The following is a 115,343-nucleotide window of genomic DNA, read 5'->3' as shown; positions in this document are numbered from 1 at the left end:
ACAAACCCGGCTTTGACGGGCAGAGCCACCTCACGGAAGCATCCCCCATTCAGCAAGATCACCAGTATTAAAGTAGTACTGGTTAGTAATTGTCTTATTCGGCTCATTTTATGATTATGATTTTATGTACTTTCTGTTCAGTTTTTGTCTTGATCTGGATAAGGTACATGCCCTCGGCTGCATCAGGCAGGCTTACCGGTATGCGGTATTTGCTTTCACCGGTAAATGTTTCGGTGTAGATGGCACGTCCCGTTTGGGTACTTACCACAGAAAGTATAAATGATTTTTCTGTTCCCAGATCCGCTGTGACAGTAAAGTCACCTTGGCTCGGGTTGGGGTACACCAGCGTAGTAAGACCTGCCTTTTCCTCCCCGCCCAGACGAGCTGTACTAGGCGTGATCACGATTTCCTTGTATACCTCAGAATCGCAGGAGCCGTTCGAGCTTCTCAGGCCTACCTCGTACTTACCGGTCTTCGGGAACGTAAGCTGGAGCAGCGAGTTTGTCTGACTCACTACCCTGGCAGCCGCCGGGATAATCCAGGAGAAAGAAGAGGAGGAACCCGAGGTCAGATTCACGATCATGATGGTCTCTCCCACCTGGCCGCTACTCGCCATGGCAAACAAAGGATTAACCTGCGCAGGCAGCGTAGTTACCTTAAACTGATCCGAAGCCTTACAGCCCAGAGAGTCAATAACAGAAACTACATAGGTACCCGCCTCCGAAAGGGTCTGAACCGGATTGGTTGAAACAGAGCCGGAAGGTAACGTCCACTGGTAGACGCCAGTACCACCAATGGCGCCCGCATCCAATTGAATGCTGGTACCCTGACAAATGGTACGGTCATCGGAAATGTTCAGCGTCTTGGCAGGCGGGGAGGTAAGCGTTACTTTCTCCGAGGTGACGGTACAACCGTTGGCATCCGAAACGGCAACCGTATAGTCACCCGCGCAAAGCTTTGTAACAGCACTTCCCAAGAGTCCCGACTTGCTCCAGACGTACGAGTAAGGCATGTTACCTCCCCTGGCGGTTAGCGTGATGGCTCCGCTGCAATCGTCCGCACAGACGGGGTTTTTCTTCTCCAGGACAGACACCGACAGGGCCTTAGGCTCCTGAATGCGGGCAGAAAGTTCGGTGGTACAGCCGTTCTTATCACTGATTACCGCCAGGTACTTGCCTGCTCGCAAATTGTTTACTACCAGTCCGCTCGCCCCGGTGTTCCAGTCAGCCGTAAAAGGTGCTACGCCCCCTTTGATGTCCACGGTGATCGCTCCTTTTCTGTCGTTATAGCAGAGGTTATCGGTCAGGGCTGATGCAGTAGCTACCAGTTTCAGGGGTTCTTCCAGATAGAAGTCTTCATAGCGGCTGATGTCATTTTTGTCGGTCACCACACAGCGGTACCAGCCCGCCGTGAGCTCCCGAACCAGCGTACTATTGGAGGTGAAGGTCTGGAAATCTGTTCCTGCTGCTTTCCTCATCCAGTTGAGCCTGTAGGAAGCCCCCTCCGTAAAGGGTACTCCTCCCTTTACCTGCACGCCCAGTTCCCCGTCGGCACGACCATAGCAGGAAATCAAGGACTTGGCTGATATTGAGATTTCGATTTTGGGTGGCTCTACCAGGGTCTGCCTGAGCTCCGCCAGACAGCCTTCCTTCTGAACAGCCTTTTCGTAATTAGCGTCGGTTACCCGAATGATATAGGTACCGTCACCTGCATTGGTCAATGTATTGACGATACCAGCTCCCTGCTGGGTAGTGGATCCCGCCCCTACTGCCTGTCCCTTCGTGTTGGTCCAGCTGGTCGTGTAGCCAGTAGTACCTCCCGTAGCTTCAATCCGGATAGTGCCATCGTTCAAACCAAACCCTTTGGGATTATTGTACTCAATCAGTTTAACAGAAAGCGCTTTTGCCGGTTGCTTGATTGTTACCGTTACGGCATCCGTCTTACAGCTATTTTTATCGGTAAGGTAGACCTTGTAGGTACCACTGGCCATCCCTTTGATTTCGTGCTGTGATGCCCCTTCAAAATGGGTCCTGGTACCCTCGTTCAGTGAGTACTGGTACTCACCCAGACCACCCGTTGCGGAGAGTGTTATCTTGCCATCCCTTCCGTCATAGCACTTCACATCTTCACTGCTAAGTGTAAGCCGAACCTGGGTGGGCTCTTTCACTTCCACCGAAGCCGTAACCTGGCAGCCCAGGGAGTCAGTTACCGTTAGCGTATAGGTCCCTGCTTTCAGATTCTTAGGGGAAGCTACCGTTGCTCCGTTGTTCCACTGATAGCGACGGGTACCTAATCCCCCCGTTAGCGTTACGGCAATCGACCCGTCTGATCCCTGATAGCAAAGTACAGGACTCGCCACGGCGGTGATGACCATCTTCTGCGATACTTTCAGCGGGGCCACCGTGGAGATGACGCTATTGCAAAGGCCGGTAACCACGACGTCATAGTTGCCTTCATCACCTGGGGTAACCCCAGGTACAGTATAAGTAGCCGAAGTGGCGCCCGCAATGGCAGTGCCCCCCTTCCGCCATTGGTAGGTAAGACCATCGCCCTGCGCTGCTACGGTGAACGTGACGGCTTCACCCGCGCACCTGGCCTGTGCTTTGGGCTGGGTCTGGATACTGACCAGTTGTTTGATAACCAGATCAGCGGCTGCTGAGGTAATGGTAGTACAGCTACTGGTCAGGACAACATCGTAGGCTCCCGCATGGGTGCTGGTCAGGTTGGGGAGGTTTAAACTAGCCGAGGTAGCACCAGCGATGGAAACGCCATTCTTACGCCACTGGTAGGTCAGGCCATCGCCCTGCGCCACTACCGAGAAGGTTACGGCTTCGCCCACGCATTTTGTCTGCGCAACGGGTCCTGTCTGGATACTGGCCGGTACTTTCAGGGTAAGATTGGCAGCCGAGGAGGTAACCTGGTTACAGCAACCGGTAATGATTACATCGTAGACACCGGCATCGGCTGAAGCAAGGCTACTTACGGTATAGGTCGCCGAAGTCGCACCGGCGATGGCGATACCCCCTTTGCGCCACTGGTAGGCAAGTCCATCCCCCTGCGCTACGACGGTAAAGGTAGCCGTTTCACCGGCACATTTGGCCTGTGCGACGGGTTGGGTCTGGATACTGACCGGTACCTTCAGGGAAAGAGTAGCGGCCGAAGAGGTGACAGTAGTACAGCTACCGGTGGTCACTACATCATAGGTGCCGACATGGGAAGCGGCCACACTGCTGATGGTGTAAGTAGCAGAGGTAGCCCCCGCTATGCTCGTACCTCCCTTACGCCACTGGTAGGTCAGGCCATCCCCCTGGGCAGTTACGGAGAATGTTACCCCCTCACCGGCACATTTAGCCTGGGCGGTGGGCTGGGTCTGGATGCTGACGGGATTTTTAAGACTAAGTGCAGCGGCCGAAGAAGTGACAGTAGTACAGCTTCCGGTAACCACTACATCATACATTCCGGCATCTGATGGAGTAACACTACTTAGGGTGTAACTAGCCGAAGTGGCACCGGCTAGGTTAGTACCTCCCTTACGCCACTGGTAGGTCAGACCATCCCCCTGTGCCACTACCGAGAAGGTTACGGCATCACCGGCACACCTGGCCTGCGCTACCGGCTGGCTCTGAATGCTGGTGGCTTGTTTGATAGTCAAACTGGCGATGGCTGATGTACTAGTATTGCAGTTGCCGGTAACCACTACATCGTAGTTGCCCGCACTAGAATTGGAAACACTGCTGATGGTGTAGGTCGCTGAAGTAGCCCCCGCTATGTTAGTACCCCCCTTACGCCATTGGTAGGTGAGGCCGTCGCCCTGCGCTTCTACCGTAAAAGTTACCCCCTCCCCTGGGCATTTGGCCTGGGCAGCAGGCTGCGCCTGGATCGCAACGGGCTGCCTGACGGTTAGACTGGCCGTATTCGAGGTGACGCTGTTACAGCTTCCACCCACAACGACATCGTAGGTACCCGCATCGGAGATGGCAACACGAGTGATCGTAAAAGTTGCCGTGGTAGCACCCGCTATGATAGCGCCATTCTTCCGCCACTGGTACGTTAGGCCATCACCCTGAGCCGCGACGGTAAAGGTAGCCGGTTCCCCAACACATAGTATCTGAGCTGCCGGATGCGTCTGGACGGTCACGGGCTTTGTGATCGTCAGACTTGCCACAGAGGAGGTAACGGTAGAACAACTACCCGTGATTACTACGTCGTAATTACCGGCATCCGCGCCTGAAAGATTAGTCAGGCTCAGACTGGTCGAAGTAGCTCCTGCTAGGTTGGTTCCTCCCTTGCGCCACTGGTAGGTGAGGCCATCGCCCAGGGCCGCTACTGAGAAGGTAACCGACTCACCGGGGCATTTTGACTGTGCAACTGGCTGTCCCTGAATGGTGGCAGGTTGCTTTATGGATAGACCCGCCGTAGAGGAGGTGAGGCTATTACAGCTACCGGTAACTACCACATCGTAGGTACCGGCATCGCTAGCCGCTACACTGCTCACGGTATAGGTAGATGAGGTAGCACCCGCTATATTGGCTCCATTCCTGCGCCACTGGTAGGTCAGCCCATCGCCTTGAGCCGCAACCGATAAGGTAACTGACTCACCGGCACATTTGGACTGTGTTAATGGCCCTGTCAGAATACTGATAGGGACCTTCAGGGAAAGAGTAGCGGTCGAAGAAGTAATCGAATTGCAAGTTCCTGCCACTACTACATCATAGGTGCCGGCATCCGCCGCTGCTACACTATTCACGGTATAGGTAGATGAGGTAGCACCCGCTATATTGGCTCCGTTCCTGCGCCACTGGTAGGTCAGCCCATCGCCTTGAGCCGCTACCGAGAAAGTAACTGACTCACCGGCACATTTGGCCTGCGCTACGGGCCCCGTCTGAATACTTACGGCTTGTCGGATGGTCAGGTTAACGGCCGAAGAAGTAACCGTGTTGCAGCTCCCGGCAATCACCACATCATAGCTACCAATGGCCCCGGCAGTTATGTTGCCAATGGTATAGCTGCTAGCAGTAGCTCCGGCTATGTTAGAGCCGTTCCTGCGCCACTGGTAGTTGAGACCATCTCCCTGGGCCGCTACGGTAAACGTTACCGATTCCCCCGCGCATTGGGCCTGCGCCACGGGTTGTGTCTGGATGGTAACCGGTTGTCTGATGGTCAGGCTGACCGCATTGGAGGTAACGCTGCCACAGCTCCCGGTAACCACTACGTCATAGCTACCTGCATGGGCGTTCTCTACGTGATTGATAGTATAGGTAGCCGCATTGGCTCCCGCGATGGCTACATTATCTTTGCGCCACTGGTAGGTCAGTCCGTCTCCCTGGGCCGCTACCGTAAAGGTGACAGCTTCGCCCACACACTTGTTCTGAGCAACGGGCCCCGTCTGGATACTCGCCAGCTTGTTGATTATAAGGACAGCAACGGATGAAGTAATGGTATTACAGCTCCCGGTAATGACTACATCATAAGTACCGGCATCGCTTGCCCCTACACTGCTTATGGTATAGGCAGCCGAAGTAGTCCCCGCAATGGCTATATTATTCTTCCGCCACTGGTAGCTCAATCCATCTCCCTGGGCAGTAACCGAGAAAGTTACTGCTTCACCGGGGCATTTGGTTTGTGCCCCAGGCTGTGTCTGAATGCTGACCGGTTGCTTAATGCTTAAAGGGGCCACCTGGGAGGTTACAGCATTACAGCTACCCGTGATTACTACATCATAATTTCCAGCGTCCGACAGGGTGGTAGTGGATATAGTAAAAGTACTTGAAGTCGCTCCTGCTATATTGGCACCGTTCTTTCGCCACTGGTACGTCATACCCTCTCCCTGAGCAGCTACAGAGAACGTTACCCCCTCTGCGGGACATTTCGCCTGGGATACAGGCTGGGTTAGTATTGATACAGGCTGCTTAAAGCTTAAACTAACGGTTGCCGATGTTACCACATTACAGTTACCCGTAACCACCACATCATAGGTACCCGCATCAGAGGCTGATGCATCAGGTAGGGTATAGGTAGCCGAAGTCGCTCCAGCAATAGCAGTGCCCCCCTTGCGCCACTGGTAGGTCAGGCCGTCTCCCACGGCCACTACGGTAAAGGTTACCGCTTCACCCGTACACCTGGTCTGTGATACAGGCTGGGTCTGGATTGTAGCGGGCTGCTTCAATGACAATGCAGCGGCACTGGAGGTAACGCTGTTACAGTGGCCGGTAATTACCACCTCATAGGAGCCAGCATGAGCGGCAGACACATTCGGTACGGTATAGGTAGCCGCAGTAGCACCCGCTATATTGTTCCCATTCCTGCGCCACTGGTAGGTCAGCCCATCCCCCTGGGCCGCTACCGAGAAAGTAACCGACTCACCGGCGCATTTGGCCTGTGCGACAGGTCCTGTCTGAATAGATACGGGTTGCCTGATGGACAGGTTGACTTTGTTAGAGGTTACGTTGTTACAGCTACCATTCACTAGTACATCGTACTCACCGGCATCGGAGGCGGCAACACTACTGATTGTATAAGTGGACGAAGTAGCCCCGGCGATGTTCGTGCCCCCCTTCTGCCATTGGTAGGTAAGGCCATGCCCCTGGGCTACCACCGTGAAAGTCACCGTTTCACCGGGACATTTGGTTTGTGCAATAGGATGGCTTTGTATGCTGACAGGTTGCTTAAAGCTTAAAGTGGCCGTATTAGAAGTAACCTCATTACAGCTCCCCGTAATAACTACATCATAGGTGCCCGCATCTGGTAAGGCTGCATTGGGCAGTGTGTAGCTGCTGGCGGTAGCTCCGGCTATGTTAGAGCCGTTCCTGCGCCACTGGTAGGTAAGGCCATCCCCCTGAGCTGCTACGGAAAAGGTTACCGCTTCGCCCGCACATTTCTCCTGGGCGGTGGGTTGGGTCTGGATACTCACGGGCTGCCGGATAGATAAGGCGGCCGCTGCCGAGGTAATGCTATTGCAATACCCGGAAACTACTACATCATACGAGCCGGCATCGGGACCGGCAACACTACTTAATGTATAGGTGGCGGAGGTAGCACCTGCTATGTTGGTTCCTCCCTTACGCCACTGGTAGGTCAGGTCATCTCCCTGGGCTGCTACGGTGAAGGTAACGCCTTCCCCCACGCATTTGGCCTGAGCCACGGGCTGAGCCTGAATGGTAACCGGTTGTTTGATTGATAAACCAGCAACGTTGGAAGTCAAATTGCTACAACTTCCGGTGATCACCACATCATAGTCTCCGGCGTCGCTGTTTGTAAGGTTGCTGATGGTAAGAGTAGCCGAAGTGGCTCCGGTGATCGGAGTCCCCCCCTTCCGCCACTGGTAGGTCAGTCCGTCTCCCTGCGCTGCTACCGAGAAAGTAATCCCCTCTCCTACGCACTTTACCTGAGTGACAGGTTGCGTTTGTATGGTAACGGGCTGTTTGATGGTCAGTTTAGCAATGGATGAAGTCACTGTATTGCATCGACCATTAATAACTACGGAGTAGTCTCCGGCATCACCCGGGGCTACTGTATTGATTGTATAGCTATTGGAAACGGCTCCAGACAGGGGAGTACCATTCCTAAACCATTGATACTGTATTCCATCGCCCTGAGCTGCTACGGAAAAAGTTACTCCCTCACCGGTACATTTGGCCTGCGAGACGGGCTGTTCCTGGATGCTGACCGGCTGTTTCACCGTGAGGGAGGCTCCGGTGGATGTGGCATTGCCGCAATTCCCGTTAACCACTACATCATAGGTACCCGCCTCATTTGATGAAATGGTATTGATGGTGTAGTTAGCCGAGGTAGCCCCGGCTATGTTGGAGCCGTTCCTGCGCCACTGGTAGGTCAGACCATCCCCCTGAGCGGCTACGGAAAAGGTTACCGATTCACCCACACATTTCTCCTGTGCAGTGGGTTGGCTTTGGATGCTGACGGGTTGCCTGATTGAGAGGCTGGCCGATGAAGAGGTACTAGAATTACAGGTTCCGGTAACTACCACATCATATGCACCGGCATGGCCCGCCGAAACATTGGTAAGGGTGTAGGTGGAAGAAGTAGCCCCCGCTATGTTGGAGCCGTTCCTGCGCCACTGGTAGGTCAGACCATCTCCCTGGGCGGTTACCGAAAAGGTTACCGCTTCACCCGCACATTTGAATTGGGCAGCGGGCTGTACCTGAATACTAACCGGCTGCCTTACAGTAAGGGTAGCTTTAGTAGAAGTTACAGCATTGCAGCTTCCCGTAACCACCACATCATAATCTCCCGCATGAGTAGCAGAAATACTATTGATCGTATAGCTAGACGAAGTGGCTCCCGGAATAGCAACACCATTCTTACGCCACTGATATGAGACGGGGGTAGTACTGGAAGAGACCGAGAATGTGGCTGACTGGCCTGCGCATACCGTTCTGCTGATCGGCTGGCTGCTGATAGCGATGGGGGTGAGCTCATTGGTTGTTATGGACAGGGCAGAACTCACCGAGTAACATCCGGCCCCATTCAGGGCTAACACATCGTACTGACCAGCATCAAAGCTTGAAAAGTTTGTAACGGTGTACGTTGCACCCGTTGCCCCCGGAATATTCGTATTGTTTTTACGCCATTGGTAGGTGGTGGCTCCGGTTGCCGTTACTCCCAAGGTGAATGTGCGGTTAGTACAGTTTATGTTCTTAGTTGGGCCCGCCGTTATGACTGGTGTATTCCCCGCTGGTGTATCATCAATGGTACCTCCATTGCTTGATGTATAGGTCATCCGTACAGTACGCGCCAGGTCATCCTTGTTATCCACCATCAGGATAAAGTACTGCCCGGTAGCAGCGGTGAAGTTGTAGGTTTTCTGGGAACCTGTTACATAGGGCGCAGATGGATTATAGTTATAAGGGGTATTTGTAATCTGATTCTCCGCATTCAGGGAGTTAAAGGGCCCCCAGAAAATATAGGCCATGTTATCTTTCCGCGGTCTGTCATCCTCATCCAGCGTCATCGAGAAGGTTCCTCCTCTGGTGATCTTAATATAAAATAGGTTTGAAGAGAAACCCTGGAAAAAGAGACTCCTATTATTTGGCGGGAAGAATAACGTCAGGTTGATCCGTTGCTGAAAGAGGGTGAATGAACGGTTAGGTATCATCTTGGCTCTACAGTTCGCTTCCGTAAGTTCATTCGGATACGCAACCTGAGCCTTGACCTGTACAGCCAGAAGTAGTACGCCCAGGGCTAGTAAATACCAGAATTTGCTGAATCGGTATGGTAAAGAATATTTCATTTGGTATAGGAAGGCTTACTCTTTCGTTATGGCTTTTGATTTTACCGGTTTGCTTTCACGACGTCCCGGTGCTTCGAGAGCAGTTACGGTATAGACATATTTTGTTTTAGCACTTGTATTTGTGTCCAGAAAGGTGTCTATCTGGCTGCTCACCTCACCAATGCGGGTGAAGTTCACTTCCTCAGCCCGACGCCGGTAGATGACATAGTGGGTACGCTTTTCCAGCACCGCATTGGGCCAGCTTACTTCCACCCCCTGCGAGGTATTACGGACGTAGAAATTGAAGACTGGCTGAACGGTGGGAAAAGGTACGGCCAGTACAGTAGCTTCAGAAAATTGAGTAGTATCACCCTGTGCCGTAATAGCGGCCACTCGGTAGGTATAGGTACTTCCTTCGGTCAGAGTTGAGTCTACCAGGGAGGCCTGTCTGAGTGGGGTGTTGTGCAACGTTTTGTAGTCAGACTGAGGATTGTCCTGACGCTGTACTACATACGCGTCCAGAATCGTATCATACTCCCTTACATCGTTCCAGCTAAGCCAGGCCTTTCCATTGATGAGGCGCACTTCCAGGGTACGCGGGTAGGTAGTTTCAATGGCCCGCCGGGGCTGAATGGCCACGGGGGGGACCAGATCACTCGTATCCTGGGTGAGGTTCATGGTAAGGACGGAATAGTAGTAGGTTGAACGTCCGCTGAGAGCATCGGAACTATCTACATACATAGTACCGCGAATGGTCTGACTAACTAGTGAAAGGTTCCGGGGCGAAGTACCCCGGTAGACATAGTACCCAAACAGTGAGGGAGAGGCTACTCCTTCCCATTCCAGTTTAACATGGGGCCCTTGGTGCGTAGCCTTCAGGTTCCGGACCGGCAGGGGCCGCGAGAAATTGGTACAGGTTCCGGCTACCTCGGCCGGAAACTCCTGCTGCAGGCCATCAATCGGGATGAAAAGCGCCCGGACACGGTATGCCACCGTAATACCCGGCCGTACCTCATAATCGACATAGACAGTATCTTGTGGTGACACGGTGGCTATGACCTCATACTGATTTTCCGCTACTTCTTTTGATATTTCAACGCCCGTATAGTACGGCTTTGGTGGTAGCTTTTTCCAGCTTAGTCGAATGGCATCGGTGGTATCTTTGGCAAAGGCAGCATAAATGAGCGAAACAGAGTTTTTTGACACCGCTACGCCCGTAGCGGTATCCGATTCCACGCCTTCGTTATAGACCAGATCATAGGGTTGTACATAGGCTCTGACTACTTCCTCGGGACGGCATTTCTTCTGCCAGTAGAGCACCAGCGAATCACCGGTTGTATTCTGGAGTGGCATCAGGGCACTTACTTTTTGCCACGAATTATTCACGAAGAGGTACAGGTTGGCACGAAGCGTAGCCGGATCGGATATATGCGTGGTAGCTTCCTGACGCATCACTGCATTAGTCAGTATGTTACCACCTGTCAGAGGCCCATTGCTCTTTTTTGCCAGAGCATTATTGGCACAGGTCCAGCGGAAGGCTACCAGGCTGTCGTTGCTAATGACTTTATCCAGCGCAAACTTTGCCTGCTTTAAGGCCTGATTTTCGACTCCGGCTATGGTGAAAGCCTCACCCCAGGGTGTACGGCGGTTTTTCTTGTCTACCTGATACACCCGGTAGTAGCAAATGTCATTCTGTTCCACCTCCGTATCCAGGAACACCTGACCCAGGATAGACTGTAGCTCGATGCCTAGTGCCAGTAATTTATAATCGAAAGGATTATAGTGGTTCTGTATGAAGTTGATGAGCTGCTCGTCGGTCGACTGGCCCAGCACGGACTTCATGTTGGCTATATACTCATCGCTTACATACTGCCGAAGATCGCTACGAGAGGCGGCTCTGCGAAGTTTCTCTACTTCCCTGTACTTAAGCTCCGGGCCAGTGCCGTTAGCCGGAGCGGGCTTTGGGTTCTTAGGCTCCTCTTTTTGCAGGCTTTTATTGATGGATTTTGCGGAGATCACAGCCCGCTCTATGACGAAGTAGGCGGTATTGCGCAACTGCAACGTATCCTCCGCCGTAGGTATCATCGGCGACACCAGCAGGTAATTGCCCCGTGGGGAAGGTAGCGTTACTAGTTGGCGGGGGAATGTTTCACTCTTTTGAGCGGACACGGGTTGTAGTAGGCCCAGCGCCAGCCCCAGAAAAATCAGGATATTGGTAATTAATTTCATACAGGTTACTATTATTTCTGTTTCCAGGAAAATTGAGCGTCAATGTCTCTACAGACTTTGAACTTGAAGCCACAGGGATAGGGAACCGATACACAGGTAGGATTTTGCGGATAGCACCATTCACATATTCCTCCACAATACCAGGGACCACAGGGATAGGGTATGCGGGTACATTCGGTGAGGTAGCAGGTTTTGATACTCGCTGAATTACACCCCTGATCCTGGTCGGATGCCAGTGAGAAGTTCATCTTGGCGGAGCCACCAAAGTACCAGCCCCGTGGCTCGTCGTACCCCCCGTTCAGCAGTAGTTTGGTATAGGCGTCCCCGTACAACTCCAGGGGTGATAGCTTGACGCTGGCACTTCCCTTAGCCTCCACCTGGGCAGCCAGACTGAGGGCAAAGTTGGAGAAGCGCATACTGAAATCAAGGTTGGCATTGGCCCAGAACTCGTATTTGAAGCCTACGGAGGTAACCAACAGGTCTATATCGAAACCACCTTCCTTTTTGCTTATATCTACCCCGGCGCGTACCAGAATACCGTGAAATCGCTTTCCATTCTGGTCCATCAGTGACGCAGGTAGTTTACTGAAATATTGCGATGCTTCGGGTACCTCCGCCTGTCGGGCATTGATACCCAGTACAGCCAGGATATTCCTCCTGCCAAATACGGGGAATTCCATTTCCGCATTGAAGCCGACAAAGGCCATGTCCGTCTTGGCAAATAGAAGGCCGTTCATCCGTACCTTGGCCAGTCCGGTTATTACCTGCACATCGTTATTGAATGTTACTACTACACGGCTACGGCAGAAGTCCAGATTGGCCTGGATCAACCCCCAGTCCTGTTTACGCAGGCGGATACCGGCAGTTCCGACCACAACTGGTTTGGCTCCACACTCATTCACCTCAAACTTTATACCCAGCTTTACGCGGTCAAAGTTGATGAGGGAGCTATCGGCACCCGTTGGCATGAGTGCCCCCATGACCGCCACGTAGAATTTCTGCTCCTTGAGGTTAAAGTCAATTTCGCCACCCAGCTTGGTCCAGGTAACCGGACCAGTAATGATATTGGCACTTGCCAGCAGGCTTAGTCCTATTTCAACATCGGAAGGATTGGGCCCTACTTTGTAGAACTTGAAACCGGCCGCCAGTCCTGCCGCTAGGGTCTGGACCTGAGCACTTCCTTCAAAACCTTTTTTAGAATCATTGAATACCATTTTCGCCGTTATGGACGCGCTGAACGAGGTGTTGTCAATAGCCATCATAAAGTCATTGACATGTACCTCCATCTTGTCGTTGTTTTCGACAATAAGGACTGAGGCATCCGAGCGGATATCTACTGACTTTACGTCTACTTCCACACCACCGGCGAAGCCTACACCCCAGGATATCTTACTCTCGGGCAGTAGTTCCTCCTCATCCTGATCCATAAAGCTATCAAGGTCAGAAGCCAGGGTATCTGCGTTGATAGTACCTTTCCTTGCCGGCGGACTGGCAGCAGCAGTTGTGGTGCCGGCAGCAGGCGAAGCGGTTGTTGTGGCCGCAGTGGTTGAGCCCGTCGCGGTCGTTGTATTCGAAGAATTGGCCGTTCCCGCTGGAGGTGTGGTAGTTGTTGTTGAACCCGCGGGTGTTGTTGCTGATTTCGCCGTGCTGGTTTGGGTTGTCGCCGTGGCTACGTTTGTACCGGCTGTACCCGCCAGGGTCGCTGCCGCTGCTGAGTCCGCCCTGGTCTGAGTCGTTTTGAATCGGGCTCCTGCCACCAGGTTGGCGTTCTCCGATGAATCGCGCTCCATGTACTTTTTCATGGCATCCATTGATATATCGACGCCACGGTTAAATAGAAAACGACGCAGGTTGATCTTAACCGGCCCCACCTTCACACTTGTGTTGGCTTTAACCGCCACAAAAAGCTCGTTGTTGGTACGGAAAATAAATCGTTGTACTTCCAGCGGGAAGATGGTCATCATGTCGCTTTTGGCCGTACCCTTGTACTCCATTCGGAGTGATCCGTCAATCTCAAAAAGATTATCCGCCGAAACGTAGCTCAACTGAAAGCCATGCGGGGTAGTCAGTGAGAAGGTCTTAATCTTATAGCCATCCTTGGGGAGCGTGATTTTACCACCCAGCGTAATCCCCTCCTCATTCTTAATGAATTTAAGCTCATCAATGATAAAGTCATTATTTTCATTGGTGGTAGTCTTGATTCTACCACCAAAGCCTACCCCCCTGAAATTATCATAAAAGGCAATTTTATCCAGCTGAGCACTCCACCTGGACAGCTTACCATTGATGGGGTTGCTTTTACTTACTTTCAGCGCGAACTCTTCCAGTCTCACACCATTGCTGCTCTTGTTGATATGGAACTTATCAATTTCCAGCTCCAGCCCATCCGATTGCGTTTTCACACTGGATCGGCTCATGTTCCAAACCCGCCATTGTAATCCCTTCACTGTAGGCAAGCGCACTTTCCCTTCCATTGACAGCCCCGAATCACTGAGTGTCGTGGTCTTTTTATCGAATAGCATGGTAATAAGTCCTGTCCGGTGCTCGAAATATTGTTCGCTTTCCGGAACAGCTGGCGGGGTCGCTGGTGGAGCGGCGGCAGTAGTAGTTGTTGAACCGGCAGTCTTGGCCGCCGGTGCTGATGCCGCCATTGTGTTTGTTGCAGGTGCTGAGCCGGCTGCCGCAGCACTGCTATCCTTTTTACTGAATATACCTCTTTTTGCAATCGCGTCATCAAATTCAAGATGGTATCGCGCATATTTGCTATTCTCCCTGGATACGACACCGGGAGTTGTAAAAGCAGTATTAAAAGGTTTGGCTGCCCCTACCTGACTGAGTCGATACTGCATATCCACCGTATCCCGATTGATGGGTACCAGACCTGCGTCCGGGAAAAGCTGCATATCGAAGCCCCTGACCTCCAGCTTACTTATCATGAGCTTTACTTCTTCTCCACCTATTCGGGCCACTTTGGGTTCTGAACGCTGGGGGCGAAGTACCAGTGCTGATTGAGATGCTACGGTAACCGGTGCAAAACCGAAAGCGAGGGCCTCCAGTTCTACTTCATTGAACTCTACGTTCTGGAGTGGTATGGCCGTACCGTCATCTTCAACCTTTACTTTTACCTTTGCAAAGGTCAGTTCCTTATTACCATCCACTAGTTTGAAGTGTCCTTCCGTATCAGATAGCTTCAGAGTGCCTCCGATGAGATAGATATCGTCATCCAGGCGCTCGTATCCTTCCAGTTCCACTGTAAACCCACTGAGCGTCTTTATTTCCGCCAGAGTGGAATCGCGCGGTACCAGAGCAAAAGAATAGGTTTTACCTGCTTCGGGAATAAGAGCCAGCGTTCGAGCGTTGTAGCCGTCGGCGTTGACTTTAAGGGTGATCTCTTTGCCCATTGGTACTATGGCCTCATACCGTCCCATCGTAGAGTCAAAATCGGCCTCTATATCTAGTCCCAGTACTTTTACCGAACCCTGTACAGGCTTACCACTGGCTGAGTCAGTTAGCAGACCGCTGATCATTCGTCCCCGCTGTAGTAGTAGTTTGACGGTCTGGCGGGTACCCGCTACGACATCTATGGTCCCTTCCATAGGCAGGAACAGGGAGTCTCCTTCCAGTGGCTCTGCTTTATAAGTGATCAGGCCTTTTGCTCCGCGATATTCCCAGCCCGATGGTGAAGTAATTGTTCCGTCAGAGGTATCTTTATCTCTCTCTACATGAATCTTTGCCTTCACCGGAGTGGATCCTATACCCAGGTAGGTCTGAAACGCAACTATCCCCCGCAGGTCAAGCAGTTTGATAGCACCACCATCAATAAAGTGCGAAAGGCGCTGGGTAGGCTGACAGAACTGAGCAAAAACACCATTGAGATCGGCCGAAGCAACACCCAGTAGCTCAGGGGTGAGTGTAACTGTTTTTTGTGACTTCAATAATTCAACTACGCTGCTACTCTCTTTTAGCTGGTTAAGAAAAGCGGTAGCGTTCACATCCCAGCTTTTGTCGTTCCACTTGAAGGCTTTTCCTTTTAGCGTATAATCGTACGTCTCGTACCCATCGGCTGTAATGGTGAACACAGCATCGCTGGCATCATAAACTTTGGTGATGAAGAAGCCATACTCGTTGGTTTTTGTTACCTCACCGGTAGCTTTATTCTTAACTACCGCGAATTTTACCGGTGCACCGTACTGGTCACGCATCAGTCCCATAGCCACGCTCACACTTGGCTCCAGAGCTATGTCGTAGCTGATCTGGTCATTGCCATTGTACTTAATATCAAAGGTTCTGGAGCCCGATGCCAGAAAATAGTCAATGACAGTTATTCTGATATTGCTCCCTTTCTTAAGAAGAGGCAAGTCTGTAAAGGCATAGTTGCCCGAAGGATCCGAAACCGCTTCCCATTCCAGAGACTTTCCGGCGGGCAGGGGAGCCAGAAGATCAGCCTGGCTGATACTTAGCTTTAGCCTTATATCTTGTTTGGGAACCAGCGTTTTTGTCTTCACACCGGCTATTCCCGTTACTGATATAGCGTTGGTATAAGTTATATTTTTCTTTAACCAGACCAGAGGCTTATTACCGTTCGGTTCCGCTTTTTCATTGACGGGGTCCAAAGGCAGGAATACCGGAGGCTTGCCTTTCGCAACTACCTGGATGACCAGGTTATCGCCCCCCGTAGTGTTATAAAATATTCGTCGGGCGGCCTCTGATGAGGTAATGGTAGCCACCTGTAGGTAGGTTTGCCCGTTGTACATAACCTCCTGCTTGCGGCCGTTACCTTCCAGGGCCAGGTGAGGGCGCTGGCCTATAACCTCTTTGCGTCGGAGTAAGTACGCAGTAAAATCCCCCCTGGGTATACCTGCCGGAACTACTACCCTGGTGGCTACCCTGAACGTCTGGGCCATCAGTACTGCCTGCCCCAGATCATACCCAACCTCTCCCTGTTTAATTGGTACGGACTGGCTAAAGGTAGTAAAGTCATTGCTATGCTCCACCTTGACGGACAAGCTGGAAACGCCCTTCAGCAAATCTGGATTATACCCATTGAGCTCATATTTTCCCTCCTTATCCGTAGTAGCGGTTCCGATGATGGTAGTACCCGCGGACACGGTGACCCGGGCATTCGCCAGTGGATTTGCGATGTTGCTCTTATCGGCAGGGGAAGTAACAGTTTGTTTAGCTTCCGGGCCAGCCTCTCTGGCTGTATTGACGACCCAGGTGCTGCGGGCGGTGTCAGGATCCATTTCAGCTTTTTTAAATGACCACACCACGTTGCCCTTCATGGTTTTTTCAGTTACAGAGGTAGTGGGTTCTACCTTAGCCTGCGGTACGTATTTCTCTATGGAGGTCTGTACACTCGGCGTTGCTGATCCGTACCAGAAAAAACCAATCTCCGAGTAGCCATTATTGGTAAAAGAAGTCACTCCCTCATAACCGGGCCTGGCTATGGCCTGAACCCGGTACCCATACAAGCGACCAGGTACCAGAAGACCATCCCATATATTGAAATTGTAGGAGGTACCGCTTACTCTTTTCTTAAAGTAAGGGGGCTGCGATAGAAATAGGTTCTGGGGGTTTACCGACGAGCCAGGCGGTACCAGCAATTCTACCAGGGTCAGCTCATACTCTACCGCATTAACCTGACTATGCCGGGGCACCCACTGAAATACCACATTCATGCTAAACTGAAAGGGAACGATCTGGTTACTGGCCGGTGTCAGTAGTATAGGGGGATCGCTACGCTGTAGCCAGATGTAATTGGAGCAGGTAGTGGCGGATAGTTTTTGATTGGTATTAAAATCAAAAACTTCCACACAAAACTTGTACATCCCCTCCGGGAGCGGCCGTCCATACTGGTTGGCCGACATCATCAAACTTTGGGGCTGGAAGTAGGGTGCCAGATCAGCCCCACTCAGCTGTATCATAGTCCCAGCCAGCAGATTGATCGGAGAAACCGGCACACTGCTGGCTCCCTCGATGCGGGTACCTGGCCCCTCGATCGAAAAACGCAGTTTGACCTGCCGGTTGGGGAGTTGAAGGTCTTTCAGAAGAAGCTGTATGCTGAGACGGTCATTCTCCGGCCGGGTAAGATCAGATAAGAACTGCGTGAAAGGAGGCTTGGCAATTACCTGGACCTGTACCGGGTAATTCTGACCAACCGCCTGCAGCACCGAAACAATTAGAAATATTGAAATTAACAGGAAACGTAAGGGTACTCTCATTGTGATAAAGGAAGGGAACTTATAAATAAGAAGCTGGCAGGAGTGTAGATTAGAGTCTCAGGCTATAACCAAAGGTGGCGTTGACGTAATTGCGGGTGCCTCCTGCGGAGACCTTACCTCCACGAAACACACTACCAACCATAAGCTGGAAGCTCTGCTTTTTGCCAGGTGCAAAACCTGCATTGTAACGAAGGTTCGTTACCGACGAGTTAAGCTCTCCAAGGCGGGTGATCAGGTAGGATGAGGACAGAGAGTTATTCATCCGGTTTTTGAGCATCATCTTGCTGACTGTTGCGGTAGGGCCATACGCTGAGAAGGACTGGCTCGCTACGCTGTTCTGGTTAAAGCTTAAACCCGTAGCCAGAGAAAAACCCAGCTTGGGCAGTGCCCAGTTGTAATTGATATTTGAATTGTAGACCTGTGTGGTCTGTCCCGTCCTGATAAGATCCCCCTGCTTATTGGCGGCATTCATTACCATATAGGTTACCATGATACTCTGCGTACTTGCCTCCGAACTTTGCAGCTGATACACCACGTTCGCGTTCAGGTTCCGGGTAATCTGTGTGAAATTGAGCGTGTCAATCTGTTCCAGGGGAGACAAACGGCTGATATCCTGCAGGGCGCTCCGGATAAAAGTATACGCCTTAAAATTGGAATAGTTAACCGACAGGTTCAGTCGGGCCGAAGGCACGGCCATGACATGGACGCCGGCTACCATCCGCTTCTGCGAGCTGCTTTTTTCATTTTTCAGATCATCTCTCTGAATCCCAAGGTTAGCGTTACCGGATAGCCTGCCATTCCATAAGGTCTGGCTGGCATTGACAGTGACGTTTGAAAAATCATTCGTGAAAAAGTAACCACCCAGCGTCTGGTAGTTAGGATCAACCCGCTCAAAGCCCATGCCTACGGTAGTATTGGTTTTTGGGAGCAGTGCATTGAGGGTTCCTTTCAGTGCATTATACGATTCAGCGGAGGCATTAGGCTGACCTATGATTCCAACCGTTGAGCGCATTGAATCCGGCTCCGTTAGCAGGCGATTTTTTTCAAGTACACTATTACTGTACTCAACATCAACCTGAACTATGCGGAACACGGAAGCTCCGGCCGTGACAGCCAGCACCAGATTCTGCTGCGGAGACACCGTGGTATAGGGAGATGACCTATCTACAGACAGCGAATCATCGGAGGCCCTGAAAGTAGTCACCCCCAGCCGAAAGCGGTTGTTCTGCCATTGAGTCTTAACTCCCATCCCCATACGTCGATAAGAAGCAGGCGTAGTCTCGGTTCCGGCCTGAGCCTTAATCAACCGGCCATACATGGCACTCACCCGCCAGTTACCAGGTGTCAGGTCTACTCCTACCCCACTAAACTGGTGCCCGTTAAGGGTATAGGGCGAAAAGGTCATACTAGCCACACCTACATGCGCAGTAGCCCATTTATAGGTGGGATGTAGTGCAAACTGATTGAATGAAAAAGGCTGGCTGTAGGTAAACTTTCTGCTCGAATACGCAAGGTTTACGGGAATTATGGTACCTAGTACTGAGACGTTGACATTACCAGCAACGAAGTAGCTAAGTGGGTCTGATCCAATTGGACTATTTGAATTGTAGAGAGAATTTACCGACAAGCCACCCGATATACCAAACTTTTTAATATTGGCAATATCAATATTCTGAGCAAGAAGTTTATTGGCGAAAAAAGAGCAAAAAAAACAACTAATAATAAATATTCTTTTCAATTGCATGGTTGCATTACTACTTCTGGAACACGTATTCAATTCACAAGGTCAAGGGGCATAATAGGAGCTAGTAAATCCATAGAATTTACCTAACCAACAGGCAGTACTTACCCGGTTTTCTGCATGTACGAATACAGAAATTCTGAAAGCAAAGGATGAAGCTACTGGCTTACTCTGCTGCTATACTTAGCCAATAAGATATTGATATTTACAACTGGATAGCCCTATGGTAATGGTACTGTCGTTTAGAGCTTTACAAGACTCTGAAATAGCAGTGCCATAATGTAATGCAGGGTAGAAGGAGAAATAGCTGTAGTGAAAAGAGGGTAAAAGTATAGTCATGAGGGTACGTGGGTTATAAAAGATCAATTTGTTTTCCCTGAAACCTGACCGGTACTAAACTAGCCAAATAGGTAATCAGGGTCTTTTTATTGAATTCAGGAGGTATACCTACTTATTAAAGAGTGGTTCCGAATGAAATCTTAGATAGTTTATTGTAGCGGAAAGTAGATTTTTATTCATGATTAGAGGGTTATAAAATTATACATAACAGAAACTACTAGTACCAGCCTATTACTTGTGTCCCCTATTTAGACTACAAGTTCATCTGATTACAGACGGCTATATTGGCATTGACTATCATACAACTATTTGATTTATTTAAGCAAACACTATGCCTAAAAAACCCTTCTTGATTGAAATGTACCTCACCAAAGCCTACCTGTTAGTAGATTAATAGCAACGTTGATAAGAAAAACGATTGCACTCCTATTCCAACCTAACAAGGGTAGATTTGCAATAGCATTGCAGCAAACACTATGCCTAATTGAGGAGTACTTTTTTGTATTTTCAGAATATATTGAAACTGGATTGTCAGTTAAACGATACTTATGTGTACAGATACTACCAGTAGGTGTACTTAAAAACAAAGCGGCGAAAATTTCGCCGCTTTGTACCAAAATCCAATCAACCAATTAATCATTCGTAACATCGTATTTCAAAAACAGCCGCCGGGGAGGTAGGGGATGGATGCTCCACCCGTAGCTGTAGGTGTGAGGTGGTTAGGGGCTCTTCAAAATAGATCGTATTGCGGGTCTGGTGGTTTTCGCTCTTCTCAAACACCACCCGACCCTGATCGTCCAGGAGCTGGTACTTCTGTACGCAGAAAGGTGCAATGGGCTCGGGATGAATCATCAGTACATTTTCGGAAGGATGATCATAATCGGTATCAAAGAAGAGCTCCACCCGCCGGATGCTTTGCTTTTCGGTCCAGCTAAGCGTCAGGGACGGATCTGGATCCGCAAAATCGGCCACCCAGGCGTTGGGCTGGAAGGTAGGGCGCTGCACACCGTTGCGAATATTTTCGGCTCCGAAGCTTCTCAACCCTTCCTCTATTTTGATGGCCACATTTTTGCCTTTGGGTCGGCGCTGGGGGCACCAGAACTCAAATGCATCCACGCCAATGTCTTCCGTTGGCTCCTGCCTGCCATAATTGGATACGGCAGGATTAATAGAATTAAAAACGGATAACACCCCCGTAACCCGCTGACTGGTCATTTTCAGCGACACCCTTGGATTGTTCCCGATCATCAGAAAGGCATAGGTAGGTTCACCGATCACCGAGTCGAATGACAGATGTACACAGTTCCGGCCCTTCTGTAGCGGAATGGTCTTTTTCTCCAGCGTCACATCTGGCGTGTGACTCCCCTTCCTGCTGCAGATACGCAGCTCCACTTCCAGCTCAGTAGGACTGTCGGTGTAGGGGTGTATAACCACCTTGGGCATTGTACCGGCCTGAACGGGTAGCATCTGGGCGGTGGCAAACTCGATGGGCTGGGGATCCGGCTCCTCGGCAAGTTCGGTGAGTACCAGCTCGCTCGACGCTTTGATCTTTGCCTTACGAACCAGATCTAACTCATCCCTCAGACTTAGGCCCGGAATATGCTGTCCAATTCTTAATAACTCGGCTTGCAGTTCATTCATGAGGTTCTGTTCGAGCAGCTGTCGGGGTTGTAAACCCTTTCTGGCACACAGTGCCGCCGCCATCCCTACGGCCTGACCACCGTGGGCTGAGGTAGCCATGACCCGGGTAGAGCCGAAGGCAACGTGCGAAGCCGAGATGATGCGTCCCGCCAGGAACAGGTTACTGATATTACGGGAATAGTAACAGCGGTAGGGTATGCCGTAGATGCCCTTGCTGTGCCACTGGTTACAGCCTGGTTTCTCGCTGAATACCCCGTCGGCCGGATGCAGGTCGATGCTCCACCCACCAAAGGCAACTGAGTCCGGGTGGGAGCGCTGTTCGACAATATCCTGCTGGATCAGCATATAGTCGCCCTCAAAACGACGGCTTTCCCGCTTACCAGGGATGGTACCCACCCACTCGAGGGTCAGGTTTTCGGCCTCGGGAAATTGCCCGGAGTTCTTGATATAGTTCCAGACGCCATAGATGACTTTCCACAGCTCCCACTTGATGGTTTCGGTATCGTGTACGGTATCCAGCCGTCCCCCATACTCAACCCACCAGAGCTTACAGCCAAAGTCCTGGGCGTTGAAGCTCCGGAAACGGGGAATCCTGGTGATATCTTTCAGCGCAAAGCTGGGGGGTACGAATTTGACCGGACGCCCCACATCTTTGCTGTAGAAGTAGAGGGAATGGCCCAGGAGCTCACCGTACTCTTTGGTGGGAGCAAATTTCTCGCCGAACTCCTCGGCCGATTCAGCGCCCATCCGGAAGGCCGCCCCCGAAAGAAACCCAACAATACCATCTCCGGAAGCATCGCAGAAAAGTGGGGCCGCAAGCTCGTACAGGGTGGAGTTCTGACTACAGAATCCTTTCACTTTGGATATGGTATCGGGGTCCGCTTTTTCTACTTCATAGATGGCAGTATTCAGGAGTAGGGTAATATTAAGCTCCTCCACCACCTTTTCCAGCAGGATGGTATCAAAGATCAGGGGGTTGCTGTCCGGGTTGCGGTACAGATTTTCGACCAGAATTTCATCTATGACTCCCCCTTCACGCGCCCAGCGATTGTTATTGCCCATATGAGAAGTAGCCCCCAATACCCACAGCCGCACCTCCGACGAGGCATTGCCCCCCAGCACCGGACGATCCTGTACGAGTATCACCTTCGTACCTGCCCGGGCGGCGGTAATAGCGCAGCAGGTACCAGACAAGCCTCCCCCTACGATAACCAGGTCAGCGGATAAGGCTAGTGTCTTGGCGGTTCTTTTATCAGTAGCAATTGATTGCATCATATAACTGTATTGTAATAATGTGAATATATCTGGAGTCTAGTTGGCGGACTCCTTTTCTTTTAATTCTATGGTCTGCTCTACGGATACGAATCCAGTGGGCTTTACTACTTTTACCCGCAGGGCTTTCTCAAATCCTCTTACTGGCACTACTATCTCGGTACTACCGCCAGGATGCAGATCAGGGATAGGCAACGTTGTATCCCCAGCCGTCAAGGTGTAGTTAGCCACCGGGTAGGCCGGAAAATCGGCTCTTGTCTTGACCCGCAGCACCAACTGGTGCAGGCCTTGAACACCGGGAGTATAGCGTACCCTCTCAACCGTTACGGGGGACATTTCCTGCTGGTACACGGGATAAACCTGGCGGGGAGCCCGATCTGGCCCTACGATGCCCCAGGGACGGTAGCCGTTGGCGTTGGTACCGTGGAAGCGGCTCTGGTAGTCGTTGTAGGTCCACCAGGAGGCCCCTACCACATACGGGCGGCTCCGGACCTCTTTCATAATATCGCGCAGGTGCTCCACCTGTCCGGCCTCTCCGGTTTGAGTGTCGGCGCGGCGGCCCCACTCACTGATAAAGATGGGCTTGTTGGGGTAAAGCTGGTGAATGTGGTCCAGTACTTTGGCGTGGTTGCCGTAGGTGTTGGTCGAGACGAAATCCACGTACTGGCTCGCCTCATCTTCCGGCTTTTTAGGAAGTATGTTCAGCCGCATGGTAGCGAACGTATACAAGCGGGTGGGGTCCAGTTCGCGGGCATAGGCGATCATATCCTTGGTCCAGCGCTGTCCGGCCGGCTGCTCCGACAAGTACTCATTGCCCACGCTGTAGGCGATGACGCTGGGGTGGTTCCAGTCGCGCTCTGCCATCTCCCGGAATTGATTCTTAAAATTTTTGCGGATGGAGTCAGTGTCCATCTGCGTAGGAGTCAGCTGCCAGTTACCGGCTTCGGTAATGATCAGCATGCCGTAGCGATCGGCCAGATCGTAGAAAAGCTCACTGGGCGTATAGTGCGTCAGGCGCTGCAGCTCCATCCCGGCCTCCTTCATCAACTTAAAGTCCTTTTCGATCAGCCAGTCCGGCTCCATCGAGCCCAGGCCGGGGTAGTCTACTACTCTATTGCCCCCTCCTACCTTAATGGGCTGGCCATTAAGCAAGAGCTGGGTGTTACGTACCTCTACCTTCCGGATTCCGAAATGGGTAGCCAGGGTATCACCAGGTAGGGAAGCCTTTATTTGATAGAGATTTGGCGAATCGAGGCCCCATAGATGTACCTGGGCAGCCGGTACGGTCGCTTCGGCTTCCAGAATTGCCGTTTGTCCGGGGGCTACTCGTCCGGTGCTGCTTTTCCAGTTCAGGGCCAGGGGCTTCTCGTTGTAGTATACCTGGTAGCTGGTTTCGGGACTCACCTGCTGCCCGGTGGTATTTCGCACCCGCATCCTCACCCGTAGCGCGGCCGTACCTTTGGACAGATCAGGCGTAGCCTCCACTTTGATATTTTCGGCGTATACTTCCGGCTCTACGGTCAGGTACACCGGACGATTGAGTCCCCCGTAGTTCATCCAGCCCATAAAGGAGTCGTTGGGCTGATTGTTGTCCTTGGCACCGGGTACAGTACCCGGTTTCCAGGTATCATTATTGACCGATACAGCCAGTAGATTTTCGCCGGATTTGAGGTAATCGGTTATATCATAATGGAAAGGAGTATAGCCCCCTTCGTGACGGCCAACCTTCTGGTTGTTGAGCCATACATTCGTCATGTAGTAGGCCGCATCAAAGTGCAGGATGACTCTCTTCCCCCTTTCGGGCTGCCACGGGAAGCTTTTGCGGTACCACACGGTACCCGTATAGAAACCATAGCGCGGATCCACCGAAAAACTATGGGGAACAGACACTTTATCAAATCGTGCGGTGGGTACTTTGTCGCTGTACCACTCCCCTTTCAGGCCCATCTCTCCGGGATCAAGGGTAAACGACCACTCGCCATGCAGTGGGATAGCGTTGGACTCCCGAATGGTATATTGTCCAAAGGAAGGGGCAGAAAGTAAAAGGGACAAAAGAAAAATATAGGCGTACTTCTTCATTAGGTGATGGTTTAATTCCGGGTAAGGGTTTCTTTTTTGGATTGGGAATGGATAGCGGCTGGTTGGTTTTCGGGGGCAGGTACTTTTGTAGTACTGATCCTCCAGATCCAGGCTGCTGCAACAACGATAGCCATTCCTATACCGGCAATCAGACCGACATCTTCACCAGCGTTAAAGCCCAGTCCGGCGATGCCAATTCCAGTCAGGGCAAAACTGATGGAAATAGCCCGAACGGCAAAGGTGTTCTGAGCCTGTGAGGTACCGGTTGGTGCCGTTACCACCTGCGGATGGGTCACTTCCCGTCCGGCCAGCCATACCTGGTAGTGGGTGTACTGAACATCCTCGGCTTTGCTACGAAATACGACCCATTCGTAGAATGCAAGCAGGAGAAAAGGCAATCCCATTCCGAGAGACATCTCGGCAGCCCGGCTCAGTGTAAAATCAAAAAGCGTAGGTGTAATGAACTTGAAGAATACACTCGTGCCCAGGCTGATCATCGAGACAGTCAGGACGGAGCGGGCGTTCTGCCGTCTGGAGAACAGGGTCCATACGACCGGGAGCAGGAGTGATCCGCCCGATATAGCCCCCACACTAAGTACCAGATTGACGAGCCCCCCGATATGAGGTACCGCCAGGGCTATGCCAATGGTAATGAGCCCGAAGACAACGGTCATAAGCCTGCCCACCCGCACCAGGGTAGTATCCGAGGCATTGGGATTGATCAATTTGTTATAGACATCATTGGTAAATACGGCCGCCAGCATGTTGAGCAGCGTGTTGGCCGTACTGGCCGTAGCGGACACCATGGCGGCCAGCATCAGACCTACAAGTCCGGCCGGTAGCACCAGCTGGGCCATCAGCATATAGGCACCTTCTGATTCCAGACCAGACAGGCCGGGATTTAGAACCCTGTAGATCATGGGCGGAAGCATCCAGAGGAAAGGGCTAACTGAATAGAGTCCGGCGAACAGAAAGGCGACTTTACGGGATTCGCGGGGAGTACTGACACTGGTATAGCGTTGAACAAAGGCCCAGCTACCGCCAATGTATATGATGTGGTATAACACAAAGGCCATGGTAAAGCCCAGGGTGTACTGGCCGTTAAATACCCTGAAGAAATCATCAGGTACTTTCTGAACAAACGTTCCCAAACCATCCACTCGCTCAAGAGCCAGGGGTACCACCATAAGTACTGCGGCCAACAGTATGATAAACTGAAGTACGTCCGTAACCAGTACGGCCCACAACCCACCCATAGCGGTGTACAGGATTACCATGAGACCCAGTACTATAATACAGGTATTCAGAGAGAAGGGCGTAGCTACATACACAAGCTTCCCAACCGGATACAAGACACCTCCGATGGTAAACAAGGTAAAGAGCGTAAGCAGGTAGGTAAAAAGTTGCTGAACCCGTACTCCTAGTCTCCGGCCTATGTACTCGGCGGCGGTCATGGCGTGGGTCCGCTTCCAGCGATCCGCAATGAAAAAGGCCGTGACCAGCCCACCAATACACATGGATAACTGGATGGTAATGGCTACGAACCCCAGATCATAGGCAATGGAGCCCCATACCACAAAGGTTCCTGCTGACAGAAAGCTCATAAACAGGGACAGCCCGCTTACCCACCAGGGCGCTGACTCCCCGGCGGCAAAAAAGGATTTGGCATCGGTTCCGGTACGGGAAAAAGCCAGCCCCAGGAGCATCTGGAAAACCGCAAAAACGGCCATCACTATAAAATCAAGCTGTTGCATCAGTAGGTGGTAGATAGTATACGTATTATCGGAGTTTTATTTTTAATGGGTCACCGCCGTGGCTGTCGATTTGTTCCGATTACTCAGTAAGTGCATCTTTTAACTTGACACTCTGCATTCAATAATCGAAAACATTCTCCATTCTTTCATTCACTCATTCAAAATTGCACTATCTCCATTCCCCAGGCTGGTAGTTGCTTTTGAACAGAGCTTTTCTGTCCAACCGTAAGATTAAAATTTGTAGCCTGAGCCCGGTTGTTCAGGAGTATGACATACTTTCTCCCCTTTTCTACTGATTCGGCCAGAATATAATCCACCGACGGCTGATCCACCTTTACCCAGTCTTCCCTAATCACAAGCCTGGCCTTGTCGCCATTGACGGTACCTGGAGCGAATCCGTAAGTCTGGTGGGGACCTACTTTGGGAGTGACAAATCCGCGGGGGAAAGATATCTTTCCTTTTGATCTGAGCTCCGCCTCCGCAAGAAGGTAGTCGGTGATCCAGCCGACCTGCCACCAGGCGTGGTGCGGATAGGGGCCCGCCCCCCTGTTCATGGCATTCCAGTAGTAGGACGCTACGCTGGTTTTGGGATCGACAAAGGCATCGCGACCAATGGCCGCGGCCCGGGCCATATCCGCGAATAAGGGTTCGCCGGTCAGCTGGTACATCCGGATAAACATCCCGGCGTGGCTGGCCAGCTGGATGGGACCGTGGCGGGTGGCCGAGCCGAAGATGCCTCCGTGCTCAAAGCTCAATCCGGATTGAGCAATCTCCCAGTCTTCGCGCTGTATTCCATTCACCTCCTTGATGGTACGGGTTGGAATAGGATGGGTATAAATGGAGCCTGTGTAAATCTTAGCTGCGGTAATGGCCGCCTCTTTATAGCGCTTCTCGTTGGTCAGCTCGTACAGGTCCAGTAAAGCCTGGGCCGACTGTCCTGTGGCAAAGTCTGGTGCGTAGCGGGCATCCCCACAGACTCCCAGAAAGGCTCCCGTTTCAACCGCATTTTTTACGAACCAATCGGCTCCTTTGCGGGCAGCCGCCAGGTACCTGGGATCTTTCAGTACCCGATACGCCACGATCATGCCGTAGAACGTAGGGCGCAGATCATCCACATCTTTGAACAGCTCCTGCTCCGAATGACGATCATAGGCCACCGCCCAGCTACCATCCGGCTTTTGCCATTTCAGCAGCAGTTCTGCTCCCAACCTGAGCCGGTCTTTCAGTTCCTGGTTGTTGGGATCAAAGAGCAGGATATTCCCCAGGTCCAGCATGGTGTAGTACGTCAGGCCCATGGGCTCTACGACCTCTCCCCATTCCTCCACAAACTTCTTCCGCTTGGCCAGGTAGTACTGACCCACCGCGGCTCCCCTGAAGAAGCCATCCTCCGTTTGTTGCTGTTTCAGCTTGAAGTTATGGGCGTAAGGAAGTACCTGCTGGGTCAGCTTAGGATCAGCCGTGGCGTGAGCCAGCATCCACATAGCGCCGTAGTCGGAGTTCTTCATGGCATCCTTTTGGGAACCAACAACTCCCCCCAGATAAGATTGTGCCCCTATTTTGGTGCCTTCAAACTCCTCCACATTCCACATGGATGTCTGGGGGTCGGTGAGGTAGTGGTGCATCTGCTCAATGCGGCTCATCAGTGACTGCTTGCTTTGCCGCAGCTGTAGCCCCTCCCCAAACTTATAGATGTCATAGATGGCGTGCTTGAGGGACTTGAACCAGTCGCCCTCCATCAGGCTGTACCGGAAGTTATAGCTCAGCGCCTTACCTACCTCGCGGCTGGACTCGTGCTCGCCCAATACCGGATAGTACAATGTCGGGGAGAGCTGGCCTTTGCGGTTCATGTGCGAGAGACCCACGTGCCAGTCCGTCTGCGTGATCTTGTCCCTCTTCCAGGGATCGCGCGCCAGACCAGGCTCGGGTATGATAGCCAGAGTAATACCAGTCCGGGTACTTACCAGCGGAGCCAGGGTACTGGCGCACCGCTCCCGGTAGATGACCGGCAGCCGCGGTACCCCGTGCCCGTAGGCGTAGGCCTTGGCAAAATTGTCCTGCAAGTAGTTCCCCTGAAAGTAGCCCGGCACGGAGGCCCAGCCCATGCTGGACTCCGCCACGGTGGCTACCGAGGGACTGGCCAGGGAGAAGTACCCTTTCCGCTTTGGCGTAATGGTTTGCGTTACCAGCACATCCGTTGGAAACTGTTGGTCCACCCGCCAGTCCGTAGTGACCGTGGCTACCTCAGTTTCGTGGCGGAACTGTACGTGGTTTTTTCCTACAAGCTTACCACTGGTTGGGAAGAAGTGGTAGGCCTTTCCGGCGGTATTCAGCGCTACGGAGGTAGTACTCTCCTTCCACTGCTCCCGCTGATAGTGGTAGTTATCCTCGGGGAATTTGCCTCCGGTTATTTTTTCAAAGGTTTGCGCCGATTCACCGGAGGGCTTTTCTTCCGTGAATAGCAAGGTATACTCCCCGGAAGGAGTCAATCCACTATCCCAGGAGTTTCCTTTTTTCACCAGCACCTTCTGGACTTGCCAGCCCTGCGGCGTACTCTTCCATTCCAGCTGAAGGTGGTTGCTGGAGAGTTGCAGGACCTTCTGGGCCCGGACCCCTATCGAGGGGCCAAGCATACAGACAATGATCAGGTACAGTATGGATCGTAATGGTTGCATAGCCAGGGTTAGGATACTTGTATATCATCCAGATAGCAGCGTACCTCAAAGAGTCGGGCAAGCGGATCTCCGTTAGTCTTAAGTACTTTAATTCGGATGGATTCGACTTCGGTTGGATCAAAGATATGCTCTACTTTACGGAGGTAGTTGTTCTCCACCTGAGCTACCTGCTGCATGCCCTTTTTAGTCTTTAACTCAATGGTATAGTCAGAAATGGTTTCGGGTTGTGGACCCCGGTCCTGTTTGTAGTAGACCCGGTCCTCCCCCGAGATAAGTAGTCTCCGGTGTAGTCCCGTGTCGAAGACCAGCTGGATCGTATTCAGCTTGACGGGTTTACTCCACGATAGCTCTATCCACGGCTCACCGGCTTTCATGTCGGCCTGCCACTGGTGGGTCTTACCATCCATCACGTTCCGGTTGTAGCCATCCAGTACCTGAGCTGCCGCTCCGTCCTTGGTTTCGGAAGAAGCTTTTACAGCGGCCAGTTTGGCCAAGTCTTTTACATCCTCGTTTTTAACGCCCAGCATAGGTTGATCCTGCCGCAGGAGCATTTGCTGTAAGGCCGCCATGTGCTTTTCCTGATTTCCCAGGGTAGCTGGTTTGACGTTATTTTTGACGCAGTAGGCCATGCCGGTGCCGATGGCCTGCCCCATGGTAGCACAGGTAGCCATAACCCGGGTCGACGACAGGGCCACGTGCGACACGCTCACGTTACGTCCGGCCATCAGCAGGTTTTTGATATTCTTGCTGTACAGCGAGCGGAACGGAATGGAGTAAGGCGCCTTAAGCGGAATCGAGATATAGGGTACCATGTCGGTACTGCTCATGCCTTCGGGTGGATGATCGTCGAGGGGCCAGCCTCCGTAGGCTACCCGGTCCGGGAACAGCTTGGCCGACTGCACATCCTCCTGCTTCATGATGTAGTCGCCCACCAGGCGGCGGCTCTCGCGCTTACCGGGTATCATACCTACCCAGGAAAGCGCCCAGTTTTCGGACTCGGGATGGTTGCCCGAGTTTTTGATGTAGTCCCACACGCCGAACAGGATGGTCAGCAGGTCGTGGCGGAGCTTCTGCCCATCCTGAATGATATCTACCATCCCGCCCAGTTCGAGCCACCAGTAGCCAAACTCCCAGGAGTTGATCTTGCGATGGACAAAATCTTTCTTCGTAAATTTCTTAGCCCAGGCTGGTGGGGTGTACGGCATCTTGCGGTCGTGTTTCTGCGCCATAAAGAGCAGGCTGTTACCCATGGACTTGTTGTCGGCCTTATCCACCGCCAGCGATTCGCCCCAGAGCGATTTGGCCTCACGTCCCCGCATAAACTCTGCCCCGGCGATGGCTCCCAGGGTAGCATCGCCCGTGCAGTCGGCGTAGTACTTGGCCTTGATTTCGTAGATCTCTTCGGTTTGGGAGCAGATAGCCCGGATCAGCTGGATTTCCCCGTTGGCTACTTCGGCATCATAGAGTACCGAGTCCAGCAGCAGGGTGATGTTCTTCTCAGAAATAACTTTGTCATACATGACAAAGTCCCACATCTCGTAGGATCGCTGCTGATTATCAACGGCCTCAGTCAGAAATAGCTCTTCCAGAATACCCGTTTCGCGCCACACCTGATTCAAGGCAGTAGCTCCCAGTACGTGCATCCGGATTTCGCTGCTGGCGTTACCGCCCAGCCGGGAGCGGTCCTGGATCAGGATAACCTTGGAGCCATTACGGGCGGCGGCGATAGCGGCACACACCCCGGCCATTCCTCCTCCCGCGATCAGTACATCGGTTGTATACTGCTTCTTCTGGTAGACGTTTTTGTTCACCTCCTTCGCCAGCTCTTGGGGCTCTTTACCAAACAGGGTCGTAGGACTGCTGGTAAATAAACCACCGGATCCCGTACCCAGGGTTGATACGCCGAGGGCCTTTAGAAAATCTCTTCTATTATTTTCCATTATTCTAAAAAATAAGGGTTTAGGCATTCAATAGGTTTTCATAGTAATGAGCAGGTTTACTACCCTTTTTCCCGTTCATCCAGCAGTTTTTTTACCTTTTTATCCGTTTCTGCTTTTTGCCGGAAAATTTGATGGGTCAGCGTGGCTACCTCCCTGACCGGACTATCCAGCAGTGGGGCCAGCCTCATGAGCGATTCATCCCTTAGGGATGTCTGATTGGTACGTAGCAGCCCCAGTACCCTGATGACCTGCTGGTCCGTCAGCTTTTTGGTATGCTGCGTCAGGGCATCCAGGGTAGCGGCCTGCAGGGGTACTTCTTTTAGTTTGTTGAGCAGCTCGTTTTGCATTTCAAAATCGACCCGTCCCACCAGGGATGCCAGCTCCTTCTGCCAGCGGGCCTGTTTCCATACCTCCCCGGGCAACTTTTCAATGGCAAAGTAGGGTACGTACGAATCACCCGCTTCGACCAGACGAACCAGGTGGGGCAGGTACGTGTTCATAGCCCCTGAAGGGATCCGGTTCAACGCGTAGAACTGGTACTGGAACTGATCCGATCGGAGCATCTGTACAAGCAGTGAATCCGTAAAGCGGGCTTCGGTATGTTCAAGGATTTGCCTGGCTACGGGGCCGTTGACTATGTGCCAAAGGGTATGCGTCGTGTACAGAGCCCCTCCTACTACCTCATCCCGGATGGTGGTACTGGTAGCACCGGTAGTCGCATCCACTACGCTGGAGCTGCGTTTTACCTGGTCATCCACCAGGGCTTTCATGTCGTAGTCACGCAGCAAACTGGTTTTATTGGCCAGGATAGCGCTCAGTTTCTTATGGTCCTCCTCCGTAAATGGATCGTGATCAAACTTCGTCAGCGGCTTGTCGGACGGCACTTCGTACTTCTGGAAGTTCCCCAGCAGGTCCCAGTACAGATCTATGACGACCAGGTAACAAAGAGTGTCTTTGCAGACGGGTGTCCTGACGTGGCTGGTATAGTAGTGGGGCTTCCCGGACGGACTGTAGGCCATGTCAACCTGGATTTGTATGGAATCTCCTATAAAGGCTTCAAAGGCTTTTTCCTTCCTGACGGTATCTTTACTACCGGGAAGGAAAGCCATTGCCGTCATCAGGATGCCTACTATCAACAGGAGCTTCTTCATTCGAGGTGAGTTGTTCTGCCGACTAACTTTGTCTTAGGGTGACGAGTATCTATCCAGAAGCTTATCAGACTATCTTCCACCACTCCGGATTATAGCCTGATAAGCCTAGCATTTATTTATTGCCAGTCGGGATTTTGCTGTAGTTCCGGATTAGCATTTACTTCCTCCTGAGGGATGGGGAAGTACTTGTTCTTGGGTTGTACCGGACGGCTGGGGTATACCGGATTCGTTGCCTTCGGAATCACTGTCATGAACAAGCCGGTACGGGTAAGGTCATACCACCGATCACCTTCTGCAAAAAACTCCCAGGCCCTCTCCTGAATCACGGCATCAACGAAGGCCTCCTTGCTTAGCCCGGCCGGCAGCTCGGGAAGCCCCGCACGCTTGCGCACCACCTGGATATATTCGTAAGCCTTGGGAGTGGCCCCATTCAGACGTGCCTCGGCTTCCGCGGCAATCAGATACACATCGGCCATCCGAAGAATGGGAATGTTGGTGATACTCCCCGTAGTAGATACAGGATCACGGTACTTCTTAATAAGTACTCCCTCCGTGGTGATGGGCGTGATGCTGCGCTGAGGGACTACCTGACCGGCCCGGTTTACGTAGGTCGTATCCAGGAGTTGTCGGCGCTTATCCGTCGGATCAAATGATCTGTAGAAGGACATATAGGCAAACATAGACCCGAATGAAGTACGGGCGTAGTCTGCTCCGGCACTTCCCGAAGGGCCGGTCAGACCCACCAACTGATGCCCGGTACCGGGTGAAATAGGATCCGTTTCGAAGGCCCAGATATTCTCTACCCGAGCGGCATCCTCCTTCTGATGATGGTATACATCCATAACGTCAGGCATCAGCGAATGCTTGCCTGATTTGATGACCGCCTCGGCTTTTTCCAAAGCCTTCGCCCAGTCTTCGTTGTACAGGGCCGCCTTGGCGTAGAGGGCGTTCACCGCTTCGTGCGAAGGGCGTCCCTTTACCACGGCGGGAAATGAGGGTAACCCAGCGGCTAAAGCCTGATCCAGGTCACTGTAGATCTGCTTATAGACGTCTGCCCTGGGGCTTTTGCCAACGTAAGCCTTTAATTCAGAAGTACTGGGTTCGATCTTGACCGGTATATCCCCGAAGTTCTTGGTGAGCATCCAGTGGTAGAAGGCCCGCAGGAAGTATGCCTCCCCGATGATCTGCTTTTTACGGGTTTCGTCCATGGTTGCCTCGGGTACCTTGGTGATGATCCAGTTGGCCCGTTCGATACCACTGTACGCTGAAATCCAGATCTGCTGGGGTGATTCGTTGGTCCGCCCGGCGCTACGCTGGGTGGTATAGGTAGGCTCTACCGTGAATAACGTAAGGGTATTTCGCCCTACCACGGCCCGGGGGTACACCTGGTCAGCACTGAAATCGGGTACCAGTGTCGCGGCGGGACCTCCGTACAGTCCACCCATGGCATCATAAACAGCGATCAGTCCTTTTTCGGCATCGGAGGCCGTTTTGTAAAAGTTGTCGGTGAAGATGGAAGAATAGACTGTCTCTTCCAGTTCACAGGATGTCATGCCTACGCCCAGGAGCAGCATAGGTAGTAGTTTATAGATGGATTTGAAACTTCTTTTCATAACGATATCTCTTTTGAAAGGGTCGGATTAGAATGTTACCTGGATTCCGCCCAGGAACGACTTGGCCTGCGGATACACCAGGTTGTCTATACCAATCGTGGTGTTGGAGCCGGCGTAGGTGTTGACTTCGGGATCAAAGCCGCTGTATTTGGTCAGGGTGATCAGGTTGTTTCCACTGACATAGATGCGGGCCCGGCTGATGCCTTTGATGGCCGGCAGTGTATACCCCAGGGTGATGTTCTTGAGGCGTACGTAGGAGCCATCCTCCATGGCATAATCCGTAATGGGCAGGCGTCCCGCCACAAAAGGACTTACGTACTGATTACTCGGATTTTCAGGCGTCCAGCGGTTGACTACCCCTTTCAGCAGATTGCGCTGTCCCAGGGGATTCTCGAATGACAGCCGGCTGATGTTGTAGATGTCATTGCCCTGCGTACCCGATACAAAAGCGCTGAAGTCGAAATTTTTGTAGTTCAGGTTGGTGGAAGCACCAAAGATGAAATCCGGATTGGGATTACCGGTAATTACCTGATCCTCGGCATTGATCACCCCATCGTTATTGATGTCCTTAATCTTATGTCCACCGACCCGTCCGTCGTAGCCGGGTATAATGGCTTCACCCGTCTGGTTGATCCCATCAAATACATAGGTTTTGAATACACCCAGTGGCTGGCCTACGCTCAGAATCGTGTAGTTGGTGATAAACCGCTCCTGGGTCGTTCCACCATCCAGATCCAGTAGCTTGTTACGGTTGGCGGTGATATTACCGGATACGGTCCAGCGTACGGGGCCGTTCAGAATGACGGCGTTGGTAGCAAACTCGAACCCTTTGTTTTCAAGAGAGGCAAAATTTCCGGTTATGGAGCCGTAGCCTGATGAAAGGGGCAGGGTTTTTACGTAAAGCAGGTCATTGGTCCGCTTGTGGTAGTAATCCATGATCACAGAGATGCGGTTGTTAAACAACCCCAGATCCAGTCCCACATTGACCTGTGCCGACTTTTCCCAGCGCAGATCAGGATTGGCTATACCCGTCGGACGAATGGCCGTCTGGTACGCATTGTTAAGGTTATACCCTCCGGTAGAACTTACCGTAGCCAAGGACTGGTAGGGAGAGATACCGCCGGCATTACCGGTAATCCCGTAGCTGGCTCTGAGTTTAAGATCCGACAACCAGTTTACATCCTGCAGGAAGGCTTCTTCGGCGATGCGCCAGGCGGCTGAGATGGCCGGGAAGAAACCATACTTGTGGTTGGCACCGAACTTACTGGAACCATCGGCGCGGGCGGTCAGATCCAGGAAGTACTTGTCACGGAAACCGTAATTGATACGTCCCATGTACGAATCGAGGCGCTGCATGGTGCGATCGCTGCTCACGTTACGGTTTATGGCTAGCTGTAGAGCCTCGTTGCGGGTCGCGTCATTGGGGAAACCGGTGGCGTTAATGGAGTTGGCATTATAATTCTCAATCTGCGAGGCAAATACACCAGTAAACCGCAGGCTGTGGTCATCCCCGAACTTACGGTTGTAGGAAAGAATACTCTCGTGCAGCAATCCCATAAAGTTGGTGTTGGTCTTCGATGCTGAGCCGGAGTTATCGTTGATATCCGACCGGTTGATGATTGAAAGCGGCGAATAGAAGTTATGCAGCCGGTTTTCAAGGTCAGCATTGAAGGAGGCCCGGTAGGTAAAGCCGGGAAGGATTTCATACTCCCCAAACAGGTTGATCAGGGTACGCTTAATATCCCTCTGGCGCAGGATCTCCGTAAAGTTGAGCGGATTGACTACCTCCCGGTACTGCCCGTTCCCCTGCTCCCCAAAAGGAAATATACTGCCATCCGGCCGGTATGGCTGCAGAGTAGGGGGTGCCCCGATGGCTGCGCCCAGCACACTTCCGGTCACTACGCCGGCATCGCCCAGGTTGGTACTTCCGGCTTCTACGCCATTACTAATATTCAAACTTCCCAGGATACTGGTACCAATCCTGAACCGGTTGTTGATCCGGTGGTCCACGTTGAGCCGGTATGAGTAGCGCTTGAAGTTGGAATTGATGATGATTCCATCCTGGTTGAAGTAGTTAGCCGAGAGAGCTAATTGTGTTTTTTCATTTCCTCCGTTGATGGATAGCTGATGGTTCTGGATGGGTGCTTCGCGGAAAATCAGTTTCTGCCAGTTGACGCCCTCGCCCAGTGAAGCAGGATCAGGATACGCGTTGTTCTTGAATACTTCGTTTTCAAGCTGTGCGAATTCAGCGGCATTCAGTACATCTAGCGTCTTGGTGGCTCGCTGTACACCATAGTAGCTTTCTACCGAAACCCGGGTAGTACCTGCTTTACCACGCTTGGTCGTGATGAGTACCACCCCGTTAGCGGCACGCGCGCCGTAGATGGCCGATGCGGAAGCATCTTTAAGTACCTCTACCGACTCAATGTCATTGGGGTTGATGGTTGATAATGGGCTTACATCGTTGACTCCACCACCGTTTGAGATCTGGATCCCATCCACAACGTAGAGCGGCTCCGAGTTACCGTTGATAGAGTTGGTACCCCTGATCCGGACACTGATGTTACCCCCGGGAGAACCGGAGTTCTGATTGATCTGCACGCCTGACACCCGCGCCTGTAGCCCCTGTGCTACGTTGGTTACGGGTAGTTGTGTGAGTTCATCGGCTTTTACTGAGGCGATGGAGCCGGTTGTTTCTACCCTGCGCTGGGTACCGTAGCCCACCACCACTACTTCCTCGAGCGCTTTGGTATCAGTCCGGAGCGCTACATCTACGGTAGTCCGATTATTAACCGGTACTTCCTGGCTCACATAGCCCAGAAAGGAAAACACCAGCGTTGCGCCGGGCGCCGCATTGACCGAGTAGCTCCCGTCTACGTTCGTGATGGTACCGCGCTGCGTACCTTTCACGGTTACGCTTACACCGGGTATGGTTTCTCCGTTGTCGTCCGTAACTCTACCTTTTATAGTTACGTCCTGGGCCTGAAGCTGTCCCGATACGGCTATACCTAGCAGGATCAGTAAGCAGGATTTTAATAAATATTTAAGCATACAGGTAATGATTAGGGGTTTAGGACATCATTAATAAAATACAATTCGGGCATGGTTTAGGAATAGGCAGCGGGCAGTGGATATACAAGTCAGGCGGGTATCTTTACCCTGCTTTCTGGTGATTGTATAGTCGAATATAAGGAGAGCAGGTAAAAGGGCAAGGGTAGAATAGCGCTACAAATTCTAAAATAAAGTCAAAAAGTATCGGTAACGTTTGCGCAAACGTTACCGATATATAATTTTAAGTACTGTAAATAGGATAATTTTAAAATTTGTAAATTCGCTGGCAACTGGAGCCAGAAACGAATAGCACAAAGGCAACTTATAGAAATAATACAACAAAGATGATACGCTGTATAAAGTGTGAGCAGGTAGATATGATTATGAAAGCTGGATTCGTCAGGGGAAAGCAGCGGTACCTGTGTAAGGAGTGTAACTTCTACTTTACGCTCCCTACTCCTACCCTACCGTCAGCTATACATCCTAAGCGCAGACGCCACCAGACGACCATTATAGATATAGCCCGCACGCTGGGGGTTTCAAATTCTACGGTATCGCGGGCCCTGCATGGCCATCCTGACATTAGTCCCGAAACCCGGCAACTGGTACTGGATACGGCTACCCAGCTGGACTACCAGCCCAATCAGCTGGCGTACAGCCTCGTCAAAAGCCTGACCAATACCATTGGTATTATAGTACCTGAGTTTTTTACCCCTTTCTTTCCCAATGTTATCGTAGGAGTACAGGAAGTACTTTCACAGGCGGGGTACCATCTGATCATTATGCAGTCGAGCGAGTCGTATGATACGGAAGTTGGCAACACCAAAGCCATGCTGGCCAACCGGGTAGACGGTGTGATAGCATCGTTGAGCCTGCAGACCAACAACTATGAGCACTTCAAGGCGCTGGAGAAAAGAGGTATCCCCATTGTATTTTTTAACCGGGTTTGTCAGGAGCTCAACGGCCCCAAGGTAGTCGTAAATGACTTCGGCGGTGCCTTTAAGGCCGTGGAGCACCTTATTCAGAATGGCTACCGCCGAATCGCTCACCTGGGAGGGCCGCCCAACCTGGTCATCAGCCAGGAGCGCCTGCGTGGGTATACGTCTGCCTTACAGAAGCATGGATTTGACATCCATCCCGAGCTGATCATACACAGTGATCTGACTGCTCAGAAAGCCCGGATCTACGGACAGTACCTGCTGGATATGGAAACGCCACCGGATGCGATCTTTGCCGTCAATGACCCGACAGCCATTGAAATCCTGATACTGGCCAAAAGCCGGGGGCTTCGTGTGCCGGAAGATCTGGGGGTGGTAGGATTCAGTGACGACCCCATAGCCGCTCATATTGGCAATGGGCTCACCACAGTACGGCAGCCAACTCACCTGATGGGAAAGATCACCGCGGAAATGATCCTGAAACTGATCAACGAAGAAGAAGAGCAATGGGTACCCGAGGCAAAAGTACTGGAGACTGAATTGATTATTAGGGGGTCTTCGGTGCGAGAAAGTTATGATGCTGTCTTTAATGAAGCCAACAGATAGGGAGGACAGAGTATTCATCCTTTCAAACTATTAACTATATTGCAGTATCCATCTTTTTAGTTGCCCAGACATGATTTCAGACAAGAGAAAAGAGCAGGCACTGGTCCGGTATAGTGACAAGATAACTGAATATGTACAGGCGGGCCTGGAAGGTGCCAAAAATACGCAACGTGCCTACCAGGCCGACATCCGCCACTATGCAGCATGGTGTCAGCAGCAGGGAGTGAGTGCCTTTCCGGCCGAGGCGAATGTACTGTCGGCCTACCTGGCTCACCTGGCTGACGAATGTAAATGGGCTACCATACAGCGGCGCATGGCGGCGATCCGTAAGTGGCATGACCTCAAGGACCAGGAGTTTCCTTCAAAACATAAACAGGTAATAGCCGTACTGGAGGGGATCCGGCGCGTTAAGGGCGTACGTCAGAAGCAGGCTCCGGCCTTTGATCTGGATGAATTCAGAAGTTTGATCCAGTCGCTGGACCATGATAACCCTACCGAGCTCAGGGACAAGCTGGTGCTGCTGCTGGGCTTTACCGGTGCCTTCCGCCGATCGGAGCTGGTAGCCCTGAATATCGAAGACCTGAGCTTCTCCCGGCAGGGACTCATCATTACCATGCGGCAGAGTAAGACCAATCAGTACGGTGAACTCGAGCAGAAGGCTTTCTTCTTTCATCCCGACCCGCTGCTGTGCCCCATCCGCACCCTGGAAGACTGGCTGGCTCTGCGCCCCGCACAGGGTCCCCTGCTCGTCCGGTTCCGCAAAGGCCAGACGCACGGCGAAGTGCGGCTGACCGAAGAGCGACTTTCCTGCAAAACCGTGGATAACCTGGTCAAACACTACCTGGGTACTGAGTACTCCGCCCACTCGCTCCGGGCCTCCTTCGTGACAGCCGCCAAGCTCAACGGCGCCGATGACCTGGAAGTGATGCAGCAGACCAAGCACAAGACATCCGCCATGATTCAGCGCTATACCCGTACCGATGACATCCGGAAGTACAACGCGGGGAAGAAACTGGGGCTGTAATAGGTAGTCAGATCACTGCTACTACCCTTGCTAACATGATCCCTAAATAATGTAAATGTACAAAGACAAAACAGGTCCGGCAGAAAATAGCAAATCATCTACTTTCTGCCGGACCTGTTTATACGCCTAACTATTTACTAATACCTGGCTACAAATATGTCTCTGACTCCACCTGCCGTAAGCGTTGTGGAACCAAAGGTGCCGGTACTACTAAAGCTACCTGTGATATAGACTGCCCCCTGTTTAGTCACTGCTATACCTCTTCCGTAATCAAAACCTGTTCCTCCTGCTTTGTGTGCCCATTCAACATCTCCACTACTTGTCATCTTAACTATATAAGCATCACTTTCGCCACTTGCTGTTAGTGTTTTATCACTAAACATATTGGCTAACTTACCGAATTTTCCTGTTACATATACATTACCACTTTCATTGACCGCAATACCATTCACATCATCATCCACTACACTCGCATACTGCGCACCAACCTGCTTAAGCCATTGAACTTCACCTGTGGGACCATACTTAACAAGGAAGGCATCATGTGAAGTCGGGTGCGCACCAATTGATAAAGATCCAAAACGAATAGAATTTCTAAATAAACCACCTACATATACATTACCACTGCCATCTATGGCTATGGCATTTGTAGTAGCGAAAAATATACCTTGTGACTTCTGAGCCCACTGCACATCACCATTAGAAGATAGTTTAAGAGTAAAAACCTCCTGATTATTAGTTGCTAACGTAGTAGTACCAAAAGTCAAAGTCCCTACAATCTGTCCAGTTACATAAATATTCCCGCTTCCATCTACAGCAATTCCCTTACCTTTATTATACTCATTAGTACCTTCCCCCTTCAGTTCCCACTGAACATCACCCGTGCCTGACAATTTAGCTATATACACAGTACCAGGCCTGGACGAAGAATTATCGCTCGGTACTTTCGTCAAACCACCAGTTACATATATATTACCTCCATTATCTACCGTAATACCATATCCAGTGTCCTCACCTGTTTCCCCCACTTTTTTACTCCATACTACATCTCCGCTACTGTTATATTTGGCAATGAACATATCAGAATCGCCCAAAGAGGTAAGCGTGGTAGTACCAAATGTAGCAGATCCCTGAAAGCTTCCTGTTATATACACACTGTTACCCGCATCCACGGCTATACTATACCCTCCATCCACACCTGCGCCTCCAGCCTTTTTTACCCAAAGGAGACTGCCTTTACCGGTATATTTTGCAACAAAAACGTCACTTTCTCCACTTGCAGTGAGTGTAGTTGTGCCAAACGTGGCAGTACCCTGGAAAGTACCTGTAACATACAGGTTGCCGTTGCCATCTACAGCTACACCTTCTCCCTGGTTTACGGCCTCTCCACCTGCTCGCCAGGCTGTGGCTACCTCGTCCTGAACAGGGTCTAAGCTATGATCTTTACAACCGGTAAGGCAACTACTTAATAGTGTTACAAGAATAATAAAGGATTTTTTCATCGCGGAATGTATGAGTAATGTATAGAGTGAACAGAAGTGTTACCAGACGTAAACTTATGGCTAATTTGAGCAAGCCACCAAGTGTTATACAATATTTATTTATTAAGTCTATATTGATCACAGCTACCAGTTGGATGACGTTGTACACTAGATTGCATACTATTGATGTAAAGTACTCAACGCAGGAGAAACAAGATCGCACCCTACTTCTTTAACTGTGAGTACCCTAGTGACTTTTTGTATAGCTTGTCTAAGATTTTAAAAAAATTTATAAACATATTCATTACTAACTCAGTTAAATATCAAATTTAGACCTATATTCACACCCCACCCACTATAATGTAACTTTAAAACAGAAAATGCTTTGATTACGAATTGCCTGCTTATTGATGATGATGTTGAAGATAACTTTCTCTTTGCCTCTGCTTTACAGGAGATAGCTCCCTCGCTGGTGCTTGAAATCGAGGATAGCAGTGTAAGGGCGCTGGAAAGATTACAACAGGATGATAATTATAGTCCGGAGCTGATTTTTCTGGACCTGAATATGCCCGTAATTGATGGTAAGGAGTGCCTGGTCGAACTAAGAAAAATAGAACGGATCAAAAAGGTACCTATCGTTATTTACTCTACTTCTTCCTACAATAAAGATATTACCGAAGTACAGCAGCTAGGTTCTACGGGCTATCTGGTAAAGCCCAGTGGATACAAGGAGATCGTGGCTAAACTTAAGGAAATATTAGTTACTCTTACCGGCAGTAATTCATAAGTTATCAGGGATTTCATCAGCTGTTTCAGCCGTTTTTTTCTGCAGATCAGGCACTTCCATCTACATACTATTTCAGCAAAGCCTTCAATTATTACGTAATTCCTAAACTATCTCGCTGTCAGCCAGGTGCTGGTAGGTTAACTCATTTCCTTTTTTAGAGCAATGGTAAAGGTAGTACCTACATTGACCTCACTTTCTACCTCTATCGTTCCGCCCAGGGCTTCAATCTGAGACTTCACCAGGTACAAACCCAACCCTTTGCTGTCCGGCCGTTCGTGAAAGCACTGGTAAAGCCCAAACAACCGGTTTCGGTAGCGTGGCAAATCCATGCCAATGCCATTGTCTCTGAAAATCAGAAGCACTGAATCATCCGCTATCTGCGTACGGATGCTTACCTGCAGCCGCCTTTCATACGATCGGTACTTCAGGGAGTTGGTCAGGAGGTTCATAAAAATACTTTCCAGATAGGATCTGTCAAACAGTACTACCGGAGCAGCACTGTCATCAAACTCTACACTGGCGTTCGCCTCGTAGAGAGGAATCCTGATCTGGCCGTAGATTTTATCAAAAATCTCTTTTACCCGTACTTCACTTTTCTCTTTGGAGGGATTGCCCTTGATGATCAAGACATCGATCAGATCATTGACGGTATCGTTCAGCGCCGAAGTCGAGACGTTAAATCCTTGTATCAATTCTTCCAGGATGGGATCATTGATGGATATTTCCTCCATCAGTTTGAGCAGCCCCATCAGATTGGAGAGCGGAGCCCTGAAGTTATGAGAAGTAATAAAAGAAAACTGACGCAGGTCCTGATTGGTCTGTGACAGCTCCCTGATGAGTTGCTCCCTTTCCAGTTCCTGCTCTTTCTGCTGGCTTATATCCTGTAAAGCACCGATCATCCGGACGGCGGTACCCTCTTTGTCCCGCATCAGATAGGCTCTATCCAACACAGTAACATAGGTGCCATCGGATTTGATCATCCGATATTCCCCCTTCCACTGCGTTACATCAGGTGAACCCAGGGCTTTGGTATGGCTTTCCCATATCCGATCTATATCCTCAGGATGAATACGCGTGGCCCAGGCCTCTACGGTTTTGATTGGGGCTATCTCCTGCATCCCGATCATTGATTCCAGACTCGTGCTCCAGTATATTATATCACTCTTGATATCCCAGTCCCAGATGATATCATTGGTTACCTTCGTTACCAGTTCATATCGCTTGTTCGTTTCCTTCAAGGCCTCTTCCGTCCGGCTGCTTTCCAGGATCACCTGCAGGATATGCTCCGTCCTTCTGATTGTGTTTTCTTCCAGCTGCGTTGGGGCTTTGGGCTCTGTATAGTAACAGGCGAAGGTAGCCATTACGTTATCGGACGAATCGAGTACGGGCTGTGACCAGCAGGCCCGGAGGCCAGCCTGTAAGGCAAGTGATTTGTAATCCTTCCAACGAAAATCATTCTGAATATCCGTCACTATGACTTTCTCTTTTCTGAAGGCAGCCGTACCACATGAGCCGGCGTTATCTCCGATCGGTAAACCTTCGATTGCACTCCGGTAGTCGGGTGGCAGTGAAGGGGAAGCCAGGTTATAGACCCGGTTATTACGCACTTCCAGAATAGAACAAATCATACCCGGATGGAGCAACTCTATCTCCCGCATGTAGTGCCTCATGATATCAGCCAGTGGCATACCACCTATGGCATTCATCTGCAGTACATCACGCTCCAGTTTTTCCAGCGTCAGGTAGTAGTGGTTCTGGAATATGTCCCGAATAGCCCCTACCATCCGTATGGCTTTGCCTTCCGCATCTCTAAGTACCTTGCCCCTATCCTTTACATACGTATATCCCCCGCTTTTACGGAGTACCCGGTAATCAAGCTCCCAGTAGATATCACTACCTGCTATGATCTCCCGGATGTTTTGTTTTGACTTTTCTAAATCCTCAGGATGAATGACAGTCAGCCAGAAGTCTTCATTAGGTATGATCTCACTGGCATCTAACCCTAGTATCTCCTTAAATCCTTCGCTACGATAGGTTTCACCTGTTATAAGATCCCAATCCCACACGGCATCGTTAGTAGCCTGGGTAGCTATATCATAGCGCTCCAGAGCTATCCGCAGCTGCTCTTCTGACTGCCTGCGAGCGGTGATGTCTCTGACAAAAACAGCTAGCCCTCCCTCAAACGGATAGGCGCTCACCTCCAGCCACTGGTTTGTTCCGGGGCTGAATTCTTCAAATTGCAGAGAAATCTGTTGGGTCAATGACCGTTGCAGGGATGAAGAGGCAATTGGATACTCTGTATCGGGGAGGAGATGCCAAAGGTTTTTTCCGAGTGCCTCGTCCCGGGTTGTACCCAGTATCGCTTCGGCTCCTTTGTTCCAGTAGGTAACAACCCCCTGCCTGTTCACTGTATATAAGCCTTCACGGATTGTTTCTAATACTTTATCCAACTGCTGAGGACATTGGATACTTTGCGTCACTGGCAAAACCTCAGGCAGCGTAGGCTCTATCACTTGGGTTTCGGTACTAGTCTGATGCGTGACTGTCAGTGCCAGGATGGTATCCTCCCTGATAACCGGAGTAAGCTGCGCCTTCATCCAACCCGCCCCAATTGATACCGGGCAACGAAACTCAAAGGTAAAATTGGTCTGTTCGCCTACCAGTACCTGCCTGATTCCCAGTGCTACATCAGGACGATCGGCAATCCTATATGTTTCCAGATAATCAGCCCCAACCAATTCTTTTTCAGAAACTCCATTCGCTGCTATAAACCGGCGCCAGGTTTCATTGATATAGAGAATCGTATGCTGGCAGTCAATAATGGCTATCTGCATAGGTAAACTATCCAGAATGCGTCCATCAATGCCACCTGGTCCGGTAAGGCCGTTTGTACCGCCTGGTACCAGGCCTTTGGAAGCAGTTACAGGTGCTTTCAATGTAAGATAGAGTGGATAAAGGTATAGAGCCGCTAATTAAAAGTAAACATAAAAACTTTCTTACCTTTTACAGTAAAAGCATTTGTAATAAAATTGCTTTAGATTAGTATCAATCAAGCTCCTTATATATTTTTGTAACCATTAGTGTAAAAGTATATCATTCCCCTGTTAATCATTTAATCTTGAAGTCTTTTTGTTACCTGATAGATGATGATACCGATGATCATTATCTGTTTGCAGCAGTATTGAAGGAGGTATGCCCCGCTCTGGAGTTTTCCGGTGAGGCTAACAGCCAGTATGCTGTTGAGAAACTGCAAAGCGATTCAGAGTTTACTCCTTCCTACATCTTCCTAGACCTGAACATGCCCAACATGAACGGGCTGGAGTGCCTTGCTGAAATAAAGAAGATAGAGAGGCTCAAGGAGGTACCTGTCATAATCTTTTCGACTTCGTCATTCAAAAAAGATATAAACGAAGCGGCTGAACTTGGCTCTACTCAGTACATAACCAAGCCCGGCTCGTACAAGGAGCTGACTTCTGTTTTACAACAGCTTATTCCGGGTGTAGCTGACAGTAGTATAGAGTACCCGGCCTGTGATACAGATCGTATGCGGAATTACCAGTAGCTAGTTTGGAAAGCAAGATCTGCTAACTCTGTCAGAGGTATCAATATCTCAAACAAAAGCGTCCGCACGGGTACCCGTGCGGACGCTTTTTCTATATACTACCTGCTTAGGCTATACCTCAGATCTGATCCGACGAAGGTACCAGTCTGGCTGAGAGATCGGGATCCTTCATATCCTTATCAAAAGGGTACATGGGGCGATTGATCCGTTTGTAAGGCAGCCGCTCCAGGTTCTGATCCACACCACCCGGCGTAATGGCCAGTAGCCAGTCGGCCCGCATGTTGTACAATTCGGGCTCGAGGTAGCCGATCTTCACTACTACTATATCAGACTGACGGGGGTTAAGTCCCAGGCGGGTAAAATCCTTTTCTTTGTGGTAAGGCTTACGCTTCTGCGTTACGATTACATTTACGCTGCCCACTTTTACAACTACCTCTACTTCGGCATTCACATCTCCCTTTTCGATGGCAGTAACAGTACCTACCAGACGAACGGGCGGCGCAAAACGGGCATCCACCTGAGCACCCGCATAGGCATCAATCTTGCCCCCTACCCCTACCTCCAGGGCTTTCTTTACCAGATCAGGACCCGGAATAGAGGCATAGATCAGCGAAGGACCGTTTTCCTTCTTAAACTCTGGCCGGGCCAGTATTTCGGTCAGCGTCCAGGTAACGTCACCGGCTCCTCCGGCGGTAGGGTTGTCGCCCGAATCACTAATAAAGAAGGGATGCTTCTGGCTGGCAATGGCTTTATCCAGACTCTCCTGCAGGGTAGCCGTAGGGGCCACAAATACAAAGTCATGTCTGGCATTCCATAGCGTACGGGCCAGCTGCTCTGCCGTGCGACTTACCTTGGCCTTATCATCGCCCGTTACCATTACTACCGCATGATTGCGCGGCTCGTCGGCCCAGGCATAACCTATCCATATAGCGGCATCAATGACACCTTCCTGAGCCGCGGCAGGCGCTACTTTGCTATAAATGGTTTTGCCGGGCTCAATGCGGGTACTGGTCTTCTCACCGGGCAGTAGTATGGGTACGGGTATCCAGGCCTTATAGGCAGGTTTGCCCTTACCACTCTCGATCCTTGTGAGCAGGTTCTCAACCGCCCGCTGCTTCGACTCCAGGGCATCTTCGTGGGGTGCCATGCGGTAGCAGGTGATCAGATCAGAATGCTGCGCCAGCCGCCAGGAAACATTTCCGTGCAGATCCATCGACGTAGAGATAATGGTTTTCTTTCCGATTACCTCCCGGATCCGGGCTATGAAATCACCCTCCGGATCATCCAGCCCTACTACACTCATAGCACCGTGTATATCGAAGAACAGACCATCGTAGGGTCCATTCTTTTTGAGTGAGTCCAGTGTCTTCCGTACAAGCGACTCATAGGCTTCGCGGGTTACTGCGCCACCCGGTAGTGACTTACCTACTATTGTGGGGACCCATACAGCCCTTTTCCGAATGGGCGATCCCTCTTTAAAGAAAGGGTAAGGGGTATATACATTAGTCCCGAACCGGGCATGAAAGGCCTCCTCATGCGTAAGAGCCGGTGAAAAAGTACTTGACTCGATACCTAATCCGGCAATGGCAATCCGGGGCAGCGCCCTGGTAGGTGAAGCTTTTTCGGTAGCTACGGCTTGTGAAGGGGTGCTTCTGGGTTTTTCTCCCAGAGTGGAAGAAAACGCCTGCCAGGAGATCAGGTAGCAGGTGATTAGCAGATAAAATGTACGTTTCATATAAAATGTGTAAAGTAAAACTGGATTTAGGCTCTGACTATGCCTCCCTAAAAGGCTAGTTTTAAAATTAATAAAATATTTTAAAAACAAAATAGTGGTTGCCTTTTACCTGTTCAAAAATGTAAGCTATTACAGGACGGGTGAGTAGCGGAAATCAGCCTCCCTATCTACAAAAGAGAAGGATCAGATAAAGGGTTAATGACAGGATTAGTACCTTAGTGGCACAACATCTATGGCTATGCATAAAGACAGTATTCCTCTGATCGATCTATCGAACCTCTCCATAATGGACCAGACGGAGGTGCTGCTGCATCGGTTTGGTGAGTACCTGGAACAACACCAGAAAAATCTCCCGCACGTACACCGGCATAGCTTCTACCATATCGTTTTTTTTACGGAAGGTGCAGGTACCCACACGATTGATTTTGAAAACTTTACGGCACAGCCGTTTCAGGTTTACTTCATGATTCCGGGGCAGGTACACTCCTGGAACTTCCAGGGTCAGGTAGACGGGTACGTGGTTAACTTTACGGATTCTTTCTTCCACTCATTCCTGCACAAACCTGATTACCTGGATACATTTTCCTTTTTTAGTGGAGTAGCCAGGGAAGGGGTAATCAACCTGGCTAGCGGGGATGGAGAACAGGTACTGGCTAACTTTGAAAAGGCTCTGGCACAGTATCAGAGCGAGCAGCCCCTGAAATGGGACATGATCCGTATACTGCTGCTGGAGCTGTTTATCCTCATCGACCAGAAGAAAACCCTTTCACTACCGCAGACCCTACCGCATCACCATTTCATCCTGCTGAAAAACTACCAGAAGCTCATCGATAAGAAGTACCTGACTCTGCGCCGCCCCCGGGAGTACGCCGACTTGCTGCACATCACCCCCAGCCACCTGAACGCCATCTGCCAAGAGCAGACCGGCCAGTCGGCAGGGGAACTGATTCGCCACCGGATTCTGCTGGAAGCCAAGCGCATGCTGGTTAATCTGGACCTGAGTGTTACGCAGGTGGGGTACCTGCTCAATTTCAATGACAACTCCTACTTTATCAAGTTCTTCAAAAAGCAGGTAGGGCTTACACCCGAAGATTTCCGTAAAATGTACAGCCGTACCTGACTCCATTCAGAATCTGCATTTAGTACCACAAAACCCATAACTACTACCCTGTTCAGATGGGTAGCTGGGAGTATTTTTGTGGTATATCTAATTCTAAATGCAGAACGCCATGTCCTCCAATAAATCAACCTTTTATAGCATTATCAACGCCAGGTGTCCCCGCTGTCATGAAGGGGATATGTTCCCTACCTCTATACTGGCTAAGCCAACGAAGTTTAGAACCATGAATAAGGAGTGTACCTGCTGCGGCCAAAACCTTGAACCCGAGCCTGGCTACTACTGGGGGGCCATGTTTGTAAGCTATGCGATCAATACAGCCCTATTTGTAGCCGTATGGGTAGCTCTTGGCCTTATTGTCGAACAGCTAACTGTTACCATGATGGTAACCAGTCTGCTATTTATCTCTATCTTTTTTCTGCCTTACATTTTCAGGTTATCACGTGCCGCCTGGATAGCTATTTTTATCCCCTACGAAGGTCCCAGCAATCAGATTGAGAAAAAGCATAGATGGGTAGCTTCGTAATAAAGCACCTACATGTTTGAACATACGCTCAAATAACGTAGCTTACTATACGACTACTTACTGCCCAACCTACTAAACCTGGTTTACACCTAGTTTTTGGGGAAGAAGAAGTGGGGCTGCGTCTGTTTGGGCGTATTTATGATCTGCCCGAGAGTACCCACTAATTCAGATATTGTATCGGGCTTTACTACATAACCATGTGAGCCCAGTTTCATGGTTTCCTTTACATCTGTTTCGTTGGAAGATGTAGAGAAAATTATAATAGGTACTCTCTCAAGTCTATCGATCTTTTTAAGATGGGCCAGGCATTGCTTTCCATCCATACCCGGCATATTCAGATCAAGAAAAATATAATCGGGCGTAAAGTTTACATCATTCTGCAGTTTTTCTACCGCGTGAGTTCCACTTTTTACTGTAACGCAATTAAGAAAGGGATTAAGCCGGATCATGGCTATTGTAAAAATCTCATGCTCTTCTGCATCATCATCAATAAATAGACAGACACTGTTCCTCATGCTTTTAGCTTAAATATAATTGGTGTATAGATATATAAAGTAACCAGTTACAAACGTATACTATACTAAAAGTAGCAAATGTTACTTTAACGTAAAGCTGAAGCTAGGAACAATATTTAGTAAAACTTCGAAAGATTATAGTAGTCGTAAGCTTAATGATAAAAAACAGGAGAGTCAGCAGAGGAAATATACAAATTTTCTCTGCTGAGACTGGCAATTTCGAATGAAATGAAAATAGGGCAATAGTAATCTGAATGAGAGTCCCTTAAATAAAAAAGCAGGAACCGAATGGTCCCTGCTTTTTTAGAATATGAAATAATCTACTGATTACCTGTAGTAGTAGTAGGGGTAGTAGGCATAGCAGCTCTTTCTACACTATCTCTTAAAGTCTGAGCGCCTTGCAAATGTGTCCGCAGAGCCGGTAACTTACCGGTCGCCCAACTCTTTAATTCAGTATCTCCTCCCTGATTAGACTGAGTCTCAAATAGATTAATAGTTTGCTGGTGAGAAGTAACCATCATTCTGGCGTACATACGGTCAAAAGCCTGACCAGTAACTGCATTCAAACTATCGTATTTTTGTCTCTTCTCCGTGCTAAGGGTCGTAGGTAGTGTTATATTCTTGGGAGTAGCTATGCCCATCAATTCCTCGGTAGATTTTGTATGGTCTGTAACCATCATCTGTCCGAAATTCTTAACATCCTGTCTGGCGCCTTTGGTCTGTGCTAACTGTCCCGCCTGAATTTCGAACAAATTAGCATCTGTTGCCATTACGGCAAAGTTTCTATCCTGCTCGGGAACAGTAACGACATTATCATCATCATTTTTGCAGGAAGCTGCGAAAAGCAACCCCGAGAGAAGAATTACGCTTAATTTTAATTTTTTCATACCTGTGGCTTCTATTAGTTTATACAGGTTACTACTAAAATAAGCGTACCTACCTTAGTAGCATATATAGCTATAATTCAAATAGTTAAAGTAATACTATGAATACTTCTAAAATAGTTGAAATTAATTCTTATTTATAAAGTATATCAACCATTGGATGATTGTAAGACGGCTGTAAAAAACTACATTCTGTTGAATATCTTCATCATAAATTAATATCAGGTATAGCTATAGTCGTAGTAATTTTCTGCTCTCCTTTATGACATTTCGCTATGTTTCTATAAAAGTCCTTTATTTCAAAGTAGACAGCCTGCCATTTAATTGATTTACAGTCAATACTACAGGTATATCAGGTAGTCTGGCTTTTGAATAGTTAATCAGATCCATTTGACCACAGAATACTACATATAAAAAACAAGCCCAACCAGTCGGTCATCGTAGACGTTGATCCGGAACCGTTCGTCCGCGGTTGACCCACCACTAACTTTGATATTCAGCTGAATATCTTTGATAGATTTGAAGGTAAAGGCGTCGTTAATTTTCAGGTTTTCGATTGCCCCCGTCGTACCGCTTTTTGTAGGATCAAGGTGTTCAGGAATACAGCCGTAGGCTGAGAAAAGCAGGGCTACCAGGGCCCCGTGTTTTAAAAAAGTTTTCATGGTAGGACAGATACAGAGGTATATGATCATGATTATGTTTGAACCTCAGCAAATGTATAACCACCAGGCACAATGGATCAGAAATTTCGACCAATAGCCTTATAAATAACCTGATTTGCCAATAATTATACAAAAATGGGCGTACTAGAAAAGGAGAAATAACCGGCAGAAAACGGAGACAAATTGCCCGCAAAAACCTCACCAAAATGTCCATTCTGGCTTTCTAAGCCTCCTCTTTTAGTAGATGGCTCCGTCCCGGTTAGCCAGGGCCTGGTCTGACGGTTGGGTAGCCGGCTCCTGTACGATCACTACGGCGGCCAGTACCAGCCCAATGCCCAGGTACTGCCCTATACTTAACATCTCCTGGAACACCAGCAGACCAATCAGGGAGGCCACTACCGGCTCAATGGTAGCCACAATGGAGGCCCGGCTGGACTCGATGACCTGAAGGCCTTTGGTGTAAAGCAGATACGCCAGGGTGGTAGAAAAAAAGCTGAGGCCGGCAATATACAGCCAGGCTTCGGTCTTCCGGAGCAGAGGAACTACCTGCTGAATATGGCTGAATGGCGTAATGGCTATCGCAGCGAAGACAAAGGTGTAGAGCGTAACGGTGAGAGAATCATACTTCTGCAGGGCGTACTTCCCAAACACGCTGTACAGGGCATAGAAAAACCCGGACCCCAGGCCAAGAAGTATGCCATAGAGGGAGACCGGATTATCCGTCGTCGATCCAATGCCAACTACCAGTCCGCAGCCTGCCAGGGTAGCCAGGAGCGCCAGTACCTTACGGATGGTCAGGGCTTCGTTAAAGAGAAAACGGGACAGAATGGTCACGAAAGCGGGCGCCGTATAGAGCAGAATGGTAGCCACCGAAATCGATGTTTCGCGGATGGCGCTGAACATGCACCAGTTGAACAGCACGATACTGATGACACCCGTCCCGATAAAGTACCGGGTGTCGGAGAGCCGTATCCTCAGCCGCCGCCAGTCGGTCAGAAGGGTATACAGCGCCAGAAAACCAGTAGCGGATAGAGCCCGGACGGCTACTACCTGATTGGTGGTAAAGCCCAGATCATACAGTTGTGAGACAAACAAGCCAATCACTCCCCATAGAGCGGCGGCCATCGCAACAAAAATATATGCTAGTTTTTTGTTCATCAGTTCGTAACTACCTGGTCAGCTCCCGGCCATCCCTCCGTTGATGGTGTAGGCAATGTGATAATTAGGGTACTCCCCTGCCCTATTCCATACTTACTACTTCGGTTTGCATAGTTAGGGAAATAGGAGATTTCAAACTAAGGTAATGGATAACTTTCAATTTACGTGAACAGCAAAAAACCGCTCTGCCTATCGCACATGATAGGCAGAGCGGAGCATATGATTTAGCTAAACTTTACTTAACCATAGCGGGTAGTAGCCGGAATAACACCAGACCAGCTACATACACCACCAGCACACTGACCAGTAATTTATACATACCTCCGTACGCCGTGTCCAGATCCGGAGAGCTGGTAAAGCTGTGTCGGGGTTCATTCTGATAGTCAGCGTGCCTGAAAGGGATCTGCTTGAACAGGAATGGGTAGTAGAACTCCCTCAGGGAATCGTGGTGACGCGTAGCACTTTGCAGAAAATCCAGATAAGAAGGCAGATCGGAGCCGGCCAAAGCATTGAATACTCCCTGCACATTGACAGGAACTGATAGAACATTGAGTCGTTCCACTAGCTGGTGCCGTGCCCGTAGGCCCTCCTGGTATTCCCTGGCCAGGTCTTCCACGGCCATGTCGCCCAGCTGATGAAAAGCGTAGTACCAGCGCCAGGCAAAGCGCCCCTTGATCTCGGTGGTATCAGTCCACTGCGGGTAGCGGGCAAAAAACGCTTCCATGGTTTCGCGCTTGGGCTTGTCCCAGCCTCCGTGCACTACCTCACGTTGCCGGATGGTGAGTTCCAGTGCCTGCGGTACCGGCTGGGTTACCGCTACGTACACATTGAGCAGGGCGGGTATCACGATGGTGAGCAGGAGCCATACTCCCAGCAGTGTAATGGCATTGAAAGCAGATCCCTTGTGCAGGGCGGCTACCAGAAAGGCCACTCCAAACCAGAAGAGGCAGTACAGTACCACCGTCCCCAACCACATGCCTATCCGTACATCGGGTACTACCCTACCCCATCCCATAGCAATTATTGAAAGCAACAGTGCGAGAGCCAGCACGATCATCACCCGAAAGCCCAGCTTAGCGCCCACGATCAGCGGCAAGCCAAGGGGCTGTGATAGCAGGAGCGGGAGTGTACCCTGCTCCTTTTCGACCGACAGGATATTGAAGCATAATCCTATAATGAGTAACGGGAACAGGTAAACGAATACAAAGGCCAGGTCAAAGTTTCCTGAAAGTACTTTGAGCGGGTTGATGTTTTCGGTATCGTACAACTGCGACTGGAGATTAAGCAGGCGTAGCTTGATGTAGTAGGGATTCACATCCCGCTGGCCCATGGACAGGCTCGCCCAGGTGTCAGGATGATTGACGGCAAAGGTAGAGTGGTAGTACCCGATATCGCCCGCATCAGCCTCACCGGGGTACTTAGCTTTCATCTCCTCGATATTATGCTCTGTAATGCTATCCAGAGCGGCAATATTCCGGCGCTGTCTATCGATCTCGGTCGTACCGTAGTAAATGCCGTACAGGCCCGCCAGTAGTGTAAACAACGTCAGGATCAGCAAGCCCTTGTCGGCCCGGAAGTTGATCCATTCGTATTTTATCAAAATCCAGAACTTTCTTATCATGGCTTAGGTAATTTGTGTATTGTTGATCCGATTTACTCCCACTGTACATACCAGCACCAGCCACAGCAGGAGAGCCACCAGGGATAGCAGGTGGTTACCCAGTGCCCAGCCTGCCGACGGGGTCTCATAGGTAAAGGGCTTGAAACTCTTCCAGGTGTCACTGCTCAGCCGGGTTTGCTTATCACCGTACTTAAGCTGGGTCGCCTGGATGTGATTGAGCCCCTGAGCCAGGTGGTACCGGTACTCTTCGGCCCGGTTCTGGAAGTGGATGTAGTGCCGGAAGTCGGAGCCTGCCATGCCCATGGACAAGTGGCGTACGGCCAGGTACGGGTTTAGAAAGCTGGCGTACTCGGATATACGGTTCTGGTTTTCGAAGATGCCCGTCAACTCTTCAAAGTGCTCCTGGTACACGCGGCTGCTGTGTTCCTCGCCCGCGGCCATCTGTATCCCGTCAAAATTCACCGGTAGTTCTTCCAGGGTTTTTACGCCGTACTTGCGGAGTAGCTCCTGTTTAAGCGCTTCGGCCCGCTGGTCATGTGCATTATGCCCGTCAATGCCTTTGGCTACCTCCTCGTGCACATCGGCGTCCATCTGGGCTTTAGTAGGCGTCGTATACAGGTTAGCACCCAGATTGGCCGAAGCCTTGGGTAGGATGACGCAGCAGAAGATCCAGATGCCCAGTAGCGTTACCAGAGCCGTACTGGACCGCTGGTACCAGGACGATACCACCACCGACATCACAATAAAAATGAAGAAGTAAATCAGGTAAAACACGATAAACAGCAGCAGTCTGAGCAGTACGTCGGCCTCCAGGTCATAGCCTCCCCGGCTAAAAAGCAGCGGACTGGCCAGTACCAGAGCGGGAGCCACTACTAGGCCTACAACCCGGCTGTACCCGGCGATCTTGGCCCAGGCTAGCTGCCGGAGCGAAATGCCCTGGCTCAGGAGGATCTTCAGGGTACCGGTTTCCTTCTCCTGCGTAATGGCGGCAAAGCACAGGAAAATAATGAGCAGCGGAATGAGCATTTGTAACACAAAGGCAACGGTCATCTCCCCAAACCGGATCAGGGAAGACGACTGCTGAGCCTGGCTGAAATTGGCGCTGTTCTGCCGGTGCGCTTCCATGTATACGGAGGCGCCCGTGTAGCTATCGAGCCCGAAATCCAGGAAACTAATGCTGGACTTGGGCCGGAAGGCATAGGAGCCGTAGTGGGCCATGCGGTGCGGATGCCGGTCGGCGGAGTTGGCAAACTGATCATTTACCGTTTGCTGGGCTACCTCACGCTCTTTCTGCAGGGTGCTGTAGCTGTGCAGGCCCACCACCGTAGCCGCCAGCAGGAGCAACAGCACGATGATACTAAGAGCCATAAAACGGCTATCGCGGAGGGTACTGATAAATTCTTTCTGGGCGATGCTTCTGACCATACCTACACGTGCATATAGTTTAAGTATAGTTTTTCGAGCTCATTGGCATCCAGGTCCGATGCGGCCAGTACATCCACCAGTTCGCCTTCCCGCATGATACCTACCCGCGTACCTACTTCCTTGGAGCGAAAAATATCGTGAGTCGCCATAAAAATGGCCGTACCGGCCTCGCTCAGCCGGAGCAGTAGTTCCGAAAACTCATTGCTGGCCTTGGGGTCCAGCCCCGAGGTAGGTTCATCAAGCAGCAGTACGTTGGCCTGCTTGGCCACCGCAATGGCAATACCTACTTTCTGGCGCATTCCCTTGGAGTACCCCCCTACCCTGCGTCGGACTGCCTCCGCCGGTAATCCGGCCCCTACCAGGTACTGCACCAGCTCATCCTGGGTGTAGCTAAATCCCGCCAGGCTGCTGAACAGGGCCAGGTTTTCCAGGCCCGACAGGTTGGGGTACAGCATGACGTTCTCGGGTATGTACGCCAGGTATTCCTTTACTTTGGTGGTATGGGAGGCTACTTCCAGCCCATTGATGTACGCTGCCCCTGAGGTAGGTTTGATAAATCCCAGGAAGAGGTTGATGGTAGTAGATTTGCCGGCACCGTTCTGCCCCAGCAGGCAGAAGATCTCCCCGGACCTGATCTGCAGATCCAATCCTTTAAGCGCCAGTTTATCCTGGTACTCTTTCCTAAGCTTTTTCGCTTCCAGAACAATGCTCATTCGTGTAAATGTTTTATGGAGATTAGTTTAGATTCAGAAGGTATAGTCCATAGTAGCCATAAAATTTCGTGGTCCCGGGCAGGTGGCCCCAGGCTTGGCCGGAAGTTATCGTAGCCTCCTAGATATATTTTCCGGCTAAACAGATAGTACTACCATATTTGCAACCAGGATGCAAATGCATCGTAGTTGCAAATATGGAGCTTCCATTGCTAATTTGCAATGGCTACCGACCATTATTTATCGGATAAAACTGTAAGTAGTAGGTACCCACAGAAGGGAAAAGTATAAAGTAATGGCAGAGAAATGCATCAATAAAGGCCCAACAAAGCTGCTGCACCAATAAAGGTATGAGCGCTGCTCCCAGGTAGGTCCTAAGCGCTATAAGTTTATTGGAAGTATGTACCGGATTTTAGAGCCTGCTGTGCATCTCCCCGATCTCCTGCTCAACGGCATCAATTAACGCCTTGAACTCATTGGTATGAGCTTCAAAAGGTTTGGGGTGCTCCCCCATTACAAACCCCACCAGAAACGCCTGAAAGGGGGCCTTCTCCAGGTTTGCTTCGTAGCTTTCATCCTTATTATATCGGGCAAACAGACTATGCTGCGCCTTTTCGATCAGCCGCTCCCTGAGTGAAGCCTTTTTTTCCAGCAGATTGCAGGCGATGGCAAACTGACGGTCAAACTGTGCCTTACGCAGCTGCTCCTTTTTAAGCTCCAGTTCTTTTATTACTCCTGCCCGGGACTCGTGCTCGCTTTGCTTCTTACGCCCATCGGCTGCCTTTTGCTCCTGTTTCTCGTACGGATTATGCAGATCCCTGATCGCTACCATGGCCTGCAGAAAGCCGCCAATGTTGTGTATGGTATGGCCGGCTTTGAGGTGGCTGAAAGTATAGTTAATCCCTCTTCTGATCTGCTCCTGCGGAAAGTCCCGGAACCACTTCTCTACGGTAGTACTGCTTACGTACTCCTTTACCTGCTTATACACCGCCTCAAAGTCACCACTTATGTCCAGGATAGGCTCTACCACCGTATTCTCCTCGGCCGCTCCGACCTGCTTCTTACGCTTGGCCTGGATGTTGAAAAACCGTATGCCTACTACCTTCTTTCTACCCGCACCGGGCCGCCGTTCGTACTGTGGTTCGTAATCAAAGGTAATATCGGCTTTGGAGTTGATCTCCTTGTAAGCGGGCTCCAGCACCCGCTGCTTGACGTGCTCCCAGGTTTTGAGCGTATCCTTGATGACTTTCTTGAGCCTGGAGTCATACTCCTTGGCACCAATCATCTCCCGGAACTCATCAAAATTCAGGGTCTTTGATCCAACGTATTCGTACAGCTTCAGCAGTTCGTACGTACGAATGACGTAGGTACTGTCGATCTGCATGGTTATCTCGGGATCATACTGCGTGTAGCGCTGCTTAAGCTGGAGCAGATAGGGGCTTAGCTCATTATTAAACTTCAGGCTCAGGTACCCTCCTTCGCCCATGTACCCTTTCAGATCATTGGGCCGGTCTACCATGGCCATCAGCGGGTAGCTCTTCAGACGACCTTCACCATTTTCGTCGGTATAGGGTATATGTACTACCCGGTTGAGCAGCAGTTCTTCGGCTTTACGTATTTCCTCGTACAGCTTTCCGTTGGGCTTTTTATCGTACTCCGACATAAAGTCCCGGATAAAGATATCCACCTGCTTGAATTCGGTGTCATCCTTATGGATTTCTTTCACCATCTTCTCGAACAGTCGGATCTCCCACAGCGTAAACCGGTAACGGGCTTCTACCAGCTCATTACTTTTTTTGATGAGCGTAATCGACTTGTACTTCTTGGATCGTTTACTTTCCTCAGGTCCTTTAGCCATTTATCAACATATATGGGTAGTACGTATCCAAATGTAAAAAAAAGAGATGAGGAATACGTGCTTTAATAAGAGGAATTTGTGCTTTTACTTAGAGGTATACGTGCTTAAATGGTGAGCTATACGTGCTTTTATTGGGAGGGATAGGTGTTTATATCAGGAGGTATATGTGTTTATATCGGGTGGTATTTGTGCTTTTATCGAGAGGTATACGTGCTTTAAACCTCTGAAAGGCATTGAGATACAGACGTTTGCAAAGCTCTAAAGAATACAATATATTAAATTGTAAAAGAGAAGAACATACAATAATAATTGTAGTTGCATTTTTTAGTTCTGGTTTTTAGTAGCCCAATTGGTAATAAAGCACAAAAACCTCTCATCTTTTTGCGTTTGGTAGGCTCTCTTTCTACTGTAGGAGCATTGACACCCTTAGAATAAATTTCCGCGGGGCGCCGTGCCAAAGGAATTAGTCCTTTAGGGTCAATGAGTTAGAGATAACACGCAAATAAAAACACATTTCCCTCACGTCATTCCAGGGTCAGTGACGCCTCGTGACCTGCAGGTAAGGGTTAAAAAACACATATACCTCCTACCCTATTTGCAGATACTACCTTACCATTGATGTAGTCGAACCCAGCACGTTACTGCGTCTGGCTTGGTAGGATCTATCTGATTGGGGGCCATGTGCCTGGCGAAATACCCTTGCAGGCATCAGCAGCTAAATGAAAAAACACATATACCACACATTGGTTGGGCAGGAACAAACCAGCGGGTCCTGCAAATATTTACGCAAAAGCTGAGGTGTTGTGTCTGAATTCAGGAAGAAAATAATACATTTGGCTCTATCAAGACTCATTTCTCTATGAAGGTAATCTCTATAACCAACAACAAAGGGGGAACTGGTAAAACCACTACTTCCTACAATCTGGGCGCTGCCCTCGCCAATCGCAATCATAAAGTACTGTTAATTGATCTGGATGCTCAGTGTAATCTTACCATCGCCGCGGGAGTCCCGACTACGGGTCGCCATATTGGGGAGCTGCTGTTGGGAGAAGCTGGCTTTGATGAGGTGGTCGTAAAAAAGGACGGATTTGATTTGCTGCCTGCCCACCGGATGCTCCTGAGCTATGAGTACCGTATCAATACCGAGCCGGATAGCGGCTTCTTTTTGTCGGAAAACCTTGAGGGAAAGGACTACGATTTTGTCATTATCGATTGTCCTCCCAGCCTGGGATCACTGACCGTCAATGCCCTGGTGGCGAGTGACTACTTTGTGGTACCTATGCAGGGTGAAAACTTTGCCTACGTGGGATTGGACGAGATACTTCAGCTCACGGCCAAGATCAGACGCAGGATGAACCCCAGGATCAAGCTGGCCGGCATCCTGTTTAACCGCTTCGACATGCGGACCAAGTTTGGACAAATGGTACTGCAGAAGCTTATGCAGAATCCGATGGTGCGGGTATTTGAAACGTCGATCCGGCAGGATGTATCGCTGATGGAAAGTACCGCCTTTGCCCAGTCCATTTTTGCTTATGCACCCGACTCACGGGGAGCCAGTGATTTCAGTAAATTATGCGATGAACTACTAGAACTATATGGCGAAGAAAAAATTCAGCAGTGATCTTTTGCGTGACTTGCACGCGGAGGCGGTAGCTCCTCTCCCCTCCCTGGAAGACGAAAGCACTGAACTATCTGAGCTTTCCTTTGAAGAGCAGTCGCGCCTGGAAGAGTGCGAAGAAATTATCCACAAGGGATTAAAGACTTTTGTGGAGGTGGGTAGCGCCTTGTACGAGATCCGGGATAAAAAACTGTATCGCAGCCACTATAAGACCTTTGAAAGCTACTGCCAGGATCGCTGGCAACTCAAGCGGCAGCGCGCTTACGAGCTGATGGGAGCCGCTGAGATAGTAAATCAGCTGTCAGAAAATTTGTCGGAAATTTCCGACAAAAGGGTTGCTCCTCCCGACAAGGAATCGCACGCCGCGGCTTTATCGCGGATACCCGCCGTACTGAGGTTCCGGGCCTGGCAGAAGATCGTCGAGGAGAGTGTACAACAGGCGCGTCCGGTTACGGTGAAGCTGATCAATGAAGTTACTGATCACCTCATTGAAGAACAGGAACCCCATCAGGCAACCACTAAAGCTCCGGATGAAACCGAAGAGCTCCTGAAGCAGATGCGCAACAAGGTAGCTAAGGCCAAGCTGGATGATGTACGTATAGAGATCAGCGGCAAATGGCTCATCAAAAACAAGCTGGAAGATATATGGAAGCGGATTAGTCCGGATGCTGCTCACGAAATCTCTGAAGACTACCGGGCGCTGATTACCCTGACCCAGGCCGAGAAAATAGGCATAATCCGAAAATTGAAATAGTTTGGTAAGAATACTATTTAGATAAAGACACTGCCTCAGGTACTGGTTCCTATAGAAGTAGGTATAGATAAAAACACATTTTACTCTCATTGAGATTGGGAGTAGACTACCGATATATGGTACTACTGGGTACTCCACTACTCCTTACTGTATGACATCAGGAGCCGCTATATGAGTAGCGGCTCTTTCTATATGTAAACCGATAGACAATTCACGATAGAGCGGTCGAGGCCCTATCCTATGCAAATCCTTCCGACCCTAGCTTATATAACACCCTATATGTACCAAGACAGAAAGTAGTATAGTTGGAAAGACGGGCAGTAATCAGGTACTAGAGAGGGATTATAGTGATGAGGTATATGTGTTTTTTTAAATTTGTCTGCGTAAAGCGGGGTACTTAAAATAGTAGTCAGGCAGACTATACTAGTACTTCAGCGTACAGTACGTGTATATAAGAAAGATGAAGTACTAAAGGAATAGTACCAGGGAGATAGATGGGAGTATATAGTTTGAATAAAAATAATTTCGATTTCTGTGTCTTGTAATAGTGAGATCCTGAATTTTTGGCATCACTATTGCTCTATGTAAGAGAAGAATTTGAATTTCTAATAATGGTGTGGATATTGTTTGGGAGTCAAAGGCTACTGGCCTTTGACTCCTTTGTTTTAGGACATTGCCCGGTAGCAAGCCCTAGGCTGTGGGGTACCTACTTATAGAAGTCAGGCAGGGGATTTAGCTTTACATTTTGCCGCTGGTGCCAGTAAGGATAAATGGTAGGTAGTTCGCTGGCCTGATCCAGGCGCTTAACCTGCTCGGTGGTCAGGTTCCAGCCAACGGCTGCCAGATTCTGTTGGAGTTGCTCCTCGTTGCGGGCACCAATGATAATGCTGGAAACGGTAGGGCGCTGAAGGAGCCAGTTGATGGCAATCTGAGCGACGGTCTTACCGGTTTCGGCCGCAATCTCATCAAGCGTATCCAGCGTATTGTAGAATACCTCTTCATTGACAACGGCTTCGGGTACCGGACTACCCCCTTGCGCAACGCGGCTATCGGGCGGTAGGGGCTGGTTGCGGCGGTACTTGCCACCCAGTCGGCCAGCGGCCAGGGGTGACCAGATGATGCCTCCTACCTTCTGATCCAGGCCCAGTGGCATGAGCTCCCATTCGTACTCCCGATTGGCCAGTGAGTAGTACACCTGATGGGCTACGTACCGGTTCCAGCCGTACTTTTCCGATATAGCCAACGACTTCATCAGGTGCCAGCCCGAGTAGTTGGAAGCAGCCAGGTACCGAATCTTTCCGCTTTGCACCAGATCATCCAGTGTCCGCAGGGTCTCTTCGACGGGTGTGACTCCGTCGAAGCCGTGCATATGGTACACATCAATATAGTCGGTATTTAAACGCTTCAGGCTGCCTTCCACCTGTCGCATCAGGTGAAAGCGGGAGGAGCCCTGGTTGTTGGGGCCTTGGCCGAAGGGAAAAGTAGCCTTGGTCGAGATCAGGACCTCGTGCCGGAGTCCGTTGAGGGCTTTGCCCAGGATCTCCTCCGAAAGTCCGTCTGAATACACATCCGCCGTATCAAAGAAATTTACACCGGCCTCCATACAGAGGTTGATCATCCGGGTTGCTTCTTCTACCTGCGTACTCCCCCAGGCTTTAAAAAAATCATTGCCGCCACCAAATGTAGCAGTACCAAAGCAAAGTACCGGTACCTGAAGTCCGGATGCACCTAATTGTCGATATTCCATAGGTAGTGGTTGTAGTGATGGTTTCTAGATGAAACGAAAATCACTGAATGAGGTTTGAACCCGATCAGGGAAGAGCATCAAAGGCCGGAGGAGAGCGTCCGGCTATGTACTACAATTCGGGAAGAGAGATCAACAAAGCAGAGAGGGAAAGTACGGCAGAACTACTGGTTTCTGCCGTACGGATACTTACGGAACGATACCGCACTCATGGCATTTTTTTCAAAGACGGCCAGGCAGTAGGGCTTAAGCTCGTCCTCAAAGTTATCATCGCCCGGTACCAGCTTAGCAGGTACCGGCGCACCAGCGGGAAAAAAGTATACTTTGGTGGTTCCGTATTTGGTATGAGGCATAAAGTTGCCGTACTGCTCCATTTCGGACCATAAGGTATCAGTGGTAGTTACGGCATAGATACGTACAACAGGTCCCGTATTGTTCTCATTGCGGTACAAAGCTACCTCTTTGAAATCGCCGGTCAGATCGTTAACTCCCGGCTGACTTATGGAATTGCCAATGATCCAGAACAGCAGCAGAGCTACCACAATACCAATCCAGTGTTTTCTTTTCAACTTATTCATAGTGGCAATATAGCGGATGATGAAACCTTTTAGAGAAAACCTGCTGTAATATATTTAGCCTGCTTATGGGGTATACCAACCAATCCATTTCGGATAAGTTGGTATACTGGCCCCAGAGTTAGTAATTGAATAGCAAAGTGGGTTGACAATACAGGTACACCACTACTGCGCTTCCAGTACCAGTGACAACTCATGGAGGAGTTGAACGGTGATGGGTTTGGATATGAATTTCAGCACACACGGGTACTGACTGGCTTTTTCCTTATCGGCCGGATTGATCGTTGAGGAGACAATAAACACCTGCGTATCCGGGAAGTAGATGTAGTAGTCTTTCATGAATACATCCAGAAACTCCCATCCTCCCATGACAGGCATGTCCAGATCCAGAATGACCAGGCGGGGGTACAAGTTCTGTTCTTCCTGTCCCGACTGTGCTAACTGCTCGTAATATTCCAGGGCCTTCTGCCCATTGGTGGCTGTCACTACTTCCCGGGCAAAGGAAGCTTTGCTGTTAACCATTCTGAATATCAGCAAAGCCGTGCTGTCATCGTCTATGTAGTGTACTTTTTCAATCATGTGGGCTATCTATGTATGCTACTTTTGGATTGTAATGGTGAATGTAGTACCTACCTCTACCTGACTTTCGACTTCGATACTACCACCCATGGATTCAACTTGTGACTTGACCAGGTACAGCCCAAAGCCTTTACTGTCGGGCCGGTCGTGAAACCGCTGGTTGAAGCCAAACAGACGCTCCCGGTAACGGGCCAAATCTATACCAATGCCATTGTCACTGAATATCAGCCGTACGGAGTCTCCTTCATTCTTCGTGCTGATACTGATTGACAGCCTTCGGTTAAAGCTGCGGTACTTGATGGAGTTGCTAAGCAGGTTCATGAAGATACTTTCCAGATACAGCTTGTCGAAAACTACAGCCGGAACTTCGGAATCATCAAAGATAATACATGCACCCACTTCCTCCATCGACATGTTGAGCTGCTGGCACACTTTGTCATAAATACTACGCAGACTGATCAGTTCCCGGTTCTGGACGGGCTTGCCTTTTATGATCAGAATATTGATCAGGTCATTTACCGTATTGTTCAGAGCCATGGTAGAGGCTCTGAAGCCTTTGAGTATTTCATCGAGTTCGGCATTCTCAGTGGGTATACAGTCAACCAGGGACAGCAAGCCCAGCAGGTTGGATAGCGGAGCTCTGAGGTTATGGGAGGTAATGTAAGCAAATTGCTCCTGGTCGTGATTTTTTTGGGTAAGCTGTCGGATCAGCTCTTCCCGCTCCTTTTCGGCTTCCTTTTGCAGGGATATATCCTGTATAGATCCGATCATACGTATAGGCGTACCATCATTCCCTCTGATGAGAAAACCCCTGTCCAGTACGGTAGCGTACGAACCTTCAGCCCTGACCAGCCGGTACACGTTCCTCCACTGCGTTGCCTGTGATGACCGGATAGACTGGTGAATACTTTCCATCACGGCCTTACTATCATCCGGATGAATGTGTGCTAACCATGAGTCAGTATCGTATATCTTTTCGGCTATGTCATAGCCAAACAAGGTTTTGTAGCCATCTCCCCAATGTATTTTGCCATCCATCGGATCCCATTCCCATATCGCGTCGTGTGTAGCCTTTGCTACCAGGTCATAGCGTTCTTTGGCTATTCTGATCTGCTCCTCGGCCAGCTTACGGGCTGTCACATTCCGGAAGTACAAGGTCAATCCATCCTCGGTAGGGTAGCAGCTGACATCGAGCCAGGCCCCGATGGAAGGCAGGTACTCTACGAAGTGGACGGATACCTGTTCGACCAGGGCCCGGTGGTACTCGGTATAAAACCGGAGTGGGATTGCTTCCTGGTACATTTCCCAGAGGTTTCTTCCCATTGCCTCAGCGCGACTAACTCCCAGAATATGCTCGGCCTCGTGGTTCCAGTAGGTAATCTTCCAGTCCTTGTCAAGGGTGAAAAAACCATCCGTTATACTTTCCAGTATGTTGGTGATCTTCTGATTATTGATCGTTAGTTGCTCTTCTACCTTTTTCTTCTCAGTATCATCCCGACCTATACAGAATAGTACCCCTTCTTCGATGTCCCAGGTGGCCGTCCATACGATGGGTACTGTGGTGCCGTCTTTGCGGATATAGCGGTTTTCGAAGTTGCGCAGGTAGTTATTATCAATGACCCAGTTGAACGCCTCCATGGTTTTGGGATGATCCTCGGGTACTACCATATCCATAAAGTACTTGCCGATGAGTTCTTCGGGCTCGTATCCCCATACCATCCGGCAGGCGCTACTTGCCTGGATGAACCTCCCCTTATCATCAAAGGTGCAGATCACATCCAGCGAGGCATCCAGAATCTTTTGATTTTCCTGTAGGGCCTTCTGTGTCTGCAGTTCTGTAAGCTTTCGATCGGTAATATCCAGGTGAGTGACCAAAACACTTGGTGGAGCCTCCTCCGTGAGTAGGGGAATGGCCTTTACCCTGAACCAGTGGGGACGGGCTGAGGATTGGCAGTGGTAATCCAGAGCAAATATACTTAACTTCCCACGTATGACTTTTTCAATCCCTTCGGCTATGCCACCCGCGGCTGTTTCACCCGATTGCCTGCATAGATCCAGATAGTTATAACCCGTTATATCACCTTTTGGTTGAAAGCAGCAGTGTTGATCGTTCGCATAGGTTATCCTTCCGGTATGATCCAGAAGGATAATGCAAGCCTGTAATTGATCCAGAATCAACTTATGCTGATTCTGGCTTGCAGGAGGGGAACTATGGGGGGCATCAGGGGCTAGTCCTGTCTGTACATACGTTACCAATATTCCTCCCGGACGGCCTGTTTCGTCCATCACCGGGCTGCACGAAGGGTGCCATTGCTCCACCTGTAACGGACTATCGGCAGGTAGTAGATCGGTAGTAGTACTGGGGTCAGTACCCGAGAGTAATATGTGTTTTATTAGAGGTACTACATCCGGCCAGGTACTATACGCTGAGCTTCCCCGGGGAGGGAGGCCCGTCTGGTCGAATGCACTAAGGTTTCTAAAGGCTTCATTATAGAAAACCAGGGCGTCAATCCCCCAGAAGAGAACCATGGGCAGCACAGAGCTTTCTACTATACTTAATGTGGTTCGCAGACTTTGTGGCCATTGTTCAGAGGATCCCAGCGCAGTAGCCGGGTAAGCGTCACCTACCCACTTTCCCGGGACTTCATGCCCGGGAATACCAATCATAGGAGGCAGTTGTAAGGAGTTCAATTTCAAGAGGAGGAAGTATAATTTTCAGATGAATGATTCAAATTTCAGGCTATGTCAGGGATCTAGTTATGATTTGGACCTTGCGCGTAAGTACCAGACTTCGCGGCAGGTGTAGGAAAATTCTGTATCAGTAGTTCGTGTTCTTTCAGCTTATTGATTTCTTCGATCACCAGTGGTTTTCTGATATATGACAAGACACTGCTATAGCGCCTGACTCTCTCTGTATCGAACGGAAGAAACGAAAAGGAACAGATACAGATCTTTGTATTCGGAAATAGGTGCTCGTACCGTGTGGTATATTCTTCCAGAAAATGCCACCCATTCATAACGGGCATCTCCACATCCAGAAATATCAACTCGGGTACATGGGGTACCTCACCGGTACGTAGTTTTTCAAAGTAATCCAACCCCTCCCTGCCATTTCGCAGGACAATCACATTCTCCGCAAAATTGTGCCGTTTGACCATTAAGGTTAGTAGCTTGAGAGTAGTAGGATCATCATCAATCAAGAGTAAATGGTTAATCATTCTATATGTAATAATGGATACTTTGAGGTATGCAACAATCAGGCCGAAGCCTCTGCATGAGGGGTAGATTTTATGAGTGAAGAATAGACTGGGGGAGGAGCGGTCTGTGAGTCAAAAAGTTGATGGTAGAAGTGCTAAGCGAATGTAAATACCACCGTCACGATGTGAGACTAACTGATGCCTCCCAATTCACCATTCATAGGTATGGTATCAGGCAGATCTTTAAGTACTTACCCATTCTTATAGTAGTTGGCTAACGGAGTTTAGGCACCTCTACCGCACGGCCTACATAACCTGTTTCTTTTGTACCTGAGTCTGGTCTTCTTTATTAGTAAAGCAACTTTAGGTAAGTAATTTAAGTAGAGTGCTCCCTTTCTTATTGTATGATAAAAGGGGAGATGAAAGACCTTGATCTATATTTGGATTTTTCGGAGATGGGTAGTGGTATGGCCGGTTTTGACAGCCTGTATTACAAGTACCACCAGGCCGTGTATGCAAACATTCTTAAAATGGTGCGGGAGCCTGCTGTTGCGGAAGATCTGTTGCAGGATGTTTTCTTGGCGCTTTGGGAACACCACACCTCTATTGAGAGCAATAGGGTAGCCAACTGGCTATTTGTAGTGAGCTATAACAAATCACTTACGTTTCTAAAAAAGCTACGGCGAAGTCCGGTTTCTCTGGTACCTGAGATAGCCGTACTGGAGAACATAGCTTCCAGCGATTTACTTTCGGAGGAAGACTTTCTGGAACGGCTGGCTATGGTAGAAGAAGCCATAGCACTCTTACCGGAACGCAAAAAAGAAATCTTTTATAAATACCGCTTTGAAGGCATTCCTCTCCAGGAGATTGCGTCTCTCCTGAACATTTCCGTTCATACGGTAAAGGACCATCTGAAGGTGGCAACGAAGTTTATCCGGGAGTATATGACCGAAAAGTCCTGTCATCCTTCAAATGCTGACCTCCTGCTGATCTCCCTGTACTTCTCCCTTTGAGGGGGCAATTTGCTGATTTTATAATTTTTTTGAAAAACTACCCATCCTGTTTTTCAATCCGGAGTATTTAGGGATATAAACCAAATGCTCCATGCCTACTATCCATCAGCTTCTGGATAAACTAGTCCAGGGTACCATTACCGAAGAAGAAGAACGCTACCTTTTTTCCTGGCTTAATAATCACCAGGACGAATGGGCTTTTTCTCAATACACAGCATACATCCAGCTGCTCAAAAATAAGCACAAAGCACTGGAGGAGGAAAAAGCGACTCTGATTCTCCAGAAAATACATAACCGGATAGTTGTCGATGCACCACTAGCCAGCGAGCCCGATGCGGCAGGCCCCGCCACTACGGAGGACTACCGTACACCAATGCTTCGGAGTCGTTTTCAATTCAGGTACTGGGCCGCTGCGGCCTCAGTTCTGCTGCTGATCCTCTCGGGCTGGTGGTACTGGAGTAGTATGGCAGAGCTAACATCAGGTGAGGGCTCAGTTGCCTCCAATGCTCCTCATGTTATTGAAAATTCCAATCAGTCGTCAGGTATCAAACCCGTTGCTCTACCCGATGGCAGCTCAGTATTGCTGTACCCGGATAGCAAAATCAGCTTTACCGACTCCTTGCAAGGCAATCAGCGGGTGGTGCATCTGTGGGGAAAGGCTTTTTTTGAAGTCAGCAAAGATTCCCTAAGACCTTTTATGGTAGTGACTACCGACATGGTGACGAAGGTACTGGGTACCAGCTTCATGGTGGAAGCCTTTGAAAACCAAAAGAACTTTTCAGTAACCGTGAAAACCGGTAAAGTATCGGTAACTACGAACGACAAAGTTACTTTTGGCGAAGCCAGGCCCACCAGGTCTATACAACTGACGGCTAACCAGCAGGCCGTGCTGGCCAGAAGCAACCAATCCTTTACTGCAGTGTCCATTCAGCCCGAATTGGTCCCCGAGCTGATTCCGCCGGCCCCGCTTACCTACCGATTCAGGGATGTACCCGTTGTCCAGATTCTGAAGACACTAAGTCAGGATTACGGCATCCCGATTCAGGTGGACGAGAAGGTTCTATCGGGCTGCTCACTTACCACTACACTGGCAGATAAATCGCTGTTCGAAAAGCTGAAGATTATCTGTGAAGGGATAGGCCCAGGTACTTACTACACCGTCCGGGAAGAATCCATAAGCATAACATCCCTAGGATGTAACAACTAAAACCTAACTCCTAAACCCTTACCCATTATGCCACCAATCTCTAACGCTCCCCCCTAGCTACTGCTACCACCTTAATGGAGGTGCGAAGTATTCTGGTGCAGAATACCTATTGTAATAACCTCCACCCCCTGAAAGTATGAGCTAATCTTTTTGCCAATTAATGCTGACCTAAATGAAAGTAAATTCTAAAGTAAAGTCCCGTGGATGGATGTTACTACAACTGACTGGGCTACCCTTTTTGTTAATCTGGCTCCTTTTAGGACCCGCACTAGCCAATACTACGGCCCAGGAGATGCTGGACCGCCGGATTAGTATTTCGTTTGAAAACACAGACCTGATTACGGTGCTGGACCGGCTAAGTGAGGCTGCCCGGGTAGATATTACCTATAATTCACGGATCATCCCCAGGAGCCATACGGTAACCCGTGATTTTAACAACGTAAGAGTTGCCGATATACTGACACAGCTACTAACGCCTCTGGATGTAACATTTCTTGTCATGGACAAGCAGGTTATTCTCCGCAAGCGTGCGGCTACCCCTCTACCTAGTACTCCCTCCATCAAAGTAGGGGCAGAAGCCTCCGTGCTGGATAAGCGTGTACAGGGAAAAGTAATGGATGAGAAAGGGGAGGGGCTACCGGGCGTTAGCATTATCCTGAAGGGGAGCCAGCAAGGTACCACAACCGATGTGGAAGGTAACTTTTCGATCTCTGTTCCAAACGATGAGTCAGTACTTATCTTCTCGTTTGTCGGGTATACAAATCAGGAGGTTGTAGTCGGGAACAGGACCCAATTGGAAATAAACCTTGTAGCGGATGTGAAGTCCCTGCAGGAGGTGGTAGTAGTTGGCTACGGAACCCAGAAAAAGGCAAACCTAACGGGCGCGGTCGCAACCGTTGATATAGCTCAACAGGCCGAGACCCGTCCTATTACTTCTCTTTCCTCTGGTTTGTCTGGTTTGGCTTCCGGTCTATCGGTCAACCAGGGCAGTGGACGTCCGGGTGGAGATGGGGCCACGCTACGGATCAGGGGCCAGGGTACCCTGAATAATTCAGACCCACTGGTGATCATTGATGGAGCCGTAGGGAATATGAATCACCTGAACCCGCAGGATGTAGAGAGCATTTCGGTACTGAAGGATGCCGCCTCAGCCGCTATATATGGATCAAGAGCAGCCAATGGGGTTATTCTGATTACTACCAAAAAGGGTAAGTCCGGCGAGTTCAGGGTAAACTACAATTCCTTCTTTTCTACGGCAAAACCTTCCCATGTAGTAAAGACCGTCTCCAACTACGCTAACTACATGGAGCTGATCAACGAGGGATTCAGGAACTCGGATCCTAATGCTACTCCCATCTTCTCACAGGAAAAAATAGACTTATGGCGCGCCAATGAAGGAAAAGATCCGCTCAAGTACCCCAACACCGAATGGACCGAACAAGTATTCAGACCAAACTTGCAGCAAAACCACAACCTATCGTTTTCCGGTGGTACCGCTACAAGTCGCTACTTTGGTTCCTTTGGATACTTAGATAACCCGGGTATTATCGAAAAAGCAGGCTACCAGCGCTACAGTATGCGCCTGAATATGGAAGCTAATGTAAAGCCCTGGCTGACATTGGGTACTATGCTCAATGGTCTGGTTGCTAAAACGGATATAGGGACCAATATCCTGGAGGATGTCTTTACGTATGCCGGCGCCAGTACACCTGGTATGGTACTCAGAGCTCCGGATGGTCGCTTCGGAAGTCCTAATAATCCCGAAGATGATCCTCAGTCCAACAACGTACTTCACAGGCTTTACGGCCGGAAGGGCGACATCAGACAGAATAAGTTAACGAGTCGTTTCTTTGGTAAACTGCAGCCGCTGGAAGGACTCTCTATCGAAGGATCTTTTAACTATATATTTGATGATCAGCTACAATACCATCAGCCGGTATTTAATGATCGCTGGGATTTTATCAACAATACAGTCGCTACTGCGGGTACCGGCCGATCGTCGGTCTTCAACCAGAACAACAAAAACTACCAGTACTTCATGGATGGGATTGTTCGGTATGACCGGACGTTTTTCAGCCGGTTGACGATGAATCTGATGGTGGGTGCCAGCCAGGAGTACTATAAAAACGATTGGTTCAATGCCAGCAAGCTCGATCTGGTTGATCCCCTTCTTAGTGTGATCGATGCTGCCACCATGGATGCGGCGGCCAACGGAAATGCCAGCGACTGGGTGATGAGGTCTTACTTCGGACGGATCAACCTGAATCTGGATGACAAGTACCTGTTTGAGGCGAACCTCCGTAGGGATGGTACTTCCCGCTTTGCCGCCGGAGCGAGCCGATGGGGTATGTTTCCTTCATTCTCGGCGGGCTGGAGAATCTCAGAGGAATCTTTCTATGACATCTCCTGGATGCCAAGCCTGAAAGTCCGGGCCTCCTATGGTTCGCTGGGCAACAACGCCGTTGGTAACTATGAGTACCAGGCGGTGTATAATGCGGCCAACTATATCCTGAACAATAACCTGTACGTCGGCTTTGCCCAGACGGCGCTGTCAAACGCGGCTCTGACCTGGGAGAGTACCTACATTACTAACCTGGGTTTGGATTTCGGACTGTTCAATAACAGACTGGATGGCTCCCTGGAAGTATTCGATAAGAGAACCAAGAATATCCTGATCGACCTGCCGGCTCCGCTGGTCGTAGGAAATGCATCCATTCCAAAACAGAACGCGGCTGAAGTACAAAACAAAGGGATAGAACTGAACCTTAACTACCGCAACAATGTAGGGGCCTTCAACTACCGGGTAGGAGGTAACTTCAGCTTTGTGGACAACAAGGTGACTAAATTTAAAGGGAAGGACCGTACCATCAGTGGCTCCAACTTGATTCAGGAGGGATACGCCATCAATACCCAGTATGTACTGGCGGTAGACCGGATCATCCAGACTGACGAGGACCTCGCACTGGTACAAAGCCTGATCGATAATGCTCCGCTGGATCCTGCAACCGGACAAAAACGTAATCCCTTTGCCGCCTATGGTACTCCCAGAATAGGTGATCTTCTGTATAAGGATATGAATGGAGACGGGATCATCAACGACGAGGATCGGTATACGGTAGGGCATGGTACGGCACCACGTATTTTCTATGGTATGAATATGGGTTTTGACTGGAAGAACTTTGACTTCTCAGTTTTGCTGCAGGGAGCGGCTGGTCTTAGAACCATCTGGACCGACATCTATCATACGACCGGTGTACGCTGGGGATATCAGATCAATGAGGAAGTAGCTGAAGGCAGATGGTACCCGGGCCGTACCGATGCTACCTATCCAAGGCTGCTGAACTATACTGATGTGAGAAATACCCGCAACAGTGACTTCTGGTTACAGAATCGCTCATACATGCGTCTGAAGAATATTCAGCTGGGCTATACACTTCCCAAAGCAATAACTGAAAAAGTAAAAATATCTACCCTGCGCGTGTACGGAAGTCTGGAAAACTACCTGACTTTTACCCGCTATAAGGGATTTGATCCGGAAGTAAGTGGAGTACAATATCCTACTCTTAAACAAGCATTACTGGGACTCAACCTTACTTTTTAACTAGAAGCATCATGAAAAAAATACTTTATCTAGTACTACTACTCAGCGTTAGTGGTTGCTATGACCTGGACACTCAACCTTATGATAGAGTAAGTGCCGGTACCTTTTGGAAAACGGAGGAGCATGCCCTTCAGGGACTGGTGGGCGTATATGCAGACATGAAGGATCACAATCTCTTCGGGCTATATAACATGTTTGATAACATGACGGATATCGCTATCGGTTATGACCCTCAGGGGATGGGTGACTTCATTAACGGCAATTTTACCGACCGTACCGGAGCCGTTGTGAATCGCTGGCGCCGTGGCTACGACGGGATCCAACGGGCCAACACCGCGATTCGTAACATAGCTGGCATGGATATCCCCGAAGCATCAAAGACGGTTTATATCGCAGAAGCCCGGTTCCTGAGGGGGCTGTACTACTTCTATCTGATGAACCTCTTCGGAGGAGTACCCATTTATGATGAAGCGGTAGATCTGAATAAGGATTTCAATCAGTTGCTAAAGCCCAGAAGCTCAGAAGAAGAGGTACGTGCTTTCATACTGGCTGACCTGACTGCCGCTGTGGATGGACTGCCTGTTACCTATCCGCCGGCACATCTGGGACGAGCTACCAAGGGAGCCGCTCTGGCATTTCGGGGTAAAGTGTACCTGTTTAATAAGGAGTGGGCCAAAGCCATCAGTGATTTTGAAGAAGTTGTGTACAACAAGTCTAACAATTATGGCTATGAGCTAAATCCCAGCTACGCCAATCTGTTCAAGCAAACGGGTCATAATAGTAAAGAGATGATTTTTACTATCCAGAACAAGGGGGGAGTAGGTTTCCCGTATGGTATGCCGTTGGCTTTTTATCTGGGTACCCGATCTACCTTCGGAAGCAGCTGGAATAATGGAATGCCTAGTACCACCCTGGCCGATATGTATGAAAACAGAGATGGTACACCCTTTGACTGGGAACAGCATTTCCCCGGCTATACTACCAACAATACCGTAAAAAGAACGGCCATGATTGCTACCCAGCAGAGTGGCAAATTGGTAACGGTACCTGATACGGCTAAACTGAATGAGATCTATAGTAATCGGGATCCCCGTATGACTGAGACACTGGTAGTACCCTATTCGTACCAACTGGGATGGAATGCCAACGCTCCCCGCCAGATGCAGCTGGTACTGGCCACCGGTGCGAACGAAAATTTTGGTCAAATCCGTAATAACAGAGGGTGGATGACCTACGTATGGAGAAAGTTTGTACCGGAGGCTAACCTGAACGGTGACCTGACCGACCGAGCGCATACGCCGATCAACTTCCCCCTCATGCGTCTTGGGGATGTACTACTTATGCTGGCCGAGGCCTATAACGAGATGGGGCAGCTCGACAAAGCCATTGCTGAACTGAACAAAGTAAGAGCACGCTCATCTATGCCTGGCCTTAACAGTGGGGTAGCAGCATTGGCAGTAAGCAGTAAGGAAGATATGTTCCGGCGCATTGTTCATGAGAGAGCCGTAGAACTGGCTGGTGAAGGACACCGGTACTTCGATCTGAAACGCTGGGGCCTTCTCAAAGCCTATACCGCAGGAGTCACTGAGAAAAGTATCGTTGGCGATAATCTCCTGACCCGTAACTTCCAGAATCGTCATGTTATCTGGCCTATTCCTGCTCAGGAAATTGAAATGAATCCTTCGCTTACCCAGAATCCAGGCTGGTGAGTGCATTGATTATTGGACTGGCAGTACCCATTTGGTACTGCCTGTTTTTTCTTTTGAATGTACAGTCACTACTATCCCTAACTACATGGGTTATAGGAAGAAAACGAAGCTGATACAGCCTTTCTTCTTACTACCCAAATTCAGTTCATCGTCAGAATAGACGGCTTATCCACTCATATTGCCAGTTGAGCAAGATCCCGTAGTATATCAGTGGGGTGCGCTATACCTTTGAATCATCAAACAAGCCCAAAAGGCACTAAAACTTAGCCACCTATACTTTATACAGCCATGAAAAAACTATTGACTTTCGCATTTGCTCTTTTTACGTTAACGGCTTCTTTCGCTAGTACTGAAACGGCCACCACTCCCGAAAAGGGTTTTACTTTCAACTCTTCGGCTTATACGTCAGTTACTACGCAGCAACTACACGTAGCCGTTGAGAAACAGGAAGGCCGGAAGGTACAGATCCAGCTGCTGAATGAGCAGGGAGATGTACTGGTAGATGAAGTGGTAGGAAAAAAGAAAAACAGCTACCGGGCCCGCATTGAAGTGAATCATCTGCAGGATGGTACTTATAAACTGCTGATCACGGACGGAACTACTACCCAAAGCCGTACCATAAAGCTATCAACATCAGCACCCGTAACGGCTCCTGCCCGGGTCGTGAGCCTGCAATAGTATTTTATAGCAACGCACATAAAAACCGGGACCTATCTGATCAGATAGGTCCCGGTTAGTTTATTGACTACTATTGCCTTTTGCGGTTCATACAGCGGGCTCAGGTACCTGGTCAGCTCCCGTCTACCTATTCAGCCCCTGCTAGTATGGAGTAAGGCAACTATACTACCGGAGCAGTTTCAGGTTCGGCAGGTACCTCTTCTGAGATAAAGTAATCAGTTGCGTATACTACCAGAAAACCAACTGCCGCCAGTACTAAAGCCATACCCAGGTAAGCATCCTGATTCGTCAGTGATTCGAAATCAGCAGGTAGTACATTCTGCTGAACCAGAGGTTTTACCTCTCCGTGGCGATCAGTGTACGTTTTCAAAGTCTGCTTCCAGGGCCATACTTTATTCAACGACCCCACCATAAAGCCCGTCAGTAAAGCGACAGTGATACTGTGGTACTTCTTGAGGGCCCAGTTCAGGACATGCGAAAATGAAAGAATACCCACAACACAACCCATTCCGAATACGGCTATTACACCTATCTTCAGATCCTTTACTGCATTAAGAATAAACTCATATTTGGCCAGAAGTACCAGCAGGAAGCTACCTGAAATACCAGGCAGAATCATGGCGCAGATGGCAATAGCCCCCGACAGAAACAGGAACCAGTACGCTTCGGGGGTTTGGGTAGGAGTGGCTACCGTAACAAAGTAGGCAATAGCTGCCCCCGCGACTCCGGAAAGTAAAACAGCAGGGCTCCATCCGGTGATCTTTTTTCCAACTACTACGGCCGACGCTACAATGAGCCCGAAGAAAAATGACCAGAGCAGCACAGGGTAATTAGCCAGCAGGAACAGGATCACCCGGGATAGGGAAAGGACCGAGAATCCAATCCCGGACAAAAGCGTAAGTAAGAAGGTACCATTAACGTGTTGCCATAGCGCTTTGATTCTGAAGGCTAGTAACAGCTTCAGGGCTTCACCATTCACAGAGCGGATCGAAGCTAGTAGTTCTTCATAAATTCCCGTTATGAAGGCGATGGTACCACCGGAGACACCCGGGACCACATCGGCGGCTCCCATGCCTACTCCCTTCGAAAAAAGCAACAAGTAATCGGACGTAGTTCGTTTTTGCATTATTTAAGTAGATGGAAAATTAAAATCATACATATACTGAAATGACCTTCAACAGGTAGTGTAAGGGGGGTAACTCCTTAGGTTGTGGTAGGGGTAGTACGGTTTGCCTGCGCCATGAGGTACGCCTGCCAATACTGTCGTACGAATAGTTGTTCTTCCCGTGAGAGCCCCTCCTGTCCCCGTGCGACCCGCCGGAGAATGGAACAGAATCGTTTTCGGGCCTTATCGGAGAGTAGTACGGGTTGGTCTGCTGGTTTAGGGGTCTCGTGCGTGAATGTCTCTGGTACACTGGATCCCCCGATTTCCTGAAGGAAGGAGGTACAAATAGCTAGTTCGCTGGCCGTTAGGGGAGAGTAGGCTCCCTTTGCCTTATCCTCAGCCTCCTGAACGTTCATATTCAGGGTAGCCAATGTGCTTGTGATACTACTGGTAAGCTTCATACGCGGATTCATTAAACGTAGGTGTGGTTATAAGTTTATCCTCACTGGTTTTTTCCGGTACCTGATGAGAATACTTCCGGAAAAACTAGGCTAATGCGTGTGCTGCCAGTGAATGAAACGTCTTTTCATCAAGCCGGTAGCGATCGTTAAGGGTCAGGCTGCTTCTGGCGCTAAACAACACATAGTTTATGGCATTGTAGAGCAGCCAGTATGAGGGTTTGACGCCCAGCAACCTTTCCTCGAGGCGCAGTCTTTCGTGAGCCTGTTTGATAAGCTGGACCGGTACAGATAGATTCCGTAGTAAGGAATCGTTTCTGTTGGATAGGCCCGCTTGCTGAAGCTGCTGGTATACCGAAGCCGTAAGCGTGTTCTGTGAAGTCAGATGTTCTACCAGCAAATCATGAAGATGCTCCTGAAAACGCTCAATAGTCAGCGAATTATGGTGGAGTTTGCGAATTTCCGGGTCGGTCCGAAGCGATCGTTCCTTTGCTGGTTTCGCTTTCTGGGCAGCCTTCTTCTTCAAATCTCCCAGTCCGTACTGGAGCCAGTTCTGGTAAGAATGCAGATCCGTAAAGGTATCAGCCCAGCCCATCAGGCCATTCTGGCAAATATTACGGTACATGCTGCTACCAAGATGGGTCGAGGGTTCAAGCAGCGTCGTAAGCGTCTGCCCCTGTATACTGAAGGGAGTTCTGCCATTGTAACTATTGGTAAGGATCAGGCTCCGATGAAGCTCCTCTCCGCCAATGGGCAATGTAGCAGGTAAAATAATAGTGATATTAAACTCACCGGTTATGGTATGCTTGATCAGTAGCTGATAGTCCGGTACCAATCTATCGATTACCTCCCGGATGGCCTGATTGGGAATGATGGTGTAATCAGCACTCTGAATACCAAACATAGTCTTACGTCCCCCTGGCATTTGCCCTACTATCAGCTGTTGGCGGTCAGTAGCCATGATGTCGTAGTCAGGTAATAAATCGCTCAGCCAAAGAGGCTGCACCGGATAACATATATCGTCCCAGGAATCAGTGATAGTAGGTTCAGTACTTTTATAAGTCATCTAGCTTGCATTTGTAATTTTACAACTGTAAATTTACAACCATAAGTTTAACTCTCCAAATAGAGTCTTGATAAATCTGATCATAGGTTGAGATCAGGGAGTAACAGCTAACACCGGGTATACCAGGTAGAAGTAAAGGATCTACCTGATCTGTTACCAGAAGAATAGGGAAGGGGGGTAGTTAATCCCATACACGGGTACTTTAATGGAAACTAATCAAGTGGTTGACCTTTAGTGAATATTTGGCCACTTCCGGATACTAAACTCAAAGGGTATATGATGAAGTGGTCATTCTTCAAACAGCAGAAAATCAAGATTGTCGGATTACTCCTTCTGGTCCTGGTTATCGCCATTTATAACTCTTTGTCCATGGAACGTGCCGTTCAGGGAATGGATAAGAGCATGACTTCAGTATATGAAGACCGCTTGCAGCCCTCCGTCATTATAGTGTACCTGACGGAGCATCTGTACGCTAAAAGACTTCTACTTGAGGACTATCTGACCGGTCAGACAGCCCTATCCACTACTGCCCTGGAGAGTCAGCTGAAGGTGCACGATGTCAAAAGTCAGTTACTCATTGAGCAATTTGAAAAAACAACGCTCATAGGTTTTGAATCACAATGGCTGGCTTCGCTGAAGAACAGTCTGGCCGCCTATTCGCAACTGGAACGAGCCCTGATTGATTCAGTCAGGAATGCCCGCAGTGATGAGGCCATTCATCTGTTCCAAAAGAAAGGGGGATTACTATTCAGGCAAAGTATCCAGAATCTGCACAAACTGGCGCAACTTCAACTGGAGACGGGACAAGCGGCGGTAAAGCAGTCACATCAGGATGTGGCCAGGGCTTCGATACTTTCTACCCTGCTCATTACAATAGCCATTGTAGTAGTCATACAGATTCAGAGACTGGTGTACAATGCCCGGCTTTTAGATACAAAATCACCCTCCTTTCATCTGAATTAACATCATTATAAGGGGGTACTAGACACAGTACCCTATTGGTATAGTTTGGTTAAATTTTAATTCAACTAGTATGGAAACACAGAGAACCAGCGTAGTACTTGGAGAGGAAGATTTCCGTCTTTTAAAGCAATTCGCAGATAACAACTCCAGAGTAGCGGATCATGCCATGACATTATCCTATGAATTAAAGAGAGCTGTTGTCGTAAAAGAGCAAAATCTTCCGCCGGATAGCGTCCGGTTGAACTCTACTGTAAAAGTAAGAGACCTGGAAAGCGGGAAAGAAATGGTACTTACTATTGTCTTACCGGCCTTTGCCAATATCAATGAAAAAAAGATTTCGGTACTTACTCCCATGGGTAGCGCCCTGATCGGATTACGCAAAGGAGATCAGATAGACTGGAAAATGCCCGCCGGCATGAAAACCTTCTTCATCATGGATGTGTGGCAAAACGCTCAGTAGTTTGGTAGTCGCAGGTCTGACTCATAGGGGCTATTATGCCAAAGCATCAGGAAGCAGGCCTCCGGCTACACCAGCCAACAGGACAGGAAACACAGCTGGTCCGGTAGTAAGAAATCACAAAATTGACTATTCCTAAACCTAAATAATACCCATTGTAGCGTAAACCCTCCTAATACGTACAAGCTACCTAGTCTATGGATACCATGCAGCATGACCTGGAATACAGCCTGCGCTTTTTTGAAGGTCAGTATACAATAACCTTCAACGACGTTCCACTTGTCAATATGACGTTGTTTCAGGAGTGCATGGAGTACTTGTCGGGTAATGGCTATGTGAGCGTGGAGCGTGATCACAATGGCTTGATCTCCGCGGCTTACCTTACTAATCTGGGGCAACAGAAGTTTCAGGAGCTGGTAAAGTAGCATGAACGAGTGAAAATAGGGCACCTGGTACTCCCATTTTGTAAGGGAGTACCAGGTGCCTTTCTTTTTTGGAATAAGCTTGCTGGGTCTAATAGATAAGTATACCATCCATACTGGAATTCCGGGACAAGGGCTATTGCCGCGGCGCATTGGCACAAATAAGCCAACAGGAAGTACTCCAACTCGTACTACTATTGGTTGTTATTTAATGCCTTCATCCCTGTTGCAATCAGAAAAAACAGTTAAAACGCGGAAACAGATTACATTCCTACAAGTTTTTGTATCTGAGCTTCTATAAGATGCAATGGCGAGAAACGAAAAAGCCAACCCCGCAGATTGGGTCCCATTGATAGCTCTACACTCAATCCGGTCTATTCTATGCTCAATTGGAAACTGAAGAGTACCCTTACCCGGCTACTTGTATTTTTCTGCATCGTGTTTGTGGTTTCCTGCTCCTCTCCCAGGCATCTGCTTCGTTCGAGTGTGGAGAGTCGTTATTGCGAGCCTAGTCTGATCTATACCTACCATTCCCAGTATCTGCCGAAGGGTGAAATTGAATCAATGTTGAGTAAGGATAGCAGCTTAACCAATCGTTTCTCAAAGCATGATTTACTTGTTGCCAATGCCATCGGTGTACTGCCTTTGCTGCAGGACCTGATCCGGCTACAGCAGCAGAAAGGAAGGGATAGTCGTCTGGAGCAGGCGGTTCTACACCGCAAGATCAACAGCCGTTTACTACTGGCTTCTACTGAAATCTCCAGTATAGTCGCTGAACTCGATTGTGAGGGGGAACGGGCTTCACAGCTGGCTTTTTATCTGGACCAGCGGGATCAGCAGCGCATCAGGAATCTAACCGTGATTTCTATTGTGGCTGGTGCCGCAACCGCCGTTGTAGCTGCCTTTATGGCAAATAGTAATGTCGAAAATGCCATTAGTATCGGAGGGGGTATCGTCAGTGCCGGTCTGGGCACAGCGGCAGCATTTACCTCAAATCAGACGGTTCCTTTCGCGCACAAACGCAACCTGTTATCCGACATCTGGGGAGGATCGGAAGAGTCAACTATCTATTCACCTTTTATCTGGTATGTACTCAACGAAAAGTTTTTTAGTAACAGTGGGGAGACTTCCATTCGGCATAATATCCGGCAGCGCTGGAAGGACTACCTGCTTACTGAGGCAACCGACGAGGAACAGGTATTGTATTTCAGTGCGGGAGGAGATTACGATTCTGATGATTTACACGCGCGGTCCAATATGCTGAATGAACTGCAGGCTTCTATACTTACGATCAACCAGAACTTACGAAGTCTGATCGCTAATCTGCCTGACTAAGCCTTAGGATTCTCAGAGCCCTGCAAATTATACGATTAGGTACCCTTCCTGTACTAAGGTGGGTACCTGTGGATATTTTTCTTATGCCTGAATAAGCTTGTCGGGTGTGATGGGCAATGAGCGGATGCGTTTGCCGGTGGCATTGAACACGGCATTGGCAATGGCCGGTGCCACGCCCACCAGGGCAATTTCACCCAGCCCCTTTGAGCCCATTGGGTTGGTGTAGGGGTCTTTTTTATTGACGAACAGGACATCCACATGGGGTATGTCGGCATTGACCGGTACGTGATAGTCCGCCAGGTTATTATTGATAGGCCGGCCTAAACGGTGGTCAATCACCAGGTCTTCCATCAGGGCCATCCCAATACCGCCTACTGCTCCGCCAATCATCTGACTAGCCGCGGTTTTGGGGCTGATTATAGTACCCGCATCCGCACAGGACACCACGTAATCAATTTTGATCCGACCCGTGGCGGGATGAACCCGTAGTTTTACAAAATGCATGGAAAAAGAGTACATGGAATACGGCTGCTGCTGCCCCTTGGACTCTTTGGTAATTTCCAGGGCGGTCAGGTTGTTTTGCCGGAATAGCTCGTCATAGGCTACTTTAACGGAAGACTTTTTCTTCAGGGAGACCCTGTTACCGGCGAAGTCAATGTCTTCTACTTTTACATCGGAGACTTTGGCGGTATTAAATGCCGCACCTTCTTTGCTGGCCAGGGCAGTAATCTGCTCTTTCAAGGCTGCGCATACTTCAAATACGGCTGAACCTACCGTTGAGGTAACATTAGAACCACCCTGCATAGGGCCCGGCGGCAGGGTAGTGCTACCCATTTGTATGGTGATTTTGCCTGGGTCAATCCCCATAGCCTCAGAGGCCACGGCCGTCATCATGGTAGCCGTTCCCGGACCCATATCGTTTACCGAACACTGCAAAAGCAGCCGGCCATCCGGTTCCAGTCTGGCTTTTACCGTGGCAACCCACCGCATAGCTCCAAACGCACCCGTGCCCATCCCGTAGCCAACCAGCCAGTCGCCTTCTTTCAACATACCGGGCTGAAGCTGTCTGTTTTTCCACCCGATCTTTTCGGCTCCCATCTCATAGCACTCTTTGAGATGGTGGCTTGACCAGGGCCGGTTGTGCTCAGGATCTACATCCGCATGATTGCGCAGGCGAAATTCAATGGGAGGTAATGAGAGGGCTAATAATTAAAAAAGTACCTGCGTACAAGACATATAGATTAGCTCTTCAACAGGTTATGTGCAGTGTCCTTTTTCATTAAAATTTGAACCTGATTAGGTTATAACCAGGATTAAGCTGCTCAGTTTAATACTTCTTTATCATTTCCATAGTTTGTTGCTCTACTTCATCCTGCTTAACGGCTTTTTCAATCCTGCGGTATCCCAGCCACAAAATGATCAGTCCACTAATGGAGCAAATAGCCATTATGGCTGCCATCGGTAGGGCCGTTTCGTTAAAGAACACGCCTACCAAAGCAGAAGCCAGAGCTCCAAAAGTCATCTGCAAAGCACCCATCAAAGCGGACGCACTGCCTGCTCCTTTGGTGAAGGGAGCCATGGCAAGGGCTGCAGCGTTTGGGAATGTAAAGCCCTGACAACTCAGAAACAGCAATATCAATATGATAATACCGTACAAGCCTATCAGATTTGTTGCAATCCCCAGGATCAGCAGAAGACCAATGAGCGATTGTGAAAACAGCACAACTTTGAGTATCTGTACACTATTGTATCTTCTTAAGATACGGTTATTCAACTGGCTGCATCCAATGAGGCCCGCGGCTATGAGCGCGAAAATCATCCCGTATTGTTGTTCACTTACTCCATACAACTCCATAAATATAAAAGGAGAACCAGCCAGGTAGGCAAACAAACCCGCCGAGGCAATAGCACCGGCAAGGGCATAGGTTGCAAACTGAGATTCCTTAAAAACCTGAGCGTAGCCCTGCAGGACAGCTGCGGGTTTTAAAGAGTAAGAATGATCGGAGGCTTTGGTTTCAGGAAGCCATTTGACTACCGACAAAAGAATAAGGGTAGTAACGATAGCTAGTATAATAAAAACAGTCTCCCATCCAAAATCGGCTACCACATAACTTCCCACCGTTGGTGCCAGGATAGGAGAAACGCCCAGGATAAGAATGAGGAGAGAAAATACCTTTGCATTTTCTTTCACAGGAAACACATCCCGTACAATGGCGTTGGGTGCTACCATTCCTACACAGCCACCTAGGGCCTGAAGAAAACGAAACATGATCAGACTTTCCACTGATTTTGATAAGGAGCAGGCCACAGAAGCCAGGATGTACAAAACCAGTCCGATGAGCAGGGGCCTTTTTCTTCCAAAACGATCGAGCAGCGGTCCGCAAAGCAATTGTCCTACACAAATTCCTATAAAGAAACTGGAAAGTGAATAGCCTACTTTATCAACGGTTGTATTTAGACTTGCGGCAATGGTTGGAAAACCAGGCAGGTACATATCTATAGAAAATGGACCAATGGCTGAGAGCAACCCAAGAATAACTATTAAAAGAGTACGTTTTTTGTTTTCCACCATCTATGTATTTTATCAATGAATACTATTCGCCAATCATTACAAGTTCCCGCATACTACAAAAGTTCGTGCCTATAAGGAAAACAGATGTTTTCCTTATAGGCACGATATACTGGGTTTACCCTTTTTACTTGCTATTTTATTTTTTCAAAGATGCCATTTCAATGACAAAGCGGTACTTGACATCACCTTTCAGGAGGCGCTCATACGCTTCGTTGATCTGCTGGATGTTGATTATTTCGATGTCAGCAGGAATGTTGTGCTCGGCACAAAAATCCAGCATCTCCTGAGTTTCCGCAATGCCACCAATCATGGATCCGGCGAAGCTCTTGCGGCCGGGAATAAGGCTGAAGGCAGCAACGGGAAGCGGATGCTCAGGCGCTCCAACGAGGGCTAACGAACCATCTACGCGAAGCAGTGCCAGGTAAGCATTAATATCATGCTCTGCCGAAACGCAATCCAGGATAAAGTGGAGTTTACCATGGTAGGCAGCCATTTGTTCAGCGTTTTTAGATAGTACCACTTCATCAGCGCCTAATCTTTGAGCTTCTGCAAATTTCGATTCCGAGGTGGTAAACGCTACTACATGGGCGCCCATGGCTTTTGCTAACTTAAGGCCCATATGCCCCAGACCGCCTATTCCTACGATACCCACTTTTTTACCTGGACCCACATTCCAGTGACGCAGTGGTGAATAAGTCGTGATCCCAGCGCAAAGCAGAGGTGCCGCAGCGGCGGGATCCAGATTATCCGGGATACGCAGTACATAGTTCTCATCCACCACAATGCTTTCTGAATACCCCCCGAAAGTTGGATTACCGGGAAGGTGCTGGTCAGGTGAATTATAGGTACCGGTCATGCCGGGTTCACAATACTGCTCGAGCCCTTCACTACAATACTGACATTCTCTGCAGGAATCAACCATGCAGCCTACACCAACCATATCGCCTACTTTGAATTTGCTGACATGACCGCCCACACTAACAACCTTACCCACAATCTCGTGACCGGGAACACAGGGGTATAGCGAAGGTCCCCATTCGCTCCTGACGGTATGCAGGTCGGAGTGGCAAACGCCGCAGTACAGAATTTCTATTTCCACATCGTGCGGTGTAGGTATCCTGCGGTTGATACTCATTTGATTTAAAGGTGCTTCTGCCGCTTCTGTTCCGAATGCTTTTATTTCTTTAACTTCCATTCGTGTAATTTTCAAATTGTGTATCTAAAGAATAATAACTACGGGTTCTTACCCCGTTTCATATAGCATGAATAGGTATACTACATGCTAGCAGGCCAGTTGTTTTAGGGTACCGGCTCTAAGTTTCCAAATTTGCCCTTTAACGAGTACTATCCACGGTACTGCTCGTCGCTGACCTTTTCCAACCAGTCAACTGGCTTCCCATTAAGACTTTCCTGAATGGCTATGTGCGTCATGGCGGTCGTGGCGGTGGCACCGTGCCAGTGTTTCTCTCCGGGCGAAAACCAAATTACATCTCCGGGACGGATTTCTTCAATGGGTCCCCCTTCGCGCTGCGCCCATCCACAACCGGACGTAACGATCAGGGTCTGGCCGAGCGGATGGGTGTGCCAGGCCGTACGCGCTCCGGGTTCGAACGTAACCTGGGCACCACCAGCGCGTGCCGGCTCAATGGCCTGAAACAGGTAATCGATCCGCACGGTACCGGTAAACCAGTCTTCGGGTCCTTTCTGAGAAGGCTGTGAGCCTATTCTTGTGATTTCCATAGCTGTTTATTTTATTTTGGCAGACGTCTTCATTCCCCAATTCAATCTCAATTAACTCTTGTAGAAAACGCTGTTTAAGAATGATTGCATTTGAGCCGCATAAGGTACTCCGTACTGGGCAAATGTTGCTCTTGTGGCCGCATCTGGTTTCCAGTCAAAAAAGGCGTGTCCGGCGCCTTCCACCTGAATATATTGAACAGGCTGTCCGGCTTCCTTTAACACATCTACATAGCGCTGTACCATGGCATGGTTTACGATGGGGTCATTAGTACCACGCACCATGAAGTGCGGAAGGCTCCGGTCACCTACCTGGGGTACATGCTTTGTGGGAGAAAAGGCGTCCCAATACCCGGGGTCGGTTTGTTCCAGTAATGCTTTAAAGTCGGATGCCTCCGAAGCACCGTAACTAGGCGCCACGGCTTTAATAGCATTGGTAATTTCTTTCTTTACCTGATCAACTGATTTTCCTTTGGGCAGGTAGGTGGGCATATACTGATACACTCCATTGCTTGCCCCGAAACCACCACTGCCAATAAGTGGACTAAGGGTGGCTGCTGCTTCTGCCAAATGGCCGCCGGCGCTGTCGCCCGTCACCGCAATTCGGGTTGGGTCCCCGCCATACTGCGCCGCATGTTCCTGGATATGGGCTATAGCCCCAAAAACATCTTCAATCAATTGGTGCATGTAGGCTGGGGGTCTCCGTCCAGTTTGTTCATCCACCGGTAATCAATACTGAATACCACATATTTGCCATCTTTAACCAACTCCCGGGCCAGGCCCCGCATGATATCTTCGTTGTTTGAAGACCAGCCTCCCCCATGAATGATGACAACTATAGGCAGGTTTTTGGCGTTTTTCGGAGAGTAAACATCGTACTTCAGAGGCTTGATTCCTGGCTTGGCATACACAACATCCTGGGTTACTTTTATATCTTTCACCAGCGAACGCGGCACAAAAGTGGCTCCAATCTTCTTATCCTTGGTAACCGTAATTTTCATTGTGGGCGAAAAGCTTTCGTAGCTTGTCGTTCCCCACATGCCTCCCTTTACCGTGTAGTATACGGCATCCAGACTGTAAGCAGATGCGGGTTTGGCTTGTACGGTTAAGATGGTACCCGCCGGTACTTTACCGTCTTCCGGAATTTTGGGGGTGATTGTATAAGAACCGTTTTCGGCCGGAACAAGCGTTACAGTATAGGTTTCTGCTGGCTTCACTTTTGATAAAGATAATGCCGAGGTTGCATTACTAGTAGAAACTAGTAATAGGATGGCAGAGGCTAGTATTGGTAGTAGTAGCTTCCAGGTTGATTTATGCATAGGGCTAAATTTTTAAATAGGTGGAATGTATTCCTGATAATTTTATTCTTTAACTCTAAGGCCTTCTCTATGCTTTTTATTCCAATTCAAACGTGACGGTTACATTTCCAGAACCCAAAGCCGCCGCAAGCCCAGCAGGATCAGTAATGCGGCCAAGCCTGGTATAGCTGTACGGGGTTGGAAAGCTTTTATAGAAGAGTACCAGCGTTTTAGAACCGTACAACATCAGATCGCCGATCTGAATGGTCCCGGGATTAGATGCGTTGGTCGGCAGACTGGTGGAAAAATCAAAATATTTCTCATTCCCGTTTAGCTCATTCATCGCCAGGGTCAGAGGCAACAGCGTTTTAAAAGCGGTAGCGGCAGCATTGTCATCAAGTGTGGCCAGAAAAGTATGGGTTCCGATTTTTATTCTCATTTTACTTCCAGTGAGATTAGGAGTGTTGCTATTATCCTCTTTTCCCGCGTCAGAGCTTCCGGATACCGTGGCGACCTGGTCACAAGAGGCAAAACTTGTAGTAAAGAATAGGAGCGAGAAAATAAGGGTAAGGGAATAGTTCATAGCGGTTGCGTTTTTATAGCAGGTACTTGAAATTGGGTTGCCGATTTCTGGTACCTGCTATTGGTTGGATCAATTTGATTTTTACTTTTCCCCCATAGGGTAGACTTTAACACAGCACTTTAATCTGCTTTGTTGTATTCTTCATCTGTTACCGGGTGCAGCCATTTTACAATTCCTTTTTCTGTATTGGGCAGGATGTAGATTTGCTGCATTCCCCTATCAGGGCTGGCTCCGTGCCAATGCATGACATTGGGCGGACACTTTATAACATCGCCTTTGCGGATCGTTTGCCGGGGCTGTCCCTGTATCTGGTGGTAGCCTACGCCATCCGTGATGAGCAGCATCTGCCCGGCCGGGTGAATATGCCAGTTGCTTCGGGCGCCCGGCTCGAAGTAGACGTTGCCGACGAGGGTATTGTAAACGGTATCATCCGCTACCAGACCGTAGGCCCAGGCCCTGCCGGTGAAGTTCTGGGCGGGTCCTAATTCACCTTTGGGGAAGATGGCATTGGTTTCGGCAGCAGTGGATTGCTGAGGTACCAGAGTCTTACAGCCTATGCTGAACAAGGTTACCAAAGCAAAAACCGCTATTAAGGAATTTTTCATACGTCGCGTCGGTGTTTAAGGGACTAGTTAATGGGTCCGAGCAATAGGGTCGGACAGTTCATGATCATTCTATCGTTTTGATGAATCGGGCGGGTACACCACCTACCACGGTATTGGCCGGAACATCCTTAGCTACCACGGCTCCTGCCGCTACGATGGCGTTCTCGCCAATGGTCACGCCGGGGAGGATGGTAGCTCCGGCACCAATCCAGGCATTCCGCTTCACGACGATTGGTTTTAAAATAAGTGCTTTTCGAGTAGTGGGATCTACCGGATGATTTTCGGTGATGAGGTTTACCTTGGGGCCTATTAGTACATCGTCTTCAATGGTAATACCTCCCATATCCAGAAAGGAGCAGGCATGATTGATAAACACATTGTTGCCGATCCGGATAAACCGGCCAAAATTGGTGTAGAAAGGGGGAAATACAGTGGTACTCTGATCCAGTTGGGTACCTATGATGTCACTTAGCCGTTCGCGTACCTGGTCCACGTCGGTGGCCGTATTAAGTTCGGCAGATAATCGGATGGTACGGGATACAATCTCCAGCACCTTTGGATACTGCGGGTCATCTAACCGCAATAATTCTCCGGCTCTCATCCTATCAAATATATCCTGATTCGCTTGATTCATACCTTTGGTGTGTTTTCGGGAAGCGCTGGCTGCCCTAAGATTTTAAAAACACAAAGATACTCTACCCATTACCCCGACGGGTAATGAGAATCAAACCAATCATTAAGGATTTCAAACCTCCTGTCCTCGCAGGGACTTGGGAGTTGTGCCGGTCAGACGCTTGAAGTAGTTGTTGAAATAGGAGGGATACTCAAAGCCTAGCGCATAGGCTATGTCGGCTATATTCCAGTCCGTATGCTGAAGCAAAGCCTTGGCTTCGCTGATGATGCGTTCTGAAATATGCGTAGTGGTGGGCTTGCCGGTCACTTCCTTCACGGCGCGGTTCAGGTAGTTGACATGCACATGCAGATGATCAGCATAGTCCTGGGCCGTCTTAAGTTGCAGCGGCCGGTCGGACCCTTCAATCGGGAACTGTCTTTCCAGAAGCTCCAGGAACACGGAAGTAAGGCGGGAGGCGGCGTTCTTATGCTGGTCATAGTTCTGCGAAGGCTCCAGTTTGAGCGCTTCGTGAATGATCAGATGGATGTAGTTGCGTATAAGGTCGTCTTTATAAGCATAATCCGTCTGCTGCTCATCAATCATTTTCTGGAAGATGGTATTCAAGAACTCCCGCTGCTGCTCGCTTATCTTTAGGATGGGAGTACCGCCAATCTTGAATAGAGGGGACTGCTGCAGACTTTCGGAACGCTCAGATACTTTTAGGAAATCTTCTGAAAAAAGGCAGGTATAGCCTACATAGGTAGTGGACAGAGTCTCCCAGGAATAGGGGATATGGGGATTGCCAAAGAATAAAATAGTACCCTCGGCTTCAAAACTTCGGTCCGCATAGTGAATGATGCTCTTACCGGTAGTCAGACAAATTTTATAAAAGTCCTTTCTACTGTAGATGCGGGTGGCCTGACCGTCACTTTCAATCTGAAAGACATTGAATCCTTTCAATTTCAGTTCGGTGTTGAATTCTGAAACGGGTCGCACTATCTTGTTTTCCATTAAGCAAAGTTAAGAAAATCAAATAGCAGTTGTGGGATGTAACGGGACTACTTTGCTAAAAAAAGCTCTGCTATACAGAAAGGGTGCCAAACCTGGAGTATTACAGTTAATTCGCTGATCATGAATGTTCTAGATTCGAAAAAAAAACCGTTAACGAGTGGCAACTATTAGCCGTATTACCCGTAATTCAGTTTCAAAAAGTTTGGAAAACCAGATTTGTCTATTCACATTTGCCAACGATCGTGTAGTACAACAACTCATTGGTAAGCATACGAAGCGCACAACAGCACATACATACTATGTCCCTAAACAATGTCCAACATCCTGCTTTAGATACTAGTTTGTACCGCCTGCCGTCGGCGTCAAATAGTTGTTGTATTTAATTTTTCGGCCTACCAACGCCCCTTTTTTCCCTGTTTAACAAATCAAGACACTCCCATGTATGTACCCAATATCGCAAGCAGGCTTTTTCTTGTATTAGGGAACTCTATAAATTATGTAGATTAAGTATAGTAAATAAACCTTCTGTCCTTCACCAACCAATCAAGTACAGCCTATGCTACCTTTTCTTGTTGACCGTATAGACTACTTACACTCTCCGCTGACCGTTAGACTTACCGGATGGATCGCTCGTTGGCAGCTGACAGTTAAGACGACCTGGCAGTATATAGATCATATTCTCCTAAGATCGAGCCTTTACTTGGTCAGAGAAACGTGTAATAGGTATGAAAAAATGAAAGTTGACTTTCTTGTTTAACTTTTGACGGATAACGTAGATCCCCAACATGATTGAGACGAAGGATGAAAAGTTGCTATGGGAAGCCTTTCAATCAGGTGATGAAGAGGCCTATACTCAGATATACCGTCTGCATGTGAAAGTCATGTACAGGTATGGAATGAGTTTAGTTTCGGTGTCAGAAGCATTTGTTTTTGATTGTATCCATGATGTTTTTACAGAGCTCTGGATTAAGCGTGAGAGGCTTTCAGTACCTGATAATATGCGCTTTTACTTACTCAAGTCGCTTAAGGTTAGGATTCTTCACCTTCTGAAACGGAAGGAACAGGTATATGTATCTCTGGCTGATGAAGATTTTGATACGCTCTGGGAAGAGTCTTCGGATGGTATATTCAACCAGAACGATGAGTTTTACAACCGACAGGACCTAATCAAAAAACTAATCGCTCAACTTCCCCCGCGACAGCAGGAAGCAATTCGTCTTCGCTATGTAGAAAACATGGATTATGGTGAAATCGCCTCATTGCTATCGGTTAACCGTCAGTCAGCCCAAAACTTGGTATTTAGGGCGGTTGAGCGGCTCCGGAGCTGGATAGCCATCTAAATTTAATATTTTTTCTTCTTTTCTTTCAGATAAGTGAGTATGATAGCCCGGAATTGGTCATCTATGTGAAAAGGCAGACCTATATCCGTGAAAAAGGATTATACACGATTTACCGTAGCTGATTTCGTTACCGATGATGCTTTTTTACAGCATCACTTGCATCCCACCGTATCATCTCAATCCTTTTGGGAGAACTGGCTGGCTTGTAATCCTAATAGGGCGGAAGAATGGAATCAAGCTAAAAGGTTAATAGAAGCGGTACAACTGGGATTGGATGATTATACCCGCACCTTTCTTTCTGAAGAGGCAGAAGAACAGCTTTTAAACCGGATTCTCTCCACCAATGCCCAGTATAACCAACGTACTTCCCGATCCTGGCGTATAAAAAGCTCATCTCTGGCGCAGGTCATAGCTGTGGCTGCCTGTATCCTTGTTATGATCAGTATCGGGCTGAGGTACTTTTACGGGAATAATGACAGGGAGTCTATTTATACGAAGCATAAAACGTTACTCTTTGACTCTGTCATTGAGACGGCTAATACCACGTCCCGGATTGACTCCGTCACACTACCTGATGGATCAACGATACTTTTATACCCTGGTAGCCGCATTAGCTACTCAGTTAAATTCGGAAAGGTTGATCGAACGGTAAACATCTCAGGGAGAACCGTACTGGATGTAGTCAAAAATCCGAATATGCCTTTCATTGTCTATGCCAATGAGCTGGTTACCAAAGTGCTGGGTACCCGCTTTGAAGTGGAGGCTTACGAAGATTCCAGGGACGTGATCGTAAAGGTGCATAGTGGACAGGTAAGTGTATTCAAGAACAGTACCCTTACCAAGCGGCCCGCATCAGGGACTGAACAAACGGGTGTTGTTCTAAGGCCGAACCAGCAGGTCAAGTTTTCCCGGCAGAGCGAAGAGTTTAACAAAAAGCTGGTGGATGCTCCCCTTCCTATTTTTTCAGAGGAGGCTCAGGAGCCCAGCTTTACCTATGAAGAAGCCCCGGTGATTTCTGTATTTGAAGATCTTGAGAAGGTATATGGGGTTGACCTCATCTATACGAAGAGCCAGTTAGAAACCTGCCAGCTAACCGCCTCCCTTTCCAACGAAACCTTCAGAGAGAAGCTTACCATTATATGCAAATCGATAGGTGCTACCTATGAGGTCATTGATGCCTACATCATTATCCACTCCACTGGTTGTAAATCCCTGTAACCCTATACCATATTTTTCCCATTTAACCCATACAGCTTCATGAAGACATAATTACCACTTCCTTCTACAAGTAAAAAGCCAGCAGAGTTGCCCCACCGCTGGCTAGTTATCCCGATCTCAGCCTGGCAGGGCTGATAGGGAGTATTTTGCCCTAATCTTCAAAAAGAACAAAACAATCAAATGTATGAAACATGTGAACTCTATACTAATACAGTGTATGAAAATATCATTGGTTCAAGTCTTTCTTGCCTTTATTTTCATCGGTACTGCTTGGTCGAATAGTCTTTCTGCTCAGGAGGTTCTAGAGCGCAGAATAACCTTAAAGGTCACGGAGGAGAGTGTGAAGGTGGTGTTGAAAGAAATTGAAAAGCTAGCAGAGGCTAAATTTTCTTATAGTCCCCAGGTGATTCAGTCGGGCCGTAAGGTAACGCTGAATATTCAGAACAGACCCCTCAAAGATGTCTTGGATATCCTTCTAAAGCCTTTGCACATAAACTACGAAATAGCTGGAAAACAAATTATACTAAGCCAGGACCCGAAAGAGCAGGGCGCTATACCAGGCAAGTACCCAAACGGCGCTAGTAGTACTCTGCAACCGGTGACGGGTAAGGTTACCGATGAAAAGGGAGAAGGCCTGCCCGGCGTTAGTGTTATTCTAAAAGGTACCCAGCGGGGGACTACCACCAACGCGGAAGGCCAGTTTCAGATTGATGTTCCTGACGCAGCCGCTGTACTGGTTTTTAGCTTTGTGGGATATAAGAGCCAGGAAGTAGCAGTTGGTACCAGGAGTACTATTACGGTTCAGTTGGAAGCAGATGTCGCCAATCTGTCAGAAGTGGTCGTAGTGGGCTTTGGTACTCAGAAGAAAGTAACCATGACCAGTGCGGTGTCTACGATTCAGAATGAACAGATTACTTCTCGTCCCGTTGGTAATGTACAGCAGTCTCTACAGGGGTTAGCCCCGGGGCTAACCGTACTGGATCGCGGAGGTGCTCCGGGTCGTACCAGTGCAACCATGCGGGTCAGAGGTATTACTACTCTGGGCGATAACTCTGCACTTGTGGTAGTAGACGGCGTGGAGCAAACGTTATTTGATATGAACCCTGAGGACATTGAGTCCGTAACGGTACTGAAAGATGCCTCTTCTACGGCTATTTACGGATCACGTGGTGCCAACGGGGTAATTCTGGTAACGACTAAACGCGGGAAAACGGGTAAGGTATCCGTAAACTACAATGGCTACTATGGTATTCAGACCTCAATCAATAGCCCGGAAATGATGGACCTTGAACCGTACATGCGCCTCCAGCAGACAGCCTACCGCAATGTAGGAGCGGCACTACCCGCCCGTTACACCGATCAATCCATCAATGAATGGATCCAGGCAACAGATCGCCTTAAGTACCCCTTACCCAATACCTGGTTTGAAACCATGCTGAAGCCCGCTCCCATGTCAAACCAAACGCTGTCAGTTAGCGGGGGTAATGAAAATTTCAGAGCCAGGGCGAGTATCCGGATGATGGATCAGGCCGGAATGATCACAAACTATGATGCCAAGATCAAGGAGATACGACTCAATACTGACTTCAATGTATCTCCCAAAATCAGGTTTAATACCGATGTCAATTACCGGTACAACACCTCTACCGCACCAACCGGCAACGTGATCAATTTCTTTTACCACGGATCACTGTGGGCAGTACCTAAGTATCCAGACGGAACTTATGGGCTGAGCCAGCAGGGTAACAATCCCCTGATGTACGCCGAAATGAGTGGACTCAATCGTGAAGCAGTTGACCGGATGCTTGGCAGTGTTAAAGGAGAGTGGGACATCCTGGACAACCTTACCCTGTCGGTACAGGTAGCCGGGAACTATACGGGCATCTACCAGAAAGAATTTAACAATGCGTATACCAACCGGGATCCTAATACCGGTGTAGTTAAGACCGTTGCTAATAACAACCTTACCGAAGTACGTAATCAGCGACGGGAATACACTATTACGGACCTGCTGACCTACCACCGTGACTGGGGGAATCATACCTTCAGCATCATGGGAGGCTATCAGGAGTACTACTATCAGTTTTTTGGTTTGAACGCCTACCGCCAGCAGTTTTATAACAATGATATCCAGTCCATAGGACAGGGGATAAACGATGCTACCAAAAATAACGGAGGGTATGACGAAGAGGGTGGCTTGCGATCGTTCTTTGGCCGGGTCAACTATACCTTTGCCAATAAGTACCTGCTTGAGCTGAATGCCCGGCGCGATGGTTCTTCCCGCTTCTCACCTTCCCGCCAGTTCGCCTTCTTCCCTTCGGGCTCACTGGGCTGGCGTATTTCGGAAGAAGAGTTTTTTAGCTCTCTGAAAAATGTATTCAATGAATTGAAGCTGCGTGGCTCCTATGGACAGACCGGAAACCAAGCCATCGCTCCCTACCTGTTCTTTCCCCAGCTTACCGCAACCAGCTATACCTTTGGGGGTAATGTCGTAGCGGGCTATCGTCAGTCTACGCGTATAGACCCTAACGTTACCTGGGAAACCAATACCCAAACCAACCTGGGGCTGGATGCTTCGTTGTTGCAGCGGAAGCTTAACCTGACCTTTGATATCTACAAGAAAATAACGGACGGCATCCTGCTTAACCTGCCTATACCGCAGACGATTGGACTCCTGCCGGGTCCACAGAATGCGGGAGTGGTAGAAAATAAGGGTCTGGAACTGGGAATTACGTATCAAAATACAACCGGTGGGGGAGTCAATTATAGCCTGAATGGTAACTTCTCAATGAACAATAACAAGGTTCTCAGTCTGAACGGCACGGGGCCTTATATAACCGGCTCAGACATTGATCCCCGTTATATTATCAAGGAAGGGCTTCCAATCAATGCCCACTGGGGGTACCTGACGAACGGCCTTATTCAAACGGAGGCTGATGCCGAGTCGACCCCTTACTTCCAGCGCACGGCCAAACCCGGAGATGTGGCCTTTGTAGATCTGAATAAGGATGGAATCATCACTACGGCGGATATGACCATGATTGGAAATCCTTTCCCCAGGTATTCATTCAGCCTGAATAGCAGTACCGGGTACAAAAACTTCCAGCTGAATATTTTATTTCAGGGAACGGCCGATGTAGATGTACGACTAGCGGGAGCACTTTCAGAGCAGGGGAATTACGAAGGGTTTACCCATAAGATCTACACCAATAACTACTGGACACCCGAGAACCCGAATGCCCGATTCCCCCGGCCTACCAAGCTGGATTTGCGTAATCAGGCTACTACCGACCGCCTGATCATAGATGGTTCGTACCTGCGTCTCAAAAACATCCAGCTGGTATACAACATACCAGCAAAGTTTAGTAGCAAGCTTTGGATTCAGCGTGCCAGCGTCTATGTATCAGCTACCAACGTCTTTACCATTTCCAGACTTAACGAATGGAATCTGGACCCGGAAGTGGAATCCGGACGCGGTGTGTACTATCCTCAGTCTGCCATGAAGACGCTGGGGGTGAACCTTCAATTCTAAATTCATCCTTTGACTGTTAATTATATATAACATATGACATTCTCTTCAAAAACCCGTCAACTCCTATCAGTGGCTGCCATGTCGCTGATGCTGGCTTCCTGCCAGGAGGATTTGCTGAACCCCGTTCCTAACGATCGCATCTCAACGGCCACCTTCTGGAAAACGGAAAGTGATGCCCTGCTGGCGGCCAATGCGGCTTATAGCTATCTAACTGGACTTAGCATATTTGCTCTGGATGGAATTACGGATATTGGTCATACCAATCAGGTATTTAACGTAAATGCTTTCATTGAGAGTGGGACACATGATGCCTCCAACTCGCGAATCAACGATGAGTGGGTCAATGCCTATGCGGGTATAGCTACGGTGAACGACTTTCTTGAAAATGTTGACAAGGTTGCTACCACCAATAGTGCGCTGATTGAGCGCTTGAAAGCCGAAATGCGCTTTCTGCGCGCTTTCCACTACGTCAATCTAGCGGGTTTATACGGAGGAGTACCCATTGTGACCAAGACACTAACAACTGACGAAGCCAAGCAACTCAAACGCGATGAAGTACAAAAGGTATGGGACTTTGTTACGAGTGAACTAACCGCCGTAGCTAGCGTGTTGCCAACCACCTATCCGGCTACTGATAAGGGGCGCATTACCAGGGGAGCCGCTTTATCCCTGTTGGCTCGGGCCAGCCTCTATTCCGGTCAATATCAGCAGGCGGCAACAGCTGCCAGTGAGGTAATGAAGTTAGGATATAGCCTGTATCCCCAGTATGGCAAACTATTTAGCTACGCGGCTGAAAATAATCCGGAAGTAATTCTGGACCGCCAGTATATCAGTAGTGCCGGATTAAGTCACAATATTTTTGCACACATGGGGCCGTATAGTCAGAAAACGGCTAATAATACCTTTGTGCCTACGAAGAAACTAGCTGACGCTTTTACCATGGCGAATGGTCTTCCTATTACAGATCCGGCCAGTGGTTTTGATCCTCGCAATCCGAATAAGAACCGTGATCCGCGTCTGGGCTTCACGATGTTCCTGTCGGGCGATCCACTACCCAGCGGAGTCGCCTTCCGCCCGGAACCCAACAGTGGTACCGCTGATGCCATTGGGAACACCTACCTGGCTACCACTACGGGCTATGTCCTAAAGAAGTACATCAATCCGGAGGATTTTGCTACCCCTGCTGTGAGCGGTATCAATATAATCCTGATACGCTATGCTGAAGTACTTCTGACATACGCCGAGGCAAAAATCGAACTGAATCAGATTGACCAATCGGTATATGATGCTATTAACCTGGTTCGGAACGGCCGTCAGGATGTAAAGCTACCTTCGGTACCCACAGACTTGTCACAGGCTCAACTTCGGGAAATTGTACGTCATGAACGGATGGTCGAACTGGCGTTCGAGGGGTTACGGTTATTTGATATCAGACGCTGGAAGACAGCCGAGAAGATGATGCCCGGCAATGTATACGGTATGACCTGGGTTGACAACAACGAGCTGAAGACGGTTCAGGTACAGGCTTTTGAGCGGGTTTTCAATCCAAACCGCGACTACCTGTGGCCGATCCCTCAGAAGGAGCTGGATCTAAATAAAGAGCTGACTCAAAACCCGGGCTGGTAGATAGAGTCCTCATTCATCAACCTTTATTACTACCCATTATGAGATTGAATAGACAGAAGGGTAGTAATCTTATACGTCAATTACTATGAAAAAATTGATTGCAGCTGTACTCGTAACGGTAGTTCTATCCGGATTTTTGTCACTTCCTACTTCCAGGAAGGCCGATCGGCCGAATGTCATCCTCTTCTTCATGGATGATCTGGGATACGGTGACCTATCCTGCTATGGTGCGCTGGGCTACCAGACCCCCAATCTGGACCGGATGGCGGCTGAGGGAACCCGTTTTACGAATTTCCTGGCGGCACAGGCCGTTTGCTCTGCCTCCCGGGCCGCCTTGCTTACGGGATGCTATCCGAATAGGATAGGGCTTTACGGTGCTTTAGGACCTAAATCGCCCCTTGGTCTCAACTCCTCAGAAGAAACGCTCCCTGAGCTCCTGAAAGAACAGGGCTACGCCACGGGTATCTTTGGCAAATGGCACCTGGGTGACCGCCCCCAGTTTCTGCCTTTGCAACATGGGTTTGACGAGTACTATGGGGTCCCCTACTCGCATGATATGTGGCCGCTGCATCCAGCGCAGGCAAGGGCCAAGTACCCGACTTTGCACCTTATCGAGGGAGATAAGCCAGGCAAGGCTATCAACACCCTGGAGGATGCCAGCGAACTGACTGGTACCTTTACGCAAAAGGCGGTGCAATTTATCCGAAACCACAAGAAGGATCCGTTCTTCCTTTACATCCCTCATCCTTTGCCCCATGTTCCGCTGGCTGCTTCTCCCCGTTTTCGGGGTAAAAGCTCCCGTGGACTCTTTGGTGATGTAATGATGGAGTTGGATTGGTCGGTGGGCCAGATTCTGGACGAAGTGAAAAAACAGGGGCTGGACAAAAACACGATTGTTATTTTCACCTCTGATAACGGTCCCTGGCTGAATTACGGAGATCATGCCGGTTCGTCGGGTGGTTTCCGGGAGGGCAAAGGTACCTCGTTCGACGGAGGGCACCGGGTACCCTGCATCATTCGATGGCCGGGCGTTGTTCCGGCCGGTAAGGTGAATAACAAGTTGCTCACCACACTGGATATTCTACCGACGATCGCTTCTCTTAGCGGGGCTCGGTTACCTAAACAGAAGATTGATGGCGTAGACTTCAAAGCACTCCTGAAAGGAGACGACAGTGTCACTCCCCGCGAGAGCTTCTACTACTACTACCGTCGTAATAGCCTCGAAGCAGTCAGGAAAGGCGACTGGAAGCTGGTCTTTGCCCATGAAGGTCGCTCGTACGAAGGGCAGCGTCCGGGTACCAATGGGCTACCCGGCCCGGCACCTGAGAATCACCCCTTCCCCATGGCGCTTTACGATCTGGGCCGTGATCCGGGCGAACGCTATGATGTAAAGGATCAGTATCCGGCCGTGGTGGCTGAGCTTCAGAAACTAGCCGATGAAGCACGCGATGATCTGGGTGATGATATCACAAAAAGAGCAGGAAAGGGGGTTCGTGAAAGTGGAGTAACTTCTAATTAGCAACCTTTTACATCTGTACCCTACAGGTGGCTGAGATGAGCCTCAGCTACCTGTAGTCTTAATTTGCTACATGCAGAACACCTTTTAGCTACTGGCCAGGTACAGTTGAAGCCGTGGCGCGATAGAATTCTAAACTCTTATTATCATGCGATCTATTTTTCTCCTGTTGTCTCTTATTACTCTAAGCAATGAGCTGGTACAGGCTCAGAAGTCTGCAAAACCCAACATCATTTTCATATACGCGGATGATCTGGGATACGCCGAGCTAGGCTGCTACGGTCAAAAGAAAATACGCACACCTAACATTGATCGCATTGCCCGTGAAGGTATTCGCTTTACTGATTACTACACCAGCACCCCCGTATGCGCTCCCTCCCGGTGTCAACTCCTGACGGGTACGCACGGGGGGCATTCCTACATCAGAGGAAACTACGAGCTGGGAGGCTTTGCTGATTCGACGGAAAGAGGACAAATGCCCCTGCCTGCCAATACGGTGACCATAGGTACCATGCTGCAGAAGGCAGGCTATACAACGGCCTGTATCGGCAAATGGGGGTTAGGAATGGGATACAGTACCGGCAATCCTAACCAGCAGGGTTTTAATTACTTCTATGGATATTACGATCAGAAGCAGGCACACAATTACTATCCGACCCACCTATGGGAGAACGGAAAATGGGATACTCTCAATAATCCGGTGATAGATGTGCACCGTCGACTGGATCCTCAAAAGGCCACCGATCGCGATTTTAGCTACTACCAGGGAAACGAATTCGCCATTGATAAAATGGCGGAGAAAGCCCGGCGGTTCATACGTGAGAACAGGAACACCCCCTTCTTCCTTTACCTGCCGTTCACCATTCCCCACGTTTCCCTACAGGCTCCTGAGGAAGCCGTTAAGGAATACCTGGGCAAGTTTGAAGAAAAACCCTACTATGGGCAGCAGAACTATGCCTCTACGCCCTATCCACGCGCTACCTATGCGGCCATGATTACGTATATGGACAAAAAGGTAGGAGAGGTAATGGCTCTGGTCAAGGAACTAGGTCTTGATGAAAACACACTTATTATTTTCACCTCTGATAATGGTACGACCTTCAACGGCGGGGTAGATGCCCAATTTTTTGAGAGTGTAGGGCCGTTCAGAGGCTTAAAAATGGATATGTACGAAGGAGGAATCCGGATGCCAATGGTGGCCAGGTGGCCCGGGAAAATAGCACCCGGAAAAGTAACAGATCACGTAGCAGTCCATTACGATGTCATGGCCACTCTGGCCGAACTGGTAAAGGCTGGCCCCCTAGAAACGGATGGGATTTCTTTTCTTCCCACCCTATTGGGGCAGGCTGGCAGGCAGAGAAAACATGAGTACCTCTATTTTGAATACCCGGAAAAAGGGGGGCAACTAGCCATTCGGATGGGGAAATGGAAAGGAGTGAAGGTAAATATGAAGAAGAATAAAGAGGCTAGCTGGGAGCTGTACAACTTGGAAGAAGACAAGGGTGAAACTACTGACCTGGCGGCTACGCATCCGGATATCCTTGCCAGGTTCGATCAGATAGTACGAAAGGAGCACCGGCCTTCCCATGTACCCGTATGGGAGTTTGTACAGACGACTAGCAGGTAGCCTGATCGTACTAATTAATCAATAGTACTATTGCTTCTAGGAAGCGCTCGTTTCAGGAGCGGCCATAAGCAGCTCAAATTCCCAATTAGCAAACTAATAATATACAAGAAGGTACTCAGACCCTGTTGAACCGTCTGTAAGAACTGGCGGATGTTATCCCTAAAGCCATACCCTTAATAACTATTAAGTATAAAAATGAAAAGAGTAATAATTTCTTTATTAGTCCTACTGACTTTGCTCATTCAGGTAGGCTGTCGGAAACCAGCTGAAAGAGCCAGCGCTGTTCAAAAGTCACCCAACATTATATTCATACTGACGGACGATCTGGGGTACGGGGATGTAGGAGTACTGTTTCAGAATGAGAGGGCAGCCGCAGGAAAGCCCTCACTAAGAACCCCCCACCTGGATGAGATGGCTCGTCAGGGGCTACTCCTTACACGCCATTATGTACCTGCACCGGTTTGTGCTCCTTCCCGCGCCTCGCTGATGCTGGGGCAGCATCAGGGACACGCCAACATACGGAATAATCAGTTTGATAAAGCCCTGGCAGATAATCATACGATTGCATCCGTAATGAAGCAGGCAGGGTACGCAACCGGGATTGTTGGGAAATGGGGACTACAGGGACTTGAAGGAGATAGTCCGGCTACCTGGGAGGCTTATCCGACCAGGCGTGGCTTTGACTATTTTCTGGGCTATGTCCGTCACCGCGATGGACACAATCATTATCCCGCCCACAAAGCCCGGGAGCGTCCTGCGGTAGAGCTTTACCAGGGGCAGGAGGAGATCTCAAAACACCTTAAAGGAGTATATACGGCTGATTTGTTTACCGCCGGAGCGAAGAAATGGATTATCGAGCAAAAGCAAAAACAACCCAATCAGCCCTTTTTCCTCTACCTGGCATATGATACGCCACACGCGGGACTTCAGGTACCCGCTTCTCCTTATCCGGCCGGAGGAGGACTGAAGGGCGGGGTGCAGTGGAAAGGGGAAGCCGGCCGCTTCATCAATACAGTATCAGATACCATAGACCACTACATCCACCCGGATTATGCCAGCAAAGACTGGCCTGACGAGCAGAAGCGCCATGCTACAATGGTACGCCGTATTGACGATGGGGTTGGTGATCTGATTCAGCTCCTGAAGGATTTGGAAATTGATGAACAGACCCTGATCATATTCACCTCTGACAACGGTCCCCATACTGAGTCGTATGGCTACGGTCCCTACAAGCCTACATTTTTTGATAGCTACGGAGCCATGGATGGCATCAAGAGGGACGTTTGGGAAGGCGGAATACGAGTGCCTACCATTGTCCGGTGGCCCGGACAGGTTTCCGCTAACCAGCGGAATGATGCCCCAAGTGGCTTCCACGATTGGTTACCTACTTTTGCACAGCTGGCTGGCGTTCCCACACCAGCCAATACAGATGGGGTATCACTGGTACCTACGCTGACCGGAAAAGGAAGTCAGGCACCATCTACTGTTTACATCGAGTACCAGGTAAATGGGCAAACGCCCGATTTCGAAAGTTTTGATCCTTCGCATCGGGGGCAGGCACACGGTGAGATGCAGGTGATCTACCTGGACGGCTACAAAGGCATACGGACCAACATTAAGTCCGGGCAGGATAATTTTCGGATCTACGATACCCGCAGCGATGCCAAGGAGTGGAACGACCTCAGTAGCAGCTCCACCTACTACCAGGAGCTACAGAAACGCATGAAAGAACAGGTGTTACGGGTTCGCCGTCCTGACACCAGCGCCGTCAGGCCCTACGACCAGGTAGCCATACCGGCTCTTAAGGCGGAACAGGCTTCTGAAGGAGGACTGGAGTATCAGGTGTTTGAGGTTTCTGCTCCCTGGGTTGCTTTGCCATCCAGCCTTGGGGTACCACCTAAAAAGTCGGGCAGAGGTAAAGGAATGGATCTGAGCGTGCGTACCCGTGACCATGACCTTGTCATCCAGTACCAGGGACTGCTGGAAGTACCCCAGACCGGCGAGTATACATTTACTGTTCAGGCAGACGGGGGAGCTGTACTCCGATTGCACGATGCTACCGTACTGGATGCGGATAAAGGGTATAAATCGGGTAGCCTGCTTAGCAGCAAAGTACACCTGGAGAAAGGGTACCATCCACTGCGGCTCATTTACGCCGGAGGCAAACATACAAAACCATCTCTCACCGCAACCTGGAGTGGACCGGGCTTCTCGGTACAACCGCTGGCTTTTCAGCGAGTAGGTCAGCCCGATAGCGAAAACAGGTCAGGCAGATAGAGAATACACAGGATGAAATAGCATATTCTTCAAGTAATGGTAGTACTGCTAGCTTTCTAAAGCCGGAGCTTATCCGGCAGGTATTAATATCAATAAAGACGTCTGGCCTTCAATCCAGGCACTCTTTCTTAGTTTATATATTGTAGCATAGCAGCTGCTATGCTACAATATACAATAAGCCATGGTATATAAAAGGCTTCGTATACCATGGCTTTATCTGAACTACTGGCCCGCCACATTACCTACGACCCTACTTTCTCAAAATCACCGGATGTACCCTACCTCTCAGGAGCGACTTTTGCTCCTGGGAGGTAGATGTAATATGATTTTAACTATACTGTTATTAATTATTCTACTATCAGATTAATCCCGGGGCTACTGCGGATGTAAATTGTCTAAATAGTAGTTTTACAACATAGGTATCACTATTTAAATACGTAGGTTGATGTTTTAAAGAAGATGCGCTATTAAGCCAAAATTTGTAATGTGGGCTTAAACCAATGATTTGCAATGCGTGTTGCTACATGAGTTCAGAGATGGCCCCTTGGTCCAGTAGGAGTAGTATATATAACTATTTTAATATAAAACTTACTATGTATACTCTCTCAAAGCCTGTTGGATGGTGGTCTGAGCGCATTGCATTTTAACTTGTATAGTAGTAAAATTTAAAGTTGAGTAGTTCGGGCATCTTGCTCAGAAGGCTACCCGGTTGAAGTAGAAAAAATGAAAAAACGATTATTACCACTGGCCTTGGGGGGACTGGGAATCGGTACTACCGAGTTTGTGATCATGGGGCTCCTGCCGGATATTGCCCAGGAATTTTCGGTGTCTATTCCCCAGGCAGGACTTATCATTTCGGCCTATGCCCTGGGTGTAGTGATAGGCGCTCCTTTACTGGTGGCCGCCAGCAGCCGGATGGCTCCCAAGAAGATCCTGATCCTGCTGATGTTGCTCTTTACGGTTTTTAATACGATATCCGCTTTTGCTCCCAACTACCTGTCGTTGTTTGTAGCCCGGCTACTTTCCGGATTACCCCACGGAGCCTTTTTTGGCGTGGGGTCGGTCGTGGCCAGCAAGCTGGCTGACCAGGGGAAAAAAGCGCAGGCCATATCACTGATGTTCGCGGGATTGACCGTGGCCAATCTGCTGACGGTACCCCTGGGTACCTACATAGGCCACAACTACTCCTGGCGCTATACATTTGGCGGCATTGGTCTTATCGGCCTTATTACTACCCTGTCTATCTATATGCGGCTACCTGCCGTGCCTGCCTCCCATTCCGGAAGTCTGAAGTCGGAGCTACGGCTATTCCGCCGGATCGAGCCCTGGCTGATTATTCTGATTACCACCATTGGTACCGGAGGGTTGTTCTGCTGGATCAGCTACATTGCCCCGCTCATGACGGAGGTATCCCACTTTCCGGCTTCGATGGTACCCTACATTCTGATTGTGGCGGGACTGGGTATGGTGGTAGGTAATGTGGTTGGAGGTCAGCTGGCCGATCGGTTAAAGCCTCTTACAGCCACCATGGTACTGCTAACCGCCATGGCGGCTACCTTACTGCTCATATACCTGTTTTCATCGAATCAGGTAGCTTCACTAGTCCTGACGTTTATGGCAGGCTGCTGTTCCCTGGCTCTGGCCGCACCCATTCAGATACTTATGATTCAAACGTCCAGGGATGCCGAAATGCTGGGAGCCTCGGTAACTCAGGCTGCCTTTAACCTGGGTAATGCTCTGGGCGCCTTTTTAGGTGGTCTTCCGATCGCGGCCGGGTATGGCTATACATCCCCTCAGCTGGTGGGCATGGCCATGGCGCTGGTTGGAATCTTTTTTGCCTGGCTCTTAGTAAAAAGAACAAGAGCACGTCAGTCCTCCCAGGTACCGGTACAGGTTCTAGAAGAAGCCTACTAGGGCTATATCAGTAAATCGTATTCCGATAAAGTCCCCGGGGCAGGTCTGCTCTGGGGCTTTTTTTTATGGGTACCATCGGAGCAGGAGGTAGGACATCTGAACTTTTTAGGGGTTGGTGGAGGACGAAGAGCTTGGCTTTTAGTTACTAAAGTATCCTTACCGAGAAGGAGGGAAAGAAAGTAGTTAATCAATCCAACCATTAAAAGCAGAGAAACTATGAGTTCAAGCGCAGAGAATACGCAGCAGGACCCTAAGGACAAGTACCCCAAGCCTGAATACCCTGAACAGGAACAATCGGTACCAGGTACCGAGGCGGAGCTACAACCCAAAGCCGATCATGGCGAAAATTCATACCGGGGCTCCGGCAAGCTTACGGGACGTAAAGCCATCATCACAGGGGGCGACTCCGGAATTGGCCGGGCCGTAGCCATTGCCTTTGCCCGGGAGGGGGCTGACGTGCTAATCTCGTATCTAAGTGAGCATGAAGACGCTAAGGAGACAGCACGCTATATAGAGGAAGCCGGACGAAAAGCCGTGCTGGTACCCGGGGATATCAGCGAGGAGGCTCACTGTAAAAGCATTATTCAGCGGGCTGTTGAGGAGTTCGGACAGATTGATATACTGGTTAACAATGCTGCTTTCCAGATGGCGAGAGAATCACTGGAGGAAGTGCCGAGCGAGGAGTGGGATTATACCTTCCGAACCAATATCTACGCCATGTTCTACCTGTGCAAGGCCGCCAAGCCTCATATGAAGCCCGGAAGTACAGTGATCAACACTACCTCCGTGAATGCGTATAACCCAAAGCCCATACTGGTACCCTACGCGGCCACCAAGGGCGCCATACAGAACTTTACCGCCAGTCTGGGACAGCTCTGGGCCGAGGATGGTATACGGGTGAACTGCGTGGCTCCGGGTCCTATCTGGACGCCCCTGATCCCGTCAACCATGCCCCCCGAGGATGTCAAAACCTTTGGTCAGAATACGCCCCTAAAGCGGGCCGGACAGCCCGCTGAGCTGGCACCCATCTACGTACTGCTGGCTTCGGAGGATTCAAGTTACATGACAGCGTCAACCGTACAGGTAACGGGAGGTACGCCTACTATCTGATGGATTACTAACCATCCTGAATACAAACGAGCAAGACCTGGTATTACCACACTATCAGGTCTTGCTCGTTTACTGTGTATCGGGTAGTTTGTCACTACCTGGAAAGGATCTCTATCGCTTTTTCCAGTGCTCGGTCCCTGCCCGCCTCTATTTCTTCCTTTTTGTTCTGAACGAGCAGGGTAGGGGCCAGGCCTACTCCTTCGTGGTTTTTGCCTTCCGCATCACGTACATCGGCAACCGGGACCCGGTACAACCAGCCGTTGGGTAGTTCTCTCCGGATGGCATCCGAGAAAGCACCCCCGGTACTGTCACCTACCATCATGGCATGGGGTACCTGTTTCATGCCCAGTACGAATGTCTCTCCGGAGCTGTAAGTCTGGCGGCGCGTAAGAACCACGATCGGCCTGGTATACTGAAAGCTCCCCGCTGGTTCGGTATAGAACCGGATCTGGGGGGCAAAATCGTTGTGATCAGGTCCGTTGCGTAACCTGCTGGTAAAGGACAGGTGCTTAGAGGTAGCAAAGCGGTTGACAATGTACTGGGCTACCCGGTCTTCGCCCCCACCGTTGTTCCGCAGTTCTATGACTAAACCCTTTGCTTCTTTCAGCTCTCCCAGCACGATATCCATGGCTTCGGGATAGTAGTTAAAGTCATTGGAGAAGCCCAGCAGGGAGAGGTACCCGATGTTACCGGGCAGCCAGCCGTACTCTATATCATTGCCATACTTTTTCTTTTCCAACAGGTACTTGTCTACCACCTTGGTACTGAAATCCTCAAATTTCTGACGCCCCAGCAGGCCGCCGTTGTAGTAGGGCAGGCCCGTATCCAGGGTAGGTCGGACGTAGATATGATTATCATTGAGGTGGTCGAGCATCTCGCCCATAACCGTAAGTAGCTCCCGGTCGGTAGTACCGGCGTTTACTCTGGGGCGGTACTGCTTGTAAAGGGCGTTCCAATCTACCTGCTTTACCTCAAACTGGCCATACAGCCGGTCGTACTCCTGCCACAGGGCATCAAAGTTGGTTTCGGGTGTATTGGGTGTTTGCGGGTCAATGAATGACTTTTCGCAGGCACTGAAAATGAAGGTTGCAACGATTAGAAGACAGATATTAACGAATGTTTTCATGGCTATTAAGGATTAAAAATAGAAGGCTGTATGAACGGATACGCTTTGGCTAATACTTTGAATGGGGCGTGGTAATGGGTACTGCATCATTCGGAAACCGTACCGTAGGCCGGCACTCATGCGTCGGCTGAGCATAAACTGGTAGTTAGCGTAAGCCTGGAGCATGTGCAGCTTGTGAGGGGCCGTAAGCTCGGTACCCTCTTCGAAAAAAGCGATGAAGTTGGACCTATCCGCTGACTTAGGGAAATTGGCGTGGATGTGACGCGATACCGCGGCTAGTACAGGTACACTCAAACCGGCCGTTAGATGGTGACGGTTGTGATGGTATTCCGTCTGGAACTGAGCGTGCAGGGCCGCTACGTTGGTAGCCCAGTAGAAGTTAGCTACCTGGTCGGCAACCTGAAGGGTGTTCTGCAGCTTACCACCAAAAAAGAATTGGACGTTCCGAGGCTGTTTGCCCAGGCGACGGATATAGGAGATGTCTATATCGGCTCTGTAGTAGGATGAATGCACCTTGTACTGGTAGAAATCATCACCAAAAGCCCGTTCGCCAAACCGCTCGGGCAGGGTAGTACCCAGGGCAGGGGTGATAGCTACCTCGAACCGCGCCCGCTTACTCTGGTGTAAGTAGTCCAGAGTTACCTGAGTGGCTTTGGTGTGATAAAGAAGCGGCGAGGCCTGCTGGTCCAGCATCTTGCCGGATAGGGATCCAACTCCTATTTGGAGTGAATTGGGGTGTTCCTGGGCCGCCAAACGGTAGGAGCCGGCCAGGCACAGGAGTGCTACGATTACTTTTTTCATGGCTTTTTTGATTTGATTAATATGTACTTGTACTACTTAATTTTTTTAAAATGAAGGTTGGTGACGGCAGCACGGCTGAAGGTAAAACCGGTTGGTGAGCCCGCTGCATCCGTCTGAAACTCGAAGCTGTTGTTTCCCATCAGGTCGGCGGCAAAGCGGTACTTTTCAAGCGGGAGCAGGGGGATGTTGATTAGTCCGTAAATGCTCATGACCAGCTTTCCTTTCCTGACCTTTAGCCGGTACTGATGATCCAGCTCCGGACTGTAGTACTTGCCCGCCAAGGCTTTTAGCTCATTGGTCTGGTAGCTCTGTGGTTGTACCTTTTGCAGGGAGAGTTGCTGATCTCTGTTGTAGATAGTCAACCCGGTTACCTGTCCTGACTCCGATCTTTCAAACTGAAATCTATTCACCTTTAAGCCCCTATTCTGATAGCAATCGGTACCGGTTGGTACCAGTGGTACTTTGTAGCCCTGCATTGAGGCGGAGGCAAAGAGTTGTCCATCCGTCTCCGAAACAAACCGAATATCTGCTTTATTCTGCGGGTGGAGGTATATTCCATCTAGATCCGTCACCGGGGCAGGGGAGGCTTTTGTTAGATGCGCCGCCGGTAGGTGGGTTTCCCCCTTTATCATCCATTCACCCATCAGGAGCAGTTTCTGCGTAAGGCTCCACATGTTACCCGTGTTAGCCAGACAGATCAGGGTCAGTCGGTGTTCGGGAAAGCGAACCATTTCGGCCTTATAGCCCGGGTCGGCACCACTGTGGCTTACGGTCAGGACCCCATCCTGATCAACTACCTCAAGGCCATAGGCATAGGCGGTGTGGGTCCCATCGTTCAGGAGGCCCGACTCCATCACCTGCTTTATCAGCTCCTGATTTCCTTTTCCCAACCGGTTCCGGTAGAAGTTGGCATCCCACTGGATCAGATCATCTACCGTGGTAACTAGCCCCGTAGAGCCGTAGGTATTTCCTTTGAAGTGCTTGCGCTTGTACGTAGGGCGCCCTTTCTTATACGTACTCTCATATCCTCGCGCCAGGTTAGGGTACTTATTGTCTAGTTGGCTGATGATCCTGGATTGGGTCATTCCCAGGGGCTGAAAGATGTGGGAGGCCACGTAGCTATCAAAAGGCATCCCACTCACACGGGCCACGATCTCAGCCAGCAGTACATAGCCTCCGTTGTTATATTCATAGCGCTTACCGGGCTTAAAGTTGAGGGCCGACTGCTTTTTCAGCATTCGGATCACATTGGCGCTGGTGTAGTGCTTTTCGCCCCTGAAAGTCAGTCCGATAAGGGTGAAGCCATCGCGCAGGCCGCTGGTGTGGTGGATCAGGTGTCGGATCCGGACGGTATCACCCAGGTAGGGTAGCTCGGGCAAGTGCTTTCGGATATCATCTTCTACAGAAAGCTTTCCATTTTCGGCCAGTAAGGCAATGCTCATGGCCGTAAACTGCTTGGTCATGGAGGCTACCCAGAAAGCATGATGTGGGGTTAGCTTTTCGCCAGCCGCTACATTAGCCATGCCATAGGCTTTCCTGTATACGATCTGACCATCTTTAACGATAGCCAGTACAGCACCGGGTGACTGAGTAGTAGTCCAGTCTTTGAACAGGGAATCCATACGGGCGGTAGGGACTCCCACCAGAGGTTGTGCCCGTACATCCACGGGGATGGTCCCGCTACTGAGCAGCAGGCCTAGGAATAAAATGATTTGTTTCATGGCTCGTTTTTAACTGAGCGCAAAACAAGGGTCAAAAGGCGTACTACGCGCTGCAAAAGCCACTTTTGCTGCTGAACCGCACAAAAAAAAGCGACGAAATGCAGCCTAGCGCTTCATCCACTGACGAAATGCGGGGGCTTTTTGGCGGCTGATGGTGATAGTTTCGGGGAGCTTGGGATTGGGAGTGAGCGTAACGGTGAGCTTGCCGTAGGCGTCGGTAGCTACGCTCTGCAGGCAGCGGGGAGTTACGATAAACTGTCGGTTGGCTCTGAAGAATAGCGCCTCGGGAAGCTGCTCCTGCAGCCGGTCCAGCGAATGGTCAAGCAGGTACACCTTCTGGTTAAGATCGATCAGGTAGGTTTCCTTTTCTTCGGAGTACATGCAGAGTATAGAGTGTATCGGTACGAGTACCTCCTTTTTGCCGGTCCGTACCGTCACGTGTTCCATGGGTGGTGCTGACGGTGCTGCCTGGAGCAGGTCCGCAATGGCTCTTTTATCATCCTCACTCCGTTTGTAAGAGTCATAGAAGTAGAGGCAGATATAGATGGCATTGCCGAACAGGATGAACAGAAAGGCGATGACCAGATCCAGCGAGAAGAAATGCTCCATCTGGTAGGGCCGTATAAATGCGTATTCCGCAAAGACTAAGGCGGTCAGAGCCGATAAGCTGACCACATTGGTAAGTACCAGCTGGATGAGCAGCCTTACTACAAAGTTCTGTTGCCAGGGGTAACGCTTGTCCAGCCAGATTATAGATCCGCGCATGAGCCGCCAGATCAGGAAAATCTTGAGGCAGTCGCTGATGTATTCATACGCTATAATCCACTCGAACCGCTCGTAGTTGTAAGTCAGGTAATGGGCAAAGGCGGCAATAACGGGAATCCCTATCACCTGAATCCACTTGTCGTGGTAGGTGGGTAGGGTAGGGGGAGTTGTATTGATTGAAGCATCCTGTTGCATGCCACAAAGGTAATCGTTTACGACTTTTTATACCTAGCAAAAGCTGGCTACGTATATCTGAATAACAAACTATACGAGGTAATACTATGTAAAAACGAGAGCCGCCCCACAAAGTGCAGACGGCTCTCATTATATGGGATACTCATAAAGCTACACCTTCAGAAACAGCTTGTTGCGGTACAGGATAAGCATAAAAACCCACTGTACCATAATGAAGGCCACTACTCCTCCGACAAGCTGTACGGAATCGGGGAACTGGCTTAGCAGGCCGCCGAACAGGGCGTTGGCGGTGTAGGTGAAGTCAAAGAATTTCTTGGACATGTAGATAACGATTGAATTCATCCCGATCACCAGGAAGAAAAAGGTCCACTGGCGATACCCCTGTACATCAATAACCCAGTAAAACAGGGCAAGCAGCAGGGAGCTTAGACCGGCTGTTAGCAGTACAAAGGAGCTGGTCCAGATGTTCTTATTGATCGGGAAAACCAGGTTCCACACCAGCGCCAGCGCCAGGGCCGCTATTCCAGAAAGCACCATAGCCAGTACCTTTCGGGCAGGGGAGAAGGCCAGGTCACTGGTTCGCAGCAGCTGGCCAGCCAGTATACCGAAAAGTCCCGTGGCTACGGCCGGAATGGTAGATACTAATCCTTCCGGATCATGGATGGTCTGGTGTAGTCTACCTGGTAATACCAACCGATCAAAGTAACTGGCCGGATTACATTCCATCGTCAGGAGCCCTGCGCCACAACCCGGTACGGGGAATAGTGCCATGAAGGCCCAGTAGCCAAGCAGCAGTATGCCCAGCCAAAGGTGCAAGAGTCGCTTAGGACTATATATATAGATAATCTGCGCAAACATGCCTGCCAAGCCAATACGTCCCAGTACACTCGGGAAACGTGTTTCCGCCAGATCTGTATGCAGAATGCCGTTGTTATAAATGATACCCAGAAGCACCAGGATTAATCCCCGCTGAATGGCTTTACGAGTTAACAGTGTCCTAGAGGCGCCTTTTTCCAGTCGGCTGCCAACCGAAAAAGGAGTGGATACTCCCGCCATAAAAATGAATAGCGGGAATATCAGATCATAGGCATGAAACCCATTCCAGTCCGGGTGGTGGAGTTGGGCCCCCATCGTCTGTAACCAGCTCAATCCGGTCACTGCCGCCAGCGCATGTACCAGCTTGCTACCGCCCGTAATCCAAAACATATCAAAGCCCCGCAGCGTATCCAGTGATTGCAGACGCCGTGGAAGTACTCTGGGCTCATCGACCTGATTGGTAGTAGGTTTAGGAATAGTGATCATTTGCCCATCGAGATAAGATTAACAAAAAGTCGGTAGGCTCCAGGTACTCCGGCTGGTAGTTCGCGAAACCACGACAGGCTGGTATACACGTAGTTGCCTTTACCGTGTTTTGCCACCAGTATACCCCCATCCAGCGGTGGGCTATCCGGATCGTTGGAGGATATAATGGCCTCGTATTCGGGAGCCCACTTCTGCGGAAAGTAGAGCCCTCGCTCCTGCACCCATCCGTTAAAGTCTTCCGCGGTAATCTTGTTAGGTGTATTTAACACCGGGCTATCGGGTTTGAGGAAGCGGATCTCCGAACCTTCGACCGTGATACGGTCACGGGTAAGCTCAAAGGGATAAGGACCGACTTCTTTGATTACCAGATCTGAGTTGGTGTTGTACTGGACGATCAGGTTACCGCCATTTTTGACATAATCCATCAGCGCAGTCTGGTAGTGCTTCATCCGTTCGTTGGTGTTGTAAGCCCGTACCCCCACGATGATTGCATCGTATTGGCTCAGATTGCCCGCGGTAATATCCTGGTTTTCCAACAGGGTTACGTTGTAGCCGATCTGACGTAAGCTGGACGGGATCAGATCGCCGGCTCCCATTATGTATCCAATGGTGTTGCCCCTCTTTTGCAGGTCCAGCTTTACCGCTTTGGCAACCGCATCCGGGAAAAATATCTGGGTGGGGATGTGGTTGTAACTAATCATACCCAGACTCTTGTCATATGTCTTTCCATCGGTTTTGACCAGGGCTTTGATCTCCACCTCCTGCGCACTAGCCGGCGGGTACAGCTGAAACTCTACGCTCTGCTCCGCTCCTTTGAAGGCAAGGTGGAAGGGAATAGATTGAGGAACTGCCTTCCAGCCGGTTGGCAGATCCAGCATGACCTCGCCCTGGCAGTTAGCTTTACCGGCTTTGATGCCAACTACTACTTTTTTGGCTTCCTGATTGTCAAACATGTATACCTCCTGTGAGATATTGACATAGACCGGAGGGGTCACGACCAGCGGCTGGTACACCTCTCCGACGACAGGATCTTTTTTCTTGTACACTACCGGAATATCATACTGCAGCTTTTGACCTTCGACCAGTACTTCAAATTGTACCGTAGCAACAGGAGGGTTTTCGGCCAGACCAATCTTATGCTGATCTTCTACTACAAATAAACCCATGTACCCGATGGGCCTGTGCAGCCAGTACGGCTGGGACATCCCGGCATCAGCAGGTATTCGGGAGTTGATGGTAAAAGAGACATCCTTGTTAGCAGTCAGTGGTGCGGCCAGAACCGAATCTTTTCCCTGGAAAGGAAAGGTAATTTTTTGCAGTGTTACGTTGGCCCCGGACCGGTTGTTCGCCTCAACTGATAGCGCCATGGGTTCTCCCGGAGTATAGGCATAGTCACCAGCCACTACTTCCAGATAAAGCCCCAGCGCATCTTTTACTAACCCATTTACCTCTTTCAATTTAGTAGTTTTCCAAAAACTATCCGGTAGTTTCTGTAGCTCTGTCCTGATCGAGAGCAGGAGGGGGATACTGGCTGCGGGCTTATCCGCTTTGTAGCCATCTATAGCCTGTTTGATCAGCTGGGCTACCTTGTCACTGCCTTTCACCCGCGTCCAGGTGGTATTGATGCCTTCGAACAGATCGGCCTGGGCCTTATCTCCTTTAGTATGCTGCAGGTACTCGACGTTGGTGCCGCGGGCACCTATCGAACCGAATCCCTGGCTTTTGTGCATACTCCGACTCTCCGCGGAGATTTCACCGTATGATTTACCGAGCAGCGCATTATATCCCCCTACATCAATCTGCAGGTAGTCTTTCGCATTTTTGATAAACTCGGCCCGGTTGGCCATCGCCCACATGCCTATGTTCCAGAGCAGGCGTTTAGCCTGCCATGGCTGTACGTATTGTAGTTGCTCGGGGAAGCGTTTCGGATCGGCCGCGGCCTCAAAGGCTTCCTCTGCCAGGATGGACGAGGCACTGTGGTGTCCATGTCCGGCCCGGGAGTCGGGCGGGAAACGAGTGACGATCACGTCGGGCTTTAGGTTACGTATCACCCATACCGCATCGGCCAACAGGTTCTCACGCTCCCAGATGGTAAATACCTCCTGGGGGTTTTTGGAAAACCCAAAATCGTTGGCCCGCGAGAAGTACTGTTTTCCTCCGTCCACACGCCGCGCCTGCAGGAGTTCCTGCGTACGGATTATACCTAGCTGCTCCCGGATTTCCGGGCCGATCAGGTTCTGTCCCCCGTCACCGCGGGTAAGCGAAAGGTAGCTGGTATTGTAGAGTTTTTCATTGGCCATGTAGGCAATGAAGGTCGTATTCTCATCGTCGGGGTGGGCTGCCATGTACAGCACGTTGCCCAATACGTTGAGCTTCTTGAGATCCTGTAATATCTTATTGGATGATGGCTTAGCCGGAGCCTGGGCCCTCACCGAAAGGGGGGGCAGGAGTCCAGCGAAGAGGAACAGCATCGCGTTTTTGACGGTAAAGCGCATGGCTCAGAACGGGTTTAGGCTGTAAAGTTCGGGCAGTGGAGTAATACGCTATTGCCCCGAGCAGTAGCGCATTACTTGCTGAATGGCTGCCTGTTGCTTTCTGCGTTATACTTTATGGATTTTGTTTATAGGAAGAATTAATATCCAGTTCACGCTGAGGGATCAGGTAAAGGAGCCGGGTATTCTTGCCTTGTGCCTGCATGACCTCCCTGGCTTTTCCAAAGCGCAGCAGATCCGCCCAGCGTTGATTTTCAAAGGCCAGCTCTACCCGGCGTTCACGAAGGAGCTTTTCTTCAAAAGTACCGGGTGTACTGGCACTGATGGGAGCTAATTTGGCCCGGGCTCTTACCTGATTGATATAGCCGTAGGCTGCATCCGACTCACCCAGCGCTTCGGCCAGCATCAGCAGCACATCGGCGTAGCGAAGCACGACAAAGTTGTAGGAGGCGTCATTTTCGTTAAAGGCATTTTCTCTTCCGTATTTAGTAATAAAGCGGGAATCATTGCGTGAGCTGGAGACCAGAGCGCCTTGTGCGTTGACATAGCTGGTATCCATGGATTTGAGGAAACGATCATCACCCGGCCCATATGCGTTCATCATGTTGACCGTCGGACGATTCTTGTAGGCCCCGGTAGTCTGGCGCAGCAGGGGTGAAAAAGCATTGGTAAAGGCATTACCCGTTCCGGTACCTCCACCGCGAAACTGCACCTCAAAGATAGATTCACGGTTGTTCTTATTGTTTAGTCCCCATAGGTTGGCGTAGTCCGGTACTAATGAATAGCCGTAGCTGTCGACAATCCGTTTCAGAACCGTGGCTGCCGCTTGCTTATCGCCGGCCGTCAGGAGTACTTTACCAAGCAGGGCAGCGGCGGCACCTTTGGTGGCGCGCCCCAGATCAGCGGAGGCGGCGTACTTAATGGGTAGACTCGCTTCGGCTTTCTGAAGGTCAGTGATCAGCTGCTTATACACTTCCGAAGCAGGAAGCTGGGGTAGTTGTCTTCCTTCATCAACAGATTTCAGCTCTTTCAGAGGCATGGGGATATTCCCAAACAGCACGGCCAGATTATAATAGAATAGTGATCTGATAAACAGGGCTTCCCCTTTGATCCGGTCTTTTACGGCGGCATCCATTTCTATGGCGTCAATACGATCCAATATAATATTGGCGCGGGTAATGCCGAGATAGGAATCCGTGTAGGCAGCCGTTATGATTTCGCTGGTAGCTATCTCAGAAAAGTTGTCAATAACCGTCAGTTCAGCAGCCAGTCCGGTTCCATCCGGTCCCTGATCCGTATTATCGGACCGCATTTCCATCATAACCCAGTAGCTCTGGTTATAGGTGCCGTTCATCTGCAGGACTTTGTAGGCAGCATTGATGGCGGTATTCATATCCCCGGCCGTTTTGTAGAACCCGTTTACGTTACGCTGGGAGACGGGATTCAGATCAGTAAAGTTCTGACTACAGGAGAACAGGACTCCGGCCATTAGTGGTACTATATATAGTTGTCTTAGCTTCATGTCTTTTGCAATTGTAGGTAGTAGCTCTGGAACTTTAATAATTAAAAGGAGACGTTAAGTCCAATGGTGAAGTTTCGGGAAAGCGGATAGGCTCCGTAGTCCTCGCCCTGCACCCCCGTAATACCAGATTGATTATTAACTTCCGGATTGTAACCCAGGTACTTGGTGCTGGTGAACAGGTTGGTTCCGGAAGCATACGCGCGTAGCGACTGAAGCTTGGTTCCTAGAAGCTTCTTAGGGAAGGTATACCCGATCGAAACGCTTCGGAGCCGGAAGTAAGAGCCGTCTTCCACCTGATAGGAGGAAGGACGGTTGTTACCTCCGTGCAGGTCGGTCAGACGGTCAGCCCGTGGAATGGTACCGTTACCCGGATTTTCGGGTGACATCCATCTTTCTGTCCAGGCTGCGTACGAGTTGACATTTGCTTCGCCGTTGCCGAGGTGCCGACGCGTCAGGTTCAGGATTTTGGACCCCTGCACCCCCTGGAAGAATATAGTAAGGTCAAGGCCTTTGTAACCAAACCGGTTGGTAATCCCCCACATATAATCAGGCATGTAGTTACCAATAACGGTACGGTCATTCGCATTGACTACCCCATCGCCATTGACATCCTTGAAGCGGAGGTCGCCGGGGCGGGCTGCCGGAGCCAGCGCATCCTTGGGAGCGGCATCAATTTCAGCCTGGGTCTGGTAGATCCCTTCTACTACATAGCCATAGTAGCTGCCAATTGGAGCACCAATCTGGGTAATGTGCCGGATACCGGCACCTCCGGTGCTAAGGATGGGATCACCGGTGGGTCCCAGTTTCAGCACTTCGTTTTT

The 115,343-nt window shown here is 49.6% G+C and carries 76 protein-coding genes (2 of these 76 running past the window's edge); 26 read left to right on the top strand and 50 right to left on the bottom strand.

Going from position 1 to position 115,343, the window contains the following annotated elements:
* The 13 genes from JTN23_RS14980 to JTN23_RS14920 form a co-directional block, all read right to left on the bottom strand.
* A protein-coding gene (locus JTN23_RS14980; protein WP_247235665.1) for a PKD domain-containing protein crosses the window boundary here: on the bottom strand, positions 1-107 show its 5' end (the start). It extends 1,255 nt beyond the left edge of the window; the window shows 107 of its 1,362 coding nt (coding positions 1-107); the start codon lies at positions 105-107; its stop codon lies off the left edge, out of view.
* Positions 104-9,247, bottom strand: a complete 9,144-nt coding sequence (locus JTN23_RS14975; RefSeq protein ID WP_247235664.1) for a T9SS type A sorting domain-containing protein — start codon at positions 9,245-9,247, stop codon at positions 104-106. Before JTN23_RS14975 ends, JTN23_RS14980 begins: the two co-directional genes overlap by 4 nt.
* Before the next feature lie 15 nt (positions 9,248-9,262).
* Positions 9,263-11,455 (bottom strand): fibronectin type III domain-containing protein, encoded by a 2,193-nt coding sequence (locus JTN23_RS14970; protein ID WP_247235663.1) that lies wholly within the window; start codon positions 11,453-11,455, stop codon positions 9,263-9,265.
* 11 nt (positions 11,456-11,466) lie between these two features.
* Positions 11,467-17,676 carry a hypothetical protein gene (locus JTN23_RS14965; RefSeq protein ID WP_247235662.1) on the bottom strand — a complete coding sequence of 2,070 codons (6,210 nt, stop codon included), beginning with the start codon at positions 17,674-17,676 and terminating at the stop codon, positions 11,467-11,469.
* Between the two features lie 49 nt (positions 17,677-17,725).
* Positions 17,726-19,081, bottom strand: a complete 1,356-nt coding sequence (locus JTN23_RS14960; protein ID WP_247235661.1) for a hypothetical protein — start codon at positions 19,079-19,081, stop codon at positions 17,726-17,728.
* Positions 19,082-20,392: 1,311 nt separating this feature from the next.
* Entirely contained in the window at positions 20,393-22,672 is a 2,280-nt protein-coding gene (locus JTN23_RS14955) for an FAD-dependent oxidoreductase (RefSeq protein ID WP_247235660.1), read from the bottom strand.
* Positions 22,673-22,708: 36 nt separating this feature from the next.
* Entirely contained in the window at positions 22,709-24,748 is a 2,040-nt protein-coding gene (locus tag JTN23_RS14950; protein WP_247235659.1) for a glycoside hydrolase family 2 protein, read from the bottom strand.
* 11 nt (positions 24,749-24,759) lie between these two features.
* A complete protein-coding gene (locus JTN23_RS14945; RefSeq protein ID WP_247235658.1) occupies positions 24,760-26,502 on the bottom strand; it encodes a sodium:solute symporter family protein in 1,743 nt (580 codons plus the stop codon).
* A 158-nt stretch (positions 26,503-26,660) separates the two neighbouring features.
* Positions 26,661-29,174 carry a glycoside hydrolase family protein gene (locus JTN23_RS14940; RefSeq protein ID WP_247235657.1) on the bottom strand — a complete coding sequence of 838 codons (2,514 nt, stop codon included), beginning with the start codon at positions 29,172-29,174 and terminating at the stop codon, positions 26,661-26,663.
* Between the two features lie 8 nt (positions 29,175-29,182).
* Positions 29,183-31,114 carry an FAD-dependent oxidoreductase gene (locus tag JTN23_RS14935; RefSeq protein WP_247235656.1) on the bottom strand — a complete coding sequence of 644 codons (1,932 nt, stop codon included), beginning with the start codon at positions 31,112-31,114 and terminating at the stop codon, positions 29,183-29,185.
* 59 nt (positions 31,115-31,173) lie between these two features.
* Positions 31,174-32,265 carry a hypothetical protein gene (locus JTN23_RS14930; protein WP_247235655.1) on the bottom strand — a complete coding sequence of 364 codons (1,092 nt, stop codon included), beginning with the start codon at positions 32,263-32,265 and terminating at the stop codon, positions 31,174-31,176.
* Between the two features lie 116 nt (positions 32,266-32,381).
* Positions 32,382-33,878 (bottom strand): RagB/SusD family nutrient uptake outer membrane protein, encoded by a 1,497-nt coding sequence (locus JTN23_RS14925; RefSeq protein ID WP_247235654.1) that lies wholly within the window; start codon positions 33,876-33,878, stop codon positions 32,382-32,384.
* Positions 33,879-33,905: 27 nt separating this feature from the next.
* Positions 33,906-36,929, bottom strand: coding sequence for a SusC/RagA family TonB-linked outer membrane protein (locus JTN23_RS14920; RefSeq protein WP_247235653.1), 3,024 nt, complete (start codon positions 36,927-36,929; stop codon positions 33,906-33,908).
* Between the two features lie 344 nt (positions 36,930-37,273).
* Here JTN23_RS14920 and JTN23_RS14915 point away from each other — a divergent pair, with 344 nt between their 5' ends.
* Both JTN23_RS14915 and JTN23_RS14910 read left to right on the top strand, forming a co-directional pair.
* Complete coding sequence (locus JTN23_RS14915) at positions 37,274-38,473, top strand: LacI family DNA-binding transcriptional regulator (RefSeq protein WP_247235652.1); 1,200 nt, start codon at positions 37,274-37,276, stop codon at positions 38,471-38,473.
* Positions 38,474-38,543: 70 nt separating this feature from the next.
* Complete coding sequence (locus tag JTN23_RS14910) at positions 38,544-39,497, top strand: site-specific integrase (RefSeq protein WP_247235651.1); 954 nt, start codon at positions 38,544-38,546, stop codon at positions 39,495-39,497.
* A gap of 137 nt (positions 39,498-39,634) precedes the next feature.
* Here JTN23_RS14910 and JTN23_RS14905 read toward each other — a convergent pair whose 3' ends face one another.
* Positions 39,635-40,999, bottom strand: coding sequence for an SBBP repeat-containing protein (locus JTN23_RS14905; RefSeq protein WP_247235650.1), 1,365 nt, complete (start codon positions 40,997-40,999; stop codon positions 39,635-39,637).
* 364 nt (positions 41,000-41,363) lie between these two features.
* On the opposite strand from JTN23_RS14905, the gene JTN23_RS14900 reads away from it, so the two are divergent.
* Positions 41,364-41,765 carry a response regulator gene (locus JTN23_RS14900; RefSeq protein WP_247235649.1) on the top strand — a complete coding sequence of 134 codons (402 nt, stop codon included), beginning with the start codon at positions 41,364-41,366 and terminating at the stop codon, positions 41,763-41,765.
* 137 nt (positions 41,766-41,902) lie between these two features.
* Here JTN23_RS14900 and JTN23_RS14895 read toward each other — a convergent pair whose 3' ends face one another.
* Positions 41,903-44,701 carry a PAS domain-containing protein gene (locus JTN23_RS14895; RefSeq protein ID WP_247235648.1) on the bottom strand — a complete coding sequence of 933 codons (2,799 nt, stop codon included), beginning with the start codon at positions 44,699-44,701 and terminating at the stop codon, positions 41,903-41,905.
* Positions 44,702-44,883: 182 nt separating this feature from the next.
* Between JTN23_RS14895 and JTN23_RS14890 the strand changes: the two genes are divergently transcribed.
* Positions 44,884-45,327 carry a response regulator gene (locus JTN23_RS14890; protein WP_247235647.1) on the top strand — a complete coding sequence of 148 codons (444 nt, stop codon included), beginning with the start codon at positions 44,884-44,886 and terminating at the stop codon, positions 45,325-45,327.
* Positions 45,328-45,445: 118 nt separating this feature from the next.
* On the opposite strand, the gene JTN23_RS14885 is transcribed toward JTN23_RS14890, so the two are convergent.
* A complete protein-coding gene (locus tag JTN23_RS14885) occupies positions 45,446-47,062 on the bottom strand; it encodes a M81 family metallopeptidase (RefSeq protein WP_247235646.1) in 1,617 nt (538 codons plus the stop codon).
* Between the two features lie 238 nt (positions 47,063-47,300).
* Here JTN23_RS14885 and JTN23_RS14880 point away from each other — a divergent pair, with 238 nt between their 5' ends.
* Entirely contained in the window at positions 47,301-48,182 is an 882-nt protein-coding gene (locus JTN23_RS14880) for an AraC family transcriptional regulator (protein ID WP_247235645.1), read from the top strand.
* Between the two features lie 109 nt (positions 48,183-48,291).
* Positions 48,292-48,705, top strand: a complete 414-nt coding sequence (locus JTN23_RS14875; RefSeq protein ID WP_247235644.1) for a DUF983 domain-containing protein — start codon at positions 48,292-48,294, stop codon at positions 48,703-48,705.
* Between the two features lie 89 nt (positions 48,706-48,794).
* Here the strand turns inward: JTN23_RS14875 and JTN23_RS14870 are convergent, their stop codons facing one another.
* The 8 genes from JTN23_RS14870 to JTN23_RS14835 form a co-directional block, all read right to left on the bottom strand.
* Entirely contained in the window at positions 48,795-49,220 is a 426-nt protein-coding gene (locus JTN23_RS14870) for a response regulator (RefSeq protein WP_247235643.1), read from the bottom strand.
* Positions 49,221-49,540: 320 nt separating this feature from the next.
* On the bottom strand, positions 49,541-50,107 hold the full coding sequence (locus JTN23_RS14865; RefSeq protein WP_247235642.1) for a DUF4142 domain-containing protein: 567 nt from the start codon (positions 50,105-50,107) through the stop codon (positions 49,541-49,543).
* Between the two features lie 401 nt (positions 50,108-50,508).
* The gene (locus tag JTN23_RS14860; protein ID WP_247235641.1) at positions 50,509-50,766 is read right to left on the bottom strand and encodes a hypothetical protein; all 258 of its coding nucleotides are present in this window, start codon (positions 50,764-50,766) and stop codon (positions 50,509-50,511) included.
* Positions 50,767-51,003: 237 nt separating this feature from the next.
* Positions 51,004-51,924, bottom strand: a complete 921-nt coding sequence (locus JTN23_RS14855; RefSeq protein WP_247235640.1) for a DMT family transporter — start codon at positions 51,922-51,924, stop codon at positions 51,004-51,006.
* A gap of 235 nt (positions 51,925-52,159) precedes the next feature.
* On the bottom strand, positions 52,160-53,545 hold the full coding sequence (locus JTN23_RS14850; RefSeq protein WP_247235639.1) for an ABC transporter permease: 1,386 nt from the start codon (positions 53,543-53,545) through the stop codon (positions 52,160-52,162).
* A 3-nt stretch (positions 53,546-53,548) separates the two neighbouring features.
* Positions 53,549-54,970, bottom strand: a complete 1,422-nt coding sequence (locus JTN23_RS14845; RefSeq protein ID WP_247235638.1) for an ABC transporter permease — start codon at positions 54,968-54,970, stop codon at positions 53,549-53,551.
* Positions 54,971-54,972: 2 nt separating this feature from the next.
* On the bottom strand, positions 54,973-55,683 hold the full coding sequence (locus tag JTN23_RS14840; RefSeq protein ID WP_247235637.1) for an ABC transporter ATP-binding protein: 711 nt from the start codon (positions 55,681-55,683) through the stop codon (positions 54,973-54,975).
* A 409-nt stretch (positions 55,684-56,092) separates the two neighbouring features.
* Positions 56,093-57,538 carry a replication initiation protein gene (locus JTN23_RS14835; RefSeq protein ID WP_247235636.1) on the bottom strand — a complete coding sequence of 482 codons (1,446 nt, stop codon included), beginning with the start codon at positions 57,536-57,538 and terminating at the stop codon, positions 56,093-56,095.
* A gap of 859 nt (positions 57,539-58,397) precedes the next feature.
* Here JTN23_RS14835 and JTN23_RS14830 point away from each other — a divergent pair.
* Together JTN23_RS14830 and JTN23_RS14825 are read left to right on the top strand one after the other, a co-directional pair.
* A complete protein-coding gene (locus JTN23_RS14830) occupies positions 58,398-59,159 on the top strand; it encodes a ParA family protein (RefSeq protein WP_247235635.1) in 762 nt (253 codons plus the stop codon).
* On the top strand, positions 59,134-59,910 hold the full coding sequence (locus JTN23_RS14825) for a hypothetical protein (protein WP_247235634.1): 777 nt from the start codon (positions 59,134-59,136) through the stop codon (positions 59,908-59,910). Before JTN23_RS14830 ends, JTN23_RS14825 begins: the two co-directional genes overlap by 26 nt.
* Before the next feature lie 706 nt (positions 59,911-60,616).
* Here JTN23_RS14825 and JTN23_RS14820 read toward each other — a convergent pair.
* From JTN23_RS14820 to JTN23_RS14800, 5 genes are all read right to left on the bottom strand, one after another.
* On the bottom strand, positions 60,617-61,657 hold the full coding sequence (locus JTN23_RS14820; protein ID WP_247235633.1) for an aldo/keto reductase: 1,041 nt from the start codon (positions 61,655-61,657) through the stop codon (positions 60,617-60,619).
* Positions 61,658-61,818: 161 nt separating this feature from the next.
* On the bottom strand, positions 61,819-62,232 hold the full coding sequence (locus tag JTN23_RS14815; protein ID WP_247235632.1) for a hypothetical protein: 414 nt from the start codon (positions 62,230-62,232) through the stop codon (positions 61,819-61,821).
* 162 nt (positions 62,233-62,394) lie between these two features.
* A complete protein-coding gene (locus JTN23_RS14810; RefSeq protein ID WP_247235631.1) occupies positions 62,395-62,808 on the bottom strand; it encodes a response regulator in 414 nt (137 codons plus the stop codon).
* Positions 62,809-62,826: 18 nt separating this feature from the next.
* Positions 62,827-65,475 (bottom strand): PAS domain S-box protein, encoded by a 2,649-nt coding sequence (locus tag JTN23_RS14805; protein WP_247235630.1) that lies wholly within the window; start codon positions 65,473-65,475, stop codon positions 62,827-62,829.
* A gap of 86 nt (positions 65,476-65,561) precedes the next feature.
* On the bottom strand, positions 65,562-66,026 hold the full coding sequence (locus JTN23_RS14800; protein WP_247235629.1) for a response regulator: 465 nt from the start codon (positions 66,024-66,026) through the stop codon (positions 65,562-65,564).
* A gap of 398 nt (positions 66,027-66,424) precedes the next feature.
* Between JTN23_RS14800 and JTN23_RS14795 the strand changes: the two genes are divergently transcribed.
* The 5 genes from JTN23_RS14795 to JTN23_RS14775 all read left to right on the top strand — a co-directional run bounded on the left by JTN23_RS14795 (position 66,425) and on the right by JTN23_RS14775 (position 74,213).
* Entirely contained in the window at positions 66,425-67,018 is a 594-nt protein-coding gene (locus tag JTN23_RS14795; protein WP_247235628.1) for an RNA polymerase sigma factor, read from the top strand.
* 91 nt (positions 67,019-67,109) lie between these two features.
* Complete coding sequence (locus JTN23_RS14790; RefSeq protein ID WP_247235627.1) at positions 67,110-68,225, top strand: FecR family protein; 1,116 nt, start codon at positions 67,110-67,112, stop codon at positions 68,223-68,225.
* Positions 68,226-68,397: 172 nt separating this feature from the next.
* Entirely contained in the window at positions 68,398-71,826 is a 3,429-nt protein-coding gene (locus JTN23_RS14785; RefSeq protein WP_247235626.1) for a SusC/RagA family TonB-linked outer membrane protein, read from the top strand.
* A gap of 11 nt (positions 71,827-71,837) precedes the next feature.
* On the top strand, positions 71,838-73,535 hold the full coding sequence (locus JTN23_RS14780) for a RagB/SusD family nutrient uptake outer membrane protein (protein ID WP_247235625.1): 1,698 nt from the start codon (positions 71,838-71,840) through the stop codon (positions 73,533-73,535).
* A 288-nt stretch (positions 73,536-73,823) separates the two neighbouring features.
* Positions 73,824-74,213, top strand: a complete 390-nt coding sequence (locus tag JTN23_RS14775) for a T9SS type A sorting domain-containing protein (protein WP_247235624.1) — start codon at positions 73,824-73,826, stop codon at positions 74,211-74,213.
* A gap of 160 nt (positions 74,214-74,373) precedes the next feature.
* Here the strand turns inward: JTN23_RS14775 and JTN23_RS14770 are convergent, their stop codons facing one another.
* The 3 genes from JTN23_RS14770 to JTN23_RS14760 all read right to left on the bottom strand — a co-directional run bounded on the left by JTN23_RS14770 (position 74,374) and on the right by JTN23_RS14760 (position 76,842).
* A complete protein-coding gene (locus tag JTN23_RS14770; protein ID WP_247235623.1) occupies positions 74,374-75,339 on the bottom strand; it encodes a polyprenyl-phosphate transporter in 966 nt (321 codons plus the stop codon).
* Between the two features lie 77 nt (positions 75,340-75,416).
* Positions 75,417-75,791 carry a hypothetical protein gene (locus JTN23_RS14765; RefSeq protein ID WP_247235622.1) on the bottom strand — a complete coding sequence of 125 codons (375 nt, stop codon included), beginning with the start codon at positions 75,789-75,791 and terminating at the stop codon, positions 75,417-75,419.
* 73 nt (positions 75,792-75,864) lie between these two features.
* A complete protein-coding gene (locus tag JTN23_RS14760; RefSeq protein WP_247235621.1) occupies positions 75,865-76,842 on the bottom strand; it encodes a hypothetical protein in 978 nt (325 codons plus the stop codon).
* Between the two features lie 276 nt (positions 76,843-77,118).
* Here JTN23_RS14760 and JTN23_RS14755 point away from each other — a divergent pair, with 276 nt between their 5' ends.
* The 4 genes from JTN23_RS14755 (at position 77,119) to JTN23_RS14740 (ending at position 80,019) form a co-directional block, all read left to right on the top strand.
* Positions 77,119-77,805 (top strand): MCP four helix bundle domain-containing protein, encoded by a 687-nt coding sequence (locus tag JTN23_RS14755; RefSeq protein ID WP_247235620.1) that lies wholly within the window; start codon positions 77,119-77,121, stop codon positions 77,803-77,805.
* A 70-nt stretch (positions 77,806-77,875) separates the two neighbouring features.
* On the top strand, positions 77,876-78,265 hold the full coding sequence (gene rnk / locus JTN23_RS14750) for a nucleoside diphosphate kinase regulator (RefSeq protein WP_247235619.1): 390 nt from the start codon (positions 77,876-77,878) through the stop codon (positions 78,263-78,265).
* Positions 78,266-78,459: 194 nt separating this feature from the next.
* Entirely contained in the window at positions 78,460-78,687 is a 228-nt protein-coding gene (locus JTN23_RS14745) for a hypothetical protein (protein WP_247235618.1), read from the top strand.
* A 378-nt stretch (positions 78,688-79,065) separates the two neighbouring features.
* A complete protein-coding gene (locus JTN23_RS14740; RefSeq protein ID WP_247235617.1) occupies positions 79,066-80,019 on the top strand; it encodes a hypothetical protein in 954 nt (317 codons plus the stop codon).
* A gap of 81 nt (positions 80,020-80,100) precedes the next feature.
* On the opposite strand, the gene JTN23_RS14735 is transcribed toward JTN23_RS14740, so the two are convergent.
* The 10 genes from JTN23_RS14735 to JTN23_RS14695 all read right to left on the bottom strand — a co-directional run bounded on the left by JTN23_RS14735 (position 80,101) and on the right by JTN23_RS14695 (position 88,438).
* The gene (locus JTN23_RS14735; RefSeq protein WP_310586723.1) at positions 80,101-81,117 is read right to left on the bottom strand and encodes a xanthine dehydrogenase family protein molybdopterin-binding subunit; all 1,017 of its coding nucleotides are present in this window, start codon (positions 81,115-81,117) and stop codon (positions 80,101-80,103) included.
* Between the two features lie 229 nt (positions 81,118-81,346).
* Positions 81,347-82,591, bottom strand: a complete 1,245-nt coding sequence (locus JTN23_RS14730) for a multidrug effflux MFS transporter (RefSeq protein WP_247235616.1) — start codon at positions 82,589-82,591, stop codon at positions 81,347-81,349.
* A gap of 136 nt (positions 82,592-82,727) precedes the next feature.
* Complete coding sequence (locus JTN23_RS14725) at positions 82,728-83,786, bottom strand: NAD(P)-dependent alcohol dehydrogenase (protein ID WP_310586722.1); 1,059 nt, start codon at positions 83,784-83,786, stop codon at positions 82,728-82,730.
* A 149-nt stretch (positions 83,787-83,935) separates the two neighbouring features.
* Positions 83,936-84,331: a (R)-mandelonitrile lyase gene (locus JTN23_RS14720; RefSeq protein ID WP_247235615.1), complete on the bottom strand. Its 396-nt coding sequence runs from the start codon at positions 84,329-84,331 to the stop codon at positions 83,936-83,938.
* Between the two features lie 51 nt (positions 84,332-84,382).
* On the bottom strand, positions 84,383-85,015 hold the full coding sequence (locus JTN23_RS14715; RefSeq protein ID WP_262918537.1) for an alpha/beta hydrolase: 633 nt from the start codon (positions 85,013-85,015) through the stop codon (positions 84,383-84,385).
* Positions 85,003-85,545 carry an alpha/beta hydrolase gene (locus JTN23_RS25925; RefSeq protein ID WP_310586721.1) on the bottom strand — a complete coding sequence of 181 codons (543 nt, stop codon included), beginning with the start codon at positions 85,543-85,545 and terminating at the stop codon, positions 85,003-85,005. Before JTN23_RS25925 ends, JTN23_RS14715 begins: the two co-directional genes overlap by 13 nt.
* Before the next feature lie 178 nt (positions 85,546-85,723).
* The gene (locus JTN23_RS14710) at positions 85,724-86,209 is read right to left on the bottom strand and encodes a cyclophilin-like fold protein (RefSeq protein WP_247235614.1); all 486 of its coding nucleotides are present in this window, start codon (positions 86,207-86,209) and stop codon (positions 85,724-85,726) included.
* Positions 86,210-86,328: 119 nt separating this feature from the next.
* Positions 86,329-86,814, bottom strand: a complete 486-nt coding sequence (locus tag JTN23_RS14705; protein ID WP_247235613.1) for a cupin domain-containing protein — start codon at positions 86,812-86,814, stop codon at positions 86,329-86,331.
* Between the two features lie 64 nt (positions 86,815-86,878).
* The gene (locus tag JTN23_RS14700) at positions 86,879-87,448 is read right to left on the bottom strand and encodes a DapH/DapD/GlmU-related protein (RefSeq protein ID WP_247235612.1); all 570 of its coding nucleotides are present in this window, start codon (positions 87,446-87,448) and stop codon (positions 86,879-86,881) included.
* A gap of 111 nt (positions 87,449-87,559) precedes the next feature.
* Complete coding sequence (locus JTN23_RS14695; protein ID WP_247235611.1) at positions 87,560-88,438, bottom strand: helix-turn-helix domain-containing protein; 879 nt, start codon at positions 88,436-88,438, stop codon at positions 87,560-87,562.
* A 785-nt stretch (positions 88,439-89,223) separates the two neighbouring features.
* On the opposite strand from JTN23_RS14695, the gene JTN23_RS14690 reads away from it, so the two are divergent.
* The 9 genes from JTN23_RS14690 (at position 89,224) to JTN23_RS14650 (ending at position 104,598) form a co-directional block, all read left to right on the top strand.
* The gene (locus JTN23_RS14690) at positions 89,224-89,778 is read left to right on the top strand and encodes an RNA polymerase sigma factor (RefSeq protein WP_262918536.1); all 555 of its coding nucleotides are present in this window, start codon (positions 89,224-89,226) and stop codon (positions 89,776-89,778) included.
* A gap of 87 nt (positions 89,779-89,865) precedes the next feature.
* Positions 89,866-90,996, top strand: coding sequence for a FecR family protein (locus tag JTN23_RS14685; protein ID WP_247235610.1), 1,131 nt, complete (start codon positions 89,866-89,868; stop codon positions 90,994-90,996).
* Positions 90,997-91,213: 217 nt separating this feature from the next.
* A complete protein-coding gene (locus tag JTN23_RS14680; RefSeq protein WP_247235609.1) occupies positions 91,214-94,528 on the top strand; it encodes a TonB-dependent receptor in 3,315 nt (1,104 codons plus the stop codon).
* Positions 94,529-94,561: 33 nt separating this feature from the next.
* On the top strand, positions 94,562-96,154 hold the full coding sequence (locus tag JTN23_RS14675; protein ID WP_247235608.1) for a RagB/SusD family nutrient uptake outer membrane protein: 1,593 nt from the start codon (positions 94,562-94,564) through the stop codon (positions 96,152-96,154).
* An 85-nt stretch (positions 96,155-96,239) separates the two neighbouring features.
* Positions 96,240-97,673: a sulfatase family protein gene (locus tag JTN23_RS14670; protein WP_247235607.1), complete on the top strand. Its 1,434-nt coding sequence runs from the start codon at positions 96,240-96,242 to the stop codon at positions 97,671-97,673.
* A 145-nt stretch (positions 97,674-97,818) separates the two neighbouring features.
* A complete protein-coding gene (locus JTN23_RS14665) occupies positions 97,819-99,297 on the top strand; it encodes an arylsulfatase (RefSeq protein WP_247235606.1) in 1,479 nt (492 codons plus the stop codon).
* A 195-nt stretch (positions 99,298-99,492) separates the two neighbouring features.
* Positions 99,493-101,574 carry a sulfatase-like hydrolase/transferase gene (locus JTN23_RS14660; RefSeq protein ID WP_247235605.1) on the top strand — a complete coding sequence of 694 codons (2,082 nt, stop codon included), beginning with the start codon at positions 99,493-99,495 and terminating at the stop codon, positions 101,572-101,574.
* A gap of 723 nt (positions 101,575-102,297) precedes the next feature.
* A complete protein-coding gene (locus JTN23_RS14655; protein WP_247235604.1) occupies positions 102,298-103,488 on the top strand; it encodes an MFS transporter in 1,191 nt (396 codons plus the stop codon).
* 216 nt (positions 103,489-103,704) lie between these two features.
* Positions 103,705-104,598, top strand: a complete 894-nt coding sequence (locus JTN23_RS14650; RefSeq protein WP_247235603.1) for an SDR family oxidoreductase — start codon at positions 103,705-103,707, stop codon at positions 104,596-104,598.
* Positions 104,599-104,692: 94 nt separating this feature from the next.
* On the opposite strand, the gene JTN23_RS14645 is transcribed toward JTN23_RS14650, so the two are convergent.
* From JTN23_RS14645 to JTN23_RS14610, 8 genes are all read right to left on the bottom strand, one after another.
* The gene (locus tag JTN23_RS14645; RefSeq protein ID WP_247235602.1) at positions 104,693-105,724 is read right to left on the bottom strand and encodes a S41 family peptidase; all 1,032 of its coding nucleotides are present in this window, start codon (positions 105,722-105,724) and stop codon (positions 104,693-104,695) included.
* A 12-nt stretch (positions 105,725-105,736) separates the two neighbouring features.
* The gene (locus JTN23_RS14640) at positions 105,737-106,525 is read right to left on the bottom strand and encodes a hypothetical protein (protein ID WP_247235601.1); all 789 of its coding nucleotides are present in this window, start codon (positions 106,523-106,525) and stop codon (positions 105,737-105,739) included.
* Positions 106,526-106,557: 32 nt separating this feature from the next.
* Positions 106,558-108,246, bottom strand: a complete 1,689-nt coding sequence (locus JTN23_RS14635) for a serine hydrolase domain-containing protein (protein ID WP_247235600.1) — start codon at positions 108,244-108,246, stop codon at positions 106,558-106,560.
* Between the two features lie 105 nt (positions 108,247-108,351).
* On the bottom strand, positions 108,352-109,206 hold the full coding sequence (locus tag JTN23_RS14630; protein WP_247235599.1) for a LytR/AlgR family response regulator transcription factor: 855 nt from the start codon (positions 109,204-109,206) through the stop codon (positions 108,352-108,354).
* Between the two features lie 150 nt (positions 109,207-109,356).
* Entirely contained in the window at positions 109,357-110,508 is a 1,152-nt protein-coding gene (locus JTN23_RS14625) for an acyltransferase family protein (RefSeq protein WP_247235598.1), read from the bottom strand.
* Positions 110,505-113,003 carry a PIG-L family deacetylase gene (locus JTN23_RS14620; RefSeq protein WP_247235597.1) on the bottom strand — a complete coding sequence of 833 codons (2,499 nt, stop codon included), beginning with the start codon at positions 113,001-113,003 and terminating at the stop codon, positions 110,505-110,507. Before JTN23_RS14620 ends, JTN23_RS14625 begins: the two co-directional genes overlap by 4 nt.
* Before the next feature lie 112 nt (positions 113,004-113,115).
* Positions 113,116-114,522, bottom strand: a complete 1,407-nt coding sequence (locus tag JTN23_RS14615) for a RagB/SusD family nutrient uptake outer membrane protein (RefSeq protein WP_247235596.1) — start codon at positions 114,520-114,522, stop codon at positions 113,116-113,118.
* Positions 114,523-114,563: 41 nt separating this feature from the next.
* On the bottom strand, positions 114,564-115,343 hold the 3' portion of the coding sequence (locus JTN23_RS14610) for a SusC/RagA family TonB-linked outer membrane protein (RefSeq protein ID WP_247235595.1). The gene runs 2,517 nt beyond the window's last position; only the last 780 of its 3,297 coding nucleotides appear in the window; the start codon falls outside the window, past its right edge; the stop codon is at positions 114,564-114,566.

Origin of the sequence: Telluribacter roseus, from assembly GCF_017355915.2 — a bacterium.
Classification (GTDB): Bacteria; Bacteroidota; Bacteroidia; order Cytophagales; family Spirosomataceae; genus Telluribacter.
Note: the sequence above shows the minus strand (reverse complement) of the source record. Positions and strands in the feature narration are given on the sequence as shown.

Bases quoted from the DNA above. Each gene is read 5' to 3' on its own strand.
- JTN23_RS14975 (WP_247235664.1), bottom strand. From the start codon at position 9,247: ATGAAATATTCTTTACCATACCGATTCAGCAAATTCTGGTATTTACTA.
- JTN23_RS14970 (WP_247235663.1), bottom strand. From the start codon at position 11,455: ATGAAATTAATTACCAATATCCTGATTTTTCTGGGGCTGGCGCTGGGC.
- JTN23_RS14965 (WP_247235662.1), bottom strand. From the start codon at position 17,676: ATGAGAGTACCCTTACGTTTCCTGTTAATTTCAATATTTCTAATTGTT.
- JTN23_RS14960 (WP_247235661.1), bottom strand. From the start codon at position 19,081: ATGACCTTTTCGCCCTATACCCTTAACGGGCACCAGTTTAGTGGGGTA.
- JTN23_RS14955 (WP_247235660.1), bottom strand. From the start codon at position 22,672: ATGATGCAATCAATTGCTACTGATAAAAGAACCGCCAAGACACTAGCC.
- JTN23_RS14950 (WP_247235659.1), bottom strand. From the start codon at position 24,748: ATGAAGAAGTACGCCTATATTTTTCTTTTGTCCCTTTTACTTTCTGCC.
- JTN23_RS14945 (WP_247235658.1), bottom strand. From the start codon at position 26,502: ATGCAACAGCTTGATTTTATAGTGATGGCCGTTTTTGCGGTTTTCCAG.
- JTN23_RS14940 (WP_247235657.1), bottom strand. From the start codon at position 29,174: ATGCAACCATTACGATCCATACTGTACCTGATCATTGTCTGTATGCTT.
- JTN23_RS14935 (WP_247235656.1), bottom strand. From the start codon at position 31,114: ATGGAAAATAATAGAAGAGATTTTCTAAAGGCCCTCGGCGTATCAACC.
- JTN23_RS14930 (WP_247235655.1), bottom strand. From the start codon at position 32,265: ATGAAGAAGCTCCTGTTGATAGTAGGCATCCTGATGACGGCAATGGCT.
- JTN23_RS14925 (WP_247235654.1), bottom strand. From the start codon at position 33,878: ATGAAAAGAAGTTTCAAATCCATCTATAAACTACTACCTATGCTGCTC.
- JTN23_RS14920 (WP_247235653.1), bottom strand. From the start codon at position 36,929: ATGCTTAAATATTTATTAAAATCCTGCTTACTGATCCTGCTAGGTATA.
- JTN23_RS14915 (WP_247235652.1), top strand. From the start codon at position 37,274: ATGATACGCTGTATAAAGTGTGAGCAGGTAGATATGATTATGAAAGCT.
- JTN23_RS14910 (WP_247235651.1), top strand. From the start codon at position 38,544: ATGATTTCAGACAAGAGAAAAGAGCAGGCACTGGTCCGGTATAGTGAC.
- JTN23_RS14905 (WP_247235650.1), bottom strand. From the start codon at position 40,999: ATGAAAAAATCCTTTATTATTCTTGTAACACTATTAAGTAGTTGCCTT.
- JTN23_RS14885 (WP_247235646.1), bottom strand. From the start codon at position 47,062: ATGAAACGTACATTTTATCTGCTAATCACCTGCTACCTGATCTCCTGG.
- JTN23_RS14880 (WP_247235645.1), top strand. From the start codon at position 47,301: ATGCATAAAGACAGTATTCCTCTGATCGATCTATCGAACCTCTCCATA.
- JTN23_RS14875 (WP_247235644.1), top strand. From the start codon at position 48,292: ATGTCCTCCAATAAATCAACCTTTTATAGCATTATCAACGCCAGGTGT.
- JTN23_RS14870 (WP_247235643.1), bottom strand. From the start codon at position 49,220: ATGAGGAACAGTGTCTGTCTATTTATTGATGATGATGCAGAAGAGCAT.
- JTN23_RS14865 (WP_247235642.1), bottom strand. From the start codon at position 50,107: ATGAAAAAATTAAAATTAAGCGTAATTCTTCTCTCGGGGTTGCTTTTC.
- JTN23_RS14860 (WP_247235641.1), bottom strand. From the start codon at position 50,766: ATGAAAACTTTTTTAAAACACGGGGCCCTGGTAGCCCTGCTTTTCTCA.
- JTN23_RS14855 (WP_247235640.1), bottom strand. From the start codon at position 51,924: ATGAACAAAAAACTAGCATATATTTTTGTTGCGATGGCCGCCGCTCTA.
- JTN23_RS14850 (WP_247235639.1), bottom strand. From the start codon at position 53,545: ATGATAAGAAAGTTCTGGATTTTGATAAAATACGAATGGATCAACTTC.
- JTN23_RS14845 (WP_247235638.1), bottom strand. From the start codon at position 54,970: ATGGTCAGAAGCATCGCCCAGAAAGAATTTATCAGTACCCTCCGCGAT.
- JTN23_RS14840 (WP_247235637.1), bottom strand. From the start codon at position 55,683: ATGAGCATTGTTCTGGAAGCGAAAAAGCTTAGGAAAGAGTACCAGGAT.
- JTN23_RS14835 (WP_247235636.1), bottom strand. From the start codon at position 57,538: ATGGCTAAAGGACCTGAGGAAAGTAAACGATCCAAGAAGTACAAGTCG.
- JTN23_RS14830 (WP_247235635.1), top strand. From the start codon at position 58,398: ATGAAGGTAATCTCTATAACCAACAACAAAGGGGGAACTGGTAAAACC.
- JTN23_RS14825 (WP_247235634.1), top strand. From the start codon at position 59,134: ATGGCGAAGAAAAAATTCAGCAGTGATCTTTTGCGTGACTTGCACGCG.
- JTN23_RS14820 (WP_247235633.1), bottom strand. From the start codon at position 61,657: ATGGAATATCGACAATTAGGTGCATCCGGACTTCAGGTACCGGTACTT.
- JTN23_RS14815 (WP_247235632.1), bottom strand. From the start codon at position 62,232: ATGAATAAGTTGAAAAGAAAACACTGGATTGGTATTGTGGTAGCTCTG.
- JTN23_RS14810 (WP_247235631.1), bottom strand. From the start codon at position 62,808: ATGATTGAAAAAGTACACTACATAGACGATGACAGCACGGCTTTGCTG.
- JTN23_RS14805 (WP_247235630.1), bottom strand. From the start codon at position 65,475: ATGATTGGTATTCCCGGGCATGAAGTCCCGGGAAAGTGGGTAGGTGAC.
- JTN23_RS14800 (WP_247235629.1), bottom strand. From the start codon at position 66,026: ATGATTAACCATTTACTCTTGATTGATGATGATCCTACTACTCTCAAG.
- JTN23_RS14795 (WP_247235628.1), top strand. From the start codon at position 66,425: ATGAAAGACCTTGATCTATATTTGGATTTTTCGGAGATGGGTAGTGGT.
- JTN23_RS14790 (WP_247235627.1), top strand. From the start codon at position 67,110: ATGCCTACTATCCATCAGCTTCTGGATAAACTAGTCCAGGGTACCATT.
- JTN23_RS14785 (WP_247235626.1), top strand. From the start codon at position 68,398: ATGAAAGTAAATTCTAAAGTAAAGTCCCGTGGATGGATGTTACTACAA.
- JTN23_RS14780 (WP_247235625.1), top strand. From the start codon at position 71,838: ATGAAAAAAATACTTTATCTAGTACTACTACTCAGCGTTAGTGGTTGC.
- JTN23_RS14775 (WP_247235624.1), top strand. From the start codon at position 73,824: ATGAAAAAACTATTGACTTTCGCATTTGCTCTTTTTACGTTAACGGCT.
- JTN23_RS14770 (WP_247235623.1), bottom strand. From the start codon at position 75,339: ATGCAAAAACGAACTACGTCCGATTACTTGTTGCTTTTTTCGAAGGGA.
- JTN23_RS14765 (WP_247235622.1), bottom strand. From the start codon at position 75,791: ATGAATCCGCGTATGAAGCTTACCAGTAGTATCACAAGCACATTGGCT.
- JTN23_RS14760 (WP_247235621.1), bottom strand. From the start codon at position 76,842: ATGACTTATAAAAGTACTGAACCTACTATCACTGATTCCTGGGACGAT.
- JTN23_RS14755 (WP_247235620.1), top strand. From the start codon at position 77,119: ATGATGAAGTGGTCATTCTTCAAACAGCAGAAAATCAAGATTGTCGGA.
- rnk (WP_247235619.1), top strand. From the start codon at position 77,876: ATGGAAACACAGAGAACCAGCGTAGTACTTGGAGAGGAAGATTTCCGT.
- JTN23_RS14745 (WP_247235618.1), top strand. From the start codon at position 78,460: ATGGATACCATGCAGCATGACCTGGAATACAGCCTGCGCTTTTTTGAA.
- JTN23_RS14740 (WP_247235617.1), top strand. From the start codon at position 79,066: ATGCTCAATTGGAAACTGAAGAGTACCCTTACCCGGCTACTTGTATTT.
- JTN23_RS14735 (WP_310586723.1), bottom strand. From the start codon at position 81,117: ATGGGAGCCGAAAAGATCGGGTGGAAAAACAGACAGCTTCAGCCCGGT.
- JTN23_RS14730 (WP_247235616.1), bottom strand. From the start codon at position 82,591: ATGGTGGAAAACAAAAAACGTACTCTTTTAATAGTTATTCTTGGGTTG.
- JTN23_RS14725 (WP_310586722.1), bottom strand. From the start codon at position 83,786: ATGGAAGTTAAAGAAATAAAAGCATTCGGAACAGAAGCGGCAGAAGCA.
- JTN23_RS14720 (WP_247235615.1), bottom strand. From the start codon at position 84,331: ATGGAAATCACAAGAATAGGCTCACAGCCTTCTCAGAAAGGACCCGAA.
- JTN23_RS14715 (WP_262918537.1), bottom strand. From the start codon at position 85,015: ATGCACCAATTGATTGAAGATGTTTTTGGGGCTATAGCCCATATCCAG.
- JTN23_RS14710 (WP_247235614.1), bottom strand. From the start codon at position 86,209: ATGAACTATTCCCTTACCCTTATTTTCTCGCTCCTATTCTTTACTACA.
- JTN23_RS14705 (WP_247235613.1), bottom strand. From the start codon at position 86,814: ATGAAAAATTCCTTAATAGCGGTTTTTGCTTTGGTAACCTTGTTCAGC.
- JTN23_RS14700 (WP_247235612.1), bottom strand. From the start codon at position 87,448: ATGAATCAAGCGAATCAGGATATATTTGATAGGATGAGAGCCGGAGAA.
- JTN23_RS14695 (WP_247235611.1), bottom strand. From the start codon at position 88,438: ATGGAAAACAAGATAGTGCGACCCGTTTCAGAATTCAACACCGAACTG.
- JTN23_RS14690 (WP_262918536.1), top strand. From the start codon at position 89,224: ATGATTGAGACGAAGGATGAAAAGTTGCTATGGGAAGCCTTTCAATCA.
- JTN23_RS14680 (WP_247235609.1), top strand. From the start codon at position 91,214: ATGAAAATATCATTGGTTCAAGTCTTTCTTGCCTTTATTTTCATCGGT.
- JTN23_RS14675 (WP_247235608.1), top strand. From the start codon at position 94,562: ATGACATTCTCTTCAAAAACCCGTCAACTCCTATCAGTGGCTGCCATG.
- JTN23_RS14670 (WP_247235607.1), top strand. From the start codon at position 96,240: ATGAAAAAATTGATTGCAGCTGTACTCGTAACGGTAGTTCTATCCGGA.
- JTN23_RS14665 (WP_247235606.1), top strand. From the start codon at position 97,819: ATGCGATCTATTTTTCTCCTGTTGTCTCTTATTACTCTAAGCAATGAG.
- JTN23_RS14660 (WP_247235605.1), top strand. From the start codon at position 99,493: ATGAAAAGAGTAATAATTTCTTTATTAGTCCTACTGACTTTGCTCATT.
- JTN23_RS14655 (WP_247235604.1), top strand. From the start codon at position 102,298: ATGAAAAAACGATTATTACCACTGGCCTTGGGGGGACTGGGAATCGGT.
- JTN23_RS14650 (WP_247235603.1), top strand. From the start codon at position 103,705: ATGAGTTCAAGCGCAGAGAATACGCAGCAGGACCCTAAGGACAAGTAC.
- JTN23_RS14645 (WP_247235602.1), bottom strand. From the start codon at position 105,724: ATGAAAACATTCGTTAATATCTGTCTTCTAATCGTTGCAACCTTCATT.
- JTN23_RS14640 (WP_247235601.1), bottom strand. From the start codon at position 106,525: ATGAAAAAAGTAATCGTAGCACTCCTGTGCCTGGCCGGCTCCTACCGT.
- JTN23_RS14635 (WP_247235600.1), bottom strand. From the start codon at position 108,246: ATGAAACAAATCATTTTATTCCTAGGCCTGCTGCTCAGTAGCGGGACC.
- JTN23_RS14630 (WP_247235599.1), bottom strand. From the start codon at position 109,206: ATGCAACAGGATGCTTCAATCAATACAACTCCCCCTACCCTACCCACC.
- JTN23_RS14625 (WP_247235598.1), bottom strand. From the start codon at position 110,508: ATGATCACTATTCCTAAACCTACTACCAATCAGGTCGATGAGCCCAGA.
- JTN23_RS14620 (WP_247235597.1), bottom strand. From the start codon at position 113,003: ATGCGCTTTACCGTCAAAAACGCGATGCTGTTCCTCTTCGCTGGACTC.
- JTN23_RS14615 (WP_247235596.1), bottom strand. From the start codon at position 114,522: ATGAAGCTAAGACAACTATATATAGTACCACTAATGGCCGGAGTCCTG.